General features: G+C 63.6%; 122 protein-coding genes and 3 pseudogenes (2 of these 125 running past the window's edge). 70 read left to right on the forward strand and 55 right to left on the reverse strand.

From position 1 onward, the window contains the following. A protein-coding gene (aspS, locus tag IVB42_RS39000) for an aspartate--tRNA ligase (RefSeq protein WP_085352954.1) crosses the window boundary here: on the forward strand, positions 1-416 show its 3' end. Its footprint begins 1357 nt before the window's first position; only the last 416 of its 1773 coding nucleotides appear in the window; its start codon lies beyond the left edge, outside the window; the stop codon is at positions 414-416. A 145-nt stretch (positions 417-561) separates the two neighbouring features. Here the strand turns inward: aspS and IVB42_RS39005 are convergent, their stop codons facing one another. Further along, positions 562-2130 (reverse strand): hypothetical protein, encoded by a 1569-nt coding sequence (locus tag IVB42_RS39005; protein ID WP_346659277.1) that lies wholly within the window; start codon positions 2128-2130, stop codon positions 562-564. 642 nt (positions 2131-2772) lie between these two features. On the opposite strand from IVB42_RS39005, the gene IVB42_RS39010 reads away from it, so the two are divergent. Both IVB42_RS39010 and IVB42_RS39015 read left to right on the forward strand, forming a co-directional pair. After that, positions 2773-5082 (forward strand): NADP-dependent malic enzyme, encoded by a 2310-nt coding sequence (locus IVB42_RS39010; protein WP_247396264.1) that lies wholly within the window; start codon positions 2773-2775, stop codon positions 5080-5082. A gap of 296 nt (positions 5083-5378) precedes the next feature. Then, positions 5379-5831, forward strand: coding sequence for a DoxX family membrane protein (locus IVB42_RS39015; RefSeq protein ID WP_018456294.1), 453 nt, complete (start codon positions 5379-5381; stop codon positions 5829-5831). 11 nt (positions 5832-5842) lie between these two features. Here IVB42_RS39015 and IVB42_RS39020 read toward each other — a convergent pair whose 3' ends face one another. From IVB42_RS39020 to IVB42_RS39035, 4 genes are all read right to left on the reverse strand, one after another. After that, a complete protein-coding gene (locus IVB42_RS39020) occupies positions 5843-6394 on the reverse strand; it encodes a dihydrofolate reductase (protein ID WP_247396261.1) in 552 nt (183 codons plus the stop codon). A gap of 8 nt (positions 6395-6402) precedes the next feature. Continuing rightward, positions 6403-7428 carry a polysaccharide deacetylase family protein gene (locus tag IVB42_RS39025; RefSeq protein ID WP_247368337.1) on the reverse strand — a complete coding sequence of 342 codons (1026 nt, stop codon included), beginning with the start codon at positions 7426-7428 and terminating at the stop codon, positions 6403-6405. Between the two features lie 165 nt (positions 7429-7593). Next, complete coding sequence (locus tag IVB42_RS39030; protein WP_247396258.1) at positions 7594-8163, reverse strand: glutathione peroxidase; 570 nt, start codon at positions 8161-8163, stop codon at positions 7594-7596. Positions 8164-8255: 92 nt separating this feature from the next. Next, on the reverse strand, positions 8256-9839 hold the full coding sequence (locus IVB42_RS39035; RefSeq protein WP_085384887.1) for a L,D-transpeptidase family protein: 1584 nt from the start codon (positions 9837-9839) through the stop codon (positions 8256-8258). Between the two features lie 208 nt (positions 9840-10047). Between IVB42_RS39035 and IVB42_RS39040 the strand changes: the two genes are divergently transcribed. Further along, the gene (locus IVB42_RS39040; RefSeq protein ID WP_085352963.1) at positions 10048-10596 is read left to right on the forward strand and encodes a CreA family protein; all 549 of its coding nucleotides are present in this window, start codon (positions 10048-10050) and stop codon (positions 10594-10596) included. A 55-nt stretch (positions 10597-10651) separates the two neighbouring features. Here the strand turns inward: IVB42_RS39040 and IVB42_RS39045 are convergent, their stop codons facing one another. After that, positions 10652-10861, reverse strand: a complete 210-nt coding sequence (locus IVB42_RS39045) for a hypothetical protein (protein ID WP_247396255.1) — start codon at positions 10859-10861, stop codon at positions 10652-10654. Between the two features lie 405 nt (positions 10862-11266). Here IVB42_RS39045 and IVB42_RS39050 point away from each other — a divergent pair, with 405 nt between their 5' ends. Further along, on the forward strand, positions 11267-11431 hold the full coding sequence (locus IVB42_RS39050; RefSeq protein WP_018456302.1) for a hypothetical protein: 165 nt from the start codon (positions 11267-11269) through the stop codon (positions 11429-11431). A 35-nt stretch (positions 11432-11466) separates the two neighbouring features. Further along, positions 11467-11829 carry a hypothetical protein gene (locus IVB42_RS39055; RefSeq protein ID WP_085352965.1) on the forward strand — a complete coding sequence of 121 codons (363 nt, stop codon included), beginning with the start codon at positions 11467-11469 and terminating at the stop codon, positions 11827-11829. A gap of 3 nt (positions 11830-11832) precedes the next feature. Here IVB42_RS39055 and IVB42_RS39060 read toward each other — a convergent pair whose 3' ends face one another. Both IVB42_RS39060 and IVB42_RS39065 read right to left on the reverse strand, forming a co-directional pair. Next, complete coding sequence (locus IVB42_RS39060) at positions 11833-12081, reverse strand: DUF6719 family protein (RefSeq protein ID WP_085352966.1); 249 nt, start codon at positions 12079-12081, stop codon at positions 11833-11835. A gap of 66 nt (positions 12082-12147) precedes the next feature. Next, entirely contained in the window at positions 12148-13620 is a 1473-nt protein-coding gene (locus IVB42_RS39065) for a PLP-dependent aminotransferase family protein (RefSeq protein WP_204511015.1), read from the reverse strand. 74 nt (positions 13621-13694) lie between these two features. Here IVB42_RS39065 and IVB42_RS39070 point away from each other — a divergent pair, with 74 nt between their 5' ends. From IVB42_RS39070 to IVB42_RS39100, 7 genes are all read left to right on the forward strand, one after another. After that, positions 13695-14420 (forward strand): pyridoxamine 5'-phosphate oxidase family protein, encoded by a 726-nt coding sequence (locus IVB42_RS39070; protein WP_085352969.1) that lies wholly within the window; start codon positions 13695-13697, stop codon positions 14418-14420. Positions 14421-14474: 54 nt separating this feature from the next. After that, positions 14475-15752 carry an ArgE/DapE family deacylase gene (locus tag IVB42_RS39075; RefSeq protein ID WP_247396252.1) on the forward strand — a complete coding sequence of 426 codons (1278 nt, stop codon included), beginning with the start codon at positions 14475-14477 and terminating at the stop codon, positions 15750-15752. 229 nt (positions 15753-15981) lie between these two features. Next, positions 15982-16791, forward strand: a complete 810-nt coding sequence (locus IVB42_RS39080; RefSeq protein WP_247396251.1) for an alpha/beta hydrolase — start codon at positions 15982-15984, stop codon at positions 16789-16791. Positions 16792-16824: 33 nt separating this feature from the next. After that, positions 16825-17664, forward strand: coding sequence for a tryptophan 2,3-dioxygenase (gene kynA / locus IVB42_RS39085; protein ID WP_018456311.1), 840 nt, complete (start codon positions 16825-16827; stop codon positions 17662-17664). Between the two features lie 8 nt (positions 17665-17672). After that, on the forward strand, positions 17673-18875 hold the full coding sequence (gene kynU / locus IVB42_RS39090) for a kynureninase (protein WP_247396249.1): 1203 nt from the start codon (positions 17673-17675) through the stop codon (positions 18873-18875). A gap of 172 nt (positions 18876-19047) precedes the next feature. Continuing rightward, positions 19048-19449 carry a PaaI family thioesterase gene (locus tag IVB42_RS39095; RefSeq protein WP_247396247.1) on the forward strand — a complete coding sequence of 134 codons (402 nt, stop codon included), beginning with the start codon at positions 19048-19050 and terminating at the stop codon, positions 19447-19449. 149 nt (positions 19450-19598) lie between these two features. Then, entirely contained in the window at positions 19599-20228 is a 630-nt protein-coding gene (locus tag IVB42_RS39100) for a GNAT family N-acetyltransferase (RefSeq protein WP_247396246.1), read from the forward strand. An 80-nt stretch (positions 20229-20308) separates the two neighbouring features. Here IVB42_RS39100 and IVB42_RS39105 read toward each other — a convergent pair whose 3' ends face one another. Together IVB42_RS39105 and IVB42_RS39110 are read right to left on the reverse strand one after the other, a co-directional pair. Then, entirely contained in the window at positions 20309-20614 is a 306-nt protein-coding gene (locus IVB42_RS39105) for a hypothetical protein (RefSeq protein ID WP_007591844.1), read from the reverse strand. A gap of 95 nt (positions 20615-20709) precedes the next feature. Further along, positions 20710-21396, reverse strand: coding sequence for a DUF2161 family putative PD-(D/E)XK-type phosphodiesterase (locus IVB42_RS39110; RefSeq protein ID WP_247396244.1), 687 nt, complete (start codon positions 21394-21396; stop codon positions 20710-20712). A gap of 143 nt (positions 21397-21539) precedes the next feature. Between IVB42_RS39110 and IVB42_RS39115 the strand changes: the two genes are divergently transcribed. After that, the gene (locus IVB42_RS39115) at positions 21540-21887 is read left to right on the forward strand and encodes a GrlR family regulatory protein (RefSeq protein WP_247396243.1); all 348 of its coding nucleotides are present in this window, start codon (positions 21540-21542) and stop codon (positions 21885-21887) included. Here IVB42_RS39115 and IVB42_RS39120 read toward each other — a convergent pair whose 3' ends face one another. From IVB42_RS39120 to IVB42_RS39130, 3 genes are all read right to left on the reverse strand, one after another. Further along, positions 21888-22568 carry an SDR family oxidoreductase gene (locus tag IVB42_RS39120; protein ID WP_247396413.1) on the reverse strand — a complete coding sequence of 227 codons (681 nt, stop codon included), beginning with the start codon at positions 22566-22568 and terminating at the stop codon, positions 21888-21890. Between the two features lie 40 nt (positions 22569-22608). Continuing rightward, positions 22609-23352 carry a tyrosine-protein phosphatase gene (locus tag IVB42_RS39125; RefSeq protein ID WP_247396241.1) on the reverse strand — a complete coding sequence of 248 codons (744 nt, stop codon included), beginning with the start codon at positions 23350-23352 and terminating at the stop codon, positions 22609-22611. A gap of 168 nt (positions 23353-23520) precedes the next feature. Beyond that, on the reverse strand, positions 23521-23724 hold the full coding sequence (locus IVB42_RS39130; protein ID WP_007591835.1) for a DUF2735 domain-containing protein: 204 nt from the start codon (positions 23722-23724) through the stop codon (positions 23521-23523). Between the two features lie 538 nt (positions 23725-24262). Here IVB42_RS39130 and IVB42_RS39135 point away from each other — a divergent pair. The 5 genes from IVB42_RS39135 to IVB42_RS39155 all read left to right on the forward strand — a co-directional run bounded on the left by IVB42_RS39135 (position 24263) and on the right by IVB42_RS39155 (position 28853). Continuing rightward, positions 24263-25297, forward strand: a complete 1035-nt coding sequence (locus IVB42_RS39135) for a glutamine synthetase beta-grasp domain-containing protein (protein ID WP_018456321.1) — start codon at positions 24263-24265, stop codon at positions 25295-25297. A gap of 194 nt (positions 25298-25491) precedes the next feature. Then, positions 25492-26193 (forward strand): GrlR family regulatory protein, encoded by a 702-nt coding sequence (locus IVB42_RS39140; protein WP_247472118.1) that lies wholly within the window; start codon positions 25492-25494, stop codon positions 26191-26193. Positions 26194-26211: 18 nt separating this feature from the next. After that, positions 26212-26895, forward strand: coding sequence for a substrate-binding domain-containing protein (locus IVB42_RS39145; protein WP_085384882.1), 684 nt, complete (start codon positions 26212-26214; stop codon positions 26893-26895). Positions 26896-26927: 32 nt separating this feature from the next. After that, positions 26928-27749 (forward strand): tetratricopeptide repeat protein, encoded by an 822-nt coding sequence (locus IVB42_RS39150; RefSeq protein ID WP_085352983.1) that lies wholly within the window; start codon positions 26928-26930, stop codon positions 27747-27749. A 399-nt stretch (positions 27750-28148) separates the two neighbouring features. Further along, complete coding sequence (locus IVB42_RS39155) at positions 28149-28853, forward strand: GrlR family regulatory protein (RefSeq protein WP_018456325.1); 705 nt, start codon at positions 28149-28151, stop codon at positions 28851-28853. Positions 28854-29002: 149 nt separating this feature from the next. Here IVB42_RS39155 and IVB42_RS39160 read toward each other — a convergent pair whose 3' ends face one another. After that, a complete protein-coding gene (locus IVB42_RS39160; protein WP_240543387.1) occupies positions 29003-30223 on the reverse strand; it encodes a hypothetical protein in 1221 nt (406 codons plus the stop codon). 591 nt (positions 30224-30814) lie between these two features. On the opposite strand from IVB42_RS39160, the gene IVB42_RS39165 reads away from it, so the two are divergent. Continuing rightward, positions 30815-31633 carry a methyltransferase domain-containing protein gene (locus IVB42_RS39165; protein WP_085352985.1) on the forward strand — a complete coding sequence of 273 codons (819 nt, stop codon included), beginning with the start codon at positions 30815-30817 and terminating at the stop codon, positions 31631-31633. Between the two features lie 411 nt (positions 31634-32044). Here the strand turns inward: IVB42_RS39165 and IVB42_RS39170 are convergent, their stop codons facing one another. Next, positions 32045-32254, reverse strand: a complete 210-nt coding sequence (locus IVB42_RS39170) for a DUF418 domain-containing protein (RefSeq protein WP_346659285.1) — start codon at positions 32252-32254, stop codon at positions 32045-32047. Next, on the reverse strand, positions 32155-33240 hold the full coding sequence (locus IVB42_RS39175; protein ID WP_247472120.1) for a DUF418 domain-containing protein: 1086 nt from the start codon (positions 33238-33240) through the stop codon (positions 32155-32157). Before IVB42_RS39175 ends, IVB42_RS39170 begins: the two co-directional genes overlap by 100 nt. 120 nt (positions 33241-33360) lie before the next feature. Between IVB42_RS39175 and IVB42_RS39180 the strand changes: the two genes are divergently transcribed. From IVB42_RS39180 to IVB42_RS39200, 6 genes and pseudogenes are all read left to right on the forward strand, one after another. After that, positions 33361-33699 carry a hypothetical protein gene (locus IVB42_RS39180; RefSeq protein ID WP_085352988.1) on the forward strand — a complete coding sequence of 113 codons (339 nt, stop codon included), beginning with the start codon at positions 33361-33363 and terminating at the stop codon, positions 33697-33699. Between the two features lie 323 nt (positions 33700-34022). After that, positions 34023-35006: a dienelactone hydrolase family protein gene (locus IVB42_RS39185; RefSeq protein WP_247392894.1), complete on the forward strand. Its 984-nt coding sequence runs from the start codon at positions 34023-34025 to the stop codon at positions 35004-35006. A 17-nt stretch (positions 35007-35023) separates the two neighbouring features. Next, positions 35024-35148 (forward strand): annotated as a pseudogene (locus tag IVB42_RS42425) (GrlR family regulatory protein); the annotation flags it as partial. A gap of 201 nt (positions 35149-35349) precedes the next feature. Continuing rightward, complete coding sequence (locus IVB42_RS39190; protein WP_018456332.1) at positions 35350-35667, forward strand: metalloregulator ArsR/SmtB family transcription factor; 318 nt, start codon at positions 35350-35352, stop codon at positions 35665-35667. Beyond that, the gene (locus IVB42_RS39195) at positions 35664-36149 is read left to right on the forward strand and encodes an SRPBCC family protein (protein WP_204511026.1); all 486 of its coding nucleotides are present in this window, start codon (positions 35664-35666) and stop codon (positions 36147-36149) included. Before IVB42_RS39190 ends, IVB42_RS39195 begins: the two co-directional genes overlap by 4 nt. 45 nt (positions 36150-36194) lie before the next feature. Beyond that, the gene (locus IVB42_RS39200; RefSeq protein WP_204511027.1) at positions 36195-36608 is read left to right on the forward strand and encodes an MAPEG family protein; all 414 of its coding nucleotides are present in this window, start codon (positions 36195-36197) and stop codon (positions 36606-36608) included. A gap of 104 nt (positions 36609-36712) precedes the next feature. Here the strand turns inward: IVB42_RS39200 and IVB42_RS39205 are convergent, their stop codons facing one another. Further along, positions 36713-37336, reverse strand: coding sequence for a class I SAM-dependent methyltransferase (locus IVB42_RS39205; RefSeq protein WP_247392893.1), 624 nt, complete (start codon positions 37334-37336; stop codon positions 36713-36715). Positions 37337-37353: 17 nt separating this feature from the next. On the opposite strand from IVB42_RS39205, the pseudogene IVB42_RS39210 reads away from it, so the two are divergent. Continuing rightward, positions 37354-37508 (forward strand): annotated as a pseudogene (locus IVB42_RS39210) (uridine phosphorylase); the annotation flags it as partial. Positions 37509-38559: 1051 nt separating this feature from the next. Here the strand turns inward: IVB42_RS39210 and IVB42_RS39215 are convergent. Then, entirely contained in the window at positions 38560-39357 is a 798-nt protein-coding gene (locus IVB42_RS39215; RefSeq protein WP_247395266.1) for a helix-turn-helix transcriptional regulator, read from the reverse strand. A gap of 304 nt (positions 39358-39661) precedes the next feature. Then, a complete protein-coding gene (locus tag IVB42_RS39220; protein ID WP_247395265.1) occupies positions 39662-39940 on the reverse strand; it encodes a hypothetical protein in 279 nt (92 codons plus the stop codon). A gap of 20 nt (positions 39941-39960) precedes the next feature. Between IVB42_RS39220 and IVB42_RS39225 the strand changes: the two genes are divergently transcribed. Continuing rightward, positions 39961-40152, forward strand: a complete 192-nt coding sequence (locus tag IVB42_RS39225; RefSeq protein WP_247395264.1) for a hypothetical protein — start codon at positions 39961-39963, stop codon at positions 40150-40152. A gap of 759 nt (positions 40153-40911) precedes the next feature. Here IVB42_RS39225 and IVB42_RS39230 read toward each other — a convergent pair. Continuing rightward, positions 40912-41520 carry a hypothetical protein gene (locus IVB42_RS39230; RefSeq protein ID WP_247395263.1) on the reverse strand — a complete coding sequence of 203 codons (609 nt, stop codon included), beginning with the start codon at positions 41518-41520 and terminating at the stop codon, positions 40912-40914. Here IVB42_RS39230 and IVB42_RS39235 point away from each other — a divergent pair. Next, complete coding sequence (locus IVB42_RS39235; protein ID WP_247395262.1) at positions 41507-43660, forward strand: autotransporter domain-containing protein; 2154 nt, start codon at positions 41507-41509, stop codon at positions 43658-43660. The two genes, IVB42_RS39230 and IVB42_RS39235, sit on opposite strands and share 14 nt — an antisense overlap. A gap of 117 nt (positions 43661-43777) precedes the next feature. Here the strand turns inward: IVB42_RS39235 and IVB42_RS39240 are convergent, their stop codons facing one another. Genes IVB42_RS39240 through IVB42_RS39250 form a run of 3 tightly spaced genes read right to left on the reverse strand, consistent with a single transcriptional unit; the run spans position 43778 to position 47696 of the window. Next, positions 43778-44395 carry a hypothetical protein gene (locus tag IVB42_RS39240; RefSeq protein WP_018456341.1) on the reverse strand — a complete coding sequence of 206 codons (618 nt, stop codon included), beginning with the start codon at positions 44393-44395 and terminating at the stop codon, positions 43778-43780. An 8-nt stretch (positions 44396-44403) separates the two neighbouring features. Further along, entirely contained in the window at positions 44404-44928 is a 525-nt protein-coding gene (locus IVB42_RS39245; protein ID WP_018456342.1) for a (2Fe-2S)-binding protein, read from the reverse strand. Further along, on the reverse strand, positions 44925-47696 hold the full coding sequence (locus IVB42_RS39250; RefSeq protein ID WP_247472125.1) for a molybdopterin cofactor-binding domain-containing protein: 2772 nt from the start codon (positions 47694-47696) through the stop codon (positions 44925-44927). The genes IVB42_RS39245 and IVB42_RS39250 overlap by 4 nt, the downstream gene beginning before the upstream one ends. A gap of 231 nt (positions 47697-47927) precedes the next feature. On the opposite strand from IVB42_RS39250, the gene IVB42_RS39255 reads away from it, so the two are divergent. Further along, positions 47928-49535, forward strand: coding sequence for a multicopper oxidase family protein (locus IVB42_RS39255; protein ID WP_247395260.1), 1608 nt, complete (start codon positions 47928-47930; stop codon positions 49533-49535). Positions 49536-49554: 19 nt separating this feature from the next. Here the strand turns inward: IVB42_RS39255 and IVB42_RS39260 are convergent, their stop codons facing one another. Continuing rightward, on the reverse strand, positions 49555-51408 hold the full coding sequence (locus IVB42_RS39260) for an autotransporter outer membrane beta-barrel domain-containing protein (RefSeq protein ID WP_247395259.1): 1854 nt from the start codon (positions 51406-51408) through the stop codon (positions 49555-49557). A gap of 30 nt (positions 51409-51438) precedes the next feature. Then, entirely contained in the window at positions 51439-52395 is a 957-nt protein-coding gene (locus IVB42_RS39265) for a hypothetical protein (protein ID WP_247395258.1), read from the reverse strand. Positions 52396-52712: 317 nt separating this feature from the next. Here IVB42_RS39265 and IVB42_RS39270 point away from each other — a divergent pair, with 317 nt between their 5' ends. Further along, positions 52713-54335 (forward strand): ABC-F family ATP-binding cassette domain-containing protein, encoded by a 1623-nt coding sequence (locus IVB42_RS39270; protein ID WP_204511036.1) that lies wholly within the window; start codon positions 52713-52715, stop codon positions 54333-54335. Here the strand turns inward: IVB42_RS39270 and IVB42_RS39275 are convergent. Then, the gene (locus IVB42_RS39275) at positions 54332-55327 is read right to left on the reverse strand and encodes a glycerophosphodiester phosphodiesterase family protein (RefSeq protein WP_247395257.1); all 996 of its coding nucleotides are present in this window, start codon (positions 55325-55327) and stop codon (positions 54332-54334) included. The two genes, IVB42_RS39270 and IVB42_RS39275, sit on opposite strands and share 4 nt — an antisense overlap. A gap of 147 nt (positions 55328-55474) precedes the next feature. Here IVB42_RS39275 and IVB42_RS39280 point away from each other — a divergent pair, with 147 nt between their 5' ends. Beyond that, positions 55475-56350 (forward strand): MBL fold metallo-hydrolase, encoded by an 876-nt coding sequence (locus IVB42_RS39280; protein WP_247395256.1) that lies wholly within the window; start codon positions 55475-55477, stop codon positions 56348-56350. Between the two features lie 119 nt (positions 56351-56469). On the opposite strand, the gene IVB42_RS39285 is transcribed toward IVB42_RS39280, so the two are convergent. Continuing rightward, a complete protein-coding gene (locus IVB42_RS39285; RefSeq protein WP_275974687.1) occupies positions 56470-57561 on the reverse strand; it encodes a type II asparaginase in 1092 nt (363 codons plus the stop codon). Positions 57562-57784: 223 nt separating this feature from the next. Next, complete coding sequence (locus tag IVB42_RS39290; protein ID WP_018456350.1) at positions 57785-58033, reverse strand: hypothetical protein; 249 nt, start codon at positions 58031-58033, stop codon at positions 57785-57787. 204 nt (positions 58034-58237) lie between these two features. On the opposite strand from IVB42_RS39290, the gene IVB42_RS39295 reads away from it, so the two are divergent. Next, complete coding sequence (locus IVB42_RS39295; protein WP_247395255.1) at positions 58238-58708, forward strand: cupin domain-containing protein; 471 nt, start codon at positions 58238-58240, stop codon at positions 58706-58708. Between the two features lie 15 nt (positions 58709-58723). Here the strand turns inward: IVB42_RS39295 and IVB42_RS39300 are convergent, their stop codons facing one another. After that, the gene (locus IVB42_RS39300; RefSeq protein ID WP_247395254.1) at positions 58724-59287 is read right to left on the reverse strand and encodes a TetR/AcrR family transcriptional regulator; all 564 of its coding nucleotides are present in this window, start codon (positions 59285-59287) and stop codon (positions 58724-58726) included. 103 nt (positions 59288-59390) lie between these two features. On the opposite strand from IVB42_RS39300, the gene IVB42_RS39305 reads away from it, so the two are divergent. Beyond that, the gene (locus IVB42_RS39305; RefSeq protein ID WP_018456353.1) at positions 59391-59762 is read left to right on the forward strand and encodes a nuclear transport factor 2 family protein; all 372 of its coding nucleotides are present in this window, start codon (positions 59391-59393) and stop codon (positions 59760-59762) included. Positions 59763-59808: 46 nt separating this feature from the next. Here the strand turns inward: IVB42_RS39305 and IVB42_RS39310 are convergent, their stop codons facing one another. Further along, on the reverse strand, positions 59809-60771 hold the full coding sequence (locus IVB42_RS39310) for an alpha/beta hydrolase (RefSeq protein ID WP_026233151.1): 963 nt from the start codon (positions 60769-60771) through the stop codon (positions 59809-59811). 128 nt (positions 60772-60899) lie between these two features. Between IVB42_RS39310 and IVB42_RS39315 the strand changes: the two genes are divergently transcribed. Then, entirely contained in the window at positions 60900-61577 is a 678-nt protein-coding gene (locus IVB42_RS39315; RefSeq protein ID WP_247395253.1) for a nitroreductase, read from the forward strand. 131 nt (positions 61578-61708) lie between these two features. Beyond that, positions 61709-61912 carry a hypothetical protein gene (locus IVB42_RS39320; RefSeq protein WP_018456356.1) on the forward strand — a complete coding sequence of 68 codons (204 nt, stop codon included), beginning with the start codon at positions 61709-61711 and terminating at the stop codon, positions 61910-61912. Between the two features lie 26 nt (positions 61913-61938). On the opposite strand, the gene IVB42_RS39325 is transcribed toward IVB42_RS39320, so the two are convergent. Genes IVB42_RS39325 through IVB42_RS39335 form a run of 3 tightly spaced genes read right to left on the reverse strand, consistent with a single transcriptional unit; the run spans position 61939 to position 64525 of the window. After that, complete coding sequence (locus IVB42_RS39325; protein ID WP_085353014.1) at positions 61939-63060, reverse strand: HD domain-containing phosphohydrolase; 1122 nt, start codon at positions 63058-63060, stop codon at positions 61939-61941. Positions 63061-63110: 50 nt separating this feature from the next. Beyond that, on the reverse strand, positions 63111-63431 hold the full coding sequence (locus IVB42_RS39330; protein WP_247395252.1) for a PilZ domain-containing protein: 321 nt from the start codon (positions 63429-63431) through the stop codon (positions 63111-63113). Then, entirely contained in the window at positions 63428-64525 is a 1098-nt protein-coding gene (locus IVB42_RS39335; protein WP_247395251.1) for a DUF2336 domain-containing protein, read from the reverse strand. The genes IVB42_RS39330 and IVB42_RS39335 overlap by 4 nt, the downstream gene beginning before the upstream one ends. Positions 64526-64821: 296 nt before the next feature. Here IVB42_RS39335 and IVB42_RS39340 point away from each other — a divergent pair, with 296 nt between their 5' ends. Then, positions 64822-65769 (forward strand): AraC family transcriptional regulator, encoded by a 948-nt coding sequence (locus IVB42_RS39340; RefSeq protein WP_204511038.1) that lies wholly within the window; start codon positions 64822-64824, stop codon positions 65767-65769. Between the two features lie 51 nt (positions 65770-65820). Next, positions 65821-66411, forward strand: coding sequence for an NADPH-dependent FMN reductase (locus tag IVB42_RS39345; RefSeq protein ID WP_085353019.1), 591 nt, complete (start codon positions 65821-65823; stop codon positions 66409-66411). 4 nt (positions 66412-66415) lie between these two features. Here IVB42_RS39345 and IVB42_RS39350 read toward each other — a convergent pair whose 3' ends face one another. Together IVB42_RS39350 and IVB42_RS39355 are read right to left on the reverse strand one after the other, a co-directional pair. Continuing rightward, a complete protein-coding gene (locus IVB42_RS39350) occupies positions 66416-68497 on the reverse strand; it encodes a methyl-accepting chemotaxis protein (protein ID WP_247395249.1) in 2082 nt (693 codons plus the stop codon). Between the two features lie 87 nt (positions 68498-68584). Next, entirely contained in the window at positions 68585-69025 is a 441-nt protein-coding gene (locus IVB42_RS39355; protein WP_018454555.1) for a DUF1810 domain-containing protein, read from the reverse strand. Positions 69026-69237: 212 nt separating this feature from the next. Here IVB42_RS39355 and IVB42_RS39360 point away from each other — a divergent pair, with 212 nt between their 5' ends. From IVB42_RS39360 to IVB42_RS39370, 3 genes and pseudogenes are all read left to right on the forward strand, one after another. Then, a complete protein-coding gene (locus IVB42_RS39360) occupies positions 69238-70188 on the forward strand; it encodes a DUF2778 domain-containing protein (protein WP_085354381.1) in 951 nt (316 codons plus the stop codon). 79 nt (positions 70189-70267) lie between these two features. Then, positions 70268-70525, forward strand: a complete 258-nt coding sequence (locus IVB42_RS39365) for a hypothetical protein (protein WP_247395248.1) — start codon at positions 70268-70270, stop codon at positions 70523-70525. Between the two features lie 154 nt (positions 70526-70679). Beyond that, positions 70680-71769 (forward strand): annotated as a pseudogene (locus tag IVB42_RS39370) (substrate-binding domain-containing protein). A gap of 155 nt (positions 71770-71924) precedes the next feature. On the opposite strand, the gene IVB42_RS39375 reads toward IVB42_RS39370, so the two are convergent. The 6 genes from IVB42_RS39375 to IVB42_RS39400 all read right to left on the reverse strand — a co-directional run bounded on the left by IVB42_RS39375 (position 71925) and on the right by IVB42_RS39400 (position 77123). Continuing rightward, positions 71925-72707 (reverse strand): ABC transporter ATP-binding protein, encoded by a 783-nt coding sequence (locus tag IVB42_RS39375; protein WP_018454552.1) that lies wholly within the window; start codon positions 72705-72707, stop codon positions 71925-71927. Further along, a complete protein-coding gene (locus IVB42_RS39380; protein ID WP_247394912.1) occupies positions 72695-73750 on the reverse strand; it encodes a dihydrodipicolinate synthase family protein in 1056 nt (351 codons plus the stop codon). The genes IVB42_RS39375 and IVB42_RS39380 overlap by 13 nt, the downstream gene beginning before the upstream one ends. A gap of 6 nt (positions 73751-73756) precedes the next feature. Next, complete coding sequence (locus tag IVB42_RS39385; RefSeq protein WP_247395246.1) at positions 73757-74578, reverse strand: GNAT family N-acetyltransferase; 822 nt, start codon at positions 74576-74578, stop codon at positions 73757-73759. Beyond that, positions 74565-75602, reverse strand: coding sequence for an NAD(P)-dependent oxidoreductase (locus IVB42_RS39390; RefSeq protein WP_247395245.1), 1038 nt, complete (start codon positions 75600-75602; stop codon positions 74565-74567). The genes IVB42_RS39385 and IVB42_RS39390 overlap by 14 nt, the downstream gene beginning before the upstream one ends. 18 nt (positions 75603-75620) lie before the next feature. Continuing rightward, positions 75621-76391 (reverse strand): ABC transporter permease, encoded by a 771-nt coding sequence (locus tag IVB42_RS39395; protein ID WP_026232760.1) that lies wholly within the window; start codon positions 76389-76391, stop codon positions 75621-75623. 84 nt (positions 76392-76475) lie between these two features. Further along, positions 76476-77123: a TetR/AcrR family transcriptional regulator gene (locus tag IVB42_RS39400; protein ID WP_018454547.1), complete on the reverse strand. Its 648-nt coding sequence runs from the start codon at positions 77121-77123 to the stop codon at positions 76476-76478. Between the two features lie 100 nt (positions 77124-77223). On the opposite strand from IVB42_RS39400, the gene IVB42_RS39405 reads away from it, so the two are divergent. From IVB42_RS39405 to IVB42_RS39425, 5 genes are all read left to right on the forward strand, one after another. Continuing rightward, entirely contained in the window at positions 77224-78240 is a 1017-nt protein-coding gene (locus tag IVB42_RS39405; protein ID WP_247395244.1) for an ABC transporter substrate-binding protein, read from the forward strand. Positions 78241-78512: 272 nt separating this feature from the next. Beyond that, entirely contained in the window at positions 78513-79211 is a 699-nt protein-coding gene (minC, locus tag IVB42_RS39410; protein WP_247395243.1) for a septum site-determining protein MinC, read from the forward strand. A 19-nt stretch (positions 79212-79230) separates the two neighbouring features. Next, on the forward strand, positions 79231-80046 hold the full coding sequence (gene minD, locus IVB42_RS39415) for a septum site-determining protein MinD (RefSeq protein ID WP_007591740.1): 816 nt from the start codon (positions 79231-79233) through the stop codon (positions 80044-80046). Next, a complete protein-coding gene (minE, locus tag IVB42_RS39420; protein ID WP_007591739.1) occupies positions 80043-80324 on the forward strand; it encodes a cell division topological specificity factor MinE in 282 nt (93 codons plus the stop codon). The genes minD and minE overlap by 4 nt, the downstream gene beginning before the upstream one ends. A 175-nt stretch (positions 80325-80499) precedes the next feature. Next, positions 80500-80685: a hypothetical protein gene (locus IVB42_RS39425; RefSeq protein ID WP_018454544.1), complete on the forward strand. Its 186-nt coding sequence runs from the start codon at positions 80500-80502 to the stop codon at positions 80683-80685. A gap of 13 nt (positions 80686-80698) precedes the next feature. Here IVB42_RS39425 and IVB42_RS39430 read toward each other — a convergent pair whose 3' ends face one another. The 4 genes from IVB42_RS39430 to IVB42_RS39445 form a co-directional block, all read right to left on the reverse strand. Next, entirely contained in the window at positions 80699-80950 is a 252-nt protein-coding gene (locus IVB42_RS39430) for a hypothetical protein (protein ID WP_018454543.1), read from the reverse strand. A 108-nt stretch (positions 80951-81058) separates the two neighbouring features. Next, positions 81059-81448, reverse strand: coding sequence for a hypothetical protein (locus tag IVB42_RS39435; RefSeq protein ID WP_018454542.1), 390 nt, complete (start codon positions 81446-81448; stop codon positions 81059-81061). A 92-nt stretch (positions 81449-81540) separates the two neighbouring features. After that, the gene (locus IVB42_RS39440) at positions 81541-81771 is read right to left on the reverse strand and encodes a hypothetical protein (RefSeq protein ID WP_007591727.1); all 231 of its coding nucleotides are present in this window, start codon (positions 81769-81771) and stop codon (positions 81541-81543) included. A 371-nt stretch (positions 81772-82142) separates the two neighbouring features. Continuing rightward, complete coding sequence (locus IVB42_RS39445; RefSeq protein WP_018454541.1) at positions 82143-83165, reverse strand: hypothetical protein; 1023 nt, start codon at positions 83163-83165, stop codon at positions 82143-82145. A 387-nt stretch (positions 83166-83552) separates the two neighbouring features. On the opposite strand from IVB42_RS39445, the gene IVB42_RS39450 reads away from it, so the two are divergent. Then, positions 83553-84149, forward strand: a complete 597-nt coding sequence (locus IVB42_RS39450; RefSeq protein WP_198293348.1) for a L,D-transpeptidase — start codon at positions 83553-83555, stop codon at positions 84147-84149. Positions 84150-84156: 7 nt separating this feature from the next. On the opposite strand, the gene IVB42_RS39455 is transcribed toward IVB42_RS39450, so the two are convergent. Next, positions 84157-84585 carry a hypothetical protein gene (locus tag IVB42_RS39455; RefSeq protein WP_018454539.1) on the reverse strand — a complete coding sequence of 143 codons (429 nt, stop codon included), beginning with the start codon at positions 84583-84585 and terminating at the stop codon, positions 84157-84159. Between the two features lie 179 nt (positions 84586-84764). Beyond that, entirely contained in the window at positions 84765-85229 is a 465-nt protein-coding gene (locus IVB42_RS39460; protein WP_247370942.1) for a MarR family winged helix-turn-helix transcriptional regulator, read from the reverse strand. Positions 85230-85331: 102 nt separating this feature from the next. Between IVB42_RS39460 and IVB42_RS39465 the strand changes: the two genes are divergently transcribed. The 3 genes from IVB42_RS39465 (at position 85332) to IVB42_RS39475 (ending at position 88862) form a co-directional block, all read left to right on the forward strand. Continuing rightward, complete coding sequence (locus IVB42_RS39465; protein WP_247395242.1) at positions 85332-87254, forward strand: FAD-binding monooxygenase; 1923 nt, start codon at positions 85332-85334, stop codon at positions 87252-87254. Between the two features lie 168 nt (positions 87255-87422). Further along, a complete protein-coding gene (locus IVB42_RS39470) occupies positions 87423-88409 on the forward strand; it encodes an SH3 domain-containing protein (protein WP_247395241.1) in 987 nt (328 codons plus the stop codon). A gap of 174 nt (positions 88410-88583) precedes the next feature. Then, positions 88584-88862 (forward strand): hypothetical protein, encoded by a 279-nt coding sequence (locus IVB42_RS39475; protein ID WP_026232756.1) that lies wholly within the window; start codon positions 88584-88586, stop codon positions 88860-88862. Between the two features lie 54 nt (positions 88863-88916). Here IVB42_RS39475 and IVB42_RS39480 read toward each other — a convergent pair whose 3' ends face one another. Next, positions 88917-89159 (reverse strand): DUF3551 domain-containing protein, encoded by a 243-nt coding sequence (locus tag IVB42_RS39480; RefSeq protein ID WP_247395240.1) that lies wholly within the window; start codon positions 89157-89159, stop codon positions 88917-88919. Positions 89160-89270: 111 nt separating this feature from the next. On the opposite strand from IVB42_RS39480, the gene IVB42_RS39485 reads away from it, so the two are divergent. Together IVB42_RS39485 and IVB42_RS39490 are read left to right on the forward strand one after the other, a co-directional pair. Then, positions 89271-89477, forward strand: coding sequence for a hypothetical protein (locus tag IVB42_RS39485; protein ID WP_346283655.1), 207 nt, complete (start codon positions 89271-89273; stop codon positions 89475-89477). 83 nt (positions 89478-89560) lie between these two features. Next, positions 89561-89875 carry a hypothetical protein gene (locus tag IVB42_RS39490; RefSeq protein ID WP_247395239.1) on the forward strand — a complete coding sequence of 105 codons (315 nt, stop codon included), beginning with the start codon at positions 89561-89563 and terminating at the stop codon, positions 89873-89875. A gap of 254 nt (positions 89876-90129) precedes the next feature. Here the strand turns inward: IVB42_RS39490 and IVB42_RS39495 are convergent, their stop codons facing one another. Continuing rightward, positions 90130-90795: a class I SAM-dependent methyltransferase gene (locus IVB42_RS39495; RefSeq protein WP_247472127.1), complete on the reverse strand. Its 666-nt coding sequence runs from the start codon at positions 90793-90795 to the stop codon at positions 90130-90132. A gap of 97 nt (positions 90796-90892) precedes the next feature. Here IVB42_RS39495 and IVB42_RS39500 point away from each other — a divergent pair, with 97 nt between their 5' ends. From IVB42_RS39500 to pdxY, 3 genes are all read left to right on the forward strand, one after another. After that, positions 90893-91537, forward strand: coding sequence for a TetR family transcriptional regulator (locus IVB42_RS39500; RefSeq protein WP_026232754.1), 645 nt, complete (start codon positions 90893-90895; stop codon positions 91535-91537). A 92-nt stretch (positions 91538-91629) separates the two neighbouring features. After that, positions 91630-92271, forward strand: coding sequence for an FMN-binding negative transcriptional regulator (locus IVB42_RS39505; RefSeq protein WP_247395237.1), 642 nt, complete (start codon positions 91630-91632; stop codon positions 92269-92271). A gap of 49 nt (positions 92272-92320) precedes the next feature. Continuing rightward, the gene (gene pdxY / locus IVB42_RS39510; protein ID WP_018454527.1) at positions 92321-93133 is read left to right on the forward strand and encodes a pyridoxal kinase; all 813 of its coding nucleotides are present in this window, start codon (positions 92321-92323) and stop codon (positions 93131-93133) included. Positions 93134-93143: 10 nt separating this feature from the next. On the opposite strand, the gene IVB42_RS39515 is transcribed toward pdxY, so the two are convergent. Then, a complete protein-coding gene (locus IVB42_RS39515; RefSeq protein WP_247395236.1) occupies positions 93144-94454 on the reverse strand; it encodes a hypothetical protein in 1311 nt (436 codons plus the stop codon). 328 nt (positions 94455-94782) lie between these two features. On the opposite strand from IVB42_RS39515, the gene IVB42_RS39520 reads away from it, so the two are divergent. From IVB42_RS39520 to IVB42_RS39535, 4 genes are all read left to right on the forward strand, one after another. Next, complete coding sequence (locus IVB42_RS39520; RefSeq protein ID WP_085353556.1) at positions 94783-94986, forward strand: hypothetical protein; 204 nt, start codon at positions 94783-94785, stop codon at positions 94984-94986. Positions 94987-95176: 190 nt separating this feature from the next. Continuing rightward, the gene (locus IVB42_RS39525; RefSeq protein ID WP_018454524.1) at positions 95177-95431 is read left to right on the forward strand and encodes a hypothetical protein; all 255 of its coding nucleotides are present in this window, start codon (positions 95177-95179) and stop codon (positions 95429-95431) included. Positions 95432-95679: 248 nt separating this feature from the next. After that, positions 95680-95826: a hypothetical protein gene (locus tag IVB42_RS39530; RefSeq protein WP_247370967.1), complete on the forward strand. Its 147-nt coding sequence runs from the start codon at positions 95680-95682 to the stop codon at positions 95824-95826. Positions 95827-95916: 90 nt separating this feature from the next. Then, on the forward strand, positions 95917-96837 hold the full coding sequence (locus IVB42_RS39535; protein ID WP_247395235.1) for a DMT family transporter: 921 nt from the start codon (positions 95917-95919) through the stop codon (positions 96835-96837). Between the two features lie 126 nt (positions 96838-96963). Here IVB42_RS39535 and IVB42_RS39540 read toward each other — a convergent pair whose 3' ends face one another. After that, positions 96964-97314, reverse strand: coding sequence for a zinc ribbon domain-containing protein YjdM (locus IVB42_RS39540; RefSeq protein ID WP_247395234.1), 351 nt, complete (start codon positions 97312-97314; stop codon positions 96964-96966). 191 nt (positions 97315-97505) lie between these two features. On the opposite strand from IVB42_RS39540, the gene IVB42_RS39545 reads away from it, so the two are divergent. The 3 genes from IVB42_RS39545 to IVB42_RS39555 all read left to right on the forward strand — a co-directional run bounded on the left by IVB42_RS39545 (position 97506) and on the right by IVB42_RS39555 (position 99345). Continuing rightward, the gene (locus IVB42_RS39545; RefSeq protein WP_026232752.1) at positions 97506-98042 is read left to right on the forward strand and encodes a helix-turn-helix domain-containing protein; all 537 of its coding nucleotides are present in this window, start codon (positions 97506-97508) and stop codon (positions 98040-98042) included. Positions 98043-98263: 221 nt separating this feature from the next. Next, the gene (locus tag IVB42_RS39550; protein ID WP_085353552.1) at positions 98264-98923 is read left to right on the forward strand and encodes a cell envelope biogenesis protein TolA; all 660 of its coding nucleotides are present in this window, start codon (positions 98264-98266) and stop codon (positions 98921-98923) included. A 146-nt stretch (positions 98924-99069) separates the two neighbouring features. Beyond that, the gene (locus IVB42_RS39555; protein WP_027517656.1) at positions 99070-99345 is read left to right on the forward strand and encodes a hypothetical protein; all 276 of its coding nucleotides are present in this window, start codon (positions 99070-99072) and stop codon (positions 99343-99345) included. Positions 99346-99464: 119 nt separating this feature from the next. On the opposite strand, the gene IVB42_RS39560 is transcribed toward IVB42_RS39555, so the two are convergent. Further along, positions 99465-100262, reverse strand: coding sequence for a transglycosylase SLT domain-containing protein (locus IVB42_RS39560; RefSeq protein ID WP_247472129.1), 798 nt, complete (start codon positions 100260-100262; stop codon positions 99465-99467). A 205-nt stretch (positions 100263-100467) separates the two neighbouring features. Between IVB42_RS39560 and IVB42_RS39565 the strand changes: the two genes are divergently transcribed. Both IVB42_RS39565 and IVB42_RS39570 read left to right on the forward strand, forming a co-directional pair. Then, positions 100468-101475, forward strand: a complete 1008-nt coding sequence (locus IVB42_RS39565) for an acyl-CoA desaturase (RefSeq protein WP_247395232.1) — start codon at positions 100468-100470, stop codon at positions 101473-101475. A 123-nt stretch (positions 101476-101598) separates the two neighbouring features. Beyond that, the gene (locus tag IVB42_RS39570) at positions 101599-102069 is read left to right on the forward strand and encodes an SMI1/KNR4 family protein (RefSeq protein WP_247395231.1); all 471 of its coding nucleotides are present in this window, start codon (positions 101599-101601) and stop codon (positions 102067-102069) included. Between the two features lie 125 nt (positions 102070-102194). Here the strand turns inward: IVB42_RS39570 and IVB42_RS39575 are convergent, their stop codons facing one another. Then, complete coding sequence (locus IVB42_RS39575; RefSeq protein WP_018454515.1) at positions 102195-102929, reverse strand: DUF1236 domain-containing protein; 735 nt, start codon at positions 102927-102929, stop codon at positions 102195-102197. Positions 102930-103303: 374 nt separating this feature from the next. On the opposite strand from IVB42_RS39575, the gene IVB42_RS39580 reads away from it, so the two are divergent. The 3 genes from IVB42_RS39580 to IVB42_RS39590 all read left to right on the forward strand — a co-directional run bounded on the left by IVB42_RS39580 (position 103304) and on the right by IVB42_RS39590 (position 104104). Continuing rightward, a complete protein-coding gene (locus IVB42_RS39580; protein WP_247395230.1) occupies positions 103304-103501 on the forward strand; it encodes a hypothetical protein in 198 nt (65 codons plus the stop codon). Beyond that, entirely contained in the window at positions 103498-103803 is a 306-nt protein-coding gene (locus IVB42_RS39585; RefSeq protein WP_085353548.1) for a GlsB/YeaQ/YmgE family stress response membrane protein, read from the forward strand. Before IVB42_RS39580 ends, IVB42_RS39585 begins: the two co-directional genes overlap by 4 nt. An 82-nt stretch (positions 103804-103885) precedes the next feature. Continuing rightward, positions 103886-104104 carry a hypothetical protein gene (locus tag IVB42_RS39590; protein WP_007609614.1) on the forward strand — a complete coding sequence of 73 codons (219 nt, stop codon included), beginning with the start codon at positions 103886-103888 and terminating at the stop codon, positions 104102-104104. Between the two features lie 359 nt (positions 104105-104463). Here IVB42_RS39590 and IVB42_RS39595 read toward each other — a convergent pair whose 3' ends face one another. Together IVB42_RS39595 and IVB42_RS39600 are read right to left on the reverse strand one after the other, a co-directional pair. Further along, complete coding sequence (locus IVB42_RS39595; RefSeq protein WP_247395229.1) at positions 104464-105048, reverse strand: ParB N-terminal domain-containing protein; 585 nt, start codon at positions 105046-105048, stop codon at positions 104464-104466. Positions 105049-105172: 124 nt separating this feature from the next. After that, positions 105173-106207 (reverse strand): hypothetical protein, encoded by a 1035-nt coding sequence (locus IVB42_RS39600; RefSeq protein WP_247395228.1) that lies wholly within the window; start codon positions 106205-106207, stop codon positions 105173-105175. 219 nt (positions 106208-106426) lie between these two features. Between IVB42_RS39600 and IVB42_RS39605 the strand changes: the two genes are divergently transcribed. From IVB42_RS39605 to IVB42_RS39615, 3 genes are all read left to right on the forward strand, one after another. After that, the gene (locus tag IVB42_RS39605) at positions 106427-106723 is read left to right on the forward strand and encodes an HdeA/HdeB family chaperone (protein ID WP_247395227.1); all 297 of its coding nucleotides are present in this window, start codon (positions 106427-106429) and stop codon (positions 106721-106723) included. Between the two features lie 335 nt (positions 106724-107058). Then, complete coding sequence (locus IVB42_RS39610; RefSeq protein WP_247395226.1) at positions 107059-107349, forward strand: hypothetical protein; 291 nt, start codon at positions 107059-107061, stop codon at positions 107347-107349. A gap of 420 nt (positions 107350-107769) precedes the next feature. Next, on the forward strand, positions 107770-108160 hold the 5' portion of the coding sequence (locus tag IVB42_RS39615; protein ID WP_018454509.1) for a hypothetical protein. It continues 74 nt past the right edge of the window; 391 of the gene's 465 nt are visible here — the first part of the coding sequence; its start codon is at positions 107770-107772; its stop codon lies off the right edge, out of view.

Below are 108160 nucleotides of genomic sequence, written 5' to 3' on the forward strand. Positions count from 1 at the left end.
TCTCGATGCCGCAGGGCGGTCTCGATGCCTTGAAGGGCCAGGACCCGCTGACCATCAAGGCGTTCCAGTACGACATCACCTGCAACGGCTACGAGATCGCCTCGGGTGGCATCCGCAACCACGTGCCGGAAGCGATGGTGAAGGCGTTCGAGATCGCCGGCTATGGCGAGCAGGAAGTCGTCGATCGCTTCGGCGGCATGTACCGCGCCTTCCAGTACGGCGCCCCGCCGCATGGCGGCATGGCCGCCGGTGTCGACCGCATCGTCATGCTCTTGTGCGGCACCAACAATCTGCGCGAGGTCTCGCTGTTCCCGATGAACCAGCAGGCCATGGACCTCCTGATGGGCGCACCGTCGGAGCCCAGCCCCAAGCAGCTCCGCGAGCTGCACGTGAAGGTGAGCCTGCCGCAGAAGTGAGGCTGTCTCCACAGCGTCATTGCGAGCGAAGCGAAGCAATCCAGAATCTTTCCGCGGAGAGACTCTGGATTGCTTCGCTTCGCTCGCAATGACGGGGAGGGATTTTCGCCGGTCCAACTGCCATCCCCGCGCGCAGCGTCGTTCCCTACAGCCCCGTCGACGCCTCGATCCTGAACTGCGCAAGCGCGCTCTGTGGGTCGGTTTGCAAGAGCTGCATCAATTGCATCAGCGGTGCCTTGGCGCGCGGGGACAGCATGATGGAAAGCGTCTGGCCCGGCGTCTCGACGAAGCGGGCGATCGCGTCCACGGCCGCGTTCGCATCCGGATTGGCGGAAGCAACTTGCTCGCGTTTAGCCTTGATGCTCTCGACGAGCGCCTGGCGTGCGGTATCGCGGCTGACATTCTGCATGCGCGCGAACTGCGCCGCGACGAAATCGATGACGCCGCTGTCGCGCAATGAGAATTCGAGCGTGCCCGCCTCGATCCGGGCCGCCTGGCCCATGAGCTGGGCCGGATCGGCCGAAAACACCTCGCGTGGTACGTTGCCGAGCGCCATACGCAGTTGCGCTCTTGCGTTGCCTCCGATGTCGAGGGTCGCGGGCGTCAGAGCGAAGCTGTTGGACTGTTCGGTCCAGGCAGCGCCGAGATCGAGGTCGATAGCGAGCTTGTCGATCCCGCTGGCAATCAATGGAAGCTGTTTTGGACCGGATGGATCGGCTGGCGTGACAAATTTGGCAACCACATGCGCCTTGCTCGGGATCGAGCCGACCAGCTGCCCCCAGTCCAGGCTCAGTGTGTCGATCATGACCAGCTTATTGGTGGTCTTGAACGGCGCCGTCACGCCCTTGATCTCCGCGCCTGCGAGCACGCCGAACAGCCCGAGCATCTGATCCGGCGAGGGCGCCCGCCCGGCAGTGGTGAGGCTTGCTGCCCAGCGCATCAAACTCGCCGTGCTGAAGGACTTCAGCGCAAAGCGCTCCATCTTGAACTGTCCCTGCGGAGACGGCGCGTCGACGCCTTCGACCGCGAACTCGCCGTCGCGAAATCGGATGGCACCAACCGTGGCCGTTCCTTGCGGCGTGCCGACCGACATCTTGCCGATTTCGGCCTTACCGATGCGAAGACCCTCATAAACTCCGGCGAGCTTCTCCAGCAGCTCGCGTGCCTGCGCCGGAGTCGGCGGGGCCGATTGATCCCGTGGCAGCGCGGCAAATATCTCAGCCAGCCGGAATTTCGACGGCTGGACGGCGATGTCTTCCATGGTGAACCCGTCGACATCCACTCGCATCCCCTGTGCCGATTTGAGCGCATAGGGGCCCGTCGAGACCTGCCGATAGACCCGGCGATAGCTGTCGTCGCTGGCCGTCTGCGGATCGAGCGCGGCGATGATCGCGGTCGCGTCGAAATCGTTGACGATGATGTTCGACGATTCACCCGTCAGCTTGTCCGTCTTGCCGGGTTGCTTCACGTCGACCGAGATCACGGCGCGGTCCGACTTCATCCCGTCGATCTTGCCGTGCTTTAGGTTCTGGATCGCCAGTCCGGAATAGGTGACCTCGCCGCTGCCGGCCGGCGCGGGAATCGAAGCTGATCGTGAGGGTCGGAGCCGTGAGCGACGATGCAGCGACACTCGCATATTGGCCGAGCACGTAGCGGTACATATCGACCAGCGAGCTGTCCGCCGGCACCTGACCCGCCTGAACAGGACCGGCATAGTCGCGCATGACCAGGTGCGGGATCTTGTACGCGACCTTCAGCTTGGCAGCGCCGATCTGGTCCAGCGTAACCTCGAGCCCGGTGATGTCGACGGCGTCGGCCGAGATCCTTGTTTCGTCGATCTGGCGAACGCCCGTGCCCTTGATGGCGGCGATCCTGATCTGCGCCTGCGGTGCCTTGCCCGGCGTAACCGCGATGTCCTCGATCGTGATGGTGCGCGTGGGCAGATCGAAGGCGATCTTGCCGTAGCTAGCCTTGCCGCCTTGCTTGCGGATTTGCTCGAACGCGGTCTCCACCTCGGCGGTGACGCGATGTTTTGCGTAGAAGCTGAAGCCCAACCATCCGCCCGCGGCCACCACGGCCACGACGATGAAGCCGATCAGGATTCGCTTCATTCCCAGCTCCAGTTGCTCGCGTTGCAGCACGCAACCTGCCATATTCGCAAAGCAACGCGCGGTCCAGGGAAAGCGAGCGCTATCAGATATTTGACCGCGCGCCCTGTTGATGGGGCCGCAATCGGATGTTGCCACCGGGCCGCCCGACGTGCTTCATCCCGTTTCCATGACCCGGAAATACCACCCGAAGGCGGGCCGGTCAGGACAACGTAGTTTGAGGCCGGTAACGCGAGGCAAGACACCGCATGTCGTCCTATTCTGATGATCTCCACCAGGCGGCGCTGGCCTATCATCGGCTGCCGCGCCCCGGAAAGCTCGAGATCCAGGCGAGCAAGCCGCTCGCCAACCAGCGCGACCTCGCGCTGGCCTATTCCCCCGGCGTCGCCGCCGCCTGCATGGAGATCGCCAAGAACCCCGCGGAAGCGGCGACGCTGACGATACGCTCCAATCTGGTTGCCGTGGTTTCGAACGGCACCGCCGTGCTCGGCCTCGGCAATATCGGCCCGCTGGCCTCGAAGCCGGTGATGGAGGGCAAGGCGGTCCTGTTCAAGAAATTCGCCGGCATTGACGTGTTCGACATTGAGATCGCGGCCGACACCATCGAACGCGTGGTCGAGACCGTGGCCGCGCTCGAGCCGACCTTCGGCGGCATCAATCTCGAGGACATCCGCGGACCGGAATGCTTCGAGATCGAGGCGCAGCTCAAGGATCGCATGAAGATCCCGGTCTTTCACGACGACCAGCACGGCACCGCGATCATCGTCGCCGCCGCGATCACCAACGGTCTGCGCCTGAACGGCAAGAACCTGTCGGACGTCAAGATCGTGGCATCGGGGGCAGGGGCCGCAGCGCTTGCGACACTGAACCTGCTGGTGTCGATGGGGGCGCAGCGCAAGAACATCTGGGTCTGCGACATCGACGGCCTTGTTCACGAAGGCCGCAACACCACGATGGACCGCTGGAAGGCGGTCTATGCGCAGAAGACCGACAAGCGCACGCTCGCCGACGTCATCGGCGGCGCCGACATCTTTATCGGCCTCTCCGCACCGGGCGTGCTCAAGCCCGAGATGGCCAAGGCGATGGGCGACAAGCCGCTCATCATGGCGCTCGCGAATCCGACGCCGGAGATCATGCCGGAGGAGGCGCGCAAAGCCCGTCCCGACGCCATGATCTGCACTGGCCGCTCCGACTATCCGAACCAGGTCAACAACGTCCTGTGCTTTCCCTTCATCTTCCGTGGCGCGCTCGATGTCGGCGCCACCGCGATCAACGAGGAGATGAAGCACGCCGCCGTCGAGGCCATCGCGCAGCTCGCGCGCGAGGCGCCGTCCGATGCGGTCGCGCAAGGCTTCGATACCGGCGAGACGCAAGGGTTTGGCCCGGGCTCGCTGATCCCGAGTCCCTTTGATCCGAGATTGATCCTGCGCATCGCGCCGGCGGTGGCGAAGGCCGCGATGGAATCGGGCGTTGCGACCCGGCCCATCACCAATTTCGACGAGTACACCGCGTTGCTCGAGCGCTTCGCCTTCCGCTCCGGCCTCGTCATGAAGCCGATGTTCGCCAAGGCCAAGACCCAACCGGTGCGCGTGATCTACGCCGAAGGCGAGGATGAGCGCGTGCTGCGCGCCACCCAGGTGGTGCTGGAAGAGAAGCTGGCGATGCCGATCCTGGTCGGACGTCCGTCGGTGGTCGAGGCCCGCATCGAGCGCTTCGGCCTGTCTATCAAGGCCGGCAGGGACTTCGACCTGGTCAATCCCGAAGACGATCCGCGCTACCGCTCCTACGTGCAGTCCTATGGCGAGGTCGCCGGCCGCCGCGGCGTGACGCCGGATGCGGCGCGCACGGTGGTGCGCACCAACAACACCGTCATCGCGGCGCTCGCGGTGGTGCGCGGAGAGGCGGACGCCATGCTCTGCGGTGTCGAGGGCCGCTACATGAGCCATCTGCGCCATGTTCGCGAGATCGTCGGGTTCACCCCGGGAATCAGCGACTATGCGGCGCTGGCGCTGCTGATCACGAGCAAGGGCGCCTTCTTCATCGCCGACACCCAGGTGCGGCCCAATCCGAGCGCCGAAGAGCTCGCCGAGATCGCCTCGCTCGCGGCGGTCCACGTCCAACGCTTCAACATCAAGCCGAAGATCGCCTTCGTCTCGCATTCGGATTTCGGCAGCTACGACACGGAATCCTCGCGCAAGATGCGCCGGGCAACCCAGCTCCTGAAGGAGAAGCATCCGGAACTCGAGGCCGACGGCGAGATGCAAGGCGACACCGCGCTCTCGGCCGCCGCGCGCAAGATGGTGCTGCCGCACTCCAAGCTCGAGGGCGAAGCCAACATCATGATCATGCCAAGCCTCGACACCGCCAACGTCGCCTATCAGATGATCAAGTCGCTGGCGGACGCGCTCTCCGTCGGGCCGATCCTGATCGGCCCGGCGCGCCCGGCTCACATCCTCACCCCGTCGGTAACGGCGCGCGGCATCCTCAACATGACCGCAGTGGCTGTGGTGGAAGCGCAGGAGCGCGCGTCGCGGCAGCAGCCGACGTTGTTTACGTAGGCCGTGCGTGGCCTTCCCCTCTCCCCTTGTGAGAGAGGGTGGCTCGCCGCGGAGCGGCGAGACGGGTGAGGGGTTGCTTCCGCGCGCACATTTCTCACGGTTGAATTTGCAGAGCGAGACCCCTCATCCGGCGCTTCGCGCCACCTTCTCCCGCGAGGAGAGAAGGTGCAGTGCCGGGCCACCAACTTTGAATTGCTCGCAGTCAGCCATTTCCCCGTTTGTAAACCGGCGAATGTATCTTCATAATCGCGAAGTGCTTTCGCGAGAATTCAAAAGCCTGAGCAAAGAGGCCGATCATGCCAGCGTTCGTGACTTTCGGGCGGATCCTGTTCGCCGTGCTGTTCATCTACACGGGTGCGGCAAGACTGTTTGCCATGCAGGCGACCGTTGATTTCATCGCCGCCAAGGTCGTGATGCCCGACATGATCGCGCCTTACGCCAAGCAGATCGAGACGGCGACGGCCATGACCACGCCGCAACTGCTGGCGATCGCAGTCGGCGTGCTCGAGATCATCGCAGGCGTGATGATCGCGCTGAATTTCGGCGCGCGCTTCTTCGCGATGCTGATGATTATCTATGTCGCGGTCGCGACCTTCCTGTTCTACGACTTCTGGAACCAGGTGCCGCCTGACAACGGCAAGATGCTGGTCGACGCGCTCAAGAACCTGTCGATCATCGGCGCCCTGTTCATGATCATGGGCTACGGGCGCGCCACGCGTCCGGCCGAGGCGGCCTACGGGGACGTATAAAGGTTAAGCCACTACGTCCTGCGCCATGGCGTCACCGTCACGTCATGCGCGGCGTCGAGCAGATACGGCGCGCCCGGCTTCATCCCGTGTGAGGCCAGCACCTCCTGAGGCGTGCGCCCCGGTACTTCGACAAAACAGCCCTCGCCGCCGGGCAGCCGAAGGTGCGGGGCTTCCGACAGCCAGAACGTATCGTAGCGATCCATGAACATGTCGAACACGACGGGGCCGCCGATGATTGCGATGGTGCCGGAAGCGACATCGGCGAACGCACAGGCGTCCTCAAAGCTGGCGTGAGCCGGATTCCACAAGGTCGCGTTCGGCATCTCGGGATCGACGGTCAGAGTCTGGATCTTGCGGGTCAGGATCAGGCGCTTGCGCTTGGGTGAATTCGGCTGCTGCTCATGCGAGTGACGGCCGTGCACGATCAGCGCGGCGCGATCGAGCGCCTGCTCGAAGAACAGCTTGTCGCCTTCGAACTTCAGGCTGTCGGGCATGACATGCTCCGCGTCGGCGAGCATGCCGTCCGCGGAGACGATGACGTAGCCTTCGATGCGAAAGGACAATGGCGCGGCTATTCGGAGACCGTCGTCACGACGCTGTTGACTGGCCGGTTGCTCACCGTCGGCAGCTTGACGTCCTTGAGCAGCTCCTGGTCGTATTCCGGCAGCGTCGAGGCCGGGAACTTGGCGCGCATCGCCACCACCTTGTAACCGCCAGCCTTCAGGCGCTTGAGCAATTCGGGCAGGGCTTCCGCAGTGTGCTTCTGGAAGTCGTGCATCAGGATGATGCCCTTGCCCTTGCTGTCGAGCTTCTTCATGACGGTCTCGACCACCTTCTCGGGCTTCGAGGCCTTGAAGTCGAAGGAGTCGATGTCGCAGGAGAAAATCGCCGTGTTGCGGTTGCCGAGATAGGTGACCATCTCCGGCGGATGCTGGAGCGCCGGGAAGCGGAAGAAAGGCGAGGGCGAAATGCCGCCGAGCGCCCATTTCACCGCGGAAAGACCCTTCTCGATCTCTTCCTTGCGCTGCGCTTCCGTGAGCTTCTTGTTGTTGAGGTTGGCGTGCGACCAGGTGTGGGTGCCCACGGTATGGCCGGCCGCGTAGACCTGCTTCAGGATCTCCGGCTCGTAGGTCGCGTGCTTGCCGATCGAGAAGAAGATGCCGGTGGTGCACTCGTCGGCGAGCGCCTTCAGCACCGCGGGCGTGTTCTTGGGCCAGGGGCCGTCGTCGAAGGTCAGCACTACCTCGTGGTCGCGCAGGAAATCGAGCTCCTTGAAATGCTCGAAGCCGAAGCCAGGACCGCCCGTGGTGTCGATCTCGACGGTGCGGGCGACCCCAAGCGCGCCCGGCGTGTTGCAGGCTGCGCGGGCGGGCTGCGGCGCCTGCTTAGGCGGCGGAGGATTGACGAAGCCCGCCGGCGCGGCGGCTGCTGCAGGAGCGGGTGCGGGAGCTGCAGCGGGCGCAGCCGCAGCCGGTGTTGCCGCCGGTGCGGCCTGCGTCGCGGCGGCGGGCTTTGCAGCCGGGGTCTGCGACCATGCCGCGCCCGTCATCGCCAGAGACATCGCGCTTGCCAATATCAGTCCTGCCGCCACACGCATGGTGTTGTCCTCGAGATTGATCCCGTTGTTCCGCCGCGGCTTTTCGCCTTCGGCAAAACCATCCTGCCCATAACAATCCTAGCCTAGATGGTGGGCCCTCGCCATTGCAACGGCTGTTTGGCGCGCCAGCCCAATTGTGCCCAACCGGGTTGGGGACGCGTGGCGTCAAGTGTCGGCCAGCGCCTTGGCGATCGCCGTCTTGATCCGCGTGTCGGCCGGTTCGACCGCGGATGCAAAGACATCGGCGATATAGCCGTCCCGGCCGATCAGATATTTGTGGAAGTTCCAGCGCGGAACTTCTCGCGGGCGCGCCTCTGCCGCCCATTTGTAGAATGGATGCGCCTTTGCACCGACCACGATGGCCTTGGCCGCGATGGGGAAGGTAACGCCGTATTGGTGGTGGGCGGTTTCCGAGATCTCACTGGTGCCGCCGGGCTCCTGTCCGCCGAAATCGTTGGAGGGCACGCCAATGACGGTGAGGCCGCGTTCGCGAAACTCGCCCCAGATGTCTTGCAGGCCGGCATATTGCGGCGTGTAACCGCAGAGCGAAGCGGTGTTCACCACCAGCAGCGGCCTGCCAGTGAAGGCCGCAAGGCGGATGTCGTCGCCTGACAATGCCGGGAAAGAGAAGGCGTAGGCGGAAATTCGGCTCATGCCGCCATCCGCCAGTGCACGCGTCGCCGGCGCCAGCGTGCCTGCAAAGGCGGCGATGAGTATGGTCCTGCGGTTCATCATAACGGCGTCCCCCGAAATGATCCGGGGCGCATGTTACCCCGTCGGTGCGAGCGGCGTCGTCAACACGGCGTTATCTGCCGCGATGAGGCGCGTTAGTACAGGCGGACGATGAAATCGGTGCCTTCGCCAGTCTCGCCCTGGTTGATGCCCTGGTCGGAGACGATGATCGAGCCGCCCGATGTCAGCATTTCGTTGATCCTCGCGATCGTGTCGGCCGGGATCGAGACGCGGTCCAGGGCCTCGGCTGGACTGTCCGGCGGGACCACAGGCTTTACGGCGACGGGAATCACCGCCGCGCCACGTTGGCGGCCTGTCACGCGGCCGTCATCTTCGCGCGCGGCAGAACGGACCGACACTGGCAAGGACACCACCGACCAATGCAGCGCATTGGAATCGGCCTTGTCGATTTCGGCGGTAAAGACATGCGTGCCGAGCGGCCGATCACTCGCGGCGATTGTGACAGGCACCTCGAACAGCGGCGCAAAGTTCTGCCGCACGTAGAGCTTGGAATCCTTGCGGCTGATGAAGACCGCGATCTGGCCCGCTCGCTTGGGCGCTTCAGGTTTTGCCACGGGCGCCGGATCGGCAACGCGGGTTTCGTCCTTCTTGACGTCGGTCGTGGCCGCCTGCGCTGGCGCCGCGGCCGGTGCATCGGATGTCTTCGCGAGTTCGGACTTCGGCGTCTCCGCGGCGTCGACAGGCTTCGCTTCAGTGTTCGCGGGCTGCGCGGCGTCTCCGGCCTCTGGCTTGGCCGCGTCCGCCGCCTCAGCGGGCTTGGTCTCGGGCTTTGCCGTTGTCTCGGTGTTGTCGGCCGATGCCGGGGCCTCCTCGCGGGCTGGGGCATATCCGGTGGTCACGTCCGACATCACGGTGTGGCCGACCGACGAGCGCAGCTCGGGCACGCCGTCGGCGCTGGCGGTTTTCGTTTCAACCGGCTTTGCTTCGGTGGCCGCGGTATTGGCCGTGCCCTTGTCGGCCTTGTCGCCGGCATTGGTCTGCGGCTCGAGGCTGGCCGCGGGTTGCGGTGGCACGCGCAGCGAGGCAAGCAGCGGATGTGAGAACTTCTGCGGCGACATCTGACCGGGCGAAACGATCACGCGCGCGCCCATCCTGGTCCAGTTCCACATCTTCACCGCGAACGCCATCGGCATGCGGATGCAGCCGTGCGAGGCTGGATAGCCCGGCAGCACGCCGGCATGCATGGCAACGCCCGACCAGGTGATCCGCTGCATGTACGGCATCGGCGCGCCGCTATAGATGTTGGAGTGGTGGAATTTGTGCTTCTGGATGACGCTGAACACACCCATCGGCGTCGAATGGCCCTTCATGCCCGTCGAAACCGGGGATTCCGCGAACACGCCTTTGCTGTCGTAGACCGTGACCTTCTGCCGGTCGATCGAGACGACGATGACGAGAGGACCTTGCGGTTTGGTGCCGGCTTCTTTTTCGGCAACAAGGTCTTTTTTGCCGACCGCACCGCGCTTCTGCGGCTTCTGGCGCGGGACGTCGAGATGGCGCTCCTGGCGCCCGTAGGACCCGTCGGAATAGTCCGTCCAGTAATAAAACGCTGCGTCCGCCTGGCTTGCCGTGCCGATCGCACCCGCCGCCGCCAAAATGGCGACCTGCCAAAGCCGCGTCGGCTTGGCAGAAAAACCGGCCCCGTTCACGCTGTTCATCCTCGAATCCATAATCCAAATCAGATGTTAGTCTCTCAGAGGGGATACGCGTTCACCAGCATGGCGGTTCTGCCATCAGCTACATTTGTCCAAAGCGTAGCAAAAAAGCCTCACGGAGCGGTAAACGGCGGCCGTGTCGGCTTGCCGGTCGTCTTCCTGATCGGTCGCCTCATCCCTACATTGCTGGAAGTTGTTACCGGAGAGGTTCATGTCATCTCGTTTCCCCAGTCTTTCCAGCATCCGCTTGAAAGGCCTCGCTTTATTCCTCATGGCGTTGACCGTGCCGGCAGCGTCCGCCTTCGCCGCCGACGAGCCGGATCTGATCTTTCGCCGCTCGACCGTGTTCAAATGGATGAGCCCGAACGACAAGCTTGCGACCTACGGCCTCGACGATCCTGAAGTCGAGGGCGTGGCCTGTCATTTTACGGTGCCGGAGAAGGGCGGCTTCAAGGGCTGGCTGGGCCTTGCCGAGGAAGTCTCGGACATTTCGCTCGCCTGCCGTCAGGTCGGCCCGATCAAGTTCAAGAACAAGATGGAGCAGGGCGACGACATGTTCCGCCAGCGCCGCTCGCTGTTCTTCAAGAAGATGCAGATCGTGCGCGGCTGTGACGCGAAGCGCAACGTGCTGGTCTACATGGTCTATTCGGACAGGCTGATCGAGGGTTCGCCGAAGAACTCGACCTCGACCGTGCCGGTCATGCCGTGGGGACCGGCGGACGCCAACGTCCAGAAGTGCGGAGAGTTCTTCACTCAGTGACGCTCTTGCGTTCACTCAGTGACGCTCTCGCGTGCACTCAGTGAGGGGTTTGCGTTCACTCGATGATGTCAGCGCGGATGGCGCGCGGTTTTGCAAGATGCGAGCCGGTCAGCCGCACGAATGACTGCGGCGTGGCCTCAAAGCCCCGGCTCGATTGTAGCGCCATTTCGCCAAGCGAATGGGCACTGCTGTGAACAGGTCGTTGCTCCCGGCGGTCCGTTCGTTGGTCCGCATCGCGCGTCGTTGCGCGATTCTGCGCGGTCATGATGGCTGTTCCTCACATGAACGCGCTCGGCGATGCTCGGGCGTCCTCGGTCTCGATAGCTTGGGTCGCAGTCGAAGCGCCCCCGGTTCGACAGGACCCAGCCTTCGTTCGGCTTCTCTTCAGCAGAAAAACGTAAAACGCATGTGAAGGGTGTGAGGCGGGATCATGACGGCGCCGGCGTTCCGAGCTCGCCGGAACCTGCCAGGCTACATTGGGTGACCGCACGACCCATCTGAAAAGTTGAGATTTTCCATGGAATATGTCGTCGCCTCGAGCGGGACGAAACAATTCTCACGGAGACGAAACCATTTTCCGGCTTTGGCGCATCACGCGCGAAACCGCCCATGGTTATCAACCTCACAACGACGACGGCGCACGCCGGCCACCGAATTCGGAGAGAACTTCATGCGCACGCTCAGCCTCATCCTTGCTTTCGGTTTCGTGCTCGCCGGCTCCTCGTTCGCAGGCTCGCCGGACGGCAATGTCCCGGGTATCGGTACTTTCCAGTACAGCGGCTCGCCGATCATGATCCCGGCACCGCAGCCGATCGTGGTTGCCGCGCGCTTCTGATCGCCAACAAGAAAAATCAGCCAATAAAGGCCATCATGCTTGCTCGTTCCTGCGCCGCGGCGTTCATATCCCTTCTGACGATCAGTGCCGTTCAGGCGCAAGTGCGCTCTCCCTCCAGATTACCCGATCCCCGTACCGAGTTCGTGAGGCAATGCGCGCCGCGCATGCTCGGGCGATGGGAGCATCCGGAAGAGGTCTGCGGCTGCCTGCACGATCATGCTGCCGCCGTCGTCGAGGATCGCGATCTTCGCGAGGCCCTGCTGCGCGGCATCAGCGAGACCGGGGTGCCGACGATCGAGACCGACTGGGTGCCGGCCGCAAAGCAGACCGAAATCGGCCCGACCTTCACCAAGATCGCCAAGCCGACCCTGCAATGCATGTTCGATCCGGCGAAGTAGCGCTCATCGCTTTGATTTCGGACCAAATCGCGACACGCAGATGCTCGTCCGTGCGACGCCCTTGTCGGTCATTTTGGCGCCGCGCACTTCCTTGACCTGTCCGGCGGGGCAGGTTCCGTCGTCCACTTGCACGCGCTGGCCGAGCTTGAGATCGACGATGTCCTGCTCGCGTCCGACCGAGCCTGCGCGCGCCGTCGCGGCGAGTGCGATGAAGATCAGGAGCGAAAGGCAAGTCGCCCGGCGTAGCAGCATGGGGTGAGCTCCGGCATCGGTGCCGCAATGTAGGGAGCGGCAGCCGATTCTCATAGTGAACGTTCGTCACGCCCGCCGGGCCGGCTTGCGCCTCGCGCGCAAGGCCACTCGCGATTCCCGCGCGAGCCGCTCGGCGGATGCGACGAGCTTCGGAACCGCGTGGCCGGAAAATCCCAGCACGAAACCGGGTAGAGGGCGTGAGCGTGAATAAGTGTCGGCCAACAGCCAGCCTTCGGCGCCGGCGGCCTGCTTGGCTTCTGCCGCCACCAGCAGATCGACCGAGGGATCGAACCGGGCGACAAGATGCAGGCCCTGTGATGGGACCGGCACCGACAGCAGGCCGTCGGATGCGGCTTCGAGCGTCCCGGCCAATGCGTCGCGCGCCTCGCGGTAAAGCTTGCGCACGCGCTTCAGGTTCGCCGCGAACGCGCCGGAATTGAGCATGTCGGCCACCGCGCCCTCCATCAGCGTGCCGGGAAAGCGGTCGAGGGCGGCCCGCGCCGCGGCGACATCCGCAATCAAGCGCTCGGGCAGGGCGCAATAGCCGATGCGCAGGCCCGGAAACAACGTCTTGGCGAACGTGCCCATGTAGATCACACGCTGGAGGTGATCGATGCCGGCCAGCGACATCAGAGGCGCGCCGTCATAGCGGAACTCGCTGTCGTAATCGTCTTCCAGCACGAAGGCGCCGGCCTGCCTGGCCCAGTCGAGCAGCTCGAGCCGCCGCGGCATCGACATCTGCACACCCAGCGGAAACTGGTGCGACGGGGTCACATAGGCTGCGCGCGCGGACGGCGCCGCTGCGCGGCCTTTGGCGACACGCATGCCATGCGCGTCGACGGGAACGGACACGGCACGATAGCCGCAATGCGCGATGGTTTTCCGCGCAGCGGGGTAGCCGGGGTCTTCGCACCAGACCTGGTCGTTGGGCTTCAGGATCGCGCTCAGCACGATGCGCAGCGCGTGCAGCGTGCCCGACGTCAGCATGATCTGATCGGGATCGCAGCGCAGGCCCCGCGCCGACAACAGATGATCGGCGATCGCCGCACGCAGCTCGCGGCTGCCACGGGGATCGCCATAGTGCAGATGCTCAGCGCCGAAGGCGCGCATGCGACGGCCGACAAAGGCGCGGAAACGCTGCACGGCGCGCGCGTCGATATGGGTGCAGCCGAGCGAAAACGCGCCTTGCCCGGGCGTTTCGACGCTGATCTTCGGCCGCTTCGGCTCAGCCGCGCGCGCGGGGATGCGCGCGGCGACGAAGGTGCCGGAGCCGACGGTGGCGTCGGCAAAGCCGTCGGCAATCAGCCGCTCATAGGCGGTGACGACGGCATTGCGCCGAAAGCCGGTCTGTTTGGCCAGCGTGCGCGACGGCGGCAGCGGCTCGCCGGGTTTCACCAGACCGCCGACGATCATCTCGCACAGTGCCTGATACAGCCGGTGCGCCGACGAGGCGCCAGCCGTGATGTGCGGGCCTGCGAGGTCGAGCGGCAGCTCGGCTTTGGCCGGCGAGGGGACAGAATTGGTCGGAATTTTTCGCATGGAATTGGCACTATCGCAGACCAAATCCACGGATACAACTGCTCTGGAATTGTTCAAATCCGACAGGAGCGGCCGTGAGCCAGACCGAGAACCAAAATTCCTATCCGACATCCGCGCGCAATCAGGTGAAGCGCCGTCACGACCGCGGCTTCTACGATCACGACACCGTTCATCGCATCCTGGATTCCTCGATGCTCTGCCACGTCTCCTACGCCATCGACGGCCAACCCTATTGCACGCCGACTTTCTTCTGGCGCGAAGGGACGAAACTGTACTGGCACGGCTCGAGCGCCAGCCGCATGCTGCGCAACCAGACCCGGGGCGAGCGCGTGTGCCTGACGGTCGCACATCTCGACAGCCTGGTGCTGGCGCGCTGCGGGTTCAATCACTCGGCCGATTACCGCGCCGTGATGGCATTCGGCACCGCCTATCTCGTCACCGATCCCGAGGAGAAAGAACGCGCGGTGATCGCGATGGTCGACCGCTTCTTCCCGGATCGCACCGCCAGCCTGCGGGCGAGCAACACGCAGGAGATCAAGGCGACCTCCTTTATCGCGATGGAGATCGAGGAAGCCTCCGCGAAAATCCGGGCCAAGGGTGTCGCCGACGACGACGAGGACTATGAATTGCCGATCTATGCCGAGCGCATCCCGGTGCGCACCGTGCTCGGTGCGCCGGAACCTTGCCCGCGGCTGCTCGACGGCGTGAGCCGGCCGGCGACACTGAATGGCTATTCGGAGGGCCGGCTGCTCGAAGACGCATTGCGGGATGCCTATTTTGCAGAGTACCCGAACGGCTGAAATCGGTTAGCTTACGCTCCATCGATGATCTCAATGCCCGATTGGAGTTGCCTGATGAATGCCGAAACGCAGCAGAGGATTCTTGACGCCGTTGATGCCGGCTTCGAAGCCCAGCTCGCGACCACACGCGATTTCGTCGCGATCCCCTCGACGCGCGGTGCGGAGGGGCCATGCCAGGACATGATCGGCGACCTTCTGCGCGCGCGCGGATACGAGGTCGACGACTGGCACATCAATGTCGACGACCTCAAGGATCTGCGCGGCTTCGGGCCCATCGAGCACGATTTTTCGAAGGCCCGCACTGTGGTCGGCACGTACCGGCCCAAAACCGAGGCGGGCAAATCGCTGATCCTCCAGGGCCATTGCGACGTGGTGCCCGCGGGGCCGCTGGAATTGTGGGACACCCCGCCGTTCTCGCCCGTCATCAAGGACGGCAAGATGTTCGGTCGCGGTGCCTGCGACATGAAGTCGGGCACCATCGCAGCGCTCTCCGCGCTCGATGCGATCAGGGCCGCGGGCCTGAGGCCGACGGCGCGGATTCACTTCCAGTCTGTGATCGAGGAGGAGAGCACCGGCGTCGGGGCGCTCTCGACGCTTCAACGAGGCTATCGTGCGGATGCCTGCTTCATTCCTGAGCCGACCGGCGGCAAGATGGTGCGCTCGCAGGTGGGCGTGATCTGGTTCCGCCTGCGCGTGAAGGGCCATCCGACCCATGTCGCCTTCGCCGGCTCCGGCGCGAATGCAATCATGGCGGCCTATCATTTGATCCAGGCGCTGCAAAAACTCGAGATCGAGTGGAACGAGCGCGCGAAAGCCGATCGTCACTTCAAGACGCTGAACCATCCCATCAACTTCAACCCCGGCATCATCAAGGGCGGCGACTGGGCCTCCAGCGTGCCGGCCTGGTGCGACGTCGATTGCCGGATTGCCGTGTTGCCGGGCTGGTCGATCGCCGATCACCAGAAGGAGATTCTTGCGTGTGTCGCCGCCGCCGCACGCAACCACCGCTTCCTCGCCAACAATCCGCCGGAGATCGAATGGTCGGGCTTTTTGTCGGAAGGCTATGAGCTGACCAATGCCACCGCGCCTGAGGCGGCGTTCGGCAAGGCCTTCAGCACCGTCTATGGCGGCCAAATCGAAGACCTCGTCTTCACCGCGCTTACCGACACCCGCTTCTACGGCCTCAATCACGGCATCCCGAGCCTGTGCTTCGGCGCGAGTGGCGGCGAGATGCACGGCTTCAATGAATATGTCGATCTGGACTCGCTGAAAAAGACGACCAAGGCAATGGCGCTGTTCATCGCGGATTGGTGCGGGGTGGAGCAGGGGTAGCCCTCGTGTCCCGGACAGAGCCAGGACCCACGTCACCGCACATTTGGACCGCGGTTCAGCAGCGCATCGTTTCACGCTGCGCTGCGCCCTTGGGGAACGAACCATCTTCCGGCTGCCCAATCCACCGGCGCCCAAATCCTTTAAGCTTAAAGAAAGACTAGGATGCCGCCCGCGCTGGTGGCAGACTGGCGCCTGGTCCACAAGGCCTTGAGTCCGTCGAGGAAGCACGATGCGCGATTGGGATGACGCCTACGCCAATTCGGCCCATATCCCGGGCTCGGACAAGATACCGGCGCTGTGGGCGGAGCGGGCGGCGGCTTATCGCGCCGGGCTGAAGGAGTTTCGCGCTGGCATCGCCTATGGCCCCGGTGAGCGCCAGCGCCTCGATCTGATCTTGCCCGACGGCGACAGCAAGGGCCTCGTCGTGTTCGTCCACGGCGGCTACTGGATGCGCTTCGACAAGTCGACATGGACTGATCTCGCCGAAGGCGCGCGCCATCACGGCTGGACGGTGGCACTGCCAAGCTACACGCTGACGCCGGCCGCGCGCATCTCCGACATTACGGCGGAAATCACCACAGCGATTGCCAAGGCGGCCTCGCTGGTCGCGGGCCCGATCCGGCTCGCCGGCCATTCCGCCGGCGGGCATCTCGTTACGCGTATGCTGTGCGACGACAGCCGGCTGGAGCCCGCCGTCTACAACCGCGTCGCCGGCACGCTGTCCATCAGCGGCCTGCATGATCTGCGTCCGCTGCTCAAGACCAGGATGAACGACACCCTGCGCATGACGATGGAGGAGGCGACGCTGGAAAGCGCGGCGCTGCATCTGCCGCGCGGGCCTTCGCCGGTGACCGCCTGGGTCGGTGGCAACGAGCGGCCCGAATTCATCCGCCAGTCCGATCTGATGGCCAATGTCTGGACTGGTTTCGATGTGCCGACGCGTCTTGTCGTCGATCCCGGGCTGAACCATTTCACCGTGATCGACGCCCTCAAGGACCCGTCGTCGCCCATCACCGCGCGCCTGATCGGCCTCGACTGACGAGGCCTTGAAGATCGATCGAAAGGGCCTGCCATGACGTCCAGCCAATACGATCCCGCAAGCGAAGGCGCTGAGACCGATTTCGCCCGGCGCATGTCCTATGGACACTATCTGGCGCTGGACGCGATCCTCGGCGCGCAGCATCCCCTGTCGGAAGCCCATGACGAGATGCTGTTCATCATCCAGCATCAGACCACCGAGCTGTGGATGCGGCTCGCCATCCACGAGCTCAGCGCCGCACGCCGTTCGATCGCGAAGGATGAGGTGCAGCCTGCAATGAAGATGCTGGCACGGATGTCGCGCATCTTCGAGCAGCTCAACGGCGCCTGGGACGTGCTGCGCACCATGACGCCCAGCGAGTATACGCGCTTCCGCTCGCAGCTTGGCCAGTCCTCAGGCTTCCAGTCGCGGCAATACCGGCAGATCGAATTCCTGCTCGGCAACCGCAACCACGCCATGCTCAAGCCGCACGCGCACGATCTGGAAACAACGCAGCTGCTCGAAGCCGAGCTCGCAACGCCAAGCCTCTATGACGAGGTGCTGCGGCTCGCCGACCGCAACGGGCTCAAGATGCCTGCGGCCGTGCTGGCGCGCGATGTTCGCGAGACTCATAGCTTCAATGAAGGTGTGCTGCAGGCTTGGCGTATCGTCTACGAGGCGCCGGAAACGCACTGGATGCTCTACGAGCTCGCCGAGAAGCTGGTCGATTTCGAGGACTATTTCCGGCGCTGGCGCTTCAACCATGTGACGACGGTCGAGCGCGTCATCGGCTTCAAGCGCGGCACCGGTGGCACCGGCGGCGTCAGCTACCTCAAGCGCATGCTGGAGGTCGAGCTGTTTCCGGAACTCTGGCGCGTGCGCACGATCCTGTAGAGAATTCCATGACCAAGCTTCGCGTCTACGACGACACCAAAGCGCTGTTCCATATGCCGGACGGTGTGATCTATCTCGACGGCAATTCGCTCGGCGCGTTGCCGCTTGGCGTTGCCGAGCGCGTCAGCCGCGTCATCACCGCCGAGTGGGGCGATGACTTGATCCGCGCCTGGAATACGGCTGGCTGGTATGCCCAGCCGCGCCATGTCGGCGATCGCATCGCGCGCCTGATCGGTGCGGAAGCCGGCTCCGTCATGGTCGGAGATACGCTGTCGCTCAAGGTCTATCAGGCGCTCGCCGCCGCGCTCGACATGAACGCGTCGCGCAAGGTCGTTCTATCGGACACCGGCAACTTTCCGACCGACCTCTACATGGCCGAAGGCCTGATCGCGACCCTTGGCCGTGGCCATCAATTGCGCCTGGTGGCGCCGGAGGAGATCGAGGCTTCGTTGTCGGAGGAGATCGCGGTGCTCTACATCACCGAGGTCGATTACCGCACCGGACGGTGCCACGACATGGCGAAGCTGACTGCAAGAGCGCATGGGCTCGGCATCGTCACGGTCTGGGACCTCGCGCATTCGGCCGGCGCGCTGCCGGTTGACCTTGCAGGCACCGGCGCGGATTTCGCCGCTGGATGCACCTACAAATACATCAACGCCGGCCCCGGCGCGCCCGCCTTCCTCTACGTTGCGCCGCGCCACGCCGACAGCGTGCGCGCCGCTTTGTCGGGGTGGATGGGACACGCAAAGCCGTTCGCGTTCGAGCTTGCCTATGCGGCCGCCGGCGGCGTCGAGCGCATGCGCGTCGGAACGCCGCCGGTGCTGGCAATGGCGGCATTGGAAGCTTCGCTCGACATCTGGGACCGCGTCGATATCGCCGAGGTCCGGGCCCGCTCGCTGGCCCTCGGCGATCTCCTGATTGCCGAGGTCGAACGCCGCTGTCCGTCCTTGAAGCTCGTTACGCCGCGCGCGCATGAGCGCCGCGGGTCTCAGGTCTCCTTCGCCTTCGACGGCGGCTATGCCGCGATGCAGGCCCTCATCGCCCGTGGCGTGATCGGCGATTTCCGCGCGCCTGACATCATGAGGTTTGGCATCACGCCGCTGTATACCGGCGAGAGCGAGATCGTGCGGGCAGCCGAGTTCATCGAGGAGGTGATCGCGGGCGAGATTTGGCGACGGCCTGAGTATCAGGTGGTGAATGCGGTGACGTGAGGTACGAACGCGGTCTCCCGGTCATTGCGAGCGCAGCGAAACAGTCCAGAAACGTATCCGCGGAAAGAGCCTGGATTGCTTCGCTGCGCTCGCAATGACGACCTCGGACGTCATTGCTTTTGCCGCGCGGAGCAATTCACCCTGTGAGCAGAATGATTTGGGAGGAGATCCGATGACGCCGCTCGAGAAACTTAAAGCGATGAAGATGCCGTTTGCCGAACTCAAGGGCGTCGAGTTCGTCGAGGCCGAGAAGGATCGCGTGGTGGCGCGGATGACGGTCAGGCCCGATCTCTGCACGCTTCATCACACCATCCACGGTGGCGCCGTGATGGCGCTGGCAGATTCCGTCGGCGCAGCGGCCACCGTGATCAATCTGCCGGAGGACGCCAAGGGCACAACCACGCTTGAGAGCAAGACCAATTTCATCGGCGGGGCCAAGGAGGGAACAACGGTGATCGCGACCGCCACCCCAGTCCACAGAGGCCGGCGGACCCAGGTCTGGACCACCCGGCTGGAGACCCAGGACGGCAAGCTGGTTGCCGTGGTGACGCAGACCCAGCTGGTCCTCGTGTGAATACGGGGGCTTGATTCCATTAACGAATTAGTCGCCCCCGTGCCCGAAACTTGGGCAGGTTCCGGTCTTGAAAAGTTTGTTGCGATGCACAATATTGGAGGCCTAGGGATTCGAACGCCTCCTCGAGGGACACCAAGAGGAGTTTTGACTTGTCACTCGCAGCAGATTTTGGACTTGAAGTAACCAACCGCCCGAAGTCCGTTCAGGGCTACGTGCGGACCTTGAGCCAGCAGGAAGAATTGCCGCTTTTGCGCGATCACCTGCTGAGGCTCGATGCCGAAAGCCGGCACGACCGCTTCAACGGTTTTCTCGACGACAGTTTTATCGAGCGTTACGCCGCCCGCTGTGCCGAGGACGGCACCATTATTGTCGCCTATATCGTCGATGGCGTGGTCCGCGGTGCGGCCGAGCTGCATCCGCCCGAGGGCGATTCGCTGCCCGAGGTCGCCTTCAGCGTGGAAGCTTCGGCGCGGCGCCAGAACGTCGGCACCGTGCTGTTCAGCCGCCTGATCGCGGAAGCGCGCTGGAAAGGCTACAAGCGCCTGCGCATCACCACCGGCGCCGAGAATCACCCGATGCGCGCGCTCGCCAGGAAGTTCGGGGCGCATCTGCAATTCCGTCATGGCGAATCGACCGGCACGATCGATCTCGCCAAGGCGCCTGAGGACGAACTCGCTGATCTCGCGGCCTCGCCATTCACGGCCGGCCGCGCTCTTCTCAGCTTCAACTCGACCTGCTGGAAGATCATCTCCAGCATCTACGGCAATCGCGCCGCCTGACCCGCAAAGCCGACTGGAATCAAAAAAAGCGGACCGGTAAAACCGGTCCGCTTTGTATTGGATATAGGGGAACTAAGCGCTCAGGTGCCGGTGCGCTTGTCGTTGCCGAAGCGGCGCACGACACGGCGTTCGACCACCACCGAGCGCTGCGCACCCTGTTCGCCGGCGATCACGCGGGTCGAGGTGATGCGGCTGTTGGTGCGAACCTGTTTCTTGACCTCGGCCTGGACGACATCGAGCGGCATGCCCATCAGGGCTGCGGCGATCTCGGCCTGCTGCTCCTGATCATCGGTGATGCCGACGGCGGCGAAGATCGCCTCGTCCAGGGTCGGCGGATCGTGGCGCACGCGCCGCGTGCCATATTTGGTATTCCAGTCTGCGTTCATAACGGCCTCGTTTCGATGCCCGGATACCTAGTGCCCTCTATGTTGCATTGCAATATGGAATCGGTGTGGCATCTCAGCTATGCACCGGTCGGGTGTCAGGGTGGTGACGGGAGACCGGCAACATCCGCAACCCGCTGTTGTGGCCAGCGTTTCAGCGCCGCCTGGCCAGCTTCCGTCAGCCCGTAGATTCCCCGCTCGGTGCGTTCGAACCAGCCATACACATTGTTAAGCATGATCTTGCCGGCATCGGGACAGCGCTGGCGCAATTCGCTCACCCGCCGCGGGCCTGCCGCGAGCTCCGAGGCGCAGGCCAGTGCCTGCTGCCGATAGGCCGTCATGATCGGCGCGCGCGTGCTGCCGCCCAGCACCGGATCGCCCTGGCGGCGCTGATGCTCTGCGACGAGGCGCGAACGGACCTTCGGCTCCCGGCGTGGGGCGGCCGTCGGCGGCTTCACCAGCACCTCGACCTGACCGCGGTCGGTCACCCCGAGCATGCCGAAGCCGAGGCGGCGACAGAGATTGCGATAGCGTGCGTCGGTCTCGCGTCCCTTGCCGCGCGCTGACATCTTTGCGGCAATCCAGACTTCGTCGCCGGCCGGTGCACGATCGACCGCCTGAAGGATCAGCTCGAGATTGAAGGTCAGCTTGAGCTCGCCGATCACCACCACCGGAGGATCGCCGGCGCTGAGGCCCACGAGATCGCAGCCGCCGATCTCGCCCTTGACCGTGAAGCCGAGCTCTTCGAGGAAGCGTTTGACAGGCAGATAGAGCGTGGTTTCCAAAGGAAGCTTCCGAATGTCACGTTCGATCGGAGAATCAGTCTGCGGCAGTTTAGCCCCGGAATGGACTTAGAGCTCTGCGCCATTTGATCGGGAACAGATGATCCGGCTATCCTGCGGGTGGGACAATCGGGCGCTTCACGAAGATGACCATCAGGAATGGGCTCTATCATATCCGCATCGAAATGCTGGATGCCGTCCAGGGCGGCAACCAGGGCGTCATGGTGATGCGCGACGGCACCATGCGGGGCGGGGACTCATTCTTCTTCGCCTACGGCAGCTACACCTCGGCCGATGGCAAGTGGAAGGGCGAGCTGACCAACGAGGAGCATTCCCCCTCGTTCGACGAGCGCCCGGTGTGGGGCCGCAAGGTCGTGACCATCGGCTTCAGTGGCACTTACAATGGCGAGACCGCGTACGGCGAGGGCATCGCGCTCGCCGGCAAGCAGAGCATCCGTTTCAGAGGCAATCTCCGGCTCTTGGTGCCGGATTGATTACACCCGCCCGCCAACCGGGATCAGCGCGCCGGTGACGCCGCTGGCGGCATCGCTGGCGAGGAACAGAATGACTTCGGCGAGTTCCTGCGGTGTCACCCATTTGGCGAAGTCGGCCGTCGGCATGTCGGCGCGGTTGGCCTTGGTGTCGATGATCGAGGGCAGCACCGCGTTCACGGTCACTTTGCCTTTCCACTCGCTCGCCAGCGCCTCGGTGAGCCGGTGGACGCCGGCTTTCGACGCCGCATAGGGGCCCATGCCGGAGCCGGCCTGAAGCGCGCCCATGGCTCCGATATTGACGATGCGGCCGGCCTTGGACGCGGCCAGATGCGGCAGGGCCGCCTGCGAGGCGTTGAGTGCCGTCAGCACGTTGAGCGCATGCATGCGCTGCCATGTCTCGACGTCGCCGTCGCCGACGGTCTCGAAGGCGAAGCCACCGGCGATGTTGACCAACACGTCGAGACCGCCAAAGTGTCTCGCCGCCGCCTCGACCGCCGTCTTTGCTTGTGCTGCGTCGGACAGATCGACGCCGCCGATCTCGATGCGTTCAGGCATCGCGGAGATTTGCGATGGCGCATGGTCGATGCCGGCCACGCGCGCGCCGCGTGCCAGCGCGGTCTCGGCGACCACCTTGCCGAGCGCGCCGAGTGCGCCGGTCACGATCAGAACCTTGCCTTGCATCATTGTTCTCCCGGCACGGCCGCTTAAGATTTACGGCCGCCTACGATTGCAGATAGCGCGCCTTCAGTGCGATCCGCTCCGGTGTGCCGAGCTTGAGACCGTCGCGCAAATAGGTTTCGAGATCGCCATACTCGCTACCGACGGCCTCGAAAGCAGCCGCAAGATACGAGGCCTCGACGTTGCCGATCGCGTCGAGAACATCGGCGGGAAGATCGGAGACGTTTGATGCGTTGCGCTTGTAGTGCTGGTTGGTCAGCAGATAGTCCTCGGCAATGACGTCATCAGATACGCCGAGCGCATGCAGGATCAGCGCGCTGGCAAAGCCGGTGCGGTCCTTGCCGGCGGTGCAGTGGATCACGAGCGGCGCGCGGTCCTCCAGGAGATGGCCGAACAGGTTGCGAAAACCGGCCGTGTTGTGGCGGACATAGTTGCGATAGGATTCGCGCATGAGTTCGAGCGCGACCGGCGCGGTCAACCTGCCCCTGCCGAGCTCGGCGCGCAGCGCAGCCACGACTGTCGGCTCGATCGGCAGCGAATGCACGGCGATCTCGTTGACCACGCAGACACCCGCCGCGCGTTCCTCGACGCCGCGAAAATCGAAGGCGCTGCGCACGCCCAACGCGCGGACGATCTCGATATCGGCAGCAGTGAGCTGGCCGAGATGGTTGGAGCGGAAGATCTGCCGCCATCGCGTGATACGGCCATCTGCGGTCGGATAGCCGCCGAGGTCGCGAAAATTGCTGGCGCCTTGCAAAGCGAGATGGCGGGCAGGGAAGTCTTTCATGGAGGTGTCTTGTCACGCATCTGAAGCGGTCGGTGAACGCCTGTGCGACCATATGATCCCGCAATCAAGTCCGGAATCAAAAAGGGCCGAAACACCGTTGTTTCGACCCTTTTTCGAACTGACGCCGGGCATCGAGAGACCGCGGCGGTATTGAACCGAACGCAGGCATCAGCGATCCCATTTCGGCTTGGCTTCATCGACTGCTTCCTGATGGTACCAGCTGCCGCTGCAAATCGTCTCGTTCACAGGGAGCGAGGCGTGGTTGGCGGGAAGGCGGGTCTCACCGTTGCGGCGCCCCCCGAGAGCCGAGCGGCCCCCGACAGGGAATTGGTAAATCTGTGCAGATCCGTGACTCAGTCCATTGTTCATCATTGCGGTATCTCCCGAGATCGCAGCGCTGAGCCTCCATGGTGCGCCCGACTCGTTGGCTTGTGGTTACTGGAATCCCCATATCGGCCGTGCATTCCGAAATGCAAAGTGCTGAAAAGGAAATCAGCCTTGGCCTATTTTGTAGGCAAACTGCATTCTGCTTCCTCTAAGGCAGCGGTCGGGTGGCTAACGCGTGGGCCATTGCGAAGGTTGCGGACCACGGGCGCAGACTTGGCGAATATTGCCGGACGTTGATGCGCGTTTAGTCGGCAACCTCAGGCACCAGCCTGTCTGCTCCAGAATCGGGCGTTTTCCGCGGGATTTTTGCGGTGCAGCTTCACGCAAAGGTGCGCCGCTATGACGCACGACGCAATCGACGATCCGCCGGGCGGGAGAGGAGGCAGGTCGCGGTGGAAAAGCTCCCGCTCTGCGGCCTTTTGGCACGTTAAATGCTTGGAAAGGGTCGGCCGATGTTGGCCGGGTAAACAATCGTGCGGGGGCCTGCGGCCCCCACCTTTCGCATCATCTACAGAGAGGCTCAATGACCAAGTATAAGCTCGAGTACATCTGGCTCGACGGATATACGCCGACTCCGAACTTGCGCGGCAAAACTCAGATCAAGGAATTCGCGTCGTTCCCGACGCTCGAGCAGCTTCCGCTCTGGGGCTTCGATGGCTCCTCCACCCAGCAGGCTGAAGGCCACAGCTCCGATTGCGTGCTGAAGCCGGTCGCGGTGTTCCCGGATGGCGCCCGCACCAACGGCGTGCTCGTGATGTGCGAAGTCATGATGCCCGACGGCAAGACCCCGCACCCGACCAACAAGCGCGCCACCATCCTTGACGATTCCGGCGCCTGGTTCGGTTTCGAGCAGGAATACTTCTTCTATAAGGACGGCCGTCCGCTCGGCTTCCCGGCCTCGGGGTATCCGGCGCCCCAAGGTCCGTACTACACCGGCGTCGGCTTCTCGAACGTCGGCGACGTCGCCCGTAAGATCGTCGAAGAGCATCTCGACCTCTGCCTGGCTGCCGGCATCAACCATGAAGGCATCAACGCGGAAGTCGCGAAGGGCCAGTGGGAATTCCAGATCTTCGGCAAAGGCTCCAAGAAGGCCGCTGACGAAATGTGGATGGCCCGCTACCTGATGCTGCGCCTGACCGAGAAGTACGGCATCGACATCGAGTTCCACTGCAAGCCGCTCGGCGACACCGACTGGAACGGCTCCGGCATGCACGCCAACTTCTCGACCGAGTACATGCGTACGGTCGGCGGCAAGGAGTACTTCGAGGCGCTGATGGCGGCCTTCGACAAGAACCTGATGGACCACATCGCCGTCTACGGCCCGGACAACGACAAGCGTCTGACCGGCAAGCACGAGACCGCGCCCTGGAACAAGTTCAGCTACGGCATTGCCGATCGCGGTGCTTCGATCCGCGTGCCGCACTCCTTCGTCAACAATGGTTACAAGGGCTATCTGGAAGACCGTCGTCCGAATTCGCAGGGCGACCCATACCAGATCGCTTCGCAGATCCTGAAGACGATCGCCTCCGTGCCGGCCGACAAGAAGGCCGCCGCCTAAGATCCTCCCGGCCCGGGCTGGGGGGCTGGCCCGGGTCGGACTTCGATCCGCCGAAGCCGAAAGGCTTCGGCGGATTTTTCATTTTGCTGACAGCCGTTGCGGAGACTCATCGGACCTCATGGCCGGAAACTTGTCCATCGCCGCCGAAAGCGGGATAGAGTGCGTCTGGGTGCGCGCAGGGCCGGGGACGGCTGGTGTTTGAAGGCTTCTACAAGGTGAGATTTCAGCTCGGCGACCGGGTCGGCCGGAGCGTGATGCATGCCGGCAACGGCAAGATGCTCGGCGGCAATTCGGCCTTCGCCCATATCGGCACCTACGTGAAGACCGAAGCCGGCGTCGACGTCGTGATCAACACCGTCCGCCACAACCCCGATCCGAACTATCGCGCCATGGCGGGCACGGACGATGCGACGTTGCTTGCCAAGGGCTGGGCCGACGGCGATCTCTATCGCTTCAAGGGCGAGCTCAAGGAGCTGCCCGGCGTACCCTTTCAGTCGTTGATGACACCGATCACCGAAGACGAGATGCCGATCGCCGGCGGTGTCGGCGAGGCCGGTATCGCCGACGGGCTCTACTCGGTGCATCTGCGCATGCTCGATGGCGTCGACGGCGGTCTCACCGGCGTGATGCTGCTCAACAAGGGCCGCATCCTCGGCGGCGATGCATCGTTCTATTATCTCGGCAGCTACACCGCCGCCAACGGGCGCTGGAAGGGCCAGATCCTCAATCAGGAGCACACGCCGGCCAAGGACGATCCGATCTTCGGCGGCCACGAGGTCGGCATCGGCTTCTCCGGCACCTATGATGCCGAAGAGGCGGTGGTGGAGGCAACGGCGCTCGCCGGCAAGCGCAGCCTGCGCCTGACCGCCGCGCTCAAGCTGATGCACCGCTCCTGATCGTCACGGGAATCGCTGATGGAAACAATTCGCATGCTCTCGACGCTCGGCCTGATGGGCGCGATGCGCAGCCTCTCCTCCGCGTACGAGACCGCGACCGGCGTCCACATCGATGCCGATTTCGCGCCGACGCTGGCGCTGCTCAAACGGTTGCGCGACGGCGAGGCCGCCGATCTCGTCATCCTCACCCGCGAAGGGCTCGACGAGATGATCGGCGAGGGCCGTGTGATCGCCGAGAGCGCTGCCGATCTCGCGCGCTCCTTCGTCGGCATCGCGGTGCGGGCAGGGCAGGCACATCCCGACATCGCCACGGCATCCGCACTGCGCAACACGCTGCTCGCGGCGCGGTCGGTGGCCTATTCGCGACTGGGGGCGAGCGGGGTCTATTTCGCCCGGTTGATCGCGCAGATGGGGATCGCGGAAGAGATCAACGCCAAGGCCACCATCGTCGAGCAAGGCTTTACCGCGGAGCGGCTCGTGAGCGGCGAGGCCGACCTCGCGGTGCAGCAGATCAGCGAGCTGAAGCAGGTCGAAGGCATCGAGGTGGTCGGCCCGATCCCGCACGATCTGCAAACGCCGGCCGTGTTCTCCGCCGGTCGGATGACAAACGCCGAGAACGCCGACGCCGCTGACCGGCTGCTGCGCTATCTGGCATCGCCCGAGGTGGTCCCCGTGCTGCGCCAATCGGGACTCGAGCCTTGAATTTGCCGAGACTGCGACGCAACCTGGCGTCCATGCGGACTTTCCTCGTTGCCATCCTTCTCACGCTTGCGGTGCCGTTGTCGGCGCATGGGCAATCGGCCGACCTCGTGCTGTGCGACCGGGTCGCGGCCGATCCCAGCGATCCCGACAAGCCGGCCGACGTCAGGGGCGCGACCGAGATTGCGGCCTCCGACGTTGCGACCGCCATCAAGTTCTGCAAGCAGGCCGCGTCGTCGTCGCGGCGCGCGATGTTCGCGCTCGGCCGCGCCTATGCGGCCAACCGGCAACCGGCGGACGCGATGGCAGCCTGGCGCAAAGCTGCCGACAAGGGATCGAGTGCGGCGATGGTCGAGCTCGGCGTGGCCTACGGTACCGGCTCCGGCGTCGCCAGGGACGAAGCGCAGGCGCGGAAATTGTTCGAGAAGGCGGCGCAGGCCGGCAATCCCCGCGGCATCAGCAATCTCGCCGCGCTTGGCGGCAGCGGCGGTGCCGCGCCGGCCGATCCGGCACAGGCGCGCGCATTGCTGGGCAAGGCCGCCGAGACCAACGCGGAGGCGCAGTACCAGCTCGGCATGATGCTCTCCGAAGGCACGGGCGGGGCGAAGGACGACGCCGCGGCGCGCGCGCTGTTCGAAAAGGCTGCCGCGCAAAACCATCCCGGCGCGCTGGAGCGGATGGGCGCCTTCGCGCAGGAGGGCCGCGGCGGGCCAAAGGACAAGGACGCCGCGAAATCCTACTACGAGCGCGCCGCAGCGCTCGGCGACGAGGATGCCAAGCAGGCGCTGGAGCGGCTGCGCTGTCCCTATGCGATCAAGGACAAGCAGGGCAAGCTCGTCACCACGCTGTGCTTCTAAAGCCCGATGAACGCGCTGTAGATTTATTTGTGAGGATGATCTTTTCGGGAAACCGCTGCGCATTTTTCCGGATCATGCCGTAGCGCCTCGGCCGGCGGGTTCGAAGCCGGCTTTGGTGAGTGCGCAAGGACCGTTCGCGACCGGCCAAACAAAAAAACTCGAAAAACAACCCCATGCACAGTAGCCAAGTGGTTGAAATCACAGGCCTGCAAATGGTGTGAAATCGCCATATGCGGAATCGCCGAAATTGCTTGCGCCGTCGGGCAAAACAGGCGCATGATGGCATCATGGCAGGGCGTGGCTTCGCGAATGGCCCTGCGCGAAAAAGCCCGATGGTCTTGATGCGATGGCAGTGCTAGGTAGCGCGTGCTTTCCTTATGATTTTGCGGGTCACTTGCGTTGCTGGACGGGCTCTACAAGGTTGAATACGGCGTCAACGATGCCTTCGGCCGCAGCATCATGTGCATGCATGATGGCAAGCTGCTGGGCGGAAATTCGGCCTTCGCGCATCTCGGAAGCTATTTCGAGCGCGATGGCGAGATCATCGCCGAAGTCATCACCGAACGGCACAACGACGATCCCAACTACAAGCCGCTGATGGGGGCTGATGTCGCCGCGATCGGCGCGCGCGGCCGACTCGTCGGCAACCAGATCCGTCTCGCGGGCAGCGCGGACACGATGCCGGGCGCCGGTTTCTGGGCCAATCTCACGCGGCTCGATGACGAGGGGTTGCCACCGCAGGGGACGATCGGTCCAGGCGGGGTGGTGAACGGGCTCTATGCCATCCATCTGCGCGCGCTCGACGGCGTCGATGCCGGGCTCTCCGGCGTCATGCTGCTGATGGACGGCCGCATCCTCGGCGGAGATGCGTTCTTCTACTATCTCGGCTCCTATTCCTCGGCTGACGGCCGCTGGAAGGGCGAGATCCTCAACCAGGAGCATACGCCGGCAAAAGGCGAGAACCCCGTGTTCGGCGGCTATGAGGTCGGGATCGGCTTCTCCGGAACCTGCACGGCGGACAGCGGCGAACTCGAAGGCATCGCGCTCGCCGGCAAGCGCAGCCTGCGGCTCGCGGCCTCGCTCAAGCTGATGCGGCGGGCGTAGGGCGGTTACTCAAAGATTTGGGATCTCCGCTCGAGAGGCTCAACAGGCCTGACGTCCGAGCCGCGGCAATGTCGGCAAGTGACCCCCAAGCGGACATATCGAAATCAGGACAGATCGAAACGGCCGAGACGAGAAGCACTGCGGCTCAGCTAGGGAAGTCCTTTTGTCATCGTAAAGGGATTGAACCCACGTTCCGCAAGGGCAGCCCACGAAGCTGCGCCAAGATGTGACAATCGGAAATAGTTTCGCGGCTTGGTCGGGTCGGTGTCCAACACGAACCCCGTCGGTAACGCGCGGACAGTCGTGGCATAGAACCCACCATCGGGCGACCTCTGGGATTCGATGACAGCGATCAGCGATTCTGCCCTCTTCGTCTTGCCGAGCAATTTCATCAAGAGAGCCATTTGGCTCGTACCTTCGGTCCACACACCGTCTCGGTCTTCACCGTAAGAAAAGCCTCCGCCGACACTCATTCGCTGTTCGGCGGTCGTCATTGCCGATGCAAATTTCCCGGCCGCTCCGTGAAGCGCTGTTAAAGGCCAGATCTGGGCATCCAGAGCCAAAATCGGATTATGCGTGACACCGTCTTCAGCGGTTCCTGCGGCGAAACAGACGCACCCCGGATCCCACATCGTATTTACAAAGTACTCGGCAACCGTTGCCTTATCGCGCCAGCGCGAATCGCCTGTGCGGATCGCAAGAAGGCCAAACGCGGCGGCGAGGTCAGTATTATGTTCAGTCGATTTCCACGTCCGCACTTCCGGCGTCGGTTCGTGCCCAAACGTACCTCCCGTGAAACCGCCAGTACCGCGCGTATCGGCCCATTGCGCGACCCAAGCGCCAAGCCGCGCTGCACCATCGCGAAACGGGGAGCCGGTGTTCACATCATCAATCGACAGCAACGCCAACATGGCCCATGCCATGTTACCAACATCGCTTCCCACCTGATATCGATCCTCCAACCATTCGTTCCGATTATTGTCCCACCAACCCGGAAGTTTGGCGGAGCCATTCGCCACCACACCCGCGGCGTAAGCGTTTCGGAGCCGTCCATCATGCCAGGTCCGGTCATTATCGACGGCCCAGAGGATCGCCGCGCCCATCCGACTTGCTTTGTCTCGCTCACCGCAACCGACCAACGCGATGACGGCCACCGCATTGTCATAGAGGTATGCGGCGCCATGGAGAGGCCCCGATTCCACGGTCGGATAGCTGGGCAAAAACAACGGCCCTGGCTGCGCCTTATCAATTTGACTAGCGAGGTACCCGCATGCAGACGCTTCCGGTGTTGCCAAAGCCCGTAGTGGAGCGGTGGCTAAAATGATTATGAAGGTCGTTACGATCCATACGAAGGTTTCTATTCGGGCCACTTGGCCGTTCTCCAGGGTGGACGATGATTCTATATACCCATCGGCGAAGTCTGGAAGTGGCCCCATCGCAATCGCGCTTGCGGTGCCCGCTCATGTCCGAAGTTGAGGGTAGACCGCCCGCCCTGACTGCCCACGGCCGAAACCGGCGCTATTGACCCACCGCGGAGTCCGACGCATCGAGCTCCCCCCGAGGGTGTGGACGGGTCGGGTTCCGATACTCGGAACTCATCGGGATCGCAACGGGATTCACATGCCTTAATGAAGCCGCGCACGACCGCTGCTTTAATTCGCGGTTCGGTAGCGAATTTGAGTAATGGGGGGCGATCATGCAGGACTTTCAAGCTGAGCTGGCCTCTCGGCTCAACGACCTCTATTGCCGGCTCTCAGAACTGGAAAATCTTCGACTTCAGATCGAAGATGCGGAGCGATGCCATCGGGCTGTGATTGCACCGCCGCCCCTCGCAACTATTTCGCCGTCAAGCTCGAAAAGAGCCTGCACTTCGCTGAGGGAGCGGACGCGCTTTTGACCACCCGTGGCGGACATCGCTGTGTTGAGCTATAAGCGAGCGAACGTCCTTTTGGCATCATCTGATGGAGCAGCAAGGTCAGTGGCAGGTCGCTGGTAGTGCGCCCGAAGTGTACGAACGGGAGTTGGTCCCGGCTGTGTTTGGGCCATGGGCCCCCGTCCTGATAGACCTCGCTCGGCCGAAGCTGGGCGAACGCGTAGTCGATATTGCTTGCGGCACTGGAATAGTGGCGCGCCTCGCGGCGGTGAAGGTGGGCCCTACCGGGATCGTGACGGGCATCGATCTCAATCCTGGCATGTTGAACGTGGCACGATCGCTCGGGATGGCCGATGACGCTGCCTCGGTTCAATGGCAGGAGGCCAGTGCAGACAAACTGCCGTCCGCTGACAGCGCGTTTGATATTGCGTACTGCCAACTCGGCCTCCAGTTCTTCGCCGACAGACCAGCTGCTTTGCGCGAAATGCGCAGAGTTCTATCTTCAAGGGGAAGGCTCGCCCTCATGGTGTGGTGCGGCATCGATCAAAGTCCCGGGTTTGAATCTTTAGCCAAAATACTGGAGCGCCACATCGGTCCAGCGGCGGCCACAATCATGCGAGCTCCATTTGGACTCGCCGATGCCGATGAGCTGAGCCGACTTGTCGCTGCTGCGAACTTTCAGGATATCACGGTTCAACGGAGGGTCGGTGCCATCGAGTTTCCATCCGTCGAACGATTTGTACCTAGCTATGTTGCGGGTTCGCCACTGGCCAGTCATGTATCGCAAGCAAGCGAGGTGGCTCGCGAACACCTGGCCGAAGATACCAAGTTGGAGTTGGGAAAATACGTGGGTAGTAGCGGGTTATCGTTCCCGATAGCGGCTCACCTACTCACCGCAACTGCTTGATACGTCCGCTGACGGCATGGCCCTTAGCGGACCGCTGGCCTAGCCGCGCGGCCCCCGAGGGAGTGGATGATCCGCCGGTTTGCACGGGAACTTTTGAGCACTTTTGCACTTATCAGTCCTGCCGCGATGGTCGCGCTGATCAAGCGCTCCATCGAACTCCTCCAAGCATCAGCTCCTAAAGTTCAAAGCCGAATGCCATCCGGTCGTCGACCTCCGAGCGATGCACCGTCCTGAGGGGAGTGAACTTCATCCATCCTTGCACGATGAGGCTTGAGCGGGGGGCTCATTTGGCGATGCCCGCTTCTGGCCCGTGGCTGACCTCAGCCCAGAGCGCGGCGATGTCCGCTTCGTGCAAGTGACCCGACCAAGGTTATGCTGGCTGAAGAGGGCAGCCTTTGACCCCTGGCAGACCTAGGCTGGGCGCTTGCTCGAGCTGGTCAGACGATCATGAGACATCGGCTGCAGTATGCCGTACATCAGTGTCCGCCATAACCATTCGACCGGGCCGTACCTGTACCGGTCTAACCACCAACCGCTGACAAATACCTGGCAGACGTAGACGAAAAGCCCGATAGCAGTGCTTCGGCCGCCCCGAGCTGCCCAAATAGCCCGAGGCCGTATCCGTAGAAAATCCAGCCAAAGATCATGGACTGAGCGAGGTAATTCGTGAATGCCATGCGCCCTAGCGGCGCAGCCCAGCCCAGCAATCGCTTGCCGTTCGCCAGATCGGCGACGGCGATGATCATTGCACCGTAGCCGAAAGCCAGCAGGATCGTGCCGGTGGGAGTGGCCAGTGCGCCGAGACCAACGCCCGCTACGACGCCGCTTACTCTTAGGAGGATCAAGACTGCGCCTAGCCCAGTACAGCTGATTGCTGTCAAGAACAGGAGTGGACGATCTCGCTTCCTCAAGGCATTGCTGCGCCAGACGAGGGCACCAATCGAAAATAGCCCTATCGTCCGCGGGAATACGTAGATGTGGAGAGGAACGATCACGGGGATTTCGCTGACCCGGAACGCCAGCACCTGCCCGAAGCTGCCCCCTGCATAGACCTGATTGGCTTCAAGCACATGGCGTTGCAACGAAGCCAAGCTGGGAAACAATCCAGGAGGGGACCACACCTTGATGGCCAAATACAGCGCCAAGAATGTCGCCGCGCCGCATGAAAGCAGCCAGCGGGGGCCAAACAGGAATGGTAGGACGACTAACCCTGCGATCGCATATTCGGTAAGAATGTCACCATTCCAGATCAGGAAAAGGTGAATCAGTCCAAACGTCAGCAAGGCGATCAGACGGCGAAACAACAGAAGCGCGCGATGCGGGTTCGTCGAGAGGTGCTCATATTGAATGGCAAGTCCAACTCCGAATAACAGTGAGTACAGGGCAAATGCCTTCATATCGACCGCGAGCATCAAGACTGTCTCGACCGCGCGGTCAAACGGAGGTGCCGGTCGCCCGGCGGGTAAGAACTGCTCGAAGATTGAGACGCGGAATTCAGTGACGACGTTAATAGCAAGGACGCCGAGCAACGCCAGGCCGCGAAGCACATCGATAGTTTCGATTGGGTTTACAGGGCCGGAGCGGCTCTCACAGCTTATGGCGACCATTGCACGAGCACTATAGGTTGGGGCAGGAGATTGGGCCAGTTCAGTTCTGGTATTGGCCTGCAGCGGACTTCGGTGCATCGGTACTAGAGAGCCTATGGTCGTGGATTCCGGGAGGAGAGCTTGAAGAACATTCAGATTATAGATCGCGCGGTCAACGCGACGTTCAGCTTGTTTCAAGCGACCGATGATGAGTTCGCTGCTATCTTTCCCGGCCCGGGCCAAGACATGGAGTTGATTGAGGACTTTACCGAACGCGCTGGGGAAGAGCAGGCTTTGCGAATATTGTCGCCCGTATGGGAGCGCCCCATTTTGAAGCGCGATGCGCAAGGTGTCCACGGGACGCTGTACTTCGAGTATGCCGACCGGAGGCAATCTCTTCCGGAATCTAAGAGAGAGGTCGATTGGCCCGATTCTTACGTTAATCTTGCGCAGCGCAAGCTGTTTGCCAGCAAACGTTAGGGCCTGTATCTGGCCCTGCGACTCGCGGCGATGTCGGCTTGTAACCCGTTGCAGACGTTCGGACGACCAGCCAGATTATAATTGTGAACAACGTCACAGAGCCGAAGCTTGCCTTTTGGCAAGCTCTACCTACGCTGCGCACATGTTGTTCGGGGCTGCGATGGGCGCGTTTCCCTGCGTTTTATTGGTCTTTTCATCTTGCTTGCTTGCGGCTCAGCGGGAGGCGGACCGACGTGCAAGCTGCGCGAGGCTGGTAGCGGCAGTCAATGCGGCACAGTTCGGCCAAGTTTGATCCGAGAGTTCGCTGGCGAATGGGGGCACTGATGGCCAAACTGTATTGGATCTGTGCTGCCGTACTCGGCTGCTTGATGTCGCCTGTGCAAGCTGCCGGTGTTCAGCTTCTGGATACCGATCCAAATCTGGCTGGCGCTATATGGTACCCTTGCGCAGCAGCGGCGCAACGAGTGCCCCTCGGCAAACTCACTGTCCAATTCATTGAAACGATTGAAGGTACGAAGGACTGTCCCGTCACAGGAACGAACTTGCCACTCGTGATCGTCTCGCACGGACGCGGCGGTTGGTTCGGACAACACGATGACACGGTGCAGGCCCTGGCAAACGCTGGATTTGTCGTCGCCTCGATCAACCTTCCGGGTGACAATGGAAACGATTCCTCGCAACGAGACAGCCTTTCCATTCTGGCAACCCGGCCCGCCAGCATTATCCGATTGCTTGATTTCATCTTGAATGACTGGAAAGACCGGGCTGCGATTGATTCCTCCAGGATCGGCTTCTTTGGGTTTTCGCTCGGCGCCTATACCGGATTGGTGTTGGCGGGCGGCAATCCCGATCTCCGGAGATTTGCGCTCTACTGCTCGGACGCGAACCGAACGCGGGCATGCGAGCAACTCCGTAGCGGCGACATACCAAGCAGCTTGCCTCACGAACCTCGTATCCGAGCCGCAGTGCTCGCCGATACGGCAATTAACTTTGCCTTTCCCGCCGACCGCTTGGCAGACATCACAATCCCGCTGCTGATCTGGCGATCAGAGTTTGGCGGCGCAGGCGTAGACCCGAAAAACTCAGCGCTCGTTGCTCAGTCGCTGCCCGGCAAAAAGGAAGTGCGCGTGGTGCCTGCCGGTCATTTTGCTTTCCTGTCGCCATGCACAGCAGAGTTCGCGGAGAAGCTTCCTCGCTTCTGTACTGACCCGCCGGGTTTCGACAGGACGGCATTCCATCGCGAGTTCAACGCCAGCATCATCAATTTCTTTCGAGAGACTCTCGTTCGCCAGGGCGAGAGCCGTTAGCAGCCGATCTATGCGCGATGGACGGCCGCATCCTGGGCGGCGATGCGTTCTTCTACTATCTCGCGGCGAGCTCGAAGGCATCGCACTCGCCGGGAAGCGCAGCCTGCGATTGGCGGCATCGCTCAAGCTGATGAGGCGGGCCCAGAACGGTTACTCAGAGATCTCGGATGTCTGCCGAGAGGGTAACGCAGGCCTGACGTGCGACCGCGGCGAGGTCGGCAAGTGAGCCCAAGCTGACGTCTGGCCCAATATCAGCACGTTTGACGAGATCATTAGTTTATGCTTATCATTAGTTATGGCTAATGATAGATCCGCTACCGTAACGGCAACCCTTCGGCGAAGCATGGCTAAAGACAGCGTGCAACTGGCCGCTCTGGGCGATTCGACCCGCAGACGAATATTCGCATTGCTGGGCGCGCGGCCGCGCACTGTCGTTGAACTCACCCGTGAACTGACTGTCTCCCAGTCAGCCGTCTCTCAGCATCTGAAGGTGCTGCGCGAATCTCATTTGGTTCGTGCCGAGCCGAAGGGAGCCAGCAACATTTATCACATCGATCCAGCGGGGCTCAGCCAGATGCGCGCCTGGCTTGACCGGTTCTGGAGCAGCACACTGGCTGCGTACAAAGTGGCCGTAGAAAAATCAGTGGAGGACCAGAAATGAGCATCCGTGTATCGGCGGCACCCATCAAACAATCGATCGTGGTTGAGGCGCCTATCGAGCGCGCGTTTAAGGTCTTTACGGAAGACTTCGGCAGCTTCAAACCACGCGAGCACAATCTGCTCTCCGTGCCCATCGCAGAGACCGTGTTCGAGCCCCGGGTCGGCGGTCACATCTATGATCGAGGTGTCGACGGCAGCGAATGCCGCTGGGCGCGTGTGTTGGCTTTTGAGCCGCCGAATCGCGTGCTTCTAAGCTGGGACATCAGCCCGCGCTGGCAAATCGAAACCGATCCAGACAAGACCAGTGAATGGGAGGTGCGGTTCATTGCCGAGACGCCAAGCCGGACTCGATTGGAACTTGAGCACCGTCACCTCGAACGTCATGGCCAAGGTTGGGAAGGCGTGAGCGAAGGCGTTGAAGGCGATCAGGGTTGGCCGCTCTACCTGAAACGGTTCGCCGAGCGGATAGCCCGCGAGGCTTGATATCCGCGTAACCTATGCGACGTGATCGCATTTGCGGAGGTCCTTATGACAGCCTACTGGCTTAGCATTGTCGGGGTGCTTGCCCTTTGCCTCCTGTCAATTTTGCTGGCGGTCTATTCAGGATTCTCCAAAGGCAGGGCCGGGGCACTCTCCGGACCTGTCTTGCCGTTGGATGACGATAACCTGCTGTACCGGATCGATCGCGTCCACATGAACGCAGTGGAGGCGCTGCCGCCTTTTGTCGTCCCGACAGTCCTGGCTACGTTGGCAGGGGTAAGACCCGTCACGCTTGCAACGCTTGTATGGGTCTATGTCGCAATTCGTCTGATCCACGTTGCGGTCTATTTGCGCGGCGGTAACGCGGCCAAAGGCGGCAGCGTCAGAACCATTCTCTATGTTTCAGGTGCCCTCGTAACGGTCATCCTCATTGTCGTAACCGCCCTGGCAGCCATCCACTAGGGTATCAACGCTGGCCGCCTGACGACAGCGGCTTTTGGCCCGAAGCGAGCGATCTGTGCAATTCGCAAGTTGTGGCCCTGCAGACGTGGGCTGCAGCGTGAAATTCAGCATGATCTGATGAAGCTGCTGAACTGGAAATTCTGTACCGATTGCCACGGCGTCGCGTGCTTATGACGCCGATGATCCGTCAATGTGAAGCCGGCGCCGAGCAGTGCGGTGATGCTGTCAGCGGTGTGACGTGTCACGAGCAAGCCGCTGCATTTCTCCGGACCATCGATTGCGAATGTGCCGATGATGACATGACCGCCAATTTTTACGGTTCTTCGGACGCACGCGACATAAGCCGCTTGTTCTTCCGGCGCGGTGAGAAAATGGAACGCTGCACGGTCGTGCCAGATGTCATAATGGCGCGCTGGCTGCCATGTCGTCACATCGGCGACGATCCAATGCACGGCGTCGCCAGCGGCACCGAGCCGTGCACGCGAGGCCGCGAGCGCCGCGTCGGACAGATCAAGGACGGTCAGATCTGCATATCCAGCCGCCAGCAGCGCATCGACCAGCCGAGCCGCCCCACCGCCGATGTCAACAATCGGTGAGGTAAGCTCTGCGGCGGCCAGTGCGATCAATTCGAGCGAAGGCGACGGGCTCTCCTGGAACCAGCTTAACTCGCGTTCGCCCTTGCTCTCGTATACGTTCTCCCAATGGGCCGCCCGGCCTGAAATCGTCATGAAACCCGATCCCTTCCATGCTGACCCCGCCAATACTCGACCGCAAGCATTACTCCATCCCTTCAGTGTTCTCGCCCTCGGCGCTCCTGCGTGAAGCGCGGCGACAGCGCGGCCTGCCACGGCAGGATGTCCGGAGGTCTGCATTCTAGACCCGGACGGCGATCTCGTCAGGTGACCCAAGGCGGACCATGACCTGCAAATTCCGAGCTCGCGATCACTTCTAAGATTGCTTCGTTGAGCCGGTTTCCCACGCTACCGGCCCAAGTTGATTAAGAAGTGGCCCAAATTCGTTCCTGTATCTGGAACTGAGTATCTGGTTTAGAGTCTCGTGATCGCCGCCCGGTCCTTGGCTTTTATCGGTGACAGAGAGTCCTGCACGCTCCCGCCTTTGACAATCGCGGTGAGCTATGTGTGAGAAATGTGACGAGATCGACCAGCGCATTGCGCGGTACAAGTACATAGCATCACGTATCACCGACCGAATTACGCTCGATGGCATAACTGAATTAATCGAAGCTGCGCCTGCCAAGAAGGCCGCTTTCCATTGCAAACCCGAGCAACAGTGAGGCCGCGTTGAACCTAAACGCCGGCGGTCCGACCAATGTCTACTGGAGGATTGCGGTTTCCAGTTCCAACGTGGCGCCACTGAGCATTATTGGGCTTGGTGGCGTTTTCGTTTAGGGGGAATTTCGAAACTCAGAGCGGCCTATTTCGACCTCGATAGGGGCGCTGGCCTGTTTCCCACCTCAGTGGCCCGGTTTGATTTTAGCCCCGTCCTGCCTTTCTTTGTCGCAATCGCTCAGCTTGTCCAAGGCATCAGTGGCTTAACCCACATATAGGGCGTAGACTCAGCCGATCACCGCCCCGCCATCGGCATCTATCGGTGACTGAGAGTATCGCGCTCCCGCCTCCTACCCGGAGAGCACCATGCGCACCAAAGCCGTACAACCCAAATTGTCGTTGCAGAATAGGCTTATGCTCGAGGCCAACCGCCTCGAGGGCGATGCAAACAGGCTGCCCCATGGCCCCCTTCGGGAAGCCATGATCCGCGCAGCGGGACTAACCGAAAGTGCGCATCGAATCGAGAATTGGATGTCCTCGGCAAGTCTACGAGCGCCAACGTGACCAACGATCGCTGTCGTATTCGTCTTCCTGCATCTCAGCGAGGTCCGAGACGAGCCAGAAGGGGAAGGGCATCCAGGGCAGCCCTGCGGCTTCAGCCGTTATCGCAGCCCGCCGAGCCACAGCGCGGCGAGGGACTGGCGACTGCGCACGGCGAACTTGGCGTAGATCGACTTGACGTGGAAATGCGTGGTGTTCGGACTTTGCTCGAGCTTCTGCGCGATCTGCCTTTCCGTGTCCCCGGCGAGCAGTCCGAGCAACACGCGGCGTTCAGCGGGTGTGAGGGGCGCGTTGGCGATGAGCAGTCCGTGGCTGAGCAATTGTTGACGGTGAAACCATCTCAAGGCGCGCATCACGAAGCCCAGACGCTGGCCGTCCTGTGCCGTAAAGCGGGGTTGCTGCGCATCACGAAATACGAACAGGCGAATCCTGAAATCGTCATTGAGCGCAATGCGCACGGAGATGCTGTCGGCGAAGCCGACGTCCAGATAGTGGCGCCGATAGTGCTTGCCCTTGAACCATTCCGGCGGCAGCGTTTCGAACAGCAGGCGGACGGGGAACCGCTCGTCGCCCGACATTGACAAGATCTGGGACAGGTCGACGTCGTCGGACCAGAGCGTATCGTACTGCTTCTGCACGGATGCCGCCACCGCCGGTATCGGGTCCAGCACCCTGACGAGACGCGGACGCCAGCCGAGCAGGGGATCGGTCCGCTTCGGCGAAGGCAATCGCACGACCACGCCCCACAGCACATTGCGTGCCGACAACATGGTGCGCAGTGCGGACAGCAGGTGGGTCAGCGCAGCGTCACTGTCGGCGACCGAGAAGTCGGCCAGCTGATCCCAGAGCGCATAGACGTCTTGATTTAGCGGATCGATGGGATCCGTGGAGAGATGCATGTCATTTCCAGATTGCGCAGGTCGCCGAGCTCAGAGGCGACCCCAGAGGCCTCCGACCTGCGCGAGCATACATAAAGTACAGCGAACCACCTTTCCAGGTAGTTCTCAGATGCACAAAATGGCGCGATATCGGCCCGGTTACCGGGAATACAGATTCTCTCAGCGTAACGACATTGGGAGATCGACGATGCGTACAACGACGGGCGCGCGCCGGCCTAAAAGGCCTGGCGAAGGCCGGACGGAGAGGCGACGGCGGCGCGGTTTTTTCCTCGCCCTGTCATCCGCGGTGCTGCTGATTACACTCTCAGCCTTTGCGCAGCAGCCACCGGCAAGGGTGTCGATCCGCCCCGGGCGTTAGCGTTCCCTGATCAAGCCGCTTTTGCACGCGTTTCCGTCGCTCTCGGAAGTTGATTGGCATGGAAATCTCATGATCCGGCCAGCCTGCCGGGTTTCTGATCGGCTCGTCGAGCCAGAAGAGCACGGCATCGTCGCTTTCATCATCTCGGTACTGCATGCGTCGCGGCGCCGCCTGGCGAGCCGCGTCATACGCCAATGTGAGCATTTGCTCGGAAACGAAGCCCAAAAAACGTCCGGAGAACAAGAATGGTGACGAGCAGAGCGACGCAAACAAAATTGGCGGCCCGATCCCATGCCCACAATGAAACGGGCTGGCTGCTGGCAGTCGCCGCCGCATTCCTCATCGTGCACGCCGCCGCCTGGACCATCTGCGGACATGTTTCGAGCAACGAGGGCGCGCATTTCCAACCTGAGCCGATATGCCTGTCGTGCGATTGACGGCGCTCCTGGATTGCAAACCGATCCGCGGAGTCGATGCGCCGGCTCAGAAAGCACAGCGAACCACCTTTCTAGGTAGTTCTCAGACCCCTCGGGTGGCGCGATATTCGGCACGGTGACTGGGAAAACGGATTCTCTCTGCGTAACGACATAGTTGAGCGGGCCTCCGCAGAACTTAAGCGCGTGCAGAACACGTTGCCGATATACCACCCCGCCTCGCAATCGTCGCGCCGTGACGATTGTTTGCCGCTTTCAAGGATCCAGCCATGGAACGCTTTTCTGTTTCGCGCTCCCGTCGCGAGACATTTCCTGTCGTCGACACGGCAAACACGAGCGTTTCTGGAGTTACGTCATGAAGGTCAAGCTCGGTTCGACGACGCGGCTGCAAAACAGCAGCAGCATTCACAACAAGATGTCAGGTGGGGCAATGTCGGGCTTTGGACAGTTTTCGAACGGAGGGGCCGCGCTGCTGGCTTTGGCATCAACCGGATTGGTCGGGATCGCGGTCCCGGCGTTGGGACAGGATGCGACCTGGCTGGCCAACCCTGGCACTGCCGACTACAACACCGCCGCAAACTGGGCCCCGGCGACGGTGCCAGTCGGCACCGCATTGTTTGGCAGCTCGAACACGACCGCGCTGACGCTCTCGGCCGACACCACGGTCGGCGGCTGGACCTTCAGTCCAGGCGCCTCGAACTATGTTCTCGACAACCACAACTTCCTTCAAACTCTCACTTTCAGCGGTGCCGGCATCAGCGTTCAGGGCGGCAGCGCCACGATCACCAACAGCGGCTTCCGGAGCTCCATCGCTTTCAACGGCAGCAGCTCGGCGGGCGACGCCACCATCACTAACACTGCAAACGGCATCACGATCGGTTTCAACGACAGCAGCACAGCCGGCAGCGCCACCATCACCAACAGCTTCAGCAGCACCATCAGTTTCGCTAACAGCAGCACGGCCGGGAGTGCCACGATCATCAACCGCAATGGCTCGCTCGTTTTCAGCGACGGCAGCTCGGCGGGCAGCGCCGCCATCACCAGCATCGTCGGCGGTTCCGTTGCCTTCAATGGCACCAGCTCGGCGGCCAGCGCCACGATCAACGGGGCAGCCGGTAGCGTCGTCATTTTCCGCAACAGCAGCACGGCCGGCAGCGCAGCCATCAGCGCTAGCGGGGTACTGCACTTCCGCGACAGCAGCACGGCCGGCAGCGCCGGCATCACCAATAGCAATCTACTGCAATTCCGCGACACCAGCACCGCCGGCAGCGCCATCATCGCCAGCAGCAACGGCCTTACATTTGCCATGAGCAGCACGGCGGGCAACGCAACTATCGCTATCAGTGCCGGGTCATTGGTGTTCTCGAACACCAGCACCGCCGGCAGCGCCGCCATTACCAACGGTGGCGGGTTCGACTTCCTGGACGCCAGCACCGCCGGCAGCGCCACCATCATCAACAACAACGGGCTGCAATTCGCTGACACCAGCACAGGCGGCAGCGCCACCATCATCAACAACGGCAGCCTGGAATTCGCTAACTTCGCGACGGGCGGCAACGCCGCCATCACCAACGGCGCTTCGAGCGCTACGGATTTCAGCGACTCGACAGGGCCCAACAATGATCACAAGCTCAGCGCCGGCTCGATCAATGGCGCCGGGCTCTTCAGCCTTGGTCAGAACGAATTGACGGTCGGCGGCAACAACCTCTCCACCAACGTCACCGGTGTCATTGCAGACGGTGGCGCTGTCGGCGGCACCGGCGCCTCACTCGTCAAGGTTGGTACCGGCACGATGACGCTGTCCGCTATCAACACATACACCGGCGCGACCACCGTGAACGGCGGCACGCTGGCGGTCAACGGCGATATCACCTCGGCAAGCGGCGTCATCGTCAACGCCGGCGGCACGCTCGGCGGCATCGGCACGGTCGGCAACACCAACGTCAACGGCGGCACACTGGCGCCTGGCAATTCGATCGGCACGCTGACGGTCAGCGGCAGCCTGACGATGACGGCGGCATCGACCTATCTGGTGCAGATATCGGGCGCATCGAGCGACATGACGGTTGTGACCGGCATCGCCAACCTCGCGGGCAAGGTCACGGTCGATCCGCTGGCGCGCATCAGCGCAACCACCACCTACACCATCATGATCGCGGGCACCGTCAACGGCACCTTCGACACGGCGGGCGTTCTCGCCGGCAACAGTTTCGCCCGCAATGCGCGGGTGAGTTATGTCGGCAACGAGGTCTTTCTGACGGTCGATCCCGGCCTGCTGTCGCCGAACCTGCCCGCCAACGCCAATATCAACCAGAAGAACGTCGCGGCCGGAATCGACAATGCGCTGTTGGCCGGCGCCAACATGCCGGCGGGCTTCAACGCGCTGTTCGCTCTGACCGGCTCCGGTCTCGCCAACGCCCTGACGCAGGTCTCCGGCGAAACCGCGACCGGGTCGCAGCAGTCCACCTTCAATGCGATGAACCAGTTCATGGGGGTGATGACCGATCCGTTCATCGCCGGACGCGGTGACGGTGCAACCGCCGGCGGCAACGCAACCGGTCACGCCGACGAGCAAGCGCTGGCCTATGCCGCGAGGAAGCGCAGCCCGAACGACGCGCTGGCGGCGATCTATACCAAGGCACCAGCTGCGGTGCCGTTCCAGCAGCGCTGGAGCGTGTGGGCGGCCGGCTTCGGCGGCTCGCAGAAAACCGACGGCAACTCGATCGCCGGCTCGAACAACACCAGCAGCAGCCTCTATGGCACCGCTGTCGGCGCCGACTATCGCATCTCGCGCGACACGCTGGTCGGCTTTGCACTTGCCGGCGGCGGCACCAATTTCAGCGTCGTCAACGGCGGCGGCGGACGCTCCGACCTGTTCCAGGCCGGCGCCTTCGTGCGCCACACGGTGGGCGCGGCTTATCTCTCCGGCGCGCTGGCCTATGGTTGGCAGGACATCACCACCGATCGCACCATCACCATCGCCGGCATCGATCGCCTGCGCGCGCAGTTCAATGCCAATGCCTGGTCCGGCCGTGTCGAGAGCGGCTACCGCTTCGTGGTGCCCGTGATCGGCGGGATTGGCTTCACGCCGTATGCGGCAGGCCAGTTCACCACCTTCGACCTGCCGGCCTATGCGGAAGGTGTCGTCTCGGGCGCCAACACCTTTGCACTCGCTTATAATGCGAAGAGCGTGACCGACACGCGCAGCGAACTCGGCGTCCGCGCCGACAAATCCTTTGCCATGCAGAGCGCGATGCTGACGCTGCGCGGCCGCGTGGCCTGGGCGCATGATTTCAATCCCGACCGCGGCATCGGTGCGACGTTCCAGACGCTGCCGGGCGCCAGCTTCTTCGTCAACGGCGCGGCGCAGGCTTCCGACTCCGCGCTGGTCACGGCATCCGCCGAAACCAGATGGATGAACGGCTGGTCGACCGCCGCGACATTCGAAGGCGAGTTCTCCAGCGTGACGCGCAGCTACGCCGGCAAGGGCGTGGTGCGATATGCGTGGTGAACCCCTCGGGTGGCAGCGGTGCCGTTGGAAACGATCAAGCAGTGCCATGACTTGATGACGCTCGGCGTGAACTACAAGTTCGACTGAACTCCGTTCGCGGGACGGACCGCTTCGACGTCACGGCGCCGGGCAGGCCGCTCCGGTCTTCACCCAGGCCTCGACCAGCGCGCCGGCCTGCTGTTGCGTGCCCGGCACGGGCGAGCGGCCGAAGCCGGGCTTCCAGGCCCAGCCGACGAGGGTGTCCTTGCCGATATGGTCGATCAGGTCTTCCACCTTGCGCCCGCCATTGCGCGCGGGATCCCTGATCTGCTCGCAGATCTCGCCGACGGTCTTGCCCTCCCAGGCCATCTCGCGCGGGGCGAGATGCCATTCGGGATGGCCGGGTATGCGGCCGGGCTCGAAATTGGCCTTCTGGTGGCAGGTGTTGCAGCGCATCGCCTCGAGCCCGTGGCCGTCAGCGCCGCGCGTCACCGGCGGCTGATGCAGGCGGGCATTGTCGCCCTGGTGCGGCCTGTCGCCGGCCGGATGGCAATTGGTGCAACGCGGATGCGTCAGCACCTTGCCGAGCTCGGTGAAGATTGCGGCCGAGCGCTTCTCTGTGTCGCCGATCGAGGCAAAGCTCTCGGGCGAGGCGAGGGCGTGACCTGCCGTCTCCGACGCCGCGTAGCCTGCACCGAAACTGCCGGCGAGGGCGGCGACCACGGCAATCATCTTGAACCGCACGTCGGAGATCATGATGCGCGTCACTTGGTGGCCATGAGGTAGCGCTTCGAGTCGGCGAGGATCACGTCGCGCACCGCCTCGTGATATTTGACGTAGCCGGTGCAGCGACAGAGATGACCGTCGAGCGCATCCGCGATGGTCTGCTCCAGCGCCTCGCGCGCGACCGGTGTCCGCGACAGGCGCTCCAGCAGGACCTGGCCCTCATTGAGGAAGCCGGCGGTGCAATAGCCGCACTGAAAGGCGAAATGCTCGATGAAGGCCTTTTGCAGGGTCGAGAGCTCGCCGTCCCGCGCGTGCCCCTCGACGGTGCGGATCGACTTGCCGTCGAAATTCACGGCCGGCGCGACGCAGGTCGGGCTGGTGGTGCTGGTGCCGTCGGGCGCATCGATGATGACGGCGCAGCTCAGGCATTGCGCGGCGCCGCAGCCGAACTTGGTGCCGGTCATGCCCAGCATCTCGCGCAGAAAATCGTTCATCGAGAGATCGTCGCGGACGTCCATCGGGCCGTGCTTCTGGCCGTTGATGGTGAGGCTGAGGGTCGTCACGCGAGCACTCCCTTCAATAGGCTTGCGGTGACCGGCAGCGCACGGAAGCGATGGCCGGTGGCGTCGTGGATGGCGTTGATCAGCGCCGGCACGATCGGGATCATCACGACCTCCGCCATGCCCTTCGGCGCTTCGTCTGGTACTAGCGGCTTCAGCATCTCGATCTCGAGATCGCGGAGCGGCAGGTCGGAGCCGCGTGCGACCAGATAGCGCCCGAGATTCCATTCGCCGTTGCCGGGGCCGCCCTCGAACGGTGGGAGGGTTTCGAGCAGCGCGTAGCCGACGCCCATGGCGAAGCCGCCCTGGGCCTGGCCCATCACGACCTCGGGCACGAGCGCGGTGCCGCATTCGAACACACTGTAGGCCTTGGCGATGCGCAAGCTCCCGGTTGCGCGCTCGATCTCGACGCGGACGACCGTCCCGCACATCGAGGTGTAGGCGGTGCCAATCCGGTTGTTGTCGGTCGGCGGAAACTTGACGCTGGTGCGGTTGATCCGCTCGAACTTGCCGTTGCCTTTGCGGATCGCCAGCGCATCGATCTCGGCGCGGTATTGCTCGCCGGACACCGGGAAGCGTGCCCGCGACCACGCCCAGCGCGAGAAGCTGTGCGCAACCGCACCGGTGACGAAGCCGCGCGCGTGAGCTGTTGCGGCCAGTACCGGCAGCGCCAGCGGTTCGAGGCCGGGCATGGTGAGCTGGCCGTTCTGCCAGCTTGCGGCGTCCCATTGCCCCGCGCGCCGATCGGTCTTTGCGACGCGCCACAGCTCAAGCGCCGCGGGCCACAGGCCGAAGCGGAAAATCACGCGGGCGGCTTCCGCGGCCGAATGCGTGCCGACATGCGCGCCGATCGAGGAGCTCGTCGGCGAGCTGATCGCGGGCACCCAGCGCGGATTTTTCTCCGCGGCGTCCTGGGTCTTCTGGTCCATGGTGGAGGGATCGCCTGATGTGACCAGCCCGAGCATGTCATAGCTGTCGACGCGAGCGACCGAGACCTCGTCGGCGATGGCGCCGAGATGGCCGGCGACCCGGTTGGCCAGCGCCGTCCCGATGCCGTTGCCCATCTCGACGTGATCGCAATAGATGACGATCCTGCCGTCGGGGGCGAGCTCAACGCGTCCGAGCGAGCCGTCCGCACCGGAGCCATAGTCTTTCGTCACGCAGGCAACGCCGGTGCCGACCAGCCGATCCGACGAGGTCTGCTTGAACTGTGCCCGCTGCTGCCAGATCTGGTGCTTCTCGAGCTTGTCGAGGATTTCGGGCGTGCGCACCGAGACGATGTAGGAATTGCCCGTCATGGTCCGACCGTTCTGCGGCAGCGCGTTACGCCGCCGGAATTCGATCGGATCGCGCTTGAGCTCGGAGGCGGCTTCGTCGATCAGGACCTCCAGCGCCGTCATGGCTTGCAGGATGCCGTAGCCCCGCATCGAGCCTGCGCTCACGCCGCGCGAGTGCACCGCGACGGTCCTGACGTCGACCTTCGGAATGTCGTAGATGCCGATCGCGCCGGTGGCTGCGACGCCGGCGACGCTGGCCGAGAAATGGGCGAGCCCGCCGCCGTCGAGCACGTGATCGGCAGCGAACCCCTTGATCTTGCCGGTCGCGCGATCGATGCCGATGCGCGAGCGCATCTTGATCGCGTGGCGTTTGATGCCGGCCTGAAACTGCTGGTAACGGTCATGCGCCAGCCGCACCGGCTTGCCGGGAAAGCAGACCGCCGCGAGCGCCACATACAGAATGAAAGGCGTGTGATCGCGGCCACCAAAGCCGCCGCCGACATGGGCGAACTGCGCGTTGATGTGTGCCGGCTTGTAGGGCGCGCGGGCCTTGCCGAAGAGATGCGCGATCGACTCCGCCGCTTCGTAGGGCGACTGGACGCCGAGCAGCAGTTCGAGATTGCCGCCCTTGCCGTCGTACCAGGCGAGCCCGCATTCCGGCTCCAGGAACATCGGGTCGACCGATTGCGTCTCGAACTCGCGGTCGAGCACCAGCATGGATGGGTCATCCGCTGCAAGCTCGGCGCGGATCTGCTCGCCATATTTCGCCGCCTTGGCGTAATCCGCCGGCGTGTCCTTCGCGAGCGGCGACCACACCGGTAGCGCCGCGCTCTGCACCTTCTTGGGCGAGACCCAGCCGGCCTGGAGCGGCGAATAGACGTCCGGTTGGTCAGGCGAGGGACCTGCCACGCGGGTGAAGCGGAAGGCCCCGTAATCGGGCACCACGACAGGCCCGGTCTCCTCGCCGAATTGGACGAACGTGCCGTCGCGGAGCGCGAGACGCGCCTGGTCGAAGGCATCGAACTTTTCGAAGATCAAAAGCGCGACCGGCTGCCCGAGATAAAGCGGCGTCTTGCCGATCGGACAGAACAGGTCGCCCGCATAGAATTCCGGCACCTGCGTCCCGATCCGATCGAGATCGGCGGCTGTCACTACCACCGACGGCTTGAGCGCGCCGCCGAGGCGGCCGAGGTCCAGCCCGGTATAGACATGCGTGGCGTCATTGGCGCGGACCAGGATGGCGTGCGAGGTGGCTTGCGGCCAGCCCGGCAGGTCGTTGGCGCGGAAGTCGGACGCGTAAAGCTTCGCACCGGTGACCTTGGCGACGCCGTCGACACGGCCGGCGCCCGTTGTCGCGGGATTGAACTTGCCGCGTCCAGGCAGCGTTTCGTGCGCTGCGAAGGGAACGCCCGCCGCGGACGCCAGATGTGACAGGCTGACCGAGATGCCTCCCGCCGATAACCACTTCACGAACTCACGTCGCGAAGGCGTCATGATCAGATCCTTGGACAGAGTTTCAAGAACATCGGGATGCTGGCAGCATTCGATGTACGCAGGCCACGGACCAGCGCGAGCGCCGAATCCGTTACGATTCATTGACGATAGAACGGGCGAGGAGGTTTACAACCAATGAATGTGATACGCTACGGCTCGAATTGCGGTTTCGAGCTTGCTTTAAAATCGAATCGAACGGAAGACCGTCAGGCAACAGGGGGCGAAACGCAAATGCAGCACGATTCGAACGGTGCAGCTTCAGTCACCAGCGTGACAGGGACTAGGACATTGTCGCGCCGCCAGTTGCTCGATTGCGGTCTCAAAGCCGGCGCGTTGTCGCTGTTCGCAGGTGCCGCGAACGCCCAGCACGCCGTGCACGACCATGCTGGCATGTCCCACACCGCGGACATGTCGCCGACCATGGGGATGGTCGCTGAAACGCCCGTTCCTGCCATGGACCAGGCGCTGGTCGAGCCCGAGGTGCGGCGGTCCGTCAATGGCGTGCTGAGCACGACGTTGCGGGTCGGCTACGCCTATCGCCAGATCGGCGGCGTCCGGCTCTATGTCAGATCCTATGACGGCGGCAGCCCCGGCCCGACCTTGCGCATGAAGCCCGGCGAAACCCTGCGCATCAAGATGATCAACGATCTGCCGCCGAACCGCGACGGATTGCCGGCCGACATCAGCCATCCGCACCAGTTCAACAACACCAATTTCCATTTCCACGGCGCGCATACCAGCCCGAGCGGGATTTCCGACAACGTCATGCGCTCGATGGCGCCGGGCCGCAGCTACAACATCGAAATCGCCCTGCCGGCCGACCACACCAGGGGCACCTACTGGTATCACCCGCATCACCACGGCAGCGCCGACATCCAGATGTCCTCCGGCATGGTCGGCGCCATCGTCATCGAGGGCGATTTCGCCGACGTCCCCGAGATCGCGACAGCCCGCGAACGCCTCATGGTGCTGACCCAGGTGGTCTACGATGCCAACGGCATGGTCGAAAATTTCGAGACGCTGTTTCCCGAGACTGCGACGCGCTTTCTCGCCATCAACGGCCAGCGCCGGCCAATGATCGAGATGCGGCCCGGCGAGGTGCAGCGTTGGCGCATCCTCAACGCGGCCTATCAGGACGACATGCTGCTCGACCTCGAAAAGCACGATCTGCATGCGATCGCCTATGACGGCATCCAGCTCGGTGCCATGCAGCCGCTCAAGCAGGTCCTGATCGCGCCGGGGCAGCGCGCCGATATTCTGGTGAAAGCAGGCAGCCCCGGCACCTACGCCTTCAACGCGGCGCCCTACGACCAGGGGCATCCTTCGCCGGTGGGGCCTCTGGCGCGGGTCGTGGTGTCAGGCGCGCCGATGGACATGCAACTGCCGCGCGCCCTGCCACCAGCGCCGCTCGCGACTATCAAGGACTCCGAGATCACCAACCGCCGCAAGGTGGTGCTGTCGGCCACCGCGCCGGAGGCCGATGCCGCCGGCCATTGGCAGGAATTCGAGTTCTTCGTCGACGGCAAGAAGTTCGACCCCGGCCGCATCGATCAGCGGGTCAAGCTGGGCGCGGTCGAGGAGTGGACCATCGTCAATACGCATGAGCATGACGACCACGTCTTCCACATCCACACCAACCCGTTCCAGGTGATCTCGGCCAACGGCAAGGCGCTGGCGGTGCCGGAATGGCGGGATTCCGTGATCGTGGAGCGCAAGGGCGGCGTGGTCGTGTTCCGCTCGCGCTTTATCGATTTCACCGGTGTCTACATGCTCCACTGCCACATGATGAACCACGAGGAGATGGGCATGATGCAGACGGTCGAGGTCTACAAGCCGTAAGCTTCTGGGAGGACGCCTCTCACCAGGCGTATCTGACCACGCCCTTGCCGGCGTAGGAGCGCGTGACCTCGGAGAACTCGCCCTCGAAGGTGCCTGCCGCAGACCAGCCGTTCATCCATTTCATTTCGAGGGACGCCGTCGTCAGCGCGGACTCGCTGGCCTGCCTTGCGCCGTTGACGGTGAAGCTGGCGCCGGGCAGCGCCTGGAAGGCGGAGTTGATGGCGTGATCCGGGTTGAAGTCGTGCGCCCAGGCCGCACGGCCGCGCAAGGTGAGGATCGCGTTCGGCATCGCCCAGGATCTGTCGGCGCGGATGCCGAGTTCGCTCCTGCTGTCCGTGACGCTCTTGGAGCCATAGGCTAGCGCAAAGGTGTTGGTGCCGGAGACGACGGACTCGGCATAGGCAGGCAGGTCGAACGTTGTGAACTGCCCGGCCGCATAGGGCGTGAGGCCGATGCCGCCGATCCACGGCGTCACGAAGTGGTAGCCGCCTTCGAGGCGACCCGAATAGGCATTCGCGTTGAACCCTGCGCGCAAACGATCGACGCCGGCAATCGTCACGGTGCGGTCGGTGGTGACGTCCTGCCAGCCATAGGCCAGCGCGCCCGAGACATAGGCCGCGCCGATGGTGTGACGCACGAAGGCGCCGGCCTGGAATAGGTCGGAGCGACCGCTGCCGCCATTGACGACGCTGAAACTGGTGCCGCCACCAGCGAGCGCAAAGCCTGCGACGGTGTTGGGTGAAAGGATATAGTCGGCACCGGCCGCCATGCCGAAGATGCGGCTGGTGCTGGTGTTGGAGCCTGCCGCGAGGTTGCCATCGGTGGTTTGCGCGCCGCCGAAGCCGGCCGCCCACACGCTCCAGCGCGGATCGTAATTGCTCCGCAGCGGCGCCTTGCTGTAGATCGCAGCATAAGCGTCGCGCTCGTTCTTGCTGCGCGGCTTGCCTGACGAGGCGTAGGCGTTGGCGGCAACATTATCCTCGGCATAGGCCGGCGCATGGACGCCGTCGCCGCGTCCGGGCGTGAACGGATCGGTCATGATGCTCATGAACTGGGTCATGGCGTTGAAAGTGGTCTGCTGCGACCCCGTCGCGGTCTCGCCCGAGGCCTGGGTCAGGCCGGCCGGTGTCAGCCCGCTATAGACCAGCGGAATGCCGCCATTGGTGTTGAAGTAGCCGACGATGGCATTGCCGACCCCGTTCTGGTTGCCAGTCAAACTGCCGCCTGGCGGGACGAAGTTCAGGACCAGGTTCAGATAGGCGTGGGTGGGATCATAGCTCAGCGTCGTATGGAAGTTCGTCGGCAGGTTGGTCTCGACCACCGATCCGAAGGTGCCGCTGACGCTGCCTGCTGTGAGGATCGTGTACTGCTTGGCGACGTAGCTGCCATTCGCGTAGGTCGCGTTCACCGTGGCGCCGCCGAGCGTGGCCGAACCCGTCACGCCGATGAAGCTCGAAGTCGTCGGATTGATCTGCACCATGTAGATGGCGCCGGACTGAAGGGCGAGACTGCCGGTTACGTTCAGCGACGTGCCTGCGGCGCCGTTGCCCGCCGCCAGGGTGCCGCCGGTGTTGATAACCGTATTGCCGACGGTGCCGACGCCCGACAGCGTGGCGCCGCTGCTGACGGCGGTCAGCACCGACGATGCGATCGAGCCGTTCACCACAAGCTCGCCTGCGTTGACAGTCGTGCCGCCGGTGTAGGTGTTGGTGCCCGACAGTGTCAGCGTGCCGGTGCCCTGCTTGGAGACCAATCCGCTGCCGCCGATGGCGCTGCCAAAGGTGACCGCATCCGAGCGGTTGAAAATTAGCGCCGCGTTGTTGGTGATGTTGCCGAGGACCGAGCCGGTGGTGCCGCCATCGCCGATCTGCAAGGTTCCTGCGGAAATCGTGGTGCCGCCAGCCTAGGTGTTTGTGCCCGACAGCGTCAGCATGCCGGTGCCGGTCTTGACCAGCGCACCGCCGATTCCTTCGATCGTACCAGCAACTGTGGTCGACTGGTTGTTGCCGCCAACCGTGATCGTTTTCGTGCCAAAGTTGAACGTGCCCGTGCCACTGATCGAGCCGGCAGTCGTCCCCGCGGATGTTAGGGTCGAGAAATCAACGACACCGCCCGCAAAAGTCCTCAGAGTTGCATTGCCGCCACTGCTCGTGTCGAAAAACTGGACCAATTGCAGGGTGACATCGGCGCTGCTGGCTGTGCTGTTATTGAAGAATTGCAGAACGCCACTGCCGTTGAATGCGGCGCTGCCGGCGCTGCTCGCGTTGCTGAACGTGGCGGTGCTGTTCACCAAGATCCTTGCAGTGCCGGCTGAGCTGGTGTCCTTGAACACCACAGCGGGGCTGCCGCTGAAGGCGTTGATTTGCGCGTTCCCGGCCGTGCTAGAATTGTTGAAATAGATCCTGTTGGCAGCGCCACCGCCGCCTAAGCTAATGCGGGAATTACCGGCCGTGCTGGTGTCGTAAAAGTTGACGCTGCCGCCGTTCTGGATGTCAAATTGAGTTGCAGGAGCAACTCCTGCGCCGGCCGTGCTGCTGTTGTAGAAATTCAGAGCATTTGTGTCGTTGCGTATAAAGGCTTGGCCGCCCTGGGCATTGATACCAGCGTCGATGAAGGAAAGAGACCGGCTATTGGTGAAGTGGTAAGTCGACGCTCCGCTGTTGAAGGTCCAGCCGCCGAAGCTGGCGTCGGCCGAGAATGAAACTGCCGTCGTGCTGGAGGTGCCAAAGAACGCGGTGCCAGTTGGCACCACGGCCGGGCTCCAATTGGCGGCGGTGTTGAAGTCGCCCGTGCCTGGGCTGGTCGACCAGGTCGAATCTGCGGCCTGCGCCGCCGCCGTACCGGCCAGCGTCGCCGCCAAGGCAGTCGAAGCCAGCCACGCTGCCCGCTTGGTTGAAATCCGCCGAAATCCCGACACTTGCCCACCTGACGTCTTGTTGACTGCCAGGCCATTGGCGGCACGACATGGCGACGCTATCGGAGTGGAACCCCTGGAACAATGAACCGTTGTTCGCAGCCGAGGCCATTGCTGGCGGCGTGCGTCATTTCAGCCACAGGCAGCAACTTCGGCGTGCGGCCAAGGTCTCTCCGAGCAGACAACACGGGCTCGGCCGGGCTTCCCCTGGCGGCCTGCATGGCCTATGACGCTGCAACGCAACAATCCCCCAAAAAGACCTCATGATCCGCCTCGACAACGTCAGCAAGCAAGCCGGCCACCAGATCCTGTTCATCGAAGCGTCCGCCGCCCTCAACAAGGGCGAGAAGATCGGGCTCGTCGGCCCGAACGGCGCGGGCAAGACCACGCTGTTCCGGATGATCGCCGGCGAGGAACTGCCCGATGAGGGGCAGGTCTCGACCGATCGCGGCATCACCATCGGCTATTTCAACCAGGATGTCGGCGAGATGGCCGGCCGCAGCGCCGTGGCCGAGGTCATGGACGGGGCGGGACCGGTGAGTGCGGTGGCCGCCGAGCTGCGCGAGCTCGAGACCGCGATGGCCGATCCCGACAAGGCCGACCAGATGGACGAGATCATCGCGCGGTACGGCGAGGTGCAGCACGCGTTCGAGGAGCTCGACGGCTACGCGCTCGACGGCCGTGCGCGCGAGGCGCTATCCGGCCTCGGCTTCAGCCAGGAGATGATGGACGGCGACGTCGGAAAACTCTCCGGCGGCTGGAAGATGCGCGTGGCGCTGGCGCGTATTCTCTTGATGCGTCCCGACGTCATGCTGCTCGACGAACCCAGCAACCATCTCGATCTAGAAAGCCTGATCTGGCTGGAGAAGTTCTTGCACGATTACGAAGGCACCCTGCTGATGACCTCGCACGATCGCGAGTTCATCAACCGCGTGATCTCGAAAGTGGTCGAGATCGATTCCGGCTCGCTTACGACCTACGCCGGCAATTACGAATTCTACGAGCAGCAGCGGGCGTTGAGCGAGAAGCAGCAACAGGCGCAGTTCGAGCGCCAGCAGGCCATGCTCGCCAAGGAGATCAAATTCATCGAGCGGTTCAAGGCGCGCGCATCTCATGCGGCGCAGGTTCAGAGCCGGGTGAAGAAGCTCGACAAGATCGAGCGGGTGGAGCCGCCGCGCCGCCGCCAGACGGTGGCGTTCGACTTCCCACCGGCGCCGCGCTCGGGCGAGGACGTCGTTGCGCTCAAAAAGGTCTTCAAGGGCTACGGCAGCAAGCGGATCTATGACGGGCTCGATTTCATGATCCGCCGCAGGGAGCGCTGGTGCGTGATGGGCGTCAACGGCGCCGGCAAATCGACGCTACTCAAGCTCGTCGCCGGTGCGAGCGAGCCGGACGAGGGCACCGTTGCAGTCGGCGGCAGCGTCAAAATGGGCTATTTCGCGCAGCACGCGATGGATTTGCTCGACGGCGAGCAGACGGTGTTCGAGTCACTCGAATATGCGTTTCCGACCGCGGGGCAGGGCTCGTTGCGGGCGCTCGCAGGCTGCTTCGGCTTCTCCGGCGACGACGTCGAGAAGCGCTGCCGCGTGCTCTCGGGCGGCGAGAAGGCGCGCCTGGTGATGGCCAAGATGCTGTTCGATCCCCCGAACTTCCTGGTGCTGGACGAGCCGACCAACCATCTCGACCTCGCCACCAAGGAGATGCTGATCACGGCGCTGTCGGATTTCGAGGGCACCATGCTGTTCGTCTCGCATGACCGGCATTTTCTCAGCGTCCTGTCGAACCGCGTGCTGGAGCTGACGCCCGAAGGCATCCACCAGTTCGGCGGCGGCTACACCGAATATGTCGCGCGCACTGGGCAGGAAGCGCCGGGATTGCGGAGCTAGTTCTTGCTCTTTCCCTTGCTCTTGCCCGCGATCGTGGCGATCGCCTTGATCTCGTTGGTCCAGATCCCGCCGGAATAGCCTAGCGGGAGCCGGGCGAAGAGCTCGGGCGTATCGATGCCGGTGGAGAACTCGCCTCCACTGTAGGGACCGAGCACGAACACTGCGCTGTTCGCGCCGTCCATGCGCGCGAGGAAGCGGTCAGGCCAGCCCCATAGAAAGGGCGCGATATTGATCGGCACCAGCACCATCGCGTTCCGACAGGCTGCCGGCACCACGCCGGTCCAGCCGTAGCCGATATAGCCGATCAGGCAGCTTCGGATTGCCGCGCGCGAGATCGTGCGAACTTCCGGGGTAAGGCGACGGATCACGTCAATGGGCTCGTCGCCGCCATAGACCATGATCGTCCGGCGGCGGTCGTCCGGCAGCGCGTTCAACACCGTTGCAAGTTTCTCGCCTTCGTGCGCGTCGCGGCTCTTCACGTTGATGAGGAGCTTCTTGTCAGGGAAGGCGGCGAACACCTCCGACAATGTCGGCATCATCCCGATGCCTTTGCCGCGAAACGGAAACGTCTTGCCGCCGTCGGCGGTATAACCATAGCCGATGTCGAGCAGCTTCAGCCTCGCCATGCTTTGTTCGCGCGTCACGCCGTGGCCGTCAGTGCGGCAATCGAGCTTCCAGTCGTGGAAGACGGCAAACTCGCCGTCGGTGGTCGGGTGGACGTCGAGCTCGACCACATCCGCGCCGGCCTCGAAGCTTGCCCGCATCGAGCGAACAGTGTTCTCCAGATAGTCGTGTGTCGGCGGCAACATTTGCGCGGCGGTGCAGGTGTCGTTCTTCACATCGCGCTCATCGAAGCGCTGCGCCATGCCGCGATGGGCAAGCAGCACCGGCTTGCCGTCACGATGAGGCGCCAGCAGACTCGTGTTGTTGACGTAGACGCCCGCGGCGACGGCGATCACGGCAGCCGTCGCGACTCTCAGTTTCGTGCCCACCGATTCCCCCAATTCCGTGATCACCGTCGGCGGCGTTTGGGGTTGATTTGCGGCAATCGTCACGCAAGGGGACGGCTCCGCGCCTTCCCGGCTTGAACGGTCCGCTGCCGCCCGCTACGCTGCTTCAAAAATGGGAACGGAACGCGCATGAAGCAACTCCGGATCGGCGACATCACCATCGATGCGGTGATCGAGCGGGAGGGACCGTGGCGGCGGCCGCAGGATTTTTTCCCGGCTTATGACGAGGGTGTGTTCAGGCACCATCTGCCGACCATAGAGCCGGAGGTGTTCGATGCCGCGCGCGGCATGATGGTCATCACCTATCAGACCTTCGTGGTGCGCACGCCGCGCTATACCATCCTGGTCGACACCTGCACCGGCGAGGACAAGGGCCATCCGCCGCCGTTCGATTTTCCCGGCAAGGAACGCTGGCGCAACGAGCTGTTCGCGCTCGGCATCGGCTTCGAGCAGATCGACTACGTGTTCTGCACGCATCTTCATATCGACCACACCGGCTGGAACACGACCTTGCGCGATGGCCGTTGGGTGCCGACGTTTCCGAATGCGAAATACGTCTTCCACAAGGGTGAATATGCGGCCTGGGAGGCCGAGCATGCCAAGGGCCGCAACCCGCCCGGCACCGTGTTTCGCGACAATTGCCTGCCGATCGTCGAGGCAGGCCAAGCGCTGCTGGTCGATGACGATTACGCGCTCGACGACACCGTCACGCTGACGCCGACGCCGGGGCATTCGCCCTGCCATTGCTGCGTGAACATCTTTTCGAAGGGGCGCCGCGCGGTGGTCGCCGGCGACCTCATGCATCATCAGATCCAGTGCCGCGAGCCGGACTGGTCGGCCAAGCCGGATTGGGACCCGAAGCAGTCGGCGGTGTCGCGGCGAAAGTTTTTTGCTTCCGTCGCCGACACCGACACGCTGATCCTGCCGATTCATTTTCCGGCGCCGACGGTCGGGCTGATCAGCCCGCTCGGCGCCGCCTTTGATTATCGTTTCAAGCGGGATTGACCACTGGGTCGCCGTCATGGCCGGGCTTGTCCCGGCCATCCACGACCATGGCTGCAACGTGGATGCCCGGGACAAGCCCGGGCATGACGAGTTCGTGGAGCGACCGCGCGTCGAATGCTCTAGTACGTATAGAACATCCGCTGGATTTCCTTGGTGTCGGTCGTCTTGGTCAGCGCCAGCATCAGCAGAATACGCGCCTTTTGAGGATTGAGCGTATCCGAGACGACGAAGTCATGCTCGTCGTCCTTGGCCTCGCCGTTGCGCGCGACGATGCCGTTGCCGACCCGGCTGCTGCGCACGATCACGACACCCTTCTTGCGGGCCTCGTCGAGGGCCGGCTCGACCGCGGGGCGAGCCAGGCTGCCGTCACCGACGCCGGCATGCACGATCCCCTTGGCCCCGGCGGCGACAAACGCGTCGATCGCGACCCGGTTCATGTTGGCGTAGCCGTACACGATGTCGACTTGCGGCAGGACATCGAGGCTGGAGACGTCGAATTCGGAGTCCGCCGTGTGCCGGCGCGTCGATTGACGATAGAAGTACGGCTTGTTGCCCTGCATGTAGCCGAGAAAGCCGAGTTCCGGGGTACGGAAGGTGTCCGCCGTCGAGGTGTTGTTCTTGGTGACATCGCGAGCCGCGTTGATCTGATCGTTGAGAGCAACGAGCACGCCCTTGCCGACGGCCTCGTCACTGCCTGCGAGGATCACCGCATTGAAGAGGTTGATCGGCCCATCCGCGCTGATCGCTGTCGACGGCCGCATCGCGCCGACGACGACGACAGGTTTCTTGCTCTTGACGACGAGGTCCAGAAAATAACTGGTTTCTTCGATCGTATCGGTCCCGTGCGTGATCACAATGCCATCGACATCGTCCTGCGCGAGCAGCGTGTTGACGCGCTTGGCAAGCTTGAGCCAGTAGTCATTGTTCATGTTCTCGCTGGCGATCTGGAAAACCTGCTCGCCCTTGACGTTAGCCACCGTTTTCAGTTCGGGGACGGCATTCAGGAGCGTCTCAATGCCCACCGTGGCGGCGGTGTAGCCGACCACGGTGGTGCTACTCGCCCCGCTGCCGGCGATCGTGCCGCCGGTTGCGAGCACCATGACGTTGGGCAGTCCTGGGCCCCGCGCGTTCGCGGCTTCAAGTCCGATGAGCAGCGCGAAGAGCAAGCTCATTGCCGCGATGAAGTGATGACGCACTCGAGGTTGCCACATCTTGACGTTCCCTTTGCTAGAAAGCCTTGTCGATGCGCCCCGTTTCGCTCGGCACCGCATGATCGGTCAGTCGAGAGCTCCTGTCTAGGGCGACGCTGCTTTCGGATGATTTGGTCTGGAAGCCGGTACACGGAAACACACAAGCGAATGGCCGGGACAAGCCCGGCCATGTGGCAGTTCGTCTGGCGATTGCTCGCTAAAGCAGCAGCGAATTTGCGGCGCCTTACGCGCCCATCTCGCACTTCTTCATAAAGCTGTTCTTGGCGGCGCCGGCGAGCGGCTTGCCCTCGGCGCTGACGGCCTTGGGCGCGCAGGCTTCGGCTTTGCACTTCTTCATGAACGAGGTCTTGGCGGCGCCAGCCAGGGCCTTGCCGTCCTTGCCGACCGCCTTGCTTTCGCAGGTGTCCTCCGCGAGGGCCGAACCCGCTGCGAACGTGGCAACGATCGCAGCCAGGAAAATCCGCTTCATCATGATTGTCTCCCTAAACCAGAAATGGCACGCGGATTGGAGCCGGAAATCGTGGCGCAATCAAGCTGGATGAGCGCCTGCCGCCCGGTCTTGCTAGCGATTTTCCGACCGCGGGTACGAAAGGGCCGACGCCTGCTGCACTGCTCGCTGACCGGGACGGGCGATCCTGCTAGCTTCAGGCGAGTTTAGCCGAAAGGGAGCATCGTAATGGAGACCCTGATTGCGAACATGCCGGATACCGCTTCTGACCGGCATTCTCACCTGGTTCGGCCGCAAGAGATGGAATGGCAGAAGACGCGCTTTCCCGGCTGCGAGGCCAAGACGCTGCTGTTCGATCGCAGCAGCGGTCTGATGACGGCCTTGATGCGCTTTGCGCCGGGATCGGTGCTGCCCGATCACGAGCATGTCGGCGTCGAGCAGAGTTATGTCATCGAGGGCGCTCTCGTCGACAACGAGGGACCGGCCAAGGGGATTACCTGCAAGGCCGGCGAATTCATCTGGCGCGAGGCGGGCAGCCGGCATGCCGCCTGGTGCCCGGAGGGCGCCCTGATCCTGGCGATCTTCCAGGTGCCGAACAAGTTCTTCGAAGCCGACGGCCGCGTCGTCGATGCCGCCGGTCAGGATTGGGACCAAACGTGGGGGCACACCGACGCGCAGCGGGCGGGGAGGGCACGGTAGGCGGCTCTTCGAAGCTCAAGTGCCGTCATTGATGCTTCTGACGAGCGTGGTGACCTGAACGGCGATCAGCCGCCGCATCTCCTTGCCGTTCCTGGCGGTTTCGCGCAGTCCCCGCATGCCGAACACCAGGCATCGCGCCAGCACCTCCGGCTCGACCGCTATCCCGGCGGCCTTCACCTGATCGCGGATGAGGTCGGCGACCAAACACTGGAAGTTGTCGTAGACCTTCCGAACTGCGGGGAAACGGAGGTCGAACAGATCTGCCGAATCGGGATGCGCCTCGATCAGGTCGAAGCCATGCGATCCCCAGGATTTACAGGCGTGGAGCAGCCTGGCGTGAAGGCCGTCGAGGCGCGCGATTGCGGCCCTGATCTCCCGATGCTTCTGCTCGTCCATTCGCTGGATCACCGCCGCGAACACGGCCTCCTTGTCGGGGAAGAGCAAATACAGCGCCGGCCGCGACATTCCCGCCCTGGCGGCGATGTCGCCCATCGTCGTGCGGGCATGGCCGTAGCGGGAGAAGACCTCCGTCGCAGCCTCGACGGCGAGCTCTTCTTTCGAAATGCTGGAACGAGCCATGAGTCTCAAAAGCGTCGGAACTGAACGTCGGGTCATATTGACAAAGTATCAATAATTGTCAATGTGACCAAAAGCGGCATGAGTCCACGAGAGGTTCTGCGAGATGAACGATGAAGCGCGACTGAAGACCTGGAACACCTATCAGGCGGCGTGGGGACCCATCGATGAGGACGAGCGGCGTCGGCTGCTCGAGCAAAGCGTGGTCGCGGACTGCGTGTATACCGATCCGGGCTCGCAGGTTGAGGGACGCGACGCCTTGATGGCGCGCATCGGTCAAACCCAGCTCAAGTTTCCTGGCGCGCATTTCAGGAATGACAGCTTCCTCGAGCACCATGATCAAGGGCTTTTTCGCTGGACGATGTATGACGGCGCCGGTCGCGTGTTCGTCACGGGCGAGAGCTTCGGCCGTTTCGGCGACGATGGCCGCCTCGTTCAGGCGACGGGCTTCTTCGAGGTGCCCGCTGCCAAGTCCTGAACGCCGGCCGGCGCGGCGGTCGATCCTGCCGCTCCGGATATCGCCCTCAGGCGCCGCGCGCGAGAAGCGCCTTGAAGTCCGCGCGTGCGCGCTGCGCTTCGGCTCGCGCCACCTCGGAGGCGTCGCCGAGGCCGAAATAGCCGTGGATCAGGCCGGGGCCTTCATGATGCTTCACCGGCACACCGGCTGCCTCCAGCGCCCTTGCGTAGGCTGCACCTTCGTCGCGCAGGGGATCGAACCAGGCGGTGGTGACGATCGCGGGCGCGACGCCGGCGAGCGAAGCCGCGCGCAGCGGTGAAACGCGCCAGTCGGTCGCATGAGAGGGATCGGCGAGATAATGACCGCAAAACCACTCCATCACGGCGCGCGAGAGGAAGTAGCCTTCGGCATTCTCGGCGCGCGAGGGGAAGCGTGCGTTCTCGCGCGCGTCCGCATAACTCCCGAGGACGTCGGTCACGGGGTAGACCAGGAGTTGCGCCGCGAGCTTGATGCCGGCGTCGCGGCAGGCGATCGCGGTGGTGGCGGCGAGATTGCCGCCGGCGCTGTCGCCGGCAACGCCGAAGCGTTTTGCATCGCCGCCAAATTCCGCGACGCGGCCAAACACGTCGCTGACCGCGGCAAAGGCGTCCTCGAACGCGCCGGGAAAACGCGTTTCGGGCGGACGGCGATAATCGACGGAGACGACGACCGCGCCCGTCTCGATCGCAAGGTTGCGTGCCTGCCGGTCGTGGGTCTCGAGGTCGCCCGCCACCCAGCCGCCACCATGGAAGAACACCACGGTCGGCGCCGGCGTGGTGCCGACGCGGTAGACCCGTGCATCCAGCGGACCGGCGCCGCCTTTCACCTTGATATCCGCGATGATGTCGACCGGTGGTGGCGCTATGGCCGCGCGTGAGGCAGCCAGTGCACGCAAGGAATCGCGGGCGCTCTGTGGCGTCATCGTCGTGGCATCGCGCATCGGCAGCAGCGGAATGATCTGGGCGATGACGGGATCGAGCGGTGCAGCCATGTTGGCTTTCATGGGATCCTCACAGGGTTCTTGGTCTTGCTTGCGGGTTAGCATAGATATTGCGCGCCGCATCGGCAACCGCTCGCGTGTTGGCGCGCCAGGGGATGAACGGGCAGGGAGGTCTTGAGGTGGAATTCGAAACGCTGGTCCAGTCGCGCCGCAGCGTGCGCGGCTTCAGGAACGAGCCGGTGCCGCGCGTGGTGATCGAAGCGATCATCGACAGCGCCAAGCGTGCGCCCTCGTCGATGAACACCCAGCCCTGGCACGTCCACGTGCTCACGGGCGGTCCGCTGGAACAGCTGCGCCGACGCAACATGGAGGAGATGGTTGGCGGCGCCAAGGTGAAGCGCGACATCGTCAGTCACGGCGAGTATCAGGGCGTGCACCGGACCCGGCAAGTCGACGTCGCCAAGAAACTGTTCGGCGCGATGGGGATCGCGCGCGACGACAAGCCGATGCGGCAGGACTGGGTGCTGCGCGGCTTCCGCCAGTTCGATGCGCCGGTGTCGCTGGTCTTGACCTATGACCGCGTGCTCGATCCCGGCGCGGTCTGCCATTTCGACCTGGGCGCGCTCTGCTACGGCATCGTGCTCGCGGCCTGGGACCGCGGTCTCGGTTCGGTGATCAACGGGCAGGGCATCATGCGCTCTGACATCGTGCGCGAGGTCGCAAACATTCCGGAGGACGAGGTGATCATGACCTGCGTCGCGATGGGCTATCCTGACGACAACTTTGCCGCGAACGCGGTGCGCTCCGATCGCGAGGGCAACGACGATTTCGTGCGCTACGTCGGATTCGCCGAGTAGTGCGGGCAGAGGAGATTATTCTCTCGCCGAAATTTTTGGTGCGGACCGCTTGGCGGCCTCTTGCAATCTCGATCGTGCAGGAGGAACAATGTGCGGACTGAAAGGTTTGATGCTGGCGCGAGGGAATTGACATGCGGCGGCTCGCTAGCCTGGTTCGACGGTTCTTCGGCCCGCGAGTGCGGCGTCCGATCGATGATGATCCAAGTCTTCCTTTCACACCCGAAGAGTTCGGCCGGCTGATCCGCAGCGGCCGGCACGAGGACATGAAGCTGCTGGCCGAAGGGCTCGCCTGCCGGACCGTTCCGCGCCGCACCAGACATCGCGCCGCGCACTAGACTGGGGTCGAGACGGGTTGCTGCGCTTACCTCGTGAGAGCGACCTGCCTGAACGCGGTCAGCAGCGCCTTCTCCAACTTTCCGCTCATCCCGCATAGGATGTCATAGGCTTCGCTGCGTGGCAGCGTCGGCTTGTAGTGCCGATACTCGATCAGGGCCGCGAAGATGTCCGAGATCGTGAGAATCCGCACGATGTCGCCAATACTCTCGGCCCCTAGTGCATCCGGATAGCCGCTGCCGTCAAGAAATTCGTGATGATGCCGCACGGCATCGAGGATCTCCGGTGAGATATTGTCGTGGTCTTTCAGGAAATCGTAACCCGCAATCGGGTGAGTCTCGATCATGGCACGTTCGGCCGGATCGAGACGGCCGGGCTTGTCGAGGATGGCAAGCGGGATCCGGGCCTTGCCGAGGTCGTGGAACATGGCCGCCGAATACAGCCGCTCGAGATCGGCGCGGCCCACACCGAGACTCAGCCCGAAGTCGATCGCAACGCCGGTCACGAGCAGGCAGTGCTGGTAGGTTCCCTCGTGGTGGCGCCGCACAGTGGTGAGCCACTCGGACAAGCCATGCTGGGTGATGCGATCAGCGATCTTGCGGCCGGCTTCCTTCGTGCCGTCGACATCGATGGGCTCGCCGAGCGCGACGGCCGTGAACATCGACGCGATCGCCGTCGCCGCGGCCTCGACGGCATTGTCCTGCTGCGGCGCCTGACCTGAGGAAGCAGACGCCTCTTCGGCGGAATCAGCCAGCGCTGCCAGCAGCTTGATCTTGTCGATCGTCCCGGGAAGGACGAGCGTGGCCCCGAGCGCGTAGGCCTGCGAGATACTCATGTGAGAGGGGTGCTCGACCAGGAAGATGCGCTTCGTTGCCTTTGCGAACTTTATGGCTCGTTTCTTGATGGCCGCGATGGTGTGGACGTCACGCAATTCCGCACGGATGACGATCGCGAACGGCATCTGGGACAGCTTGGCTTCTGCGTCGAGCCGTTCGCCTGCGACGGCAAACCGTTGCTCGAGAATCGAACAGACGCTCGACAATTTTTCCGAGGAGTCAGCCAGCACATGCACGAATGGGCGTGCCGCTTCCTTCTCTCGGATGCCGCCGTCGCCTTTGACGGGGCGGGATATAGTTCGCGCGTTCTGCACGGTTGACCTGAATCATGCTGGAGTTGGATCGGGCTGATGAATCCTTGGGCCTATTTGTTCTGAGCGGCAGCCTGCACAGCGGCTGCCGGTTTCTTCTTGCCGTCTGCGGTGACGAAGTGCACGCCGGCCGTGGTGCCGTCGATCCAGACCAGTTCGCAGCGCCGGTAGGCGAGCCCCGTCGAGGACAGCAGCAGGAAGAATTCCTTGGCCTGGAGCACGTCGAGCGTGCCCTCGACCTCGATCTTTGCACCGCTTTGCGATATGTCGAGCAAAACGCAACTGCGCCGCCAAGTGCCGTCCGAGCCCATTAGATTGACAGGCTGCTTGTGATCCATTTTTACGCGCATCGCTTTGCGACCGTCGAACTTCATCGGCTAACCCCCATCTTCGGGCTGCCATTTCCCGGGTCGCCTGTGCTGGCGTTTGCTACTATTTGCCCCCATCGCACTGTCCATTGGCTGGTGGACAGAAGCAGCGTCTCGAAGATCCGTTGCGCGCGCTCGCGCTCGGAATAGGAGAGCCTTTTTCCGCTGCGGTTGCTCAGGATGGTAAGGGTGGTCTGCCAGTTTAGCCGCGACGCCCGGCACGCCATGACCAGCCCCTCGCAATCGTCATCGCTCGCGACATGCTCGATAATTTCGAGCGGCGCCCCTGAAAGCACCGAGAGCGCCGTGAATAAATTGGCCGTCTCGCCGCGGATCGCAAAGCGGTTCACCGTGGAATCGTTGAGCTTGCCGATGCGGTTGAGGGCGACGATCTCGGGCCTCGCGCCCGCGTAGTCGGCCCGGCAAGGCCGCTTTGGCGGAGCCGGCTCCGCTTCCGGCACCGGCGCTGCGGCGGACGGGGCGGGTGCCTTCCGGGCTGGTGGGGCGGAGAGCAGCTTGCGCACGACCAGATCGGGCGTGCCGGGCCGGAGCACCAGCGCCTTCGCGATCTCGCCGTCCTGGTCGGCCTTGGCAATTAGCGCTGCATAGGCTGCGTCGGAGAATTTCGTTCCCTGGTTCTTGATCAGGTCAAGGCAGATCGGGCCGCCGTGCTTGATCAGCGCCTCAGTCACCGTCGGCGCGATGTCGCTGCGCGCGGCGATCGCGCGTCGATGCCACTCGCCACGGGAGTCAATGACAGCCTCGAGATCGGCTGCGGAAAGTGCACGCGACTTGAGCAACACAGGACATGCCACGTCCGGACTATCGTGCGAGGCGAGACGCCACAATGTTTCGGGAGGCGCGATGTCAAGTTCCGCGAGCGCCGTGCTGAGCTGAACCAGTGCGCTGGCCTCGACCCGTTCCGTCAATCGCAGCAGAACACCGTCGACCACGTTGACGAGCAATTCCCGGCACTGGCCGCGGCTGCCAGTGAGCAACTGCACCATGCCGGCGAGAATGCGTGCGCAACGGTGCGGTGGGTAGGTTGCGACCACCTCTTCCAATTCAGCAAGAATATCAGCAGGCGAATTTGCCATCATGGCAGGGGCCTGACCTAAAATTAATTTGGACTATCGAACTGCACCTATTCCGCCCGACAGACGTTAATTTGAAGTTTGGATTTTGCTCGTCTAGGTATATCTGCACCGCTGGCCACACGGAAAACGCTATCGAAAATTGGCGAGATTTGATGCGCCGCCTTGTCCTTGGACTTCGACGCTCGCCAACTGGTCGGCATAGTTCGAAGTGATTCTTTCAGACTTAAGGCACACGGAGCGCAGAAGCGGGCCGGCATCGTCGCCGGACGCGTCTGTTGCGACGCGAAGTTCACATTGCCATGAATAGAAGTGATGATCCGCCGACGCTGGCGCCAAAGGTATTTCGCTTCACCGACGTCGATGAATTTCGAAACGCCATACGAGGGCTCGACTTCGAGTTCACGCCTTTTGTACGGAGGATTTCGGCCGAGCAGAGTATTCTGTCGCTACCCGGCTGCGACGTGAATTTGACGCGGGCATTTCCGCGGGTCGTCGACGCACAGCTCGTCGAGAATTGTACCGCGATCGGATTCACGATGGACGATTTGGACGTGACCGTTCGATTCAACGGCGCGCGGCGTATACGACCCGTTATCGTCATCGGCAGCGGCGGCGCGGCTTACACCATCATCGAGGAGGTGCAGCGGCAAATCGCCTCGGTGGTGTTCAGGCCGGAGGTGACGGATCGCGGCTGGCCACAAGCAACCCTCTGCTTCAACATCTTCGAAACGACCGCTGCGGGCTTGAGCCGGCTTCGCGGTGTGGTCCGGGAAGTCTTGGAAGCCGCGTCGGAGCCCGTCGCCTCGCCCGACTTGCCGCTGAAGGCGGCCGGCATGAAGGAGACCCTGCTCGGCGCTGTGGACGCAATTTTCGAAAGTATCGTTCCCGCGCGATGGACCCTGCGCCCCAATGACGAGCGCAACTTCAAAGTCTTTCAGGACATCCGCGCGCTGCTTTCCGACGACCTCTCGCTGCCCATCTACAGCGACGAGATCGCGCGCAAACTCGGCTTGTCCGTTCGCACCATGCACGACGTCGCCCGCCGCTATCGTGGAATGAGCCTGCACCGCTACTTGCGCCTGCGGCGGCTGTGGCTGGTGCGTCAGCGGCTGCTCGCGGGTGCCGATAGTGTCAAGGCCGTCGCGCTGGCGTTCGGCTTCTGGCATCTCGGCGACTTCTCCAGAAGCTATCGCGACCAGTTCGGCGAGACACCGTCGCAAACGCTTGAATCCGGACGGCGAACTTAGCGCGTCAAAACGTTGAGGGCCGGCCTGATGATCCGTGCTAGACTGCTGCCCATGAGCAATCGCATTCTCGTCCTCTACGGTTCCTACCGTTCCGACCGCATGGGCATACGCCTGGCGAATTTCGTCATCGATCGCCTGCGCGCCCGCGGCGACGACGTCGTGTTTATCGACGCCAAGGCGATCGGCCTGCCGATGCTCGATCGCATGTACAAGGAATACCCCAAGGGCTCCGCACCCGAGGCGCTGGAGAAGCTCGCCGGAGAGATCCGCGGCGCCGATGGTTTCGTCTTCGTCACTGGCGAATACAATTGGGGCATCCAGCCGGGCCTGAAGAATCTTACCGACCACTTCCTCGAGGAGTGGTTCTGGCGCCCAGCCGCGATCGTGAGCTACTCGGCCGGCCGCCTGTCCGGCGCGCGTGCCTCGACCGCCTGGCATGGCACGTTGTCGGAGATGGGCATGGTGGTGGTGTCGAGCACCATCGGCGTCGGCCCGATCGCACAGACGCTGTCGGAAGCGGGTGAACCGATCGGCGAGGGCGGCAAAGCGCTGGAACGCTCGTTCCCGCGCTTCGCCGACGATCTCGCATGGTGGATCGAGGCGGCCAAGGCGCAGCGGGCGCGCAAGGCGCCGCCGTACTAAGCCCTTACGCCGACCTGACCTCACCGAGGAAGCGGTCGAACTGTCCGGCGAGATCGCGTGACTGGGACGAGAGCTGCTCGGCTGCGCCCAGCACCTCCCGCGCGGCCGTACCGGTGTCGTCGGCGGCGCGCTGCACGCCTGAAATGTTGGTGTTGACCTCCTGGGTGCCGCGCGCGGCTTCCTGGACGCTGCGGGCGATCTCCTTGGTCGCCGAGCCCTGTTCCTCGATCGCGGCCGCGATCGCGGTGCCGATCTGGTCGATCTCGCCGATGACGTCGGCGACGTTGCGGATCGCGGTGACGGTCTCGTCGCTCGCGGCCTGGATCGCCGAAATCTGCTCGGAGATTTCGGTGGTGGCCTTGGCGGTCTGGCCCGCCAGCGATTTCACCTCGGCAGCAACTACCGCGAAGCCGCGGCCGGCGTCGCCGGCGCGGGCGGCCTCGATGGTCGCGTTCAACGCCAGCAAATTGGTCTGCTCGGCGATGCTCTGGATCAGCGTGACGACGTCGCCGATCTTCTGCGCGCCCTCGGCCAGCGCACGGGCGGTGTCGCCGGTGCGGCGGGCGTTGTCGACGGCGCGGGCCGCGATCTCGGTGGACTGGGCCACTTGACGGCCGATCTCCGAAATCGAAGAGGTCAGCTCCTCGGTGGCGCTCGCGACCGTCTGCACGTTGCTCGATGTCTGCTGTGAGGCGGCGGCGACGACGGCGGCCTGGCTGTTGGTCTGGGCAGCCGTCGAGGTCATCGACTGCGCCGTGCTTTCCATGGTGGCTGAAGCGCGGGACAAGCCGCCGACGAGCTCGGTGACCTTGGCTTCGAACGCGCGGGTGATCCCGTCGAGGGCCTGTGCGCGGCGCATCTTGCCGTCGTTCTCGGCCTGCTTCTCCGCCGCGAGGCTGTCGGCCCGGATCATGTTGTCCTTGAAGACCCGGACCGCCGCGGCCATGGCACCGATTTCGTCGGAACGCTCGGCGCCGGGAATCTCTTCCGTGACCTCGCCTTCGGCAAGCCGCGACATCCGCGTCGTCAGGTTGACGATCGGGGCGCAGACGCGGCGGCGGACCGTTACGATGAGGCCGGCGCTGGCGATCAGCACGGCGAGGAGTCCCGCGAGTGCGATGGTGAAGCTGGTGTGGGCCGCGGTGGATGCACCGGCGAGAATCTGCTCGGCGTTGTCGTAGAAGGCGTCCCGGACCTCGATGATAGTGCTGAGGCCACGCTGCGTGGCGGTGTAATAGGTGTCCATGTCGTGTTCGTACTTGCCGCTGACCGCACCCTCCTTCACCAGCTTGAGCTCGCGGCCGAACTCTTCGATGTAGATCGCGTTGAATTTCTCCAGCGCGGCGGCGACGTTCGCCGGCGTTGCGGGATTGCCGCGCAACTCCAGCAGCGACATCACGATCTGATCGTTGCGGCCCTGCGAGCGGCTGATCTCGGCCTTCTCGGTGTCGGTCGCCGGCTTTTTGCCGCCGACGAGGTTCTTGTGCAGGCTGGAGTTGAAGCCGCCCACGTCGCGCAATGTCATCGCGATGTTGGCGTAGCTTGCCTGCCGGTAGGCATCGCCGTTGAGGATCGCCATGCGGCGAACCTGCTCGTTGAGCAGCGCGGTCACGCCGGCGTTGAGCACGGCGTTGTCGGCGACGATCTTCTTGGCGGCATCCTTGCGCGCCTCCGGCGGGCCTGCCATCGCCTTGTCGATGGCTTCGCGCAGCGCCGTGAACTTCGAATTGATGGCGTCGATGTTGCCGCCGGTGGTGTTGCCGTCATCGAACGGGCCGGGCAGGTCCTTGCGCAGCGCGTTCATCCTGTCGCGGGCGGCATCGGTCTGCTTGCGCAGCTTGTCCTGCTCGGCAAGCAGCGCCAGGTCGACCGCGGGAGGGCCATAGAGGATGTTGGTGGAAAAGCCGCGCTCGGGATTGAGGTAGCGCGGGATGTCGCTGACGGCGCGGACGATCGCCAGCCGCCCCTGCGCTTCGGTGATCCGTTCCATCGTCTGGTATTTCGTCACGGCGACGTAGACGGCGAGGCCGCCGCCCACTGTCGAGAGCGAGACGATGGCGGTGGTCAGGAGCGTACCGATTTTCATGATTCTGTCCGGCAACTGGCGCGGGAAATTATTTGCACGGACAATAGGCAGGCGATGTTAATCCCGGGTTTACGCTGGTGGCTGCGGTCACTTGGGCTGTCGGTCAAGGGCCGCGAGGATATCGAGCGTTGCCTGATCGCGCTTGTCCGAAAAATACCGGGCGAGCGCCTCGTCGAAAACGGGCTCATCGGACACCGCGTCGAACAGCGTCATCGACGAGCGGAATTTGGCATCATCGGGCGCGCCGAGGATGGCGTTGATGGTCCGGCCCTCGACGGCGAGCACGAGCCGCGTGCATTCGATCAGGCGCGGACCGAGGATGGGGTGGGCGAGATAGGCCTGGGCCTCGGCGCGGGAGGTGATGGCGTAGCGCTGGGACATGGCGCTGAAGCCGAGACCGGCGACCTGCGGGAAGACGAACCACATCCAGTGGCTCTGCTTTCGGCCCCGGGTCAGCTCCCCCTGGACGTCGCCATAGACCGGGTCCTGGGCCCGGACAAAGCGCTCTAGATCGAACGGATCGGTCATAAGATACCTTGGGATACCCTGGAATGGCTTGCCGGGGCCCTTGCCGGCCGCGATTATGCCTAACTTTTGGCTCCCAATGTGGTAGCTGGTAGAGAATCTCCGGGTGGGGGTGGGTCCCCTCGGGGGTCGATTTTGGGGATCTGATGGTTTCCGACCGGGCACGAGCCGAGGGGCTATTGTCGCGCCGCCGTATTGGGCGAGCCGAGACGATATTGCTGTCTCTGGCCGCCGTCGCGCTGGCACTGGGCGCTGCCGCCTGGGTCGCGGATATCGGCGGTTCGGCCTCGCTGGTCACCGCCGCACTGCCGCCGGCCAATGCGCCTTCGTTCGATGATCGATTCGCTTCGGCTTCCAGCAGTCCGCCCGCCCGCGAGCTCGGCCTGCGAACGCTGGAGCGCTCCGCGGTCAATGCAGTCCAGCTCAAATTGCGCGATGCCAAGGCGATGCTCGCCCAGAAGCTCCAGGGCGACGACTGGCGCTCGACCCTGACCGATGACGACCGGCATATGTCCGAGGAGACGAGACAATCGCAGCGTGCTGACGCCATCCCGATGCCGCGCTCGCGCCCGCCCCAGGCGGACATCTCCGCCCAGATTGCCTCGAGCCAGGCTTATGCCGAGACCAACCCCCGGGTCGACAACCGCAATTTCTTCGAAAAATTCACCGACAAGATCAGGCTGGCCTCGCTGACGCCCGACAGCGGCCTGTTCGGCAAGGCGCCGGATCTCGCCGCGCTTGGCTACGATTCGCGCACCGCGGTCTACGACATCTCGGCCAAGGCGCTTTACCTGCCGAGCGGCATCGCGCTGGAAGCGCATTCCGGCATGGGCGCGCTGATGGACGACCCGGAGCACGTCGACCAGCGCATGGTTGGCGCGACCCCGCCTGCGACCTACGACCTGAAGCCGCGCGAAAAACTGTTTCACGGCGTCCGCGCACTGCGCTTGACGCCCGCCGAGGGCACCAGCGCGCTCGGCCGCGTCGGCCTGCTCACCCACAATTACATGCTCGGGCCTCGTGGCGACTCCAACGGCTGCGTTTCGATCAAGGACTATGATCGATTCATGAAAGCCTACGACAACGGTGAGTTCAACCGTCTGGTCGTGGTGCCGAGGCTGACCCCATCGGCGACCGCCTCGCAGCGCGCGAGCACCGAGTCCTGATATCTGCTCCGGATATTGGCCTGCTACGGCGGGGCTGCCGTTTTCCTTTCGTTAAGCCGTCATCGTCCAGAAGCAGCCCATGAGTGATCCGCAAAGTTCCGAGACCCCGCTGCGCACGACGTTCAAGATCAAGCTGAACGGCGACACGCTGGCGATCGCGACCGTCGGCCAGGCCTATCAATTCCTCACCAATTTCAAATCGGTCGAGTGGATGGAATTCCGCTCGCTGCATGAAGACGCGGTCGCGGCGCTCGAAGGTGCCGCCGAGAACGGCATGCTCGTGGTGCAGGCGACCAACGCCGTGCGCGCGCTGTTTGTGAGCGCCAAGCTGCTCTGAGAGCGACACGGGAAATTTGGGAAGATTCCCGGATTGCGCCGCGCTCCATCCGGGCTACCGCTCACTAGTTGAACTCCGCTATAGCAACAGGCCATGGTCTGCGAAGATCGCGCTCAAGCCGATACGTTGAAACATAGTTCAGGGAGAGACCATCATGAAACGCCGTACATTCCTCAAGGGCGGCGCGGTTGCCGGCGCGACGACGCTGGTTGCCGCACCTGCGATCGCGCAAAGCGCGCCCGAGATCAAATGGCGCCTGACCTCGAGCTTCCCGAAGTCGCTGGACACTATCTACGGCACCGCTCAGACTTTTGCGAAATATGTTGCCGAGTCCACCGACAACAAATTCCAGATCCAGACCTTCGCGGCCGGCGAGCTCGTTCCCGGCCTGCAGGCGCTCGATGCGGTCAGCACCGCTTCTGTCGACATGGCGCAGACCCCGCTCTATTTCTACATCGGCAAGGAGCCGGCGCTGGCCTATGCCACCGGCGCGCCGTTCGGCATGAACCATCGCCATCAGGAATCCTGGTGGCATTTCGGCGGCGGCGCCGACCTCACCAACGAGGCGCTGAAGCCGTTCAAGGCGCACGCCATCCTCTGCGGCAATTCCGGCACCCAGATGGGCGGCTGGTTCCGCAAGGAGATCAAGACCGTCGACGATCTCAAGGGCCTGAAATTCCGCATCGCCGGCATGGGTGGTCATGTGCTGGCGCGGCTCGGCGTGGTCCCGCAGCAGATCGCGGGCGGCGACATCTATCCGGCGCTGGAGAAGGGCACGATCGACGCAGTCGAATTCGTCGGCCCCTATGACGACGAGAAGCTCGGCTTCCAGAAGGTCGCCAAATATTACTACTTCCCCGGCTGGTGAAGGCGGCGCCATGCTGCACATGATCGTCAACGACGAGAAGTGGGCTTCGCTGCCGAAGCAGTACCAGGCGATCGTCAACCAGGCCGCGTCGGCCGCGGGCGCCTGGATGCTCGAGAAATACGACAGCGTGAATCCGGCGGCGCTGAAGCGGCTGATCGCCAATGGCGCGGAGCTGAAGGCGTTTCCGCAGCCGGTGCTGGAGGCTTGCTACACCGCGACCCAGGACCATCTGAACGAGCTCGCCACCAAGAGCGACCTGTTCAAGCGCACCAAGGAAAGCCACGACGCCTATATGAAGGAGCTGCTGTTCTACACGCAGATCGCGGAGAATTTTTACGACAATTATCTGCTCGGCAAGATGCGCAACAAGGCTTGATCGCGCAAACTCCCGTAGGGTGGGCAAAGGCGCACTTGCGCCGTGCCCACCACTGCTTGCTTGCCTCGCCATGGTGGGCACGCTTCCTCCTTCGCTCTTCGAGCTACGGCGGACAAGTCGCTTTGCCCACCCTACAGCATCTATCGTGCGGTGAATTAAGCCGCGCCCAAACCCAGCTTCTCGTAAATCCGCCGCGCATAGGCGCCGAACGCGTCCGTCGTTTTCAGCGGCAGAGCCCGTGGGAAGGGCAGGTCGATGGGGAAATAATCGGCCATCTTCGCAGGTCCGGCCGTCAGCACGGCGCAGTGCGAGGACAGGAACACGGCCTCCTGGATCGAGTGCGTGATGAAGATGATGGTCTTGCCGCTCTCGCGCCAGATCCGCAGCATCTCCAGATTCATCTGCTCGCGCGTCAAGGCGTCGAGCGCGCCGAACGGCTCGTCCATCAGGATCAGTTTCGGGTCGTGAATGAAGGCGCGCGCGATGGCGGTGCGCTGCTGCATGCCGCCGGACAGCTCGCGCGGATATTTCTGCTCGTAGCCGGCAAGACCCACCAGATTGAGCAGATCGCGCGCCCGCTCGCGCGCGGCCTTCATCGGAAGACCGACGATCTCTGCCGGCAGCAGCACGTTGTCCAGGATGGTCCGCCATTTCAGCAGCAACGCCTGCTGGAACACCATGCCAATGTCGCGGGTCGGATCGAACGGGCTTTTGGCGTTGCCGATCTTCACCGTGCCGCCGTCGGCGTCGTGCAAGCCGGCCAAAATCTTCATCACGGTGGTCTTGCCGCAGCCGGACGGGCCGACCAGCGAGACCAGCTCACCCTCCTGCACGTCCATGGTGACGTCGGACACCGCGAGGAATTCGGCGCCGCCGCTGCGATAGACCTTGCGGACGCCGTGCAGGCTGATGAAGGGGCTTGAGCTCATGCCAGCCATTTATCCAAGTTTGCGGCCACGAACGCGTCGTCGCTGAGGTCGGAATGCTCGCGGTACACGCGCTCGATCTCGTCCTTCTGGCCGGGGCTCAGGCCCTCGTTCGGATCGAGGCACCACAGGCCCTGCATCAGGCCCTGCCGTCGCAGCACCTCATGGCAGCCGGCGATGCAGCCGTGAAAATCGTTGGCGACGTCGAAGAAGGCGCTGTTGCAATCGGTGACGCGGGCATCGAGCGCGAGCAAATCGGCCGGCACGCTGTCCTTGTGCCGTGCCGCTTTGCAGCGCTCGAACTGTTTGATCGCGCTCGCCGTCCACACCGACCAGTGGCCGAGCAGGCCGCCTTTGAAATAAGTGCGCGTGGTGACGCCGTTGTCGCGGAGGTCGAACGGCAGCATCAAATCGAGCAGGATGTGGTCATCATTGCCGGTATAGAGCGCAACGCGGTCGAGCGCGCCGGCTGCTGCGACGCCGCGCAAAACATCAAGGGTCCGGTAGCGGTTGAACGGCGCGATCTTGATCGCGATGACATTGTCGATCGAGGCAAAGCGCTGCCAGAACCGGCTCGACAGGACCACGCCGCCGACCGCCGGCTGAAGATAGAAGCCGACCAGCGGAATTTCGGCTGCGACCGCTGCGCAATGCGCGATGATCTCGTCCTCCGACGCGCCCTTCATCGCAGCGAGACTGAGGAGCCCTGCGTGATAGCCGATGTCGCGCGCGGTGCGGGCTTCAGCGGTGGCCTGCCTAGTCGGACCGGCGAGGCCCGCGACCAGCGCCAGCGGACGCTTGGTCCAGTTCGCCGCCGTCTCGGCGGCGAGTTCGAGCACGGGACGATAGAGGCCGACGTCACGGATCGCGAACTGCGTGGTGTGCACGCCGACCGCAAGGCCGCCGGAGCCGGCGTCGATGTAATAGCGCGTCAGCGCGCGCTGATGCTTTTTGTCGAGCTGGCGTTCGGCGGTGAGCGCGAGGGGATGCGCCGGCAGGACGGTGCCGTCGGCGATCAGCTTGCGGATCTCGCTGTTGATCTGGCTGTGGTGCATGATGTCCTATCCGAATTCAGGGCCGGCGACGGCGAATGGCATGTCTTCCCCTGCGGCAGTGGCGGGGCCGAACCGCATGCGCTGGAACGGCCGTTCGATGCTCCAGCCCGATGCGGTCAATGCTTCAGGGAACGCGGCGTGCGACGCGACGGCATCGAGCAGCAGCGGCCCGGTCTCCAATCGCGCGATTACCTCGACCAGGGTCAGCGCGGCTGCGGTGTCGTCGGCAAACAGCGGGCCGATATGGCGCGCGGTACGTCCGTCGCGCACCAACGCGATGGCGCCGTTCGCGGCGACGATGCGCGAGCCGGAACGCTGCGCGAAGTTGGAGAGCAGGGCGGTTCGATCGAGGCCCGTGGCGCGCCGGTCGCGCGCGCGGAGCGCGTCGAGCGTCGCGGATGAAGGTGCCTGCCCGGACGCGGATGCCGATTTCACCAGCTTGAGCCGGCGCAATTGCAGGGTCGGCGTGAACCCGAGCGGCCCATAGACGGCAGCACCGTCCGGGGTTGCGTCGAGCCAGCTCGTCAGGCCGCGTTTGCGCGCCATCGCCAGGCAGGCATCGACGAGCCGCGTGGCGAGACCGCGCCGGCGATGGCTTGCCGTCACCAGCACCATGCTGATCCAGGCGTTGTCGCCCGGGTAGGGCAGGAGCGCCGCGGTCGCGACCAGTTGCGCGCCATCACGGATGCCGAACGCGACGCCGTCGCTCAAGAAAAACCGCCAGTCGTCTTCATTCTGGTTCCAGTGCGCCTCTGTCGAGAGCGCGAGGCCCGCCGCAGCATCCTCGACGCCAAGCCGGATGATGCGCGGATCGTCAGTAGCGTCCATCGCGCACCTCGTATTTGGTGGGCTTGCCGAGGCTCGGCATGGCGCGCGACACCCAATCCGCCGTCCAGGCGATCAGCTGCTCGGTGTCGACGACCGGCAGGCCGAAAAGCTCGACTGCCTTGGACGTGTCGGTCAGCCACGCGGTCGGCTCTTCGTTTCCTGTCAGCACCGGCATACGGCCGAACCTGGCGCCGAATCTTGCTGCGAGGTCGCGCACCGCCAAAATCTCGTGGCCGCTGACATTGATCGGCGAGGTCGGCGCTGTGCAATGCGCGAGGCAGCGCAGCGCCTGCGATGAGGCATCGCCCTGCCAGATGAAATTGACATGACCGATGCTGAGGTCGATCGGCGTGCCCGTGAGCACTTTCAAGGCGATGTCGTGCAGCACGCCATAGCGCATGTCGATCGCGTAGTTGAGGCGGAATAGCCGCCCGGGCGTTCCGAACTTGCGCGAAAAATACTCGAACATGCGCTCGCGGCCCACGCAGGACTGGGCGTACTCGCCGGGCGGGTTCGGCGCCATGTCCTCGCCCGATCCTTTGCCGTCGACGGGGACGAACGGATAGATGCAGCCGGTCGAGAACGCCACGATCCGCGACGAGGGGAAGGCCTGCGCGATCAGTGCCGGCACGTGCGCATTCATCGCCCAGGTCAGCGAGAGATCGCCCTCAGCGCCGAATTTGCGGCCGGCCATGAAGACAATGTTGGGCGCCTTCGGCAGCGCCTGAATCGCGGTCTCGTCCATTAGGTCGCAATTGATAGTCTCGACGCCACGCGCGTGCAGCCAGTCCTTGACGCCGGCGTCGCTGAAGCGGGCGACGCCGATGACACGGCGATCGGGCGCTGCGGCCTTGGCAAGCCCCGCCAGCGTCGGCCCCATCTTGCCGGCGACGCCGAGGATCATGATGTCGCCGTCGACCGGGGCGAGGTCGTCGATCAATGCCTGGGTCGGCCGGCACAGGAGATCGTCGAGCGCAGCGATATCAGGGATGGTCTTCGGCAGGTTCTGGCGGGTGAGGAGCATGGTTTTGGTCCTTGATCTTCAAGTTTGTCTTGCGTCGCCGACGACGAAGATGCGTTCGAGGACGAGCACGAAGCCGTAAAGCGCGACGCCGAGCAGGGTGAGCAGCACGACGGCCATCACCATCGCGGGCGTGTCGAGCGACGACTGCACCTGGATCATGAGGTAGCCGAGCCCGCGCTCGGAGGCGATGAACTCGCCGACTATGGCGCCGGCGACCGCGAGGATGGCGCCGACCTTCATTCCGGAGAAGATGTAAGGCAGCGATCCCGGCAGCTGGATCTTGCGGAACAGCGTCCAGCGCGAGCCGCGCAGCGATTTGACGAGGTCGAGCAGATCCGGCTCGACCTCGCGCAAGCCCCGCGCGGTGGTGAGCAGGATCGGGAAGAAGCAGATGCTGAAGGCGATCAGGATGTTCGGCACGATGCCGTAGGAGAACCAGACGATGAGGAGCGGACCGAGCGCGACCTTCGGGATCATGTTCAGCGTCACGAACAGCGGCAGCAGCACGAGGCTGATCAGCGGCGCCCAGCTGAAGATGACGGCCAGCGTCACGCCGACGAAGGCGCCGAGCGCAAAGCCGCCGAGGATCTCGATCGCCGTCACCAGCGTATTGGCGCCCCAGGCGTAGCTCGCGGTTCCCAGCGTCTGGATTGTCGCGAGCGGCGAGGGCAGGATGAACTTCGGGACGTGGAAGGCATCGACCAGCACCTGCCAGAGCACCAGCACGGCGAAGTGCACGATCAGGACGATCGCAAAGCTGCGCGTATTGCGGGCGCCGTCTCCTGTCACCGGTTGCTCCCTGTTGTCAGCGGCCACCTTGCCGCTGGTCGCAAGCCTAGCCGTCCCGGAGGGAAGTTTCAACCAGTTGGTTGATTATGGCCGGAGCGAATGCAGCACGAGATCGGCGACGTGCCGGCGGCGGGCGCGGCGCGCGGCCCGGCTCGACAGGTCCTTGCCGAAGATCGCCGACAGCGTCGGCGTGTTGGAGAGATAGAAATAGCTGAGGCCCGCGATGGAGATATAGAGCTGGATCGGGTCGATCCCCTTGCGGAACATGCCGGCGCGGACGCCTTCGTGAAGGATGTGGGACACGCTCTTCACCAGCGGCGAATGCATCGCCTCCAGCCGCGTCGAGCCGCGGACGTGGCGGGCACCGCCGCGGTTCTCGTCGTTCAGAAGCACGATGAAATCGGGGTTCGTCGCGAGGTAATCGAACGAGGCCTCGATCAGTTTCCGGATCGCCTTTCCCGGCGGCAGGCCTTCGAGATTGAGCTGACGTTCCTGCTCGCGGATATCGGCGTAAACCCATTCGAGCACGGCGAGATAGAGCGCGTCCTTGTCGCCGAAATAATGGTAGACGAGCTGCTTGTTGACACCGGCGCGCTCTGCGATCTCGTCGACGCGGGCGCCGGCAAAGCCGTGCCGGGCGAACTCCTCGCGCGCCGCGGTGAGCAGCTTCTTGCGTGTGGCGACCGGGTCGCGCCGCTGCGGCACGGTGTCGCCTGAACGTTTTGCGGGCATTTCCAACCAAACAGTTGACAAGTTGAGGGCGGCCTTGTTGCATTGGTATCCTCACGGGGGGAGAGCGACAAGCCGGTCGCGGGCAACGAGGAGAGATGCGATGAAGCGTTTGCAGGCGGCGGGCTCGGCCCTGGCTGTGGCCCTGATGCTCGGATCACCAGTCGTGCCCGCGAACGCGGGCGAGGCGGTCAATCTGATCCTGAACTGGGCGCCGACGGCCGATCACTCGCCCTATTATTACGCCAAGGCGCAAGGCTGGTACGAGAAAGCGGGCATCGATCTGACCATCGAGGTCGGCAAGGGCTCCGGCGTCTCCGCCGCCAAGGTCGGCTCCGGCGGCTCGCCCTTCGGCGTCGCCGATCTCGCCACCATGCTGGTGGCGAAGAGCAAGGGGGCTGACGCTGTTGCCGTGATGAGCGTCTACGCCAACACCGGCCAGACCTTCTACTGGTTGAAGAGCTACGGCGTGAACGGGGTGAAGGATTTTGCCGGCCACAAGATCGGCAATCCGCCCGGGGACGCCTCGCGTGTGATGTGGCCGGCCTTCGCCAAGGCTGCAGGGCTTGCGCCCGACTCCGTCGGCTTCGTCAATGTCGGGCCGACGGCGAAGATCGCCGCGCTCAAGAGCCATACGGTCGACATCATCAGCGACTTCTACAACGAGCACGATTTGAAGGTGATCGAGTTCGGAAGCGATCTCGGCTACGTCAATTGGAAGGACATCGGGCTCAATCCTTACGGCAATTCGCTGATCGTCAACGGCGGCTATTTGCAGAAGAACCCGAAGCTGGTCGAGGAGTTCGTGCGGGTCACGCAAAAGGCCTTCGCGACTTGCGTCGCCGACGCCGCGCCCTGCCTGAAGGCGCTGCTCGATCAGGTCTCCGGTCTCGACAAGGAGAACCAGGAGCGCCAGTGGGAGCGCATCAAGTTCCTGATGACGGACGAATTCACGACGACGAAGGCACTCGGCTGGATCGACGGCGAGCGGATGAAGAAGGACTACGATCTGGTCCAGACCTATCTCGGCATGGAGAAGCCGTTCGACGTCACGACGGCGTTCACGACCAAGATGCTGGACCTCGCCATCAAGATGGATGCGAGCAAGGTGAAGAAGTAGGGGGCTGGTCGCCGCGCCGGCCCCACATTCCGCTGTCATGCCCCGGCTTGACCGGGGCATCCAGTACGCCGCAGCCTTTCGGCTGACCCGCAACCGTCTCGGAGTACTGGATCGCCCGCCTTTGCGGGCGATGACCGTTGTGCGGGGCGAGAGCGCCTGCTCAACGCCCTTGGTGCGCTTCCATGCCACGTAACCCACGGAGAAATTAACCGGCCATTAACCATATCGGCGGCATCGTTAACCATTCAATAACAGGGAACGAGTCGGCCGCTATGGAGGCTGCAGTAAAACCTCAACGCCAAATGGTTCGCCTGCGCGGGCGCTCCTATGTGGCCTTCGTCTTCGTGCCGACGGTTCCCATCCAGGACTGGCTGCAGGAGATCGACACCACCATCGCGCGCTCGCCGGGCTTCTTCGCCGGCCGCCCCGTGGTGATCGACCTGTCCTCGGTCGATCTCAGCCAGTCCGGCATCGGCCATCTGCTCACCAGCCTTCAGGACCGCAACATCCGCGTGCTCGGGATCGAGGGCGTGGAGGAGGGCCGGTTGACCCCCATGATGCCGCCGCTGCTTTCGGGCGGGCGCAGCTGCGTGGTCGAGCCGAGTGCGCCCAAGAAGGTCGAGGCAAAGGTCGAGACCAGGCCGACCTCGCTGCTGCTCGAGACCCCCGTGCGGTCGGGCCAGACCGTGATCTTCCCCGAAGGCGACGTCACCATTTTGGGTTCGGTCGGCTCCGGCGCCGAGGTCGTCGCCGGCGGCTCCATTCACATCTACGGCGCGCTGCGCGGCCGCGCCATGGCGGGCGTGAACGGTCACACGAGCGCGCGCATCTATTGTCAGAAGATCGAGGCCGAACTGCTTGCAATCGATGGTTTTTACCAGACCGCCGACGATATCGACGCGGCCCTGCGCGGCAAGCCGGCCCAGGCCTGGCTGCAGGGCAACACCATGCGAATTACTGCGCTGAACTGACCAGAAGGAGATTTGAGAGATGGCCAAGGTACTGGTCGTGACGTCAGGCAAGGGGGGCGTCGGAAAGACCACGACGACCGCCGCACTGGGGGCTGCGCTCGCGCAGCGCGGCGAAAAGGTCGTCGTCGTCGATTTCGACGTCGGCTTGCGCAACCTCGACCTCGTGATGGGCGCCGAACGTCGCGTCGTGTTCGACCTCATCAACGTGGTGCAGGGCGTCGCAAAGCTGCCGCAGGCCCTGATCAAGGACAAGCGGCTGGAGAACCTCTGGCTGCTGCCGGCCTCGCAAACCCGCGACAAGGACGCGCTGACCGAAGAGGGCGTGGGCAAGGTCATCGACGATCTGCGCAGCCGTTTCGACTGGGTGATCTGCGACAGTCCGGCCGGCATCGAGCGCGGCGCCTCCATGGCGATGCGCTTTGCCGACGAAGCCGTGATCGTCACCAATCCCGAAGTCTCCTCGGTGCGCGATTCCGATCGCATCATCGGCATGCTCGATTCCAAGACGGTGCGGGCCGAGAAGGGCGAGCGGGTCGAGAAGCACATTCTCATCACCCGCTATGATCCCTCGCGCGCCGCGCGCGGCGAGATGCTGACCATCGAGGACATCCTCGAAATTCTTGCAACACCTTTGCTCGGCATCATCCCCGAGAGCCAGGACGTGCTGCGCGCCTCCAACGTCGGCACGCCCGTGACGCTGTCGAACGCGGAAGGCGCCCCGGCGCGGGCCTATATCGATGCGGCGCGGCGGCTCTGCGGCGACACCGTGCCGATGCAGGTGCCGACCGAGCGCAAAGGCTTCATGGACCGCCTGCTGCGACGGAGGGCCGCATGAGCATGGGTCTGCTTCGGCTTCTCCGCGGCAACAAGGCCTCTGCACCCGTCGCGCGCGAACGGTTGCAGATCCTGCTTGCCCATGAACGCGGACTGCGCGGCCAGCCCGATCTGCTCGGTGTGCTGCGTGAGGAAATTCTCGCGGTCGTCTCCAGGCACGTCACGCTGGACCCGACCAAGGTCATTGTCCGGCTCGATCGCGGCGACGAGGTCTCGACCCTCGAGGTCGATATCGAGGTGCCCAACGATTTCGAGCGCAAGCGCGCGGCGGCCGGCTAGGGACCTCAGCCGCGACGCTTCAAATTGGGGTGGGTGAAAAGGCGGTCCGCTGGGCATAGCGGGCCGCCTTTTGCTTGCTGACGTGAACGCTACGGAACGAGGTCCGGGGCTCAATCGTTCTGAACAACCCGCGGCGGCGCGATGCACCGCGGTTTCGTCAAACGGGAGAACGCCCATGATGACCGAGGTCCAGGTCCACACCGTCGCGCGCCAGATGCTGGAACAGCATGGTTTTGCTGCGATCGCGAAGGCCGCCGAACAGGCCAGGGCTTGTGAGGGCCGCGGCGAGGCCGACGAGGCCAAAGAGTGGCGTCACATCGCGGACGCGATGAAGATCATCCGCGGTCCGCACCAGAGCTGACACTCCCCCGCGTTCAACGCTCCCCGCGGTCAGCGCCCTGCGGCGAGGTGCGATTCTGTGTCTGCGGCTGGGAGCGCTCGCCCGTCTCCTTGCAGGGGAGCGGCTCCCACGAGCCATCCGGCGCCTGCTGATAAGCGCTACACGACGAAGACGAGGTCGATTTGTCCTCGCCCTTCTGGGCATTGGAATTCTTCGCCAGCACGGGCGCAGTCAGCATCGGTGCGACGGCAAACGCGACCGCGAGAAGGACATGGTTGATCCGCATGGAGCTCCCCTGTTCGAGTTCGAAAGAGCCGCATGCTGGCGAGAAATGTGACGATTATTGGCCGAAGCAAAAATTCCGGCGCGGCGTGCTTAACGCCGCACGATCACGCTAGCCGCCCTTGCTGCGGATCAGGCCGGCGAGGTTGGTCTTCTGGGCCTCGCACCAGTTGGGCATGCCGAGGCGGCGTTGGTTGAGGTCGGTCGCCTGGGTGGCCACCGCGACCTCGGCCATCAGATCGTCGTCCTGCTTCTCGCCCATCTTGCCACCCGTGTGCATCCAGGCGATCGCCTTGCGGACCTTCTCGGTGGTGCCTTCGGGCAGCTGCATCTGCTCCGCCTTCTGCACCAGATCCTGGTAGGCGATATCGGTGCCCGGACATTCGACCTTGGCGGCGAAGGCCTGCAAGACCAACGTGACATAGGTCGAGCGTGGATGGTCGGCCGCTTGGGCGGACGCGGCCAGCAGCAACAGGGCCGTCATCAGAAAACCAGTGCGCATCCTTGGTACCTCCCCGAATTTTCGGGAAGGCTAGCGGCTGCCGCGCCGCTCCGCAATGGGGATAGCGTGCGCCCGCGAAGCCGGCCGGCGGGTTAGCGCCGCCAGGCCGGCACCGGATCGAGCGGCGTGCGATAGACCTCTTTGTGATCGCGGTCGGTGACGCGCACAGCGCAACCCTTGCTTTGCAGCTCGGGCTTCACCTGCGACAGCTCGGTGGCCAGTTGAACGGCGCGATCGGAGGCGACCTCGATGTCTTCGAGGATGATACCGCCCTGGTTCTTGAACTCTTCACCAACCACGAGATCGAAGGAATAGTAAGGCATCCGAATTCCCCGGTGTGACGAATTGAGCTTCGGGTGGACGTTTCAACACATGACCGATGGTACCACTGAGTCGATGTTTATCGAATGAACGGCGCGCGCAATCTCTCTGCTTATGCGCAGAAATGATGTGCAGCATTCAAGCGTGTTAAGATTTTATTAAATATGTCGGCGTGATCATGAGGCATGGAATTGCAGCAGAACCGGGCTCCGGGAACCGGCAGCTGCAAGAGAAGGCCGCCGGCATAGATCCCGACGGCCTTTTCTCTTGATGGAAAACGATCGAAGCTCGCTTCCCGTAGTCATCCGGATTCAACGCATCACATCGACTCTGACAGCATCGCTGGTGCGACGCGTCGTCGCGTGACGATGGTTCAGCGCAGCGGCATTGGCGGGCGTACGACAGGTCCGTCGTCGTCGGCAACGGCTTGCGTCGTCATGGCAGCGGGCGGTGGGGCTGCGGCAGCCTGCGAGGCCGGCGGCGGCGGAGCGAGCGGCGCCGGCGAATAAGCCGGCATGTAGGTGTGCGACACGACCGGCTTCGGTTTGCGAACCGGCGGCGCCGCGGGCCGCGGCGGTAGCGCGGACATTTGCGCGCGCGGATCGACGCGCGGCTTCGTATCGGCCACCGGCTTCGGCGCGGGCGGCTTCGCCATCTCGCGTGCCATCTGCTCCTGCCCGGCCTTCAACTCGGCGATGTTGGCCTTGAGCTGCTCGATCTGTTGCGCCATCGCGGTGAGATCGCGCGTCATCGACTGCACCGATTGTACAGGATCGGGTTGTGTTGCCGGGGGCACTGCTGCTGCAACCTGGGTTGCAGGCGGAGCCGCCGATTGGTCGGCCGCTTGATCCGTTGCGACTTGATCAGTTGCGGGCTGGTCCGCAGGCGACGCGGCCTGCGCGGCGGCGACCGGTGCCGTCTGCGACGTCGAAGGCAACAGCGACGCCAAAGCCGGGGTCCATTCGGCGAGCATCTGTCTTGCGGTGTCGCCATGTTTCTCCCAGGCGACAGTGGCGGCTGCGCTTCCGCCCGCAAACAGCATCGTGACGAACGCACCGCGCAGCCACTTGCCGGCGGAAGAGCGCTTCTGCCGGCTGAGGCCATCACTGGCCGCGACGCGCACGGCGGTGTCGACCGAGGGCGCTGCCGGCTGCGGCTCCGCGACGGGACTGAACTTCGGCTCCGGATTCATTCTGGGCTTCAGCAGGAACGCCGGATCTATTTTGGGTTCCGGACGGGTCGTGATCTCAGGCGCGAGCGCGGGCGCAACGCTGAGAGGGCGCGAGGCCAGCAAAATGTCAGGCGAAATCTGCACGGCGTCGTGCGGGTCGTTGTTCGTGACCGTGTCCTTCACGATCTCATCGACGATTTGCCGAGAGTTCAGCGTCGCGAGCATCGCAGCTCCTTTGAAGCCTGGGTGTTTTGAAGCCCCAGGTGTTGAGTATTGAGGTATCGGTCGTTCGCATTGGCGCGAGCAGATCCGTTGAGGTGGGCCCATCCAAATCCCCAAATCCGATGAGGCCCAAGCACCATGACCCACGAGTCCAGCCGGGTTTGACCAAAGCAAGGCGAGGGGATGGAGACTGTGCGACGCTCTTGCGCCGTTTGTGGTGATGGAACCCGCCTCAGACAACACGCGTAATTGTTCCACAATGCCTTGTTTTCAGCACGATTTTGGCAGCATCTGGTGTTGCTGGGGGCGCTGCTATCGCTATCGGGGCCGGCGGTGCCAAGATCCTTATTCGTTCTACTCGTCCTTGCCATGCTTCCGTTGGGCGGCTGCATGCAGACGACGCTTTCGCCATCGACGGACGCGAGCATGACGACCCGCGACCGGCAGTTGCTGGCGCATACGCCTTACGCGCAAGCAAACGTGCCCGAGCAATATCTCCGTCATATCGTCGATTATCCGCGCAAGGAGCAGCCGGGCACGATCCTGGTCGATACCGATGCGCGCTATCTCTATTTCGTGCTGCCCGAAGGCAAGGCGATCCGCTACGGCGTCGCGGTCGGCGAGGAAGCCATGGCGTTCTCCGGAGTCGCGCGGGTCGGTCGTCTAGCGGAATGGCCGGATTGGGTTCCGACGGCGGACATCCAGGCGCGGCTCGGGCCCTATCCGGCGCGGGTGCCCGGAGGCCCCGCCAATCCGCTGGGCGCGCGGGGCATCTATCTCTATGCCGGCAACAAGGACACGCTCTACCGCATCCACGGCACCAACCAGCCGGAATATATCGGGCAGGCGATCTCGTCCGGATGCATCCGGATGCGCAACGAGGACGTGATCGATCTCTATGACCGGGTGAAGCTCAACTCAATGGTCGTGGTGCTGCCGCCCGGACAGAACGCGCAAGTCGAGGCGCGGCCCAGCTGGCGCGGGTGAGGTCGCCCTAGTTCTCGGGACGGGCGACGCGCCATTGCAGCGTCGTGGCATTGCCATTGGCCTCGCCCGGCGCCTTGTCGGCCGGCGAGGTGTAGAGCGGACGATAGCGATAGGCCCACATCTTGCTGCCGTCGTTACGGTTGATCACGGTGAAGTCGCCGACCGCTTTGGCATCGGCCGTTGCGGGCAGCGGCACCCAGCTCTCGACGCATTTGCCGTTGCAGTTCGACGTCTTGCCGGTGGTATCGCGCTCGTAATAGTAGAGCGTCATGCCGTTGAGGTCCACGAGCGTGGGGCCCTGCTTGGTCAGGATGACTTTCGCCGGTGACGTCGCGGGCTTCGGCGGCGGAGGGGCATCGCCGCCGCCATGGCCATTCGCAAGCGCCGGAGCGGTCGAGAGCGCGATCGCCGCCGCCGCAATGAGGAACCTGAACATCCGAAACTCCAGACCGGCAAAGTTAATCGCGCGTTAAACGCCGAATGCCGTCGACCGTAACAGCCGAAGGTTAGTTCCTGGTTTCGCGATACTGCGACAATGAGGGGTAGAATTACGGGGCTTTCTGTCTTGGCACGTTTTCTTGACGCGAAGCGGTATCCACCTCGCTCGAAAACGCTCTATGCCTGCACTCCGCGCAGCGGGGCGCGGCTGAGTTCGTTGCCGGCGGCGATCGCCTTGTGCAGGAGGCGCATCAGATCCTCACCTTCCTTCGCGCTGAGGCCACGCAGCATGATGCGTTGCGCGGATTCGACGGCCGGCGTGATCTTGCGCAGCGTGCGGCGGCCTTCGTCGGTGATCTCGAGCTCGCGGGCACGGCGGTCGCGGCGCGAGGCGCGGCGCTCCGCGAGCCCCTTCTGCACGAGCCGGTCGATCACGCCGGTGATGGTGGTGCGGTCGTAGGCGATCAATCCCGCGAGCGTCACCTGGTCGAGCCCCGGATTGGCCTTGATGGTCGCGAGCGCGGCGTATTGCACCGGCGTGAGGTCGAAGCCGGCATCCCCGACCTCGGCCAAAAACACCGCGACCGCGATCTGCTGGAATCGGCGCGCCAGATGTCCGGGCATGTCGTTGTTGTCTTTCACCGAATTTCTCCGTTGGGGCAGAACGGCCGGGTCGTTGACAAGTATACTGATAGTCAGCATACTGAGCAATATCCAAACAGAACATCGGCGGGAGAGGTGCTCATGCAATTCCATCACAATGGATTTCAGCCGGGCGACCCCGAAATCGCCGATCCCGCCGCGCGCATTCAGCCTTCTGGCGCAACGGGGGGCGTGCCCGAAGAGGTCGATGTCCTCATCGTCGGCTGTGGCCCTGCGGGCCTGACGCTTGCGGCCCAGCTTGCGCAGTTTGCCGACATCAAGACCTGCATCGTCGAGCAGAAGCCGGGCCGCTTGCTGGTCGGGCAGGCCGACGGCATCGCATGCCGCACCATGGAGATGTTCCACGCCTTCGGATTCAGCGAGCGCGTCCTGAAGGAAGCCTGTTGGGTGAACGAGACGACATTCTGGAAGCCGGACGAGCGGGTGCCGGAACATATCGTCCGCAGCGGCCGGGTGCAGGACGTCGAGGACGGTTTGTCGGAATTCCCGCACGTTATTCTCAACCAGGCGCGCATCCATGACGGCTTTCTCGACGTCATGCGCAAGGCGCCGGGCAGGCTCGAGCCCCATTACAGTCGGCGCCTGCTCGACCTTCAGGTCGATCCGGCCGCGGGTCCCGCCGACCATGCCGTGACGGCGCGGCTCGAACGGGTCGATGCCGAGAACGAGGGCAAGGTCGAGACGATCAAGGCGCGCTATGTCGTCGGCTGCGACGGCGCCCGCAGCACGGTGCGCAAATCGATCGGTCGCGAGTTGCTCGGCGATTCCGCCAATCATGCCTGGGGCGTGATGGACGTGCTGGCGGTGACCGATTTTCCCGACATCCGCTTCAAGGCCCTGATTCAGTCGGCGAAGGACGGTAGCCTGCTGATCATTCCGCGCGAGGGCGGCTACATGGTCCGCCTCTATGTCGAGCTCGCCAAGCTCGACATCGGCGAGCGCGTCGCCAATCGCAATATCACCGCCGACGACGTGATCGCGAAAGCGCAGCGGATCCTGAAGCCGCATACGCTCGATGTGAAGGAGATCGCGTGGTGGTCGGTCTACGAGATCGGCCAGCGCCTGACCGACAAGTTCGACGACGTGCCGGAGACCGAGACGGCTACGCGTCTGCCGCGGATATTCATCGCCGGCGATGCCTGCCACACCCACAGCCCGAAGGCGGGGCAGGGCATGAACGTCTCGATGCAGGACGCTTTCAATGTCGGCTGGAAGCTCGCTGCCGTTTTGCGGAAGCAGTCTGCGCCGAGCCTGCTGCATTCCTATTCGGCCGAGCGCCAGGCGGTTGCCAAAGAGCTGATCGATTTCGACCGGGAATGGGCGGGGATTCTTGCGTCCGCCGCCAAGGCCGGCGGCGCCGACGCCGCCAGGACGCAGGACTATTTCGTGAGGCACGGTCGCTACACCGCGGGCACGGCGACGCATTACCGCCCGTCGGTTCTGACGGGAGCGACGTCCCACCAGCATCTCGCGCAAGGCCTCGTCATCGGCACGCGATTTCATTCCGCACCGGTGATCCGGCTTGCGGATGCCAAGCCGGTGCATCTCGGTCACGCTGCGCAGGCGGATGGCCGCTTCCGCATCTACGCTTTCTCCGGCGCTGAGGATCCCGCAGCAACCGGATCGGCCGTTCGCGCCTTGTGCAATTTTCTCTCCGATGCGCGGGAGTCGCCGGTCCGGCGTTACACCCCCGCGGTCGCCGACATCGATAGCGTGATCGACCTGCGGGCGGTCTTCCAGCAGGATCATCGCGAGCTCGCTCTCGAGGCGATGCCTGCGCTGCTGCTGCCGCGCAAGGGCCGCTACGGCCTGATCGACTACGAGAAGATGTTCTGTCCGGACCTCAAGAATGGTCAGGACGTTTTCACCATGCGCGGCATTGACCGCAAGGCGGGCTGCATGGTCGTGGTGCGGCCGGATCAGTATGTCGCGACCGTGCTGCCGCTCGATGATTTTGCTGCGCTTGCTGCGTACTTCGACGGCTTCATGCTGCAAGTGAACTGACGGGCCGGCGGCGCACACGTAGGCTCTCTCTGCGCGCGGTGTCGATGAACGGCGAATGAATATTGAACCGCGCGCGGCATCCGTCTCGATCTTTCGACGAATGAGACCTTCGTACCCGGAACGCCCGTTCCGCTGGCGCGTTCCGACTCGAAAGAGGAGGACTCCGCCATGAAATTCCGAAGCGTGTTGTTAGCCGCATTGCTGATCGCCCCGACCGCCGCGCTGGCCGCACCGGGCATGGTCACCGTCTCGACCGGCCTGCGCGCCGGGCCGGGTTCGGGCTTTCCCCTGGTCGATCGCATCCCCGAGGGCGCCCGCGTCGACATCCATGGTTGCCTGCGCGGCAACGCCTGGTGCGACGTGAGCTTCTCGGATGACCGTGGCTGGGTGTCGTCGCAATATCTCGAATATCTCTATCGCAATCACTACGTCTATCTCCCTGACTATGTCGACGAGGTCGACGTGCCGATCGTCCCCTTCGTGCTGACCTCGTACTGGTCGAGCTATTATCAGGGGCGGCCCTGGTATCGGCGGCATGCTCACTGGAATAGCTACTGGACTTCGCATCAGCGCGACGCGACGCGGATGACGATCGATCCACGCGCGGCTCGCATCGGCCGCGCGGCAACGCGCGATGCGGCGGTCGCACTCGGGCGCAACGGCGCGAATGCCAAGGAAAGTGTCAAGGGCGCGGCCGCGGTCTCCGGCCGTGATGCCGCAACTTCACGGCACGACGCCGCCATCGCCAGGCACGAGACTCCGGTGACGACGGACCGGAGCCGTGCGGGACGAGCTGACCGCATCGCGCATGAGCGGACCAATCTGCAGAGCCGCAATCCGCGGGACGCTCAGGCCCGCATCATGCACGAGCAGGCCGCACACCGCGCGGCTCTGCGTGCGCAGCCGATGGCGCGGCCACATGAGGCGCCGCGCGTATCAGCCGCTCCCGCAAGCCGGCCCGCGATGCCGCATGTGGCTCAGCCGAACGTCGGCCACGGTTCGCCGATGAACGCTCATGCCCAAATGCCTGCGCCGCGCGCGGCTGCGCCTGCGATGCCTCACGGCGGTGGCGGCGGCGCACCTCACATCAACGCCGCGCCGCACGGCGGCGGTGCCCCGGCCGGCGGTCCCGGTGGCGGGCACCAAAAGCACTAAAGTTGCCAACGAAAGCCCGGCCCTCGCGCCGGGCTTTCTGTTTGGGCCGGAACGGGTTCCCTGCCCATACAATTTAAGAAGCTTCTTCGCGGGCAGATTTCATCGATCGTAATATGTCTACTCAAAGCTGTAAGCATTCCACTCGGGGCAGCGGGGCACGGGAGGATGACGACGATGAGACAGAACCAGGCGGAGACGCGCCGCCACAATGTCGCCAAGCGGTCGATGACCAAGGAAGCCAAGCAGCTGTCCGGCCTGATTGCCGGATTGCGCCAATCTCTCGAGGTGATTCAAAAGGAGCGATCGAGCACCAAACTCTCCGGCGCCGAGATGGGCCTTCTCGACGAACGCCGCAACAATTTGTTGCTGACCATCGCAGCTCTCGACGACCGCCTCTCGGCGGTGCAGGGGCTGATCGATCTTGGCCGTCCCCATATCATTCGCGTCCACTGATCGGAGCGCTGACCTGATGCTATCGGCTTCGTCGCGGCGGCGACGGAACCGGGCTCAGCTGTCTGCTCCGCGTGGCATAGGATTGGCGTAGCACTGGGCGGACTGCCCGGAGGCGGTCGCGGCGCACTGCGCGATCGTCGCAAAACTGCAGTCGATGCTGCTGCCGTCGATCGTGTAGATCTCGATGCAGACGGGATGGCGCGGATCGTAGGTCTGCGCCGCTGTAGGCGCTGCGCCGGGCAGGCCCGCACCAAACAAGCCCGCGAGAGGCAGGATCGCATTGATGATGCGGCGCACGATCGATCTCCTTCGCTCAGCCGGAACAAAGCACAATGCTGCCGCGGATGGCACCAAATTGCCACGCTCCCGGCGAATTGCCGCCAAAGCCCGCTGCCACGACGAGACCGGGTGCACGGCAACGCAAGGGGATGCGCATTGGCCTACAAGATGATCGCAGAACGCGACAACGAGAAGTGCAGTTTTGCCCGCGAGAGCCGTTTGCTCATCGTGGCGAAGGCGAAGGTTTGGGCAAGCGAGGGGTGGAAGGTCGTCATCACCGACCAGGACGGCAAGGCCTACGCGCCGCCCGACTTCGATCAGCTATTGGCGGCCTGACCGCAAGACCGGGCAGGACGACATTGATCTCGTACTTTCGACCGGGGCGCGATCTGATCGCGCCCCTGATGACTCTTCCAACGATGACTCTTGCAGCCGCGGCCGTCCTGACGGCGACATTTGCCGCCGCGCAAAATCTCGATGCCGGCAAGTCGCCGCAAAAGCTCTTCGCCGATGGTTGCACGACGTGCCATCGCAGCCCCCGCGGCCTTGCCAAAGGGCGCTTCAACCTGACGCTGTCCTGGTTCCTGAAGGACCATTACGCAACCAGTTTGGATACAGCCAAGGCACTTGCCGCCTATCTGGAATCGGTCGATGCGGCGCCGCCGCGAGTTGCGGCCAAGCCTGGCGCGAAGCGATCCAGGCCGCATCCTCCCAAGCCGTCGCAAAGCCAATAGCGTGAGCCGGCTGCGAGACGGCGTCACGAAGCTGAAGGCCTTGCCGGCATCAATGCACCGTGGCCGCCGAGAACAGGTTGATGACCACCACTCCGGACACAATCAGCGCGATGCCGACGAAGGCGGCAGCGACATTGCCGGGTCCAACTATCACGCGTCAGTGACGAACCTGCGACACGGCGGAGCGCAGCACGAAACCGCCGCGCGATGGTTCGCGCGGCGGCTCATTGGTGTCGCGCCGGTTCGACGTGGCGTTAGTTGATCCGCACGGAGAGTTCGACGTCCTCGGCAAAGGCCGTGGACATGTAGCCGCTTCCGGGGCTGCGCATGCGCGCCAGATAGTCGGGGCTGTCGTCGGCGTTGTCGGCGACGATGATCGCGCCCGGCCGGAGATGGCCTTCGACCAGATCCAGGATATCGGGGTAGAGCGCCTTGGCGCCGTCGAGCAGCACGAGATCGATCGTGTCGGGCAGGTCGACTTGAAGCATCTTCAGCGCGTCGCCTTCGCGGATTTCGACGAGGTCCAGCAGCCCGCCGGCCGCGAGGTTCTCGCGCGCCCGGGCCACCTTGGACGGTTCGAATTCGCTGGTGATGAGGCGGCCGCCGCCATTGTCGCGTAAGCCCGCGGCAAGGTGCAGGGTCGAGATGCCGAACGAGGTGCCGAACTCGACGATCGCTTTGGCGCGGGAGCTGCGTGCGAGCATGTAAAGCAGTTGACCGGTCTCGCGGGAGACCGCGAGCGGTGCGTCCTTCAGCCGCCCGTAGAGGTCGCGGTAAGCGGTCTTGCTCCGCATCATCCGTGCGCGGTCGGCGTCGGTCACATCGGCGAAGGCGGCTCGCATCGCGCGGCGCGCCGCTTCGTCCTGGTCGAACAGACGATCGAGCAGTGGCGCAAGTGATGTGATGGTCGGGGTGGTCATGTGTAGTCTCCAGATGTCGCCGTGCTGCGAGTGCTTGCGTGAGAATTGAAATACGATTAATTCGTCGCATTCGCTATTCGCATTGCCCGAGGGTGCCATGGCAGATCGCCGAAGCCATTCAGTTTCCTCACGAAAACAGCCACAGCAGGCCCGCTCGAACGAGCTGGTGGCGGCCATTCTGGACGCGGCTGTTCAGGTCTTGGCCAAGGAGGGGGCGCAGCGTTTCACGACGGCGCGAGTGGCCGAGCGGGCCGGGGTGAGCGTCGGGTCGCTCTATCAATATTTTCCGAACAAGGCGTCGATCCTGTTCCGCCTCCAGAGCGACGAGTGGCGGCGCACGAGCGAGCTCCTGCGCGGCATCCTGGCGGACCGGGCGAAACCGCCACTGGTACGGCTGCGCGCGCTCGTCCACGCCTTCATTCGTTCCGAGTGCGAGGAGGCTGCGATCCGCACGGCGCTCAGCGACGCCGCGCCGCTCTATCGCGATGCGCCCGAAGCACACGACGCGCGGGCCGCCGGTAAGGGCATCGTCGCGGCCTTCATGCGGGAGGCCCTGCCCAGGGCGCCGGATGCGACGCGGGCGCTTGCCGGCGAGTTGATCAAGACGACGCTGAGCGAGGTTGGCAAGCAGTTCTCGGAGACACCGCGCAACGAGGCGGAGATCGCGCGTCACGCCGACGCAATGGCCGACATGTTCTGCGCCTATATCGATGAGCTGGCACGACTCCGGGATCATTCCTGACATCCGCGTTTGCGGGCCAATACCCCTTCTGACTTGACTGGATCATGAGTTAACCTCGGTTTGTCCTTCAGCCAGTCAACGAGCGCCCCGCCATGCATGTCCTCCGCCCCCAATTCCGCATCGAGGAGCAGCAAGCGCTGGAATTCGCAAGCCAGCGCGGCTTCGGCACGATCGTCGCGGCGGATGAGCGCGGTCCACGTGCCTCGCATGTGCCCTTCGTGCTGGAGCAGCGCGACGGGCACACTATCGTTCAGATCCATCTCACCGCCAGGAATCCGCTCGTTCCGCTCGCGGACAGCACACGGCGCTTCCTGCTGATCGTTGCCGGCGACGACGCCTACATCTCCAATGACTGGTATTCTTCGCGCGACAACGTCTCGACCTGGCTTTACGAGGCCGTGCACCTGTCGGGCGTGGCGCATCTGCGCGGGCTCGACGAGAACCGCGGGCACGGCGATGCACTACTCGCGGTCTCGGAAGCGCGCTTGCCAAAGGCACCTTGGGATCTCGCACAGATGGAGCCCGGCAAGCGCGAGAGCATGCTGGCTGCGATCCGTGTCGTCGATCTCGTGGTGGATACCGTCGAAGGGCAGGCCAAGCTCAACCAGCACAAAAGCGATGTGGATCATGTCGCGGTCGTGGACCGGCGGGCGCGGTCGGAGGAGAGCGGGCATCGGCGGCTGGCGCGGAAGATGCAAGCGCTGCGGCCGGGACTTGGATATGATTTTTCGTGATCCGGGCGACCCTTCTCTCGCTAGACAATTACTCCTACGGACCTCCCTCATGCTCGTCATCTCCATTCAAAGCCAGGTGGTCCACGGCCATGTCGGCAACAGCGCCGCCGCCTATGCGATGCAGGCGGAAGGGGTGAATGTCGCGGCGGTGCCGACAACGCTGCTGTCGAACCATCCGCGCTATCCGACCTTGCGCGGGCGGGTGCTGGAGACAGAGCTCGTTTCAGATCTGCTGAGAGGCGTCGAAGAGCGCGATCTCGTCGACGAGGCTGCGGTCCTCGTTACCGGCTATCTCGGTTCGCCCAGCAATGCCGCTGTCATTGCCGATTTCGTCGAGCGGGCGCTGACCCGCAATTCGAAGCTGGTCTATCTCTGCGACCCCGTGATCGGCGATGACGGCCGGGTTTATGTCGCCGACGGCATCCTGGACGTGGTCCGGCACCGGCTGCTGCCCGCCGCCAATCTGACCACGCCGAACCAGTTCGAGCTCGGGCTGCTCGCAGGCCTCGACATCGCGGATGCGCAGGGCCTGCGCGCGGCGTGCGCGGCGCTGGCCGGGACTGGGCGCATCGACGTGGTCGCCACCGGTTGCACGCTCACTGATACGGCGGAAGGGCAGGTGGAAACGATTCTGTGCGCCGGCGGTCAGTTGTCGCGCTTTGCGACGCCGCGCCTTCCGATCCGCCCCTCAGGCACCGGCGATCTTCTCACCGGCCTGATCGCGGCGCATCTGGCCAAGGGCACAGCGACCGAGGCGGCGGTGCGGCTCGCAGTCGAAACCATCTATGCGGTGCTGGTGCGCACGCAGGAAGCAGGCACCGCGGAGATGCGGCTTGTGCCGTTGCCGACGCCGCGACGATAAGCCGTCAAACTCAGGTCGCGCGCTTCGTGGCTGATTGCGCTGATTTCTGCGGCTTCGCGGGGACCTTCTGCTCGCGCGTCGCCTGTGCCTTCGCCTTCGGCGGCTTTGCGCTTGCCACGGCCCGCGCTTTTCTCGGCTTGACGTTGGCTTCCTTGCGGTCCGACGTGCCTCGGCGCGAGACGTATTCCGTACCATCGACCGGGCCCACATGCGGGGGATCGCGGCCGAGATAGGGGCGGCCGATGCCGAGCGCCTTGCCATTGGCGTCGACCCACTTCCACAGCACCTCGGTCGAGACCCAGCGCTGCGCGCGGTTGTCGCCCTTGGTGCTGACGATGTCGGCCGCCATGCCGTGCCCGTAGCCGCCGCGCGTGCTGCCGCCGTGATAGGAACGGTCGGAGGCGGCCTTCAGGCCACTCGCGATCGACTGGCGATAGTCGTCGCGGAACGCGCTGGTGATGCCCGGCGAAAGCCCGGCAGCCTCAGCCGCGAGCAGTGTGCGAAACAGCTTTTTCTTGAAACTCTTGTCCATGCCGCCGATGACGTAGTCCATCATCGACATGCCGGCGCGGTCGGCCGCCTTCGGATCCTTCCAGCCAAAGTCCTCGTCAACCAGCTTCGTGAAGCTGCGCATCACTGTGACCATCTTGCCCTTGCGCTTGACGGTGACGGCCCGGCGATCTGTGACCTTGATCGAGTCTTCCTTGGCCGTGCGCTGGTAGAGCGCCCAGAGATAGCGGTCGATGCAGGCTTCCATCACGTAGCATTCGTCGAGGACCGCGGTCGTGTCCGCAGACGGCGAGGCCTTGCTCGCCACGGGCGCGGGGCCGGTCGCGATTGTCGCGGGCGACAGCGCCTCCGTCGTCACGATCTCAGTGGGATCGGCGGATGCGAGCTTTACCAAGGGCTCCGGCGCCGGAGCCGGAGCAACCTCGCTGGCGACTGGTGTCGGGTCAGGCGACATCTGCGGCGCGAGCGGCGCTTCGGTCGGCAAGATCAGCACTGGGTCGGCCGAGGCGAGCTTGATGGCCGGAGCTGGCGCCTCGGGCGCTGCCGCTTCAGCATTGACCAATTCTGGTGTCGCAGCGACAGCGGCCGCGATATCGGAGGTCAGGGCGACGCCGTCCTCGATGGCCGCAGCGTGCGGGATGTCGGCGAGGTCAAGTCGGCTGAGATCCTTCGCGCGCGAGACGGCGGAAGCATTGGCGCCGCTGTTCTCGATGAGGGCCGGGGCATAGGCGGACAGAGAGAGCGCCAGCCAGCCGGCGAGAACCGCCGAGGGGCAGGAGACCGCCACCAGAAGAGACCGCCGATCATTCATGATCCCTGCCTCCAAACGGTTCTGTTGAACCTCGTCTTCTCCGAACAGTCTGACCAGACAGTCTTGGCCAAACAGTCTTGCACGAAAAGGCACGCCGCGCGTCGATTGTTCTGGGGAGGGTGTGGCGGCGCAATGGCGCAATTCGGCGAAAGCGGGCTTTTCGAGCAGGTGTTGCGCGGCGGCAACGCGGGTTCCATTGCGGTTCCACGGGCGCTTGCTCGCCAGCGTTGTGCAAATTCGATAAAGGCGAATATTTTGGCGCGGGCCGCGTGGCGGTGTTTCGCAGGCGCGTTGGGCAACCTTGTCACGGCTAGCGCGTTAGGCGCGCATGACGCATTCCTCGCTTCGTCCGATGGACGCCTTTGATCCCACCGAGCCCGCCATCCTGCACGACCAACTCTCCGATACGATCATCACCTGGACTGCTGAGCAGGCCGACGATTTCAGGCGTGCCAGCCGGCCGGGCCAAGACGGAACCGTGATTTGGAAAGGCTACGTTTTCGACGGCTGGGGCCACGTGCTCGGCGGCTGACCGCCGCTCATTAGAGTGTCATTTCGCGAGAGTGTCATTTCGCGCCGGGGCGGTGATTTTGCCAAGACATTGCGCGCATTAATCATATTGCCATGCACCCGGCGCGTTGTTGCATTGCAACAACGCATGTCGCAATGCAGCAAAATGCGCTTAAATGTGCTCCGAATCTTCCACTGAAGGAGCATCACCCATGAACAAGAAGACTCTGTCAATCGCCGCCGCCATCCTGACGATCGCGGGCAGCACCGCGGCTTTCGCCGCCGAACTGCCGACTTATGAGGCGAACGGCTTTCCGGTCTCCCCGATGCAGGTGCGCGTGCTCGGTGCCGCGCATGTCGAGCAGCAGGCCTCGGCGCCCACCAACGTTGCTTCGGTCCACCAGGCCCGCGTTCTGTCGCCGCGCAAGGTGAAGACCGCTGATGTCACGACGGGTAGCGCCCGCTGATCTGGGGGCGCCACAAGCCAACGTCAAGCCAATGTGATGCAGGCTCGCTTTCTCCGAGTCTGCCCGGACCGCGTTCCCTTTCGGGGAGCGCGGTCTTTTTTTGGCGCAGTGAGTCACGATCACGCGCCGGTTGTGTACGGCCGTTCAAAGCGAGTGTGATCTCTTTAATAGTTGCTTTCCAGATCGCGGCGCTTGATGCGGGCGCCGCATATTGAGCAGCCAAGAATCATTTTCATAATGGAGTAGTCATGCCCGTTGCACAGAAAGCCGTTGTTGCAAGCGTCTCGCCGCGCACGTTCATTCTCAAGCATCTCGCCTTGTTCGCAGCCGCCGCGCTGTTCGTGTTCGTGCTCAGCCTGACGTATGGGCTCGATCTCAGCCCCGGTTTTTTCTGAGCGATGGCGCGCTGGCGTCTCTCGCTTGCGTGCCAGCCTTGCAGGCACATGGGTTGAGCGACGGCCTCTGTCGGCGTACCGCTTTGTCCCATGGATCAGCGGACGAGCGGCGCTGACGCTCGCATTCGGAAGAACGATCAAGCGCCGGCGCTTGTCGGCGTGCTCTGCGGCCTCGCCGCGGCGCTGTTCTGGGCGCTCGGCTTTGCCGGCACGCGGCATGGCCTCAAGCTCGGCTTCACGCCGGTCGATCTGCTCGTGCATCGCTATGTCTGGTCCGGCATCGCGTTCCTGCCGCTGGTGATACGCGGCGGAATCTCCGATCTCTGCGGCATCGGCTGGGGCAGGGGCCTTGCGCTGATGGTGCTCGGCGGCCCCGTGATGTCGCTGATCTCCTACACTGGATTTCTGTTCGTGCCGCTCGGTCATGGCAGCGTAATCCAGCCCTCCTGCGCGACGCTCGGCGGCCTGCTGCTCGCGGCCTTGTTCCTGAAAGAGCAGGTCTCCGCGTCGCGCATCGCCGGCGCCTTTGTCATCGTCGGCGGACTTGGCGTAATCGGCGCGGAATCGATCGGCCATATCGGGGCCGACGGCGTGCTGGGCGATCTGACCTTCGTGCTGACCGGATTGATGTTCGCAGGTTTCGGCGCGCTGGTGCGCCACTGGCGGGTCTCCGCCGTGTCGGCTGCGCTCGTCATCAACGTGCTGTCGCTGCTGTTGCTGCCGATCTACCTCATGACCGGCGGACTCGCGCGGATCGCGGCGATCGGTGTCGGTGAGAACGCCATCCAGGCGCTGGCGCAGGGCGTGCTTGCAGGCCCGGCTGCGCTTTATCTGTTCGCCGTCTCGGTCCAACGCCTCGGCGTCGCCCGCGCCGCCGTTGTCCCCGCCTGCGTGCCCGCGCTGACGGTGCTCACCGGTTGGCTCCTGCTCGGCGAGCCGCCGACACTATTGCAGACGGCGGGATTGGTGACGGTGCTGTGCGGATTCTATCTGGCGCAGAGACAGCGATAGATCGCAGCCTCCAGACGGCGCTTACCATTCGATGGTGGTAAACTTGACGCCGCGGCAGGTCAGCTCCCGCCCCAGCCGTTCGGCGCGCTCGCTGGCGGATTTGCCCTGGCGAGTCCGGGGCCTCGGCTACGCCTTCCTCACGAACTCCGATTTCAGGTTCATCGCGCCGATGCGGTCGATCTTGCAGGCGATGTTGTGGCCGTCGGTGGCGTCCTGCAGGCGGATGTTGCGGACCTTGGTGCCACCCTTGACCACGGAGGAGGAGCCCTTGACCTTGAGATCCTTCATCACGATGACGCTGTCGCCGTCGGCGAGCGCATTGCCGTTGGCATCGCGCACGCCGGCCTCTTGCGCGGCGTCCGCGACGTCCTCTGCCGTGCCGCTCCATTCATGGCCGCATTCCGGGCAGACCCAGAGGCCGCGATCCTGATAGGCGTGCTCGGAGTTGCAGGTCGGGCATTTCATCGCGTCGGTCATTATTCGCCTCGTCGCCCGTCACGGGCGCGCCGCACGCTGTCCGTCGGATAAAGATGGATTGGGAGCAAATCCTTTACCATGGCTTTCAGTCCTGGTCGAACCCTTGGAAATTTAGGAGTTCAGGAAAAACTCTGCGGTATCGAGGTCCGGAATTTGCGGCTGCGACGTCGCCGCGCAAGGAGCGTCCCGTCATGAGCGAGCACCGCGCCGCCGTCAGACATCACATTTTGCGGACCGGCATTGTCGAGTTCGACAACGGCACCGGCAAGGTCATCAGCGCGCCCTGCACGATCCGCGATGTCTCCGGCACCGGCGCGCGGCTCGGCCTCAACGCCTCGCTCTGGGTCGCCGAGCAGTTCACGCTGGTCTTCAGCAGCGGACTGCGCAAGGACTGCCGGGTCGCCTGGCGCAAGGGGAGGCTGATCGGCAGCGCGTTCGCGGACGGCTATGCCAGCGCGGACGAGCAGGCCGTGATGATGACCGCGGACGAGCAATCCCGGCACCGGCTCGGGATCGGTGCGCGCGTGAGAAGCGCGCGCGAGAGGCGCGGCTACACGCAAACGCAGCTCGCAGAGCTGATCGGCGCCACGCCGGTCTTCGTGTCGCTCGCCGAGCAGGGTGAGGCGGACATTCCGCTCTACCAGCTCATGCACATCGCCGATCTCCTGATGGTCGGCCTCGACGGGCTCGTCGCGGGGCCGGCGCCTGAGGATGTCGACGCAGCGTAGGTGGCGAGCCGTCAAAACAAAAACGTCGAAAACAACCCCATGCACAGTAGAAATCTCGAGGGATTTCAGTGTGTTGGAAATCCGAAAACGTTGGTATTGGGCCTCCGCGCCCGGTATCGACTTCGGCGATACCGAATCGAATTTGACTCGTCGGGCAAAACAGGGGCAGTATGGCATGATGGCGCCGCAGGAAGCTGGTGGCTTGCCAGCTGCGGAGCGACATGCCGAAAAAAGCAAAACCAAAAAGAAAACTCAAGACCTACCAGACCTCGCTCGGCTTCTACGACCAGGCGATCGCCGCGCCCTCGATGAAGGCGGCACTGGACGCCTGGGGCGCCAGGTCCAATCTGTTCCATCAGGGCGCCGCGAAGGAGACCGACGACCCCGACATCGTCGCGGCAACGATGGAGAAGCCGGGCGTGGTGCTCCGGCGCCCGGTCGGATCGGACGGCCCGTTCACCGAGCATTCCGAGTTGCCAACCGATCTCGCTGACGACGAGGCCAGGCCGAACCGCAAAGCCAAGCCCAAAGCGAAGTCCAAGCCGAGAAAGCTTCCGGCGAAGGCTGCAAAGGAACCATCCCGCAAGGTCGACGATCAACAGGCGCGCAAGGCCGCCGCGGCGTTCGAGAAGGAAGAGCGGCGGCGGGAAGCCGAGCGCCGCAAGGAGGAGGCCGCTCGCGCCAAGGAGCGCGCGCGCCGCGACAGGGCGGTCGCGAACGCGCAGGCGGCGCTGGACGACGCGAGGCGGCAGCACGAATCGCGGGCGGAGGCGATCGAAGCTGAGCGCGCGGCGCTCGAGGAGCGTGCCGAGACGGAGCAGAGCCGGTGGGACAAGCAGAGGATGAAGCTGACGGAGGCGGTGCGGCGCGCGCGGGAGTAGGGGCCGCGGTCGACAGTCTGGATTGCTCCGCTCCGCTCGCAATGACGGCGGGGCGGCCGGCATCGGTCATTCCGGCAAAGCTTGATCGCAAATTCGCTTGCCTTGCTTGACGTCCTTTTGCACTCTTGGGGGAAGGAGACCAACGCATGAAGATCATGACTGTCGCGTGTGCGCTCGGAACCGCCCTGGTGCTGTGCAATCTCGGGATATCGGATGCCGAAGCCCGGGCGCGGAAGGCGCGAGTGGTGGATGAACAACGGCTGAGGGTGGATGTCCCCGTGCTCCGGCCGACGCCGTGGGATTACAATATCGTTCCACGCTATCGTTATCGCCCGGAAGACGACCGGGTCGATCCCTACGGCCCGCCCTTGGTATCGTCATATGTCCGCTACGAGGGATGGCGCTGGCCGTACTGGTGGTGAAGGCCACCGACGGACGCGGAATTGATTGGCTCCTGTAGTCCGGATGAGCGAAGCGATATCCGGGACGTTGCCGCAGCATTCCCGGATATCGCTTCGCTCATCCGGGCTACGCTCCTTTGCTAGTCGCCGTCCTCCGCGGCGAGCCGCACAAACTGCCGCTTCATCGCGTTGACCCTGGCGACATAGCTCGCGACGAGGTGATCGCCGCAGCGTTCGTCGGCGGCCATTTGAAACTTGCGGCGTGCGAAGGCCGTTGCGGGGCCTGCGCCGCAGAGATGGATGAAGGCGGCGAGATCCTGCCTCTCGCGTGCACTCGCCTTCACATCCCCCGCGCGGGCGAGAACATCGGCGACATTGCGGTCGAGATACACCGATGCCAGCTCGATGGCGTGGCTCGGAATCGCGCGGCTATAGAGGAAGGTCGAGCCGCAGCCGGCCTCCGTGACCGCGTTGCCACGAACGCAGAACCGCGCGGCGTCAGCATAGGCGGCGTCCAGCATCTGGAAGAGGCCGACGGCGCTCGATGCGGGCCGATAGATCGCGAGCGGATTGAAGCTCCATCGCCAGCGCCAGTAGGTGCGCGCGAGCGGATTGCCCGATGTCTCGACCTGCGCCAGCGCGGCCAGCAATTCCGGCGTGATCGTCGCGGTGGAATGCTTGCGGAACAGCGGCCCGTATCGCCGCCACGTGTCCGATGGCTCCTTGTCGAGCGCATGGCCGACTAGGACGAACAGCTCGGTCGGCTTGCACACCGTTTGATAGGCGATGTTCACGAGGACGAGGACCGCAAGCAGCATCGCCGCGCCGCCCGCGATCCGAACCATCCGCGGTGCGCGGGCGAAGGTCTTTCGCATCGATCGCGCGCTACGCCGGAGCTTGCGAAGGCGAGGGAGGGGGCGCTTGCTTTGTCCTGGCATCGGTCTACTGGGAGTGCATTGCGGAGGCTTTGTACCTGGTTAACGCTGTCACCAGGCCTTGAAATCCCGCTTCTTTTTCCTCTGGTCGCCTGTTTTCAAGTCGCCGCTCCGTACTCCCACGGCAGCTCGAATCCTTGATGGAAATAACCCGAGGTTGTACTGTGCGCCGCAGCAGGGTTAATTTTGTGTGAATGGATCGGCTGGAATGACCGTAATCGAAAGCGTGGTGCCGGCGGAAGCTGCGGAGCGGACAATGCCGCCGGGCGTACTGGTCGAAGGTCCCGTGGTCGACGCCAAGTTTCGCGATTCCTACATCTCCTTCGTCATCATGATCGGTGGGTCGATCGCGGCGCTGGTCTGGGCCTTCTGGCAAGGCATCGGCTGGGTGGAGGTTTCGGTCTTCGCCGGCACGTTCGCGCTGTCCACGGTCGGCATCGGCTTCATGCACCGCTACTTCGTGCACCGCAGCTTCCGCTGCGGTCCGGTGATGCGGACGCTGTTCGCGGCCATCGCCACCATGGCGGTGCAGGGCTCGATCCTGAAATGGGTTAGCAATCATCGCCGGCATCATCTTCACTCCGACAAGCCCGGCGACGTCCACAGCCCTTACTATGACGGCGACGGCAACCCCTATGTCACCTTCGCCAAGGGGATGATGCATGCGCAAGGCGGCTGGGTGTGGGACCAGGCCACCACGGATGCCGAATACTACGCCAAGGATATCCTGGCCGATCCGATCGCCATGTTCTTCACCAGGACGCGCTGGTACTGGTACGCGCTCTCGGCAGTGATTATTCCGGGCGCGATCGGCTACGCGTTTGGCGGCGTGCACACGATGACCGGCTGCATCCTGTTCTCCGGCCTGTTCCGCAGCTACCTCATGACCATGGCGACCTCGCTGGTCAACTCGGTCTGCCACAGCGACGGCCGCTACGGCTACCGCCGCTTCGATCTCGACGACGGCACCACCAACGAGTTCGTGACCACGATCCTCACCTTCGGTGAAGGCCTGCACAACAACCATCACCGGTTTCCGCGCGACGCCTATATTTCGCACGCCTGGTACGAGATCGACATCAACGGCCTGATCATTTTGGGACTCGGCAAGCTCGGGTTGGTGCAGGACATTTTCTCTGCCGGAAGCCGGACGCTTCGCTCGGGAGATCCGGACGGCGGAAAACGTCCAGTGGCAGATACCGAAGCGATGGTCTGAAACATACGGGCTCGGTGCTCCACTACGCCAAGGGATTCGGCCACACCAATCTGGTTGTGTGGTGAGGCGGTTGGCTCACTGGCGCGGGCGCTTTGATGACCCACGGGGCACAAAGTTAGGCCGATGAACTATCTGGATCTCATGGACGACCGACGGCCACCGGCGCCCTCCAACGCCATCCGTGCGCTGGAGCAACACATCGGTGCGCCGTTGCCCGCGCCCTACAAGGAGTTGCTGGCGCAATCGGACGGCGGCGGCTTCGACCGCTGCGGCGTCGAGCTGCCTTGGCGCAACGACCGCACCGTTTTGGACGTGCTGTTCACGACGCATCCGACCGACAGCTACGGCGTCGTCGACAATTACGATGTGTATCGGGGCATGAATCGAATTCCCCGACTGAGCTGCCCCTTCGCTCCCGATCCCGGCGGCGACCTGTTCCTGCTGAGTCTGGAGGAGGACAGTTATGGCCAGGTCTTCTACTGGGATCACGAGCATGAACCGGTGGACGGTGGCGACATGTTCGCCGATTTCCCGAACACAAACGAACTCGCGCCCGATCTTGAAACCTTCATTCTCGGCTTGGGAGAGGGGTGAATGGATATGCAGCCGTTCGGGCGGATTGAGCCCTTGCGAAACCCATCATGATCGCGTGGGGCCGAACGACAAAAGGGCGGCCATAAGCCGCCCTTTCGGTTTGCGCGTCATCCGTCGGATTTCGCTTAGCCCTCGATGATATAGACGATCTCGTGGGTGTGCGGACGAAGAATGACGTACCTGCCGTGCACCAGAATGAACTCGTATCCGCGCCACTCCGGATAGATTTCGACGATGCGGCTCGGGATCGCATGATAACGAACGCCTGCCGGGACGGTGGTGCCGATCGAGATGTTGAAGTTCACGTTGGTGACTTCCTCGACCTTCTCCTGCTTGATGGCCGAAGTGATCTGGGTACGCTTTTCGGCGGGAGGCGCCGCGACCGCCGTGGTAGCGGCATTGCCGGTCGTCTTGCCCTCGGGCGCCGAAGGCTTGCTCTCGGCGGTCGGGGTCTTCACGTCCTTCGACGTGGTGGCCGAATCGGGCGCCTTGGTCATCCCGTTCGCCTTCATCTCGCCGGGCGTCTTGCTGTCGGCAGTCGGCTTCGAAGTGGTGGCCGGGGCCATTGTTTCCGTGGTCTTCGCCTTGCCATCGGCCTTGACGTCGCCGGAGTGCTTTGCGTCAGGCGCGCCCTGTGCGTGCTGCGGCGTTGCCGCTGCCGGCGAGCCGTGCGGTGCCGCGGTGGGGGCGTCCTTTGCTGTGGGCGCATTCATCGGTGCCGCGGTTTCGGCTTTCGGCGAAACGGCAGCGGGGGACTCCGCACCCTTGGCGCCGCCCTGATTGACGCCTTGAGCCATTGCAGTGCCGGTCGCAGCGAACAACGCCACAACGGCGACGGAAGCCAGCAAAGTATGTTTCATCTGATCTCTTTCAATTCATTTGAATATGATGCCGACGAACGTCAGCCATGGGAACGAACGGTCTCGACGGGCTGGAGTTCCGATTCTATTTCTGGTTTAACGACGATTGATGCCTCGACATCCGAAAAAGCTGCAAAATAGATGAGTCGGCGATAACAAGAGCTTTGCATCCCGCGTTGGCTTGGACGCGACCGATGAATTTCAAACATAAGTTGTGATCGGAAGGAACTCTTGCTCGATGGGGCTGTTGTGTCAGTGATCCCCGAGCGTTGCGAGATCGAACCTCCGATCCTCGCCTGAGTTAAAGACCGCAGTCGCGTTGTGAGTGCGACTCGGCGCGAAGCGTCCTCCGTGCGTATCAACCGGAAACCTTCATGAACAACCCCCATGTTCGCAATGCCATTCAGATCGACCGCGGCTCCAGCCTGGCGATCTCTCATGAAATAGCAGACCGCCTTCGGATCAGGCTTCGGGGTGAGCACGACCCATTGCCGCGACATCTGACGGCCCTGGTCGACCGGATTGCGCAGATCAGCAGCCATTCGAACCAAGTGATCGAGGTCACAAAATGAGAATGTCCGGCGAAAGCCTTTTGGTGATCTTGTTTGTCGGTCTCGTCGCCGGCTGGCTGGCGGGCCAGATCGTCCGCGGGACCGGCTTTGGGATCATCGGCGATATCATCATCGGAATCCTGGGCGCGTTTGTCGGCAGCTGGTTGTTGCCTCAGCTCGGCGTGCATCTCGGCAGCGGCATGATCAGCGCGATCGTCAACGCGACCGTAGGCGCGGTCCTGCTGCTCCTCGTCGTCCGGCTGGTGCGCGGTGGTGGTGGATGGGGAAGCAGCTGGCGCGGCAGCTGGGGCCGGCGTTGGTGACCCTTGCTCACGCAGCCGCATCAGGCGCCGGTGAGACGCCCGCGGCAAAGACGCTCGTGATGACCTCCGGATCGGATCCAGCATGTTAGACTTTTCGAATGCATCTTTTACGCCTGAAACCATCGGCATCATGAAAACTGCGCTGGACACGGCGGTGGCGTCACTGCCGGCCCCGGTCAGCTCCGCGCATGTCCGGTCGATCGCGGAAACAATCCTTCGCACAGCGAAGGAGGGCGAGCGAGACCCCGCTGTCCTGGAGCGCATGGCGTTGATGGAGCTTCAGATCTCGCCGCGTGATTGATGCCGGTCCGCGAGCGTGCGTGCCGGCGCAGAAGGGCTCGCGTTCATTGCCGTTCCCTGATGTTTCGATGGAACTCTGGGGCGGCGGAAGCATTCATCTCTGCCGCTATCACGCGGCTCCTGGAGAATCCCCAACATGATACGTCATTTGTTGATCGGCTTTGCCGCGTGCGCAATCGCGGCAATGTCGACATTTTCCGCTTCTGCCATGCCCCGCGTTGCGGCTGAGACGTTGGTCGCTGGCTCCGACAGTCCGGTGATTCTCGCGCGCGGAGGCCATGGACATGGCCACGGTCACATGGGACGTGGCGGCCGCGGTCATCACTACGGCTGGAGCAGGGGCCGTCATCGCGGTTGGCGCTAGCCGCACCAACGCAACATCCGGAGCCGCCTTCGATCGGCGGCTCCGTAAAGGCCGGATCGATCATCTGCTCGACTATGCCAAGGGATTCGGCCACACCGACATTGTGGTGTGTTGAGGCGTCCACTGACGCGGGGGGGCGCGCGGTTGTGTCGGCCGCCGGCCATCAATAGCGGTTGCCGTTGCCCTTTTGCTGCGTGATCCAGTCCGACAATGTTTTTGGTGTCGATCCCACGGTCCGGCCCGGTGATGCCTTCGGATTGTCGCGAACGCCTTTCGTCGGACGGGTGCGGGGCGCTTCCGTTCCGTTGACGCTCTTCAAGGCAGCCGTCGTGTTGAGCAAGCTCCGCCGGGACGAGGACACCGATAATGGTTGTCTCACCGAGCGCCTTGCAGGCTTCGAGCCGATGCAGTCCCTCGACCAGAACAAGACGGTCTCCGTCGAGCCGAACGGAAATGGGGGCCTGTTGTCCGATGTCCAGAATACTTTCCGCAATCTCCCCGACGATCTCCGGCTTGATGGCCTTCTTCATTTTCGTGGGAACGAAAATCTTCTCGATCGGGAAGCTCTCCGGTGTTGGCATAATTTGACTCCGCGTCTACCAGGCCCGTCGGAACCCATGCCGGTGGTATCGGGAGTTTAGAAGCGAAGGGCTCGACCGCAAAGGCAATTCGGCGGCAGGGTGTTGATGAGCAACGAAGCTGGGCTCACCAATCCGGATCGCCGTAGTAGGGATCGGCCATATAGGGCGGGGGCATCCAGGGTCCTCGCGGCGGTGGCCTGGGCCGCCGGGGTGCGGCCGCTTGCACGTGCGGCCGTGCAGGCGCAGCGGTCTCGTTGTTTGTCACGCTCCGCGTGGCGGGTTTTGCGGATGCAGATGCGGACGACGTCGTCAGCTCCTTTTGCAGCGCCTGGACCTGTGCGGCGAGGTGGGCATTGGCCGCCGCATCCTTCTCCTGCGCCGTCTTGAGCTGTTGAATGGTGTCGGCCTGCTCGCGCAGCGTCTGCTCGTTGCGGCTTTTCAGTTGCTCGAGCTTTCCGTTGATGTTCGCAAGCTCGCTGGTGATGGTCTTGAGCGATTGCGCGAGATCGGGCGACGAGGGGTCAGGCGCTGTGGCGCCAGCTCTTGAAGCGCCGGGTCTTGAAGCGTCAAACCCTGCATTGCTCTCCGTGTCCTTGCCGACCGGGGGCGCGGGCACCGTGCCGGGCTCATCCGCGGCAGCCAGTTGCACGGCAGGCGGTTGCGCCGGCGTTTCAACCGCGGACGCTTGCGCTGGCTTGCTCGCGGCCGGCGGAGCCCATCGCGCCATGATCGACCTGCTCATAGACCTGGCTTCGTCGCGATATTGCGAAGCGAAGGCGGCACTGAGAATGCCGATCGCAAGCACGAGACCAACCAAAGCGCGCCGCATGGGTCGATCTCCCTTCAGGCCTTGAGCGTGAACCTTGCCATCCGGCGCCGGCGCCGCGGCCTTGGGAGCCTTGTCTTCGGGAATCTTGTCCTTGGGAGTCTGGACGGTCTCCGCACCGGCGCTTGCTCGCGAGACCCGCGGGCCTTCGTTGCCGCGTTCCATTCCGGAAACCAGCCGGTCCAGCCGCGCCAGGTCTTGCTCTGCGCTCTTGATCCGGTCGTAGGCCCGCGCCAGCCCGCCGTCGGCGCGCTCTGCCTCCGGCTTGGGGGCGTCAGGCTTGGGCGCGTCTGGCTTGTGGTCGTCAGGTTTGGGGTCGTTCGTCTCGGGCACCGATGCGCTCTCGCTTCCGTCGGGCGTCAATGGAAGTGTGGCAGTCCGATCGGAACGATAGGTCTCGCCGCTGTCCAACACAACGCGCGTGCGAAGGAGAAATTATGGCGAGGCCTCGGGGTGGGGCGGTCGCGGGGTATGCAACGGGCGCCCTTGATCTGGATCAAGCATGCAGCGCCCGACCGTCGCCACCGTGCAGACATTCATCGGAAGGAACACATGGTTCAGACAAGAGCGATCGTCCTTGGTGCCTTCGCGGCCCTGCTGCTGGCCGTGCCGGCCAAGGCCCAGGTGCTGGTCGACGTTTCCAAGATCAGCTGCGACCAGTACATCACCCAGCGCATCACCCACATGCAGACCGTGAACGTCTGGCTCGCCGGGTTCTACGCCGGCCGCCGCAACAATCCCGTCGTGGATACGCAAGCGCTGAACAAGAACGGCAACAAGCTCTCGCGCTTCTGCGAGTCGCATCGCGAGATGCCGCTGCTGGAGGCGGTCGAGGCCAATACGAAGTAGGGGCGGGGCCGCCCAGCCTCGGAGTGTGGCAGTCCTATCGCCGGAAGGAGAGGTTGCGCCGCTGTCCCCCCAACGCGCGTGCGAACGAGAAATTATCGCGGGCACGGGGGTGGGGCGTGGCATTGCCGAACCGGCATGCGTCGCGAGCGTCAGGTACATGACCGAAAGCGGTGTGGCTCCCGCTGATGCCCTATGTAGGTAAAGCGTGACACTTTCGCTGTCTCGTTATGAACCCGGCCGCCAGATCGCAGGGGCCCGCATTGTTCTAAATCAACAAACCCGCTCATTAGCGAATTGCGCTGACGCACCGTCCCAATCCAGGAAGGAGAGTGGACATGTCGCGCCGAACCATCGTTTCACTTACCGCATCCGCAATCATTGGCATCGCCTGCATCGTGACTGTTTCGACTGACGCCTTCGCCTATCGAAGAGGCGTCGGGGTTGGTCGGGTTGGTGTTCATCACGGCGGTGTCTATCGCGGTGGCGTCTATCGTGGTGCAGCCGTGCGCCGCGGAGTTGCCGTGGGCGTCGGAGCTGCTGCGGTTGGTGCGGCAGCTTACGGGGCTTACGGAGCCTACGGCGGCTATCGCCGCTGCGGCTACGAACCTTGCCCGCCTTGCTACTAGCCGGTCTTGTAGCCGGTCTTGGCGCAGCGGCCAGAGCACCGATGGGTCGGCTGTGCGCGGAGCACCTCTCTCCGAGCGGGGAGAGGTGATCCGAGTTCCGGGCCCGCACACACGGGATCCGGGCTGTGCTCGCTTTACCGTGCGTATTGGCGCGTCTGTTGCTCGACAGGTCGACTTCTAGCGAGGCGCACGTGCCATCTTCGCCGGCCGCGACCAGGAGAGGTTGAACGCCGACAAATCTATCCATGCGTGCAATTTGGCAATCGGGAAAAAGCGGCAAAACTGCGGCTGTCAAGGATACATCAGAGTAGAACGGAGCTTATCCCCGTAATAAACCCGATGCTGTTAAGGGTTCGGGGTGCGTATGGGAGATCAATAATGGCAAATGTCGAACAATTGCGCAGGCGGGACGGAGTAAACTTGGTCCAGCTCGAGGAGGACATTGCATCGATACGCTCGGGAAGCTCTCTTGCTTCCATTGCTCTGCCTGATTACGTCGAGCACACCGCGGGCGTGACGCGCGTCGGCGCGCTCAGTGCAGAGGCGGTCGTTCGGGACTATGAGTCCGCTGCAAAAGAGATCGAGGCCATGGGCACCGAGTTGATCGACGCCGCGCAAAAATGCGAGGCGCTGACTGCCCAGGTCCATGATGCGATCGCCTTCATGCGAGAAACGGCGGCGGAGTATCGTGAAGAGGGTCGGAAGATCTTCAAGCGCATCGAAGAATGCGCGCTGTTCACCGAAGACGTCCGCAAGACATGCGAACAGGTCAAGCGCAGGATGGTCGACGTCTCGCTAGGCTCATCGTCCA

The sequence above is a fragment of the Bradyrhizobium sp. 45 genome, assembly GCF_023073155.1.
Classification (GTDB): domain Bacteria; phylum Pseudomonadota; class Alphaproteobacteria; order Rhizobiales; family Xanthobacteraceae; genus Bradyrhizobium; species Bradyrhizobium canariense_D.

What these genes read in the sequence shown, in the direction of transcription:
- IVB42_RS39005 (WP_346659277.1), bottom strand. Translation starts at nt 2,130, where the DNA reads ATGCCGGTCCTGTTCAGGCGGGTCAGGTGCCGGCGGACAGCTCGCTGG.
- IVB42_RS39010 (WP_247396264.1), top strand. Translation starts at nt 2,773, where the DNA reads ATGTCGTCCTATTCTGATGATCTCCACCAGGCGGCGCTGGCCTATCAT.
- IVB42_RS39015 (WP_018456294.1), top strand. Translation starts at nt 5,379, where the DNA reads ATGCCAGCGTTCGTGACTTTCGGGCGGATCCTGTTCGCCGTGCTGTTC.
- IVB42_RS39025 (WP_247368337.1), bottom strand. Translation starts at nt 7,428, where the DNA reads ATGCGTGTGGCGGCAGGACTGATATTGGCAAGCGCGATGTCTCTGGCG.
- IVB42_RS39030 (WP_247396258.1), bottom strand. Translation starts at nt 8,163, where the DNA reads ATGATGAACCGCAGGACCATACTCATCGCCGCCTTTGCAGGCACGCTG.
- IVB42_RS39035 (WP_085384887.1), bottom strand. Translation starts at nt 9,839, where the DNA reads ATGAACAGCGTGAACGGGGCCGGTTTTTCTGCCAAGCCGACGCGGCTT.
- IVB42_RS39040 (WP_085352963.1), top strand. Translation starts at nt 10,048, where the DNA reads ATGTCATCTCGTTTCCCCAGTCTTTCCAGCATCCGCTTGAAAGGCCTC.
- IVB42_RS39045 (WP_247396255.1), bottom strand. Translation starts at nt 10,861, where the DNA reads ATGACCGCGCAGAATCGCGCAACGACGCGCGATGCGGACCAACGAACG.
- IVB42_RS39050 (WP_018456302.1), top strand. Translation starts at nt 11,267, where the DNA reads ATGCGCACGCTCAGCCTCATCCTTGCTTTCGGTTTCGTGCTCGCCGGC.
- IVB42_RS39055 (WP_085352965.1), top strand. Translation starts at nt 11,467, where the DNA reads ATGCTTGCTCGTTCCTGCGCCGCGGCGTTCATATCCCTTCTGACGATC.
- IVB42_RS39060 (WP_085352966.1), bottom strand. Translation starts at nt 12,081, where the DNA reads ATGCTGCTACGCCGGGCGACTTGCCTTTCGCTCCTGATCTTCATCGCA.
- IVB42_RS39065 (WP_204511015.1), bottom strand. Translation starts at nt 13,620, where the DNA reads ATGCGAAAAATTCCGACCAATTCTGTCCCCTCGCCGGCCAAAGCCGAG.
- IVB42_RS39075 (WP_247396252.1), top strand. Translation starts at nt 14,475, where the DNA reads ATGAATGCCGAAACGCAGCAGAGGATTCTTGACGCCGTTGATGCCGGC.
- IVB42_RS39080 (WP_247396251.1), top strand. Translation starts at nt 15,982, where the DNA reads ATGCGCGATTGGGATGACGCCTACGCCAATTCGGCCCATATCCCGGGC.
- kynA (WP_018456311.1), top strand. Translation starts at nt 16,825, where the DNA reads ATGACGTCCAGCCAATACGATCCCGCAAGCGAAGGCGCTGAGACCGAT.
- kynU (WP_247396249.1), top strand. Translation starts at nt 17,673, where the DNA reads ATGACCAAGCTTCGCGTCTACGACGACACCAAAGCGCTGTTCCATATG.
- IVB42_RS39095 (WP_247396247.1), top strand. Translation starts at nt 19,048, where the DNA reads ATGACGCCGCTCGAGAAACTTAAAGCGATGAAGATGCCGTTTGCCGAA.
- IVB42_RS39105 (WP_007591844.1), bottom strand. Translation starts at nt 20,614, where the DNA reads ATGAACGCAGACTGGAATACCAAATATGGCACGCGGCGCGTGCGCCAC.
- IVB42_RS39115 (WP_247396243.1), top strand. Translation starts at nt 21,540, where the DNA reads ATGACCATCAGGAATGGGCTCTATCATATCCGCATCGAAATGCTGGAT.
- IVB42_RS39120 (WP_247396413.1), bottom strand. Translation starts at nt 22,568, where the DNA reads ATGCAAGGCAAGGTTCTGATCGTGACCGGCGCACTCGGCGCGCTCGGC.
- IVB42_RS39125 (WP_247396241.1), bottom strand. Translation starts at nt 23,352, where the DNA reads ATGAAAGACTTCCCTGCCCGCCATCTCGCTTTGCAAGGCGCCAGCAAT.
- IVB42_RS39130 (WP_007591835.1), bottom strand. Translation starts at nt 23,724, where the DNA reads ATGATGAACAATGGACTGAGTCACGGATCTGCACAGATTTACCAATTC.
- IVB42_RS39135 (WP_018456321.1), top strand. Translation starts at nt 24,263, where the DNA reads ATGACCAAGTATAAGCTCGAGTACATCTGGCTCGACGGATATACGCCG.
- IVB42_RS39145 (WP_085384882.1), top strand. Translation starts at nt 26,212, where the DNA reads ATGGAAACAATTCGCATGCTCTCGACGCTCGGCCTGATGGGCGCGATG.
- IVB42_RS39150 (WP_085352983.1), top strand. Translation starts at nt 26,928, where the DNA reads ATGCGGACTTTCCTCGTTGCCATCCTTCTCACGCTTGCGGTGCCGTTG.
- IVB42_RS39165 (WP_085352985.1), top strand. Translation starts at nt 30,815, where the DNA reads ATGGAGCAGCAAGGTCAGTGGCAGGTCGCTGGTAGTGCGCCCGAAGTG.
- IVB42_RS39175 (WP_247472120.1), bottom strand. Translation starts at nt 33,240, where the DNA reads ATGGTCGCCATAAGCTGTGAGAGCCGCTCCGGCCCTGTAAACCCAATC.
- IVB42_RS39185 (WP_247392894.1), top strand. Translation starts at nt 34,023, where the DNA reads ATGGCCAAACTGTATTGGATCTGTGCTGCCGTACTCGGCTGCTTGATG.
- IVB42_RS39190 (WP_018456332.1), top strand. Translation starts at nt 35,350, where the DNA reads ATGGCTAAAGACAGCGTGCAACTGGCCGCTCTGGGCGATTCGACCCGC.
- IVB42_RS39195 (WP_204511026.1), top strand. Translation starts at nt 35,664, where the DNA reads ATGAGCATCCGTGTATCGGCGGCACCCATCAAACAATCGATCGTGGTT.
- IVB42_RS39200 (WP_204511027.1), top strand. Translation starts at nt 36,195, where the DNA reads ATGACAGCCTACTGGCTTAGCATTGTCGGGGTGCTTGCCCTTTGCCTC.
- IVB42_RS39205 (WP_247392893.1), bottom strand. Translation starts at nt 37,336, where the DNA reads ATGACGATTTCAGGCCGGGCGGCCCATTGGGAGAACGTATACGAGAGC.
- IVB42_RS39215 (WP_247395266.1), bottom strand. Translation starts at nt 39,357, where the DNA reads ATGCATCTCTCCACGGATCCCATCGATCCGCTAAATCAAGACGTCTAT.
- IVB42_RS39225 (WP_247395264.1), top strand. Translation starts at nt 39,961, where the DNA reads ATGGTGACGAGCAGAGCGACGCAAACAAAATTGGCGGCCCGATCCCAT.
- IVB42_RS39240 (WP_018456341.1), bottom strand. Translation starts at nt 44,395, where the DNA reads ATGATCTCCGACGTGCGGTTCAAGATGATTGCCGTGGTCGCCGCCCTC.
- IVB42_RS39250 (WP_247472125.1), bottom strand. Translation starts at nt 47,696, where the DNA reads ATGACGCCTTCGCGACGTGAGTTCGTGAAGTGGTTATCGGCGGGAGGC.
- IVB42_RS39255 (WP_247395260.1), top strand. Translation starts at nt 47,928, where the DNA reads ATGCAGCACGATTCGAACGGTGCAGCTTCAGTCACCAGCGTGACAGGG.
- IVB42_RS39270 (WP_204511036.1), top strand. Translation starts at nt 52,713, where the DNA reads ATGATCCGCCTCGACAACGTCAGCAAGCAAGCCGGCCACCAGATCCTG.
- IVB42_RS39280 (WP_247395256.1), top strand. Translation starts at nt 55,475, where the DNA reads ATGAAGCAACTCCGGATCGGCGACATCACCATCGATGCGGTGATCGAG.
- IVB42_RS39285 (WP_275974687.1), bottom strand. Translation starts at nt 57,561, where the DNA reads ATGTGGCAACCTCGAGTGCGTCATCACTTCATCGCGGCAATGAGCTTG.
- IVB42_RS39290 (WP_018456350.1), bottom strand. Translation starts at nt 58,033, where the DNA reads ATGATGAAGCGGATTTTCCTGGCTGCGATCGTTGCCACGTTCGCAGCG.
- IVB42_RS39295 (WP_247395255.1), top strand. Translation starts at nt 58,238, where the DNA reads ATGGAGACCCTGATTGCGAACATGCCGGATACCGCTTCTGACCGGCAT.
- IVB42_RS39300 (WP_247395254.1), bottom strand. Translation starts at nt 59,287, where the DNA reads ATGGCTCGTTCCAGCATTTCGAAAGAAGAGCTCGCCGTCGAGGCTGCG.
- IVB42_RS39305 (WP_018456353.1), top strand. Translation starts at nt 59,391, where the DNA reads ATGAACGATGAAGCGCGACTGAAGACCTGGAACACCTATCAGGCGGCG.
- IVB42_RS39310 (WP_026233151.1), bottom strand. Translation starts at nt 60,771, where the DNA reads ATGGCTGCACCGCTCGATCCCGTCATCGCCCAGATCATTCCGCTGCTG.
- IVB42_RS39320 (WP_018456356.1), top strand. Translation starts at nt 61,709, where the DNA reads ATGCGGCGGCTCGCTAGCCTGGTTCGACGGTTCTTCGGCCCGCGAGTG.
- IVB42_RS39330 (WP_247395252.1), bottom strand. Translation starts at nt 63,431, where the DNA reads ATGAAGTTCGACGGTCGCAAAGCGATGCGCGTAAAAATGGATCACAAG.
- IVB42_RS39335 (WP_247395251.1), bottom strand. Translation starts at nt 64,525, where the DNA reads ATGATGGCAAATTCGCCTGCTGATATTCTTGCTGAATTGGAAGAGGTG.
- IVB42_RS39340 (WP_204511038.1), top strand. Translation starts at nt 64,822, where the DNA reads ATGAATAGAAGTGATGATCCGCCGACGCTGGCGCCAAAGGTATTTCGC.
- IVB42_RS39345 (WP_085353019.1), top strand. Translation starts at nt 65,821, where the DNA reads ATGAGCAATCGCATTCTCGTCCTCTACGGTTCCTACCGTTCCGACCGC.
- IVB42_RS39350 (WP_247395249.1), bottom strand. Translation starts at nt 68,497, where the DNA reads ATGAAAATCGGTACGCTCCTGACCACCGCCATCGTCTCGCTCTCGACA.
- IVB42_RS39355 (WP_018454555.1), bottom strand. Translation starts at nt 69,025, where the DNA reads ATGACCGATCCGTTCGATCTAGAGCGCTTTGTCCGGGCCCAGGACCCG.
- IVB42_RS39365 (WP_247395248.1), top strand. Translation starts at nt 70,268, where the DNA reads ATGAGTGATCCGCAAAGTTCCGAGACCCCGCTGCGCACGACGTTCAAG.
- IVB42_RS39375 (WP_018454552.1), bottom strand. Translation starts at nt 72,707, where the DNA reads ATGGCTGGCATGAGCTCAAGCCCCTTCATCAGCCTGCACGGCGTCCGC.
- IVB42_RS39380 (WP_247394912.1), bottom strand. Translation starts at nt 73,750, where the DNA reads ATGCACCACAGCCAGATCAACAGCGAGATCCGCAAGCTGATCGCCGAC.
- IVB42_RS39385 (WP_247395246.1), bottom strand. Translation starts at nt 74,578, where the DNA reads ATGGACGCTACTGACGATCCGCGCATCATCCGGCTTGGCGTCGAGGAT.
- IVB42_RS39390 (WP_247395245.1), bottom strand. Translation starts at nt 75,602, where the DNA reads ATGCTCCTCACCCGCCAGAACCTGCCGAAGACCATCCCTGATATCGCT.
- IVB42_RS39400 (WP_018454547.1), bottom strand. Translation starts at nt 77,123, where the DNA reads ATGCCCGCAAAACGTTCAGGCGACACCGTGCCGCAGCGGCGCGACCCG.
- IVB42_RS39405 (WP_247395244.1), top strand. Translation starts at nt 77,224, where the DNA reads ATGAAGCGTTTGCAGGCGGCGGGCTCGGCCCTGGCTGTGGCCCTGATG.
- minC (WP_247395243.1), top strand. Translation starts at nt 78,513, where the DNA reads ATGGAGGCTGCAGTAAAACCTCAACGCCAAATGGTTCGCCTGCGCGGG.
- minD (WP_007591740.1), top strand. Translation starts at nt 79,231, where the DNA reads ATGGCCAAGGTACTGGTCGTGACGTCAGGCAAGGGGGGCGTCGGAAAG.
- minE (WP_007591739.1), top strand. Translation starts at nt 80,043, where the DNA reads ATGAGCATGGGTCTGCTTCGGCTTCTCCGCGGCAACAAGGCCTCTGCA.
- IVB42_RS39425 (WP_018454544.1), top strand. Translation starts at nt 80,500, where the DNA reads ATGATGACCGAGGTCCAGGTCCACACCGTCGCGCGCCAGATGCTGGAA.
- IVB42_RS39430 (WP_018454543.1), bottom strand. Translation starts at nt 80,950, where the DNA reads ATGCGGATCAACCATGTCCTTCTCGCGGTCGCGTTTGCCGTCGCACCG.
- IVB42_RS39435 (WP_018454542.1), bottom strand. Translation starts at nt 81,448, where the DNA reads ATGCGCACTGGTTTTCTGATGACGGCCCTGTTGCTGCTGGCCGCGTCC.
- IVB42_RS39440 (WP_007591727.1), bottom strand. Translation starts at nt 81,771, where the DNA reads ATGCCTTACTATTCCTTCGATCTCGTGGTTGGTGAAGAGTTCAAGAAC.
- IVB42_RS39445 (WP_018454541.1), bottom strand. Translation starts at nt 83,165, where the DNA reads ATGCTCGCGACGCTGAACTCTCGGCAAATCGTCGATGAGATCGTGAAG.
- IVB42_RS39450 (WP_198293348.1), top strand. Translation starts at nt 83,553, where the DNA reads ATGCAGACGACGCTTTCGCCATCGACGGACGCGAGCATGACGACCCGC.
- IVB42_RS39455 (WP_018454539.1), bottom strand. Translation starts at nt 84,585, where the DNA reads ATGTTCAGGTTCCTCATTGCGGCGGCGGCGATCGCGCTCTCGACCGCT.
- IVB42_RS39465 (WP_247395242.1), top strand. Translation starts at nt 85,332, where the DNA reads ATGCAATTCCATCACAATGGATTTCAGCCGGGCGACCCCGAAATCGCC.
- IVB42_RS39470 (WP_247395241.1), top strand. Translation starts at nt 87,423, where the DNA reads ATGAAATTCCGAAGCGTGTTGTTAGCCGCATTGCTGATCGCCCCGACC.
- IVB42_RS39475 (WP_026232756.1), top strand. Translation starts at nt 88,584, where the DNA reads ATGAGACAGAACCAGGCGGAGACGCGCCGCCACAATGTCGCCAAGCGG.
- IVB42_RS39490 (WP_247395239.1), top strand. Translation starts at nt 89,561, where the DNA reads ATGACTCTTGCAGCCGCGGCCGTCCTGACGGCGACATTTGCCGCCGCG.
- IVB42_RS39495 (WP_247472127.1), bottom strand. Translation starts at nt 90,795, where the DNA reads ATGACCACCCCGACCATCACATCACTTGCGCCACTGCTCGATCGTCTG.
- IVB42_RS39500 (WP_026232754.1), top strand. Translation starts at nt 90,893, where the DNA reads ATGGCAGATCGCCGAAGCCATTCAGTTTCCTCACGAAAACAGCCACAG.
- IVB42_RS39505 (WP_247395237.1), top strand. Translation starts at nt 91,630, where the DNA reads ATGCATGTCCTCCGCCCCCAATTCCGCATCGAGGAGCAGCAAGCGCTG.
- pdxY (WP_018454527.1), top strand. Translation starts at nt 92,321, where the DNA reads ATGCTCGTCATCTCCATTCAAAGCCAGGTGGTCCACGGCCATGTCGGC.
- IVB42_RS39515 (WP_247395236.1), bottom strand. Translation starts at nt 94,454, where the DNA reads ATGAATGATCGGCGGTCTCTTCTGGTGGCGGTCTCCTGCCCCTCGGCG.
- IVB42_RS39520 (WP_085353556.1), top strand. Translation starts at nt 94,783, where the DNA reads ATGACGCATTCCTCGCTTCGTCCGATGGACGCCTTTGATCCCACCGAG.
- IVB42_RS39525 (WP_018454524.1), top strand. Translation starts at nt 95,177, where the DNA reads ATGAACAAGAAGACTCTGTCAATCGCCGCCGCCATCCTGACGATCGCG.
- IVB42_RS39530 (WP_247370967.1), top strand. Translation starts at nt 95,680, where the DNA reads ATGCCCGTTGCACAGAAAGCCGTTGTTGCAAGCGTCTCGCCGCGCACG.
- IVB42_RS39535 (WP_247395235.1), top strand. Translation starts at nt 95,917, where the DNA reads ATGGATCAGCGGACGAGCGGCGCTGACGCTCGCATTCGGAAGAACGAT.
- IVB42_RS39540 (WP_247395234.1), bottom strand. Translation starts at nt 97,314, where the DNA reads ATGACCGACGCGATGAAATGCCCGACCTGCAACTCCGAGCACGCCTAT.
- IVB42_RS39545 (WP_026232752.1), top strand. Translation starts at nt 97,506, where the DNA reads ATGAGCGAGCACCGCGCCGCCGTCAGACATCACATTTTGCGGACCGGC.
- IVB42_RS39550 (WP_085353552.1), top strand. Translation starts at nt 98,264, where the DNA reads ATGCCGAAAAAAGCAAAACCAAAAAGAAAACTCAAGACCTACCAGACC.
- IVB42_RS39555 (WP_027517656.1), top strand. Translation starts at nt 99,070, where the DNA reads ATGAAGATCATGACTGTCGCGTGTGCGCTCGGAACCGCCCTGGTGCTG.
- IVB42_RS39560 (WP_247472129.1), bottom strand. Translation starts at nt 100,262, where the DNA reads ATGCCAGGACAAAGCAAGCGCCCCCTCCCTCGCCTTCGCAAGCTCCGG.
- IVB42_RS39565 (WP_247395232.1), top strand. Translation starts at nt 100,468, where the DNA reads ATGACCGTAATCGAAAGCGTGGTGCCGGCGGAAGCTGCGGAGCGGACA.
- IVB42_RS39570 (WP_247395231.1), top strand. Translation starts at nt 101,599, where the DNA reads ATGAACTATCTGGATCTCATGGACGACCGACGGCCACCGGCGCCCTCC.
- IVB42_RS39575 (WP_018454515.1), bottom strand. Translation starts at nt 102,929, where the DNA reads ATGAAACATACTTTGCTGGCTTCCGTCGCCGTTGTGGCGTTGTTCGCT.
- IVB42_RS39580 (WP_247395230.1), top strand. Translation starts at nt 103,304, where the DNA reads ATGAACAACCCCCATGTTCGCAATGCCATTCAGATCGACCGCGGCTCC.
- IVB42_RS39585 (WP_085353548.1), top strand. Translation starts at nt 103,498, where the DNA reads ATGAGAATGTCCGGCGAAAGCCTTTTGGTGATCTTGTTTGTCGGTCTC.
- IVB42_RS39590 (WP_007609614.1), top strand. Translation starts at nt 103,886, where the DNA reads ATGTTAGACTTTTCGAATGCATCTTTTACGCCTGAAACCATCGGCATC.
- IVB42_RS39595 (WP_247395229.1), bottom strand. Translation starts at nt 105,048, where the DNA reads ATGCCAACACCGGAGAGCTTCCCGATCGAGAAGATTTTCGTTCCCACG.
- IVB42_RS39605 (WP_247395227.1), top strand. Translation starts at nt 106,427, where the DNA reads ATGGTTCAGACAAGAGCGATCGTCCTTGGTGCCTTCGCGGCCCTGCTG.
- IVB42_RS39610 (WP_247395226.1), top strand. Translation starts at nt 107,059, where the DNA reads ATGTCGCGCCGAACCATCGTTTCACTTACCGCATCCGCAATCATTGGC.